This window comes from Desulfosporosinus sp. SYSU MS00001 (assembly GCF_049943955.1).
Taxonomy (GTDB): Bacteria; Bacillota; Desulfitobacteriia; order Desulfitobacteriales; family Desulfitobacteriaceae; genus Desulfosporosinus.
In genome coordinates this window covers 384064-499406 of sequence record NZ_JBNFTW010000001.1, presented here as the reverse complement: position 1 = coordinate 499406, position 115343 = coordinate 384064, and the positions used below count along the sequence as shown (strand labels likewise).

Annotated in this window: 120 protein-coding genes, 3 tRNA genes and 1 other RNA gene (1 of these 124 running past the window's edge); 8 read left to right on the top strand and 116 right to left on the bottom strand. The window is 43.9% G+C overall.

Annotated elements, in window-relative coordinates; all coding sequences use genetic code 11:
• From ftsZ to ACPUYX_RS02215, 33 genes are all read right to left on the bottom strand, one after another.
• Nucleotides 1-398, bottom strand: the beginning of a protein-coding gene (gene ftsZ / locus ACPUYX_RS02375; RefSeq protein ID WP_047810777.1) for a cell division protein FtsZ. Its footprint begins 667 nt before the window's first position; only the first 398 of its 1065 coding nucleotides appear in the window; it begins with the start codon at nt 396-398; the stop codon falls past the left edge of the window.
• 246 nt (nt 399-644) lie between these two features.
• Nucleotides 645-974 (bottom strand): small basic family protein, encoded by a 330-nt coding sequence (locus ACPUYX_RS02370; protein WP_047810778.1) that lies wholly within the window; start codon nt 972-974, stop codon nt 645-647.
• A 20-nt stretch (nt 975-994) separates the two neighbouring features.
• Entirely contained in the window at nt 995-1720 is a 726-nt protein-coding gene (locus ACPUYX_RS02365) for a cell division protein FtsQ/DivIB (RefSeq protein ID WP_426378125.1), read from the bottom strand.
• A gap of 111 nt (nt 1721-1831) precedes the next feature.
• Entirely contained in the window at nt 1832-3097 is a 1266-nt protein-coding gene (murA, locus tag ACPUYX_RS02360; RefSeq protein WP_426378124.1) for a UDP-N-acetylglucosamine 1-carboxyvinyltransferase, read from the bottom strand.
• Nucleotides 3098-3140: 43 nt separating this feature from the next.
• A complete protein-coding gene (gene murB, locus ACPUYX_RS02355) occupies nt 3141-4019 on the bottom strand; it encodes a UDP-N-acetylmuramate dehydrogenase (protein WP_426378123.1) in 879 nt (292 codons plus the stop codon).
• A complete protein-coding gene (locus ACPUYX_RS02350) occupies nt 3934-4782 on the bottom strand; it encodes a hypothetical protein (protein WP_426378122.1) in 849 nt (282 codons plus the stop codon). Before ACPUYX_RS02350 ends, murB begins: the two co-directional genes overlap by 86 nt.
• Nucleotides 4783-4882: 100 nt before the next feature.
• Nucleotides 4883-5992 (bottom strand): undecaprenyldiphospho-muramoylpentapeptide beta-N-acetylglucosaminyltransferase, encoded by a 1110-nt coding sequence (gene murG, locus ACPUYX_RS02345; RefSeq protein WP_426378121.1) that lies wholly within the window; start codon nt 5990-5992, stop codon nt 4883-4885.
• A gap of 17 nt (nt 5993-6009) precedes the next feature.
• The gene (gene spoVE, locus ACPUYX_RS02340; protein WP_426378120.1) at nt 6010-7104 is read right to left on the bottom strand and encodes a stage V sporulation protein E; all 1095 of its coding nucleotides are present in this window, start codon (nt 7102-7104) and stop codon (nt 6010-6012) included.
• A gap of 14 nt (nt 7105-7118) precedes the next feature.
• Nucleotides 7119-8489: a UDP-N-acetylmuramoyl-L-alanine--D-glutamate ligase gene (gene murD, locus ACPUYX_RS02335; protein ID WP_426378119.1), complete on the bottom strand. Its 1371-nt coding sequence runs from the start codon at nt 8487-8489 to the stop codon at nt 7119-7121.
• Between the two features lie 102 nt (nt 8490-8591).
• On the bottom strand, nt 8592-9593 hold the full coding sequence (gene mraY / locus ACPUYX_RS02330; protein WP_426378118.1) for a phospho-N-acetylmuramoyl-pentapeptide-transferase: 1002 nt from the start codon (nt 9591-9593) through the stop codon (nt 8592-8594).
• 3 nt (nt 9594-9596) lie between these two features.
• On the bottom strand, nt 9597-11030 hold the full coding sequence (locus ACPUYX_RS02325; protein WP_426378117.1) for a UDP-N-acetylmuramoyl-tripeptide--D-alanyl-D-alanine ligase: 1434 nt from the start codon (nt 11028-11030) through the stop codon (nt 9597-9599).
• Nucleotides 11023-12501: a UDP-N-acetylmuramoyl-L-alanyl-D-glutamate--2,6-diaminopimelate ligase gene (locus ACPUYX_RS02320; protein WP_426378116.1), complete on the bottom strand. Its 1479-nt coding sequence runs from the start codon at nt 12499-12501 to the stop codon at nt 11023-11025. Before ACPUYX_RS02320 ends, ACPUYX_RS02325 begins: the two co-directional genes overlap by 8 nt.
• Before the next feature lie 74 nt (nt 12502-12575).
• Nucleotides 12576-14630, bottom strand: coding sequence for a penicillin-binding transpeptidase domain-containing protein (locus ACPUYX_RS02315; RefSeq protein WP_426378115.1), 2055 nt, complete (start codon nt 14628-14630; stop codon nt 12576-12578).
• Between the two features lie 55 nt (nt 14631-14685).
• Nucleotides 14686-15174, bottom strand: coding sequence for a septum formation initiator (locus ACPUYX_RS02310; protein WP_426378114.1), 489 nt, complete (start codon nt 15172-15174; stop codon nt 14686-14688).
• Nucleotides 15175-15204: 30 nt separating this feature from the next.
• Entirely contained in the window at nt 15205-16137 is a 933-nt protein-coding gene (gene rsmH / locus ACPUYX_RS02305) for a 16S rRNA (cytosine(1402)-N(4))-methyltransferase RsmH (protein ID WP_426378113.1), read from the bottom strand.
• 16 nt (nt 16138-16153) lie between these two features.
• Nucleotides 16154-16585: a division/cell wall cluster transcriptional repressor MraZ gene (mraZ, locus tag ACPUYX_RS02300; RefSeq protein ID WP_426378112.1), complete on the bottom strand. Its 432-nt coding sequence runs from the start codon at nt 16583-16585 to the stop codon at nt 16154-16156.
• A 312-nt stretch (nt 16586-16897) separates the two neighbouring features.
• Nucleotides 16898-18301 (bottom strand): dihydrolipoyl dehydrogenase, encoded by a 1404-nt coding sequence (gene lpdA, locus ACPUYX_RS02295; RefSeq protein WP_426378314.1) that lies wholly within the window; start codon nt 18299-18301, stop codon nt 16898-16900.
• Between the two features lie 356 nt (nt 18302-18657).
• Nucleotides 18658-19107 (bottom strand): LysM peptidoglycan-binding domain-containing protein, encoded by a 450-nt coding sequence (locus ACPUYX_RS02290; RefSeq protein WP_088228556.1) that lies wholly within the window; start codon nt 19105-19107, stop codon nt 18658-18660.
• 515 nt (nt 19108-19622) lie between these two features.
• Complete coding sequence (locus tag ACPUYX_RS02285) at nt 19623-19823, bottom strand: DUF1858 domain-containing protein (RefSeq protein ID WP_088228558.1); 201 nt, start codon at nt 19821-19823, stop codon at nt 19623-19625.
• A gap of 49 nt (nt 19824-19872) precedes the next feature.
• Nucleotides 19873-20934 carry a methionine synthase gene (locus ACPUYX_RS02280; protein WP_426378111.1) on the bottom strand — a complete coding sequence of 354 codons (1062 nt, stop codon included), beginning with the start codon at nt 20932-20934 and terminating at the stop codon, nt 19873-19875.
• A gap of 79 nt (nt 20935-21013) precedes the next feature.
• The gene (locus ACPUYX_RS02275) at nt 21014-23176 is read right to left on the bottom strand and encodes a glycosyl hydrolase (protein WP_426378110.1); all 2163 of its coding nucleotides are present in this window, start codon (nt 23174-23176) and stop codon (nt 21014-21016) included.
• A 155-nt stretch (nt 23177-23331) separates the two neighbouring features.
• Complete coding sequence (locus tag ACPUYX_RS02270) at nt 23332-23760, bottom strand: Fur family transcriptional regulator (RefSeq protein ID WP_088228560.1); 429 nt, start codon at nt 23758-23760, stop codon at nt 23332-23334.
• Nucleotides 23761-23889: 129 nt separating this feature from the next.
• Nucleotides 23890-24060 (bottom strand): DUF362 domain-containing protein, encoded by a 171-nt coding sequence (locus ACPUYX_RS02265; RefSeq protein WP_047810796.1) that lies wholly within the window; start codon nt 24058-24060, stop codon nt 23890-23892.
• 350 nt (nt 24061-24410) lie between these two features.
• Nucleotides 24411-25763: a vWA domain-containing protein gene (locus tag ACPUYX_RS02260; RefSeq protein WP_426378109.1), complete on the bottom strand. Its 1353-nt coding sequence runs from the start codon at nt 25761-25763 to the stop codon at nt 24411-24413.
• Nucleotides 25741-26649 (bottom strand): AAA family ATPase, encoded by a 909-nt coding sequence (locus ACPUYX_RS02255; protein WP_426378313.1) that lies wholly within the window; start codon nt 26647-26649, stop codon nt 25741-25743. The genes ACPUYX_RS02260 and ACPUYX_RS02255 overlap by 23 nt, the downstream gene beginning before the upstream one ends.
• A 37-nt stretch (nt 26650-26686) precedes the next feature.
• Complete coding sequence (bshA, locus tag ACPUYX_RS02250; RefSeq protein WP_426378108.1) at nt 26687-27823, bottom strand: N-acetyl-alpha-D-glucosaminyl L-malate synthase BshA; 1137 nt, start codon at nt 27821-27823, stop codon at nt 26687-26689.
• Nucleotides 27824-27883: 60 nt separating this feature from the next.
• Nucleotides 27884-28243 carry a YlbF family regulator gene (locus ACPUYX_RS02245; RefSeq protein ID WP_426378107.1) on the bottom strand — a complete coding sequence of 120 codons (360 nt, stop codon included), beginning with the start codon at nt 28241-28243 and terminating at the stop codon, nt 27884-27886.
• Between the two features lie 83 nt (nt 28244-28326).
• On the bottom strand, nt 28327-29022 hold the full coding sequence (locus ACPUYX_RS02240) for a hypothetical protein (RefSeq protein ID WP_426378312.1): 696 nt from the start codon (nt 29020-29022) through the stop codon (nt 28327-28329).
• Between the two features lie 82 nt (nt 29023-29104).
• Nucleotides 29105-29596 carry a hypothetical protein gene (locus ACPUYX_RS02235; RefSeq protein ID WP_426378106.1) on the bottom strand — a complete coding sequence of 164 codons (492 nt, stop codon included), beginning with the start codon at nt 29594-29596 and terminating at the stop codon, nt 29105-29107.
• A 12-nt stretch (nt 29597-29608) separates the two neighbouring features.
• The gene (locus ACPUYX_RS02230; protein WP_426378105.1) at nt 29609-30370 is read right to left on the bottom strand and encodes a histidinol-phosphatase; all 762 of its coding nucleotides are present in this window, start codon (nt 30368-30370) and stop codon (nt 29609-29611) included.
• Nucleotides 30371-30387: 17 nt separating this feature from the next.
• A complete protein-coding gene (locus tag ACPUYX_RS02225) occupies nt 30388-31707 on the bottom strand; it encodes a metallopeptidase TldD-related protein (protein ID WP_426378104.1) in 1320 nt (439 codons plus the stop codon).
• Complete coding sequence (locus ACPUYX_RS02220; RefSeq protein WP_426378103.1) at nt 31704-33197, bottom strand: TldD/PmbA family protein; 1494 nt, start codon at nt 33195-33197, stop codon at nt 31704-31706. Before ACPUYX_RS02220 ends, ACPUYX_RS02225 begins: the two co-directional genes overlap by 4 nt.
• A gap of 276 nt (nt 33198-33473) precedes the next feature.
• The gene (locus tag ACPUYX_RS02215; protein ID WP_426378102.1) at nt 33474-33986 is read right to left on the bottom strand and encodes a GNAT family N-acetyltransferase; all 513 of its coding nucleotides are present in this window, start codon (nt 33984-33986) and stop codon (nt 33474-33476) included.
• A gap of 130 nt (nt 33987-34116) precedes the next feature.
• Here ACPUYX_RS02215 and ACPUYX_RS02210 point away from each other — a divergent pair, with 130 nt between their 5' ends.
• Entirely contained in the window at nt 34117-35076 is a 960-nt protein-coding gene (locus ACPUYX_RS02210) for a Na/Pi cotransporter family protein (RefSeq protein ID WP_426378101.1), read from the top strand.
• A gap of 98 nt (nt 35077-35174) precedes the next feature.
• On the opposite strand, the gene mobB is transcribed toward ACPUYX_RS02210, so the two are convergent.
• The 7 genes from mobB to selA all read right to left on the bottom strand — a co-directional run bounded on the left by mobB (nt 35175) and on the right by selA (nt 44785).
• Nucleotides 35175-35720, bottom strand: a complete 546-nt coding sequence (gene mobB / locus ACPUYX_RS02205) for a molybdopterin-guanine dinucleotide biosynthesis protein B (RefSeq protein ID WP_426378100.1) — start codon at nt 35718-35720, stop codon at nt 35175-35177.
• A 1-nt stretch (nt 35721) separates the two neighbouring features.
• Nucleotides 35722-36936 (bottom strand): gephyrin-like molybdotransferase Glp, encoded by a 1215-nt coding sequence (gene glp / locus ACPUYX_RS02200; RefSeq protein WP_426378099.1) that lies wholly within the window; start codon nt 36934-36936, stop codon nt 35722-35724.
• Nucleotides 36937-37180: 244 nt separating this feature from the next.
• Nucleotides 37181-39127 (bottom strand): DUF342 domain-containing protein, encoded by a 1947-nt coding sequence (locus ACPUYX_RS02195; protein WP_426378098.1) that lies wholly within the window; start codon nt 39125-39127, stop codon nt 37181-37183.
• Between the two features lie 127 nt (nt 39128-39254).
• Nucleotides 39255-40310 carry an LCP family protein gene (locus tag ACPUYX_RS02190; protein WP_426378097.1) on the bottom strand — a complete coding sequence of 352 codons (1056 nt, stop codon included), beginning with the start codon at nt 40308-40310 and terminating at the stop codon, nt 39255-39257.
• Between the two features lie 242 nt (nt 40311-40552).
• Nucleotides 40553-42130, bottom strand: coding sequence for a bacillithiol biosynthesis cysteine-adding enzyme BshC (bshC, locus tag ACPUYX_RS02185; RefSeq protein ID WP_426378096.1), 1578 nt, complete (start codon nt 42128-42130; stop codon nt 40553-40555).
• Between the two features lie 43 nt (nt 42131-42173).
• A complete protein-coding gene (gene selD / locus ACPUYX_RS02180) occupies nt 42174-43247 on the bottom strand; it encodes a selenide, water dikinase SelD (protein WP_426378095.1) in 1074 nt (357 codons plus the stop codon).
• A gap of 125 nt (nt 43248-43372) precedes the next feature.
• The gene (gene selA / locus ACPUYX_RS02175) at nt 43373-44785 is read right to left on the bottom strand and encodes an L-seryl-tRNA(Sec) selenium transferase (protein ID WP_426378094.1); all 1413 of its coding nucleotides are present in this window, start codon (nt 44783-44785) and stop codon (nt 43373-43375) included.
• 131 nt (nt 44786-44916) lie between these two features.
• Here selA and ACPUYX_RS02170 point away from each other — a divergent pair, with 131 nt between their 5' ends.
• Nucleotides 44917-45120, top strand: a complete 204-nt coding sequence (locus tag ACPUYX_RS02170) for a hypothetical protein (RefSeq protein ID WP_426378093.1) — start codon at nt 44917-44919, stop codon at nt 45118-45120.
• Nucleotides 45121-45294: 174 nt separating this feature from the next.
• Here the strand turns inward: ACPUYX_RS02170 and ACPUYX_RS02165 are convergent, their stop codons facing one another.
• The 39 genes from ACPUYX_RS02165 to ACPUYX_RS01975 all read right to left on the bottom strand — a co-directional run bounded on the left by ACPUYX_RS02165 (nt 45295) and on the right by ACPUYX_RS01975 (nt 78606).
• The gene (locus ACPUYX_RS02165; RefSeq protein ID WP_088228579.1) at nt 45295-45897 is read right to left on the bottom strand and encodes an adaptor protein MecA; all 603 of its coding nucleotides are present in this window, start codon (nt 45895-45897) and stop codon (nt 45295-45297) included.
• Between the two features lie 234 nt (nt 45898-46131).
• Entirely contained in the window at nt 46132-46581 is a 450-nt protein-coding gene (locus ACPUYX_RS02160; RefSeq protein WP_426378092.1) for a hypothetical protein, read from the bottom strand.
• Between the two features lie 435 nt (nt 46582-47016).
• A complete protein-coding gene (locus tag ACPUYX_RS02155) occupies nt 47017-48303 on the bottom strand; it encodes an Ig-like domain-containing protein (RefSeq protein ID WP_426378091.1) in 1287 nt (428 codons plus the stop codon).
• 22 nt (nt 48304-48325) lie between these two features.
• Entirely contained in the window at nt 48326-48949 is a 624-nt protein-coding gene (locus tag ACPUYX_RS02150; protein WP_426378090.1) for a lytic transglycosylase domain-containing protein, read from the bottom strand.
• 44 nt (nt 48950-48993) lie between these two features.
• Nucleotides 48994-49458: a chemotaxis protein CheW gene (locus tag ACPUYX_RS02145; RefSeq protein WP_426378089.1), complete on the bottom strand. Its 465-nt coding sequence runs from the start codon at nt 49456-49458 to the stop codon at nt 48994-48996.
• Nucleotides 49459-49474: 16 nt separating this feature from the next.
• On the bottom strand, nt 49475-50221 hold the full coding sequence (locus ACPUYX_RS02140) for a flagellar hook-basal body protein (protein ID WP_426378088.1): 747 nt from the start codon (nt 50219-50221) through the stop codon (nt 49475-49477).
• 71 nt (nt 50222-50292) lie between these two features.
• A complete protein-coding gene (flgB, locus tag ACPUYX_RS02135; protein ID WP_426378087.1) occupies nt 50293-50697 on the bottom strand; it encodes a flagellar basal body rod protein FlgB in 405 nt (134 codons plus the stop codon).
• 5 nt (nt 50698-50702) lie between these two features.
• Nucleotides 50703-51488, bottom strand: a complete 786-nt coding sequence (locus ACPUYX_RS02130) for a flagellar hook-basal body protein (RefSeq protein WP_426378086.1) — start codon at nt 51486-51488, stop codon at nt 50703-50705.
• A 99-nt stretch (nt 51489-51587) separates the two neighbouring features.
• Nucleotides 51588-52433 carry a flagellar hook-basal body complex protein gene (locus ACPUYX_RS02125; RefSeq protein ID WP_426378085.1) on the bottom strand — a complete coding sequence of 282 codons (846 nt, stop codon included), beginning with the start codon at nt 52431-52433 and terminating at the stop codon, nt 51588-51590.
• Between the two features lie 89 nt (nt 52434-52522).
• Complete coding sequence (locus ACPUYX_RS02120) at nt 52523-53071, bottom strand: flagellar hook capping FlgD N-terminal domain-containing protein (RefSeq protein ID WP_426378084.1); 549 nt, start codon at nt 53069-53071, stop codon at nt 52523-52525.
• A 14-nt stretch (nt 53072-53085) separates the two neighbouring features.
• Entirely contained in the window at nt 53086-54723 is a 1638-nt protein-coding gene (locus ACPUYX_RS02115) for a flagellar hook-length control protein FliK (RefSeq protein ID WP_426378083.1), read from the bottom strand.
• A 67-nt stretch (nt 54724-54790) separates the two neighbouring features.
• Entirely contained in the window at nt 54791-55543 is a 753-nt protein-coding gene (locus ACPUYX_RS02110) for a FliA/WhiG family RNA polymerase sigma factor (protein ID WP_088228590.1), read from the bottom strand.
• 2 nt (nt 55544-55545) lie between these two features.
• Nucleotides 55546-55929, bottom strand: coding sequence for a hypothetical protein (locus tag ACPUYX_RS02105; RefSeq protein WP_426378082.1), 384 nt, complete (start codon nt 55927-55929; stop codon nt 55546-55548).
• Between the two features lie 5 nt (nt 55930-55934).
• Nucleotides 55935-56417, bottom strand: a complete 483-nt coding sequence (locus ACPUYX_RS02100) for a chemotaxis protein CheD (RefSeq protein ID WP_426378081.1) — start codon at nt 56415-56417, stop codon at nt 55935-55937.
• On the bottom strand, nt 56414-57010 hold the full coding sequence (locus ACPUYX_RS02095; protein ID WP_088228593.1) for a chemotaxis protein CheC: 597 nt from the start codon (nt 57008-57010) through the stop codon (nt 56414-56416). The genes ACPUYX_RS02100 and ACPUYX_RS02095 overlap by 4 nt, the downstream gene beginning before the upstream one ends.
• A gap of 4 nt (nt 57011-57014) precedes the next feature.
• Entirely contained in the window at nt 57015-57659 is a 645-nt protein-coding gene (locus tag ACPUYX_RS02090) for a flagellar brake protein (protein WP_426378080.1), read from the bottom strand.
• A gap of 62 nt (nt 57660-57721) precedes the next feature.
• Complete coding sequence (locus ACPUYX_RS02085) at nt 57722-58588, bottom strand: MinD/ParA family protein (RefSeq protein WP_426378079.1); 867 nt, start codon at nt 58586-58588, stop codon at nt 57722-57724.
• Nucleotides 58581-59735 carry a flagellar biosynthesis protein FlhF gene (gene flhF / locus ACPUYX_RS02080; RefSeq protein WP_426378078.1) on the bottom strand — a complete coding sequence of 385 codons (1155 nt, stop codon included), beginning with the start codon at nt 59733-59735 and terminating at the stop codon, nt 58581-58583. The genes ACPUYX_RS02085 and flhF overlap by 8 nt, the downstream gene beginning before the upstream one ends.
• Nucleotides 59725-61782 (bottom strand): flagellar biosynthesis protein FlhA, encoded by a 2058-nt coding sequence (gene flhA, locus ACPUYX_RS02075; RefSeq protein ID WP_426378311.1) that lies wholly within the window; start codon nt 61780-61782, stop codon nt 59725-59727. Before flhA ends, flhF begins: the two co-directional genes overlap by 11 nt.
• Nucleotides 61783-61866: 84 nt before the next feature.
• Nucleotides 61867-62916 (bottom strand): flagellar biosynthesis protein FlhB, encoded by a 1050-nt coding sequence (gene flhB / locus ACPUYX_RS02070; RefSeq protein ID WP_426378077.1) that lies wholly within the window; start codon nt 62914-62916, stop codon nt 61867-61869.
• Complete coding sequence (fliR, locus tag ACPUYX_RS02065; protein ID WP_426378076.1) at nt 62913-63692, bottom strand: flagellar biosynthetic protein FliR; 780 nt, start codon at nt 63690-63692, stop codon at nt 62913-62915. Before fliR ends, flhB begins: the two co-directional genes overlap by 4 nt.
• A gap of 37 nt (nt 63693-63729) precedes the next feature.
• Nucleotides 63730-64002 (bottom strand): flagellar biosynthesis protein FliQ, encoded by a 273-nt coding sequence (fliQ, locus tag ACPUYX_RS02060; RefSeq protein ID WP_088228600.1) that lies wholly within the window; start codon nt 64000-64002, stop codon nt 63730-63732.
• Between the two features lie 18 nt (nt 64003-64020).
• Complete coding sequence (gene fliP, locus ACPUYX_RS02055) at nt 64021-64788, bottom strand: flagellar type III secretion system pore protein FliP (RefSeq protein ID WP_426378075.1); 768 nt, start codon at nt 64786-64788, stop codon at nt 64021-64023.
• Nucleotides 64788-65258, bottom strand: coding sequence for a FliO/MopB family protein (locus ACPUYX_RS02050; protein ID WP_088228602.1), 471 nt, complete (start codon nt 65256-65258; stop codon nt 64788-64790). Before ACPUYX_RS02050 ends, fliP begins: the two co-directional genes overlap by 1 nt.
• A 2-nt stretch (nt 65259-65260) precedes the next feature.
• On the bottom strand, nt 65261-65608 hold the full coding sequence (locus tag ACPUYX_RS02045) for a response regulator (RefSeq protein WP_088229048.1): 348 nt from the start codon (nt 65606-65608) through the stop codon (nt 65261-65263).
• 133 nt (nt 65609-65741) lie between these two features.
• Nucleotides 65742-66938, bottom strand: a complete 1197-nt coding sequence (fliY, locus tag ACPUYX_RS02040) for a flagellar motor switch phosphatase FliY (protein WP_426378074.1) — start codon at nt 66936-66938, stop codon at nt 65742-65744.
• Nucleotides 66928-67926 carry a flagellar motor switch protein FliM gene (gene fliM, locus ACPUYX_RS02035; RefSeq protein ID WP_426378073.1) on the bottom strand — a complete coding sequence of 333 codons (999 nt, stop codon included), beginning with the start codon at nt 67924-67926 and terminating at the stop codon, nt 66928-66930. Before fliM ends, fliY begins: the two co-directional genes overlap by 11 nt.
• Nucleotides 67927-67960: 34 nt before the next feature.
• Nucleotides 67961-68389, bottom strand: coding sequence for a flagellar basal body-associated FliL family protein (locus ACPUYX_RS02030; RefSeq protein WP_426378072.1), 429 nt, complete (start codon nt 68387-68389; stop codon nt 67961-67963).
• A gap of 8 nt (nt 68390-68397) precedes the next feature.
• Complete coding sequence (locus ACPUYX_RS02025) at nt 68398-68598, bottom strand: flagellar FlbD family protein (protein WP_426378071.1); 201 nt, start codon at nt 68596-68598, stop codon at nt 68398-68400.
• A 15-nt stretch (nt 68599-68613) separates the two neighbouring features.
• Nucleotides 68614-69069, bottom strand: a complete 456-nt coding sequence (locus ACPUYX_RS02020; RefSeq protein WP_426378070.1) for a flagellar export protein FliJ — start codon at nt 69067-69069, stop codon at nt 68614-68616.
• Between the two features lie 67 nt (nt 69070-69136).
• Nucleotides 69137-70438, bottom strand: a complete 1302-nt coding sequence (fliI, locus tag ACPUYX_RS02015) for a flagellar protein export ATPase FliI (protein WP_426378069.1) — start codon at nt 70436-70438, stop codon at nt 69137-69139.
• Nucleotides 70395-71261 (bottom strand): FliH/SctL family protein, encoded by an 867-nt coding sequence (locus ACPUYX_RS02010; RefSeq protein ID WP_426378068.1) that lies wholly within the window; start codon nt 71259-71261, stop codon nt 70395-70397. The genes fliI and ACPUYX_RS02010 overlap by 44 nt, the downstream gene beginning before the upstream one ends.
• The gene (gene fliG / locus ACPUYX_RS02005) at nt 71251-72261 is read right to left on the bottom strand and encodes a flagellar motor switch protein FliG (protein WP_426378310.1); all 1011 of its coding nucleotides are present in this window, start codon (nt 72259-72261) and stop codon (nt 71251-71253) included. Before fliG ends, ACPUYX_RS02010 begins: the two co-directional genes overlap by 11 nt.
• Before the next feature lie 6 nt (nt 72262-72267).
• Entirely contained in the window at nt 72268-73857 is a 1590-nt protein-coding gene (gene fliF, locus ACPUYX_RS02000; RefSeq protein WP_426378067.1) for a flagellar basal-body MS-ring/collar protein FliF, read from the bottom strand.
• Between the two features lie 123 nt (nt 73858-73980).
• Nucleotides 73981-74313 (bottom strand): flagellar hook-basal body complex protein FliE, encoded by a 333-nt coding sequence (fliE, locus tag ACPUYX_RS01995; protein ID WP_426378066.1) that lies wholly within the window; start codon nt 74311-74313, stop codon nt 73981-73983.
• Between the two features lie 6 nt (nt 74314-74319).
• Complete coding sequence (flgC, locus tag ACPUYX_RS01990; RefSeq protein ID WP_426378065.1) at nt 74320-74814, bottom strand: flagellar basal body rod protein FlgC; 495 nt, start codon at nt 74812-74814, stop codon at nt 74320-74322.
• 4 nt (nt 74815-74818) lie between these two features.
• Entirely contained in the window at nt 74819-76003 is a 1185-nt protein-coding gene (locus ACPUYX_RS01985) for a protein-glutamate methylesterase/protein-glutamine glutaminase (protein ID WP_426378064.1), read from the bottom strand.
• A gap of 1 nt (nt 76004) precedes the next feature.
• On the bottom strand, nt 76005-76430 hold the full coding sequence (locus ACPUYX_RS01980; RefSeq protein ID WP_426378063.1) for a chemotaxis protein CheW: 426 nt from the start codon (nt 76428-76430) through the stop codon (nt 76005-76007).
• A 13-nt stretch (nt 76431-76443) separates the two neighbouring features.
• The gene (locus ACPUYX_RS01975; RefSeq protein ID WP_426378309.1) at nt 76444-78606 is read right to left on the bottom strand and encodes a chemotaxis protein CheA; all 2163 of its coding nucleotides are present in this window, start codon (nt 78604-78606) and stop codon (nt 76444-76446) included.
• Between the two features lie 850 nt (nt 78607-79456).
• Between ACPUYX_RS01975 and ACPUYX_RS01970 the strand changes: the two genes are divergently transcribed.
• Nucleotides 79457-80506 (top strand): glycosyltransferase, encoded by a 1050-nt coding sequence (locus ACPUYX_RS01970; protein WP_426378062.1) that lies wholly within the window; start codon nt 79457-79459, stop codon nt 80504-80506.
• 67 nt (nt 80507-80573) lie between these two features.
• Here ACPUYX_RS01970 and ACPUYX_RS01965 read toward each other — a convergent pair whose 3' ends face one another.
• From ACPUYX_RS01965 to flgM, 22 genes are all read right to left on the bottom strand, one after another.
• The gene (locus ACPUYX_RS01965; RefSeq protein ID WP_426378061.1) at nt 80574-81065 is read right to left on the bottom strand and encodes a hypothetical protein; all 492 of its coding nucleotides are present in this window, start codon (nt 81063-81065) and stop codon (nt 80574-80576) included.
• Between the two features lie 73 nt (nt 81066-81138).
• Nucleotides 81139-82182 (bottom strand): class I SAM-dependent methyltransferase, encoded by a 1044-nt coding sequence (locus ACPUYX_RS01960; protein WP_426378060.1) that lies wholly within the window; start codon nt 82180-82182, stop codon nt 81139-81141.
• Nucleotides 82183-82245: 63 nt separating this feature from the next.
• Complete coding sequence (locus tag ACPUYX_RS01955) at nt 82246-82989, bottom strand: cytidylyltransferase domain-containing protein (protein WP_426378059.1); 744 nt, start codon at nt 82987-82989, stop codon at nt 82246-82248.
• Between the two features lie 23 nt (nt 82990-83012).
• Complete coding sequence (locus ACPUYX_RS01950) at nt 83013-83537, bottom strand: GNAT family N-acetyltransferase (RefSeq protein WP_426378058.1); 525 nt, start codon at nt 83535-83537, stop codon at nt 83013-83015.
• Entirely contained in the window at nt 83537-84622 is a 1086-nt protein-coding gene (locus ACPUYX_RS01945) for an N-acetylneuraminate synthase family protein (RefSeq protein ID WP_426378057.1), read from the bottom strand. Before ACPUYX_RS01945 ends, ACPUYX_RS01950 begins: the two co-directional genes overlap by 1 nt.
• Complete coding sequence (locus ACPUYX_RS01940) at nt 84598-85497, bottom strand: SDR family oxidoreductase (protein WP_426378056.1); 900 nt, start codon at nt 85495-85497, stop codon at nt 84598-84600. The genes ACPUYX_RS01945 and ACPUYX_RS01940 overlap by 25 nt, the downstream gene beginning before the upstream one ends.
• Nucleotides 85498-85652: 155 nt before the next feature.
• Entirely contained in the window at nt 85653-86600 is a 948-nt protein-coding gene (locus tag ACPUYX_RS01935) for a dTDP-glucose 4,6-dehydratase (protein ID WP_426378055.1), read from the bottom strand.
• A gap of 3 nt (nt 86601-86603) precedes the next feature.
• The gene (locus ACPUYX_RS01930; RefSeq protein WP_426378054.1) at nt 86604-87614 is read right to left on the bottom strand and encodes a UDP-N-acetylglucosamine 4,6-dehydratase family protein; all 1011 of its coding nucleotides are present in this window, start codon (nt 87612-87614) and stop codon (nt 86604-86606) included.
• Nucleotides 87615-87679: 65 nt separating this feature from the next.
• Nucleotides 87680-89515 (bottom strand): motility associated factor glycosyltransferase family protein, encoded by a 1836-nt coding sequence (locus ACPUYX_RS01925; RefSeq protein ID WP_426378053.1) that lies wholly within the window; start codon nt 89513-89515, stop codon nt 87680-87682.
• A 15-nt stretch (nt 89516-89530) separates the two neighbouring features.
• Nucleotides 89531-89803, bottom strand: a complete 273-nt coding sequence (locus ACPUYX_RS01920) for a hypothetical protein (protein ID WP_426378052.1) — start codon at nt 89801-89803, stop codon at nt 89531-89533.
• Between the two features lies 1 nt (nt 89804).
• Nucleotides 89805-90221 (bottom strand): flagellar export chaperone FliS, encoded by a 417-nt coding sequence (gene fliS / locus ACPUYX_RS01915; protein WP_426378051.1) that lies wholly within the window; start codon nt 90219-90221, stop codon nt 89805-89807.
• Nucleotides 90222-90269: 48 nt separating this feature from the next.
• Complete coding sequence (gene fliD / locus ACPUYX_RS01910; RefSeq protein WP_426378050.1) at nt 90270-91757, bottom strand: flagellar filament capping protein FliD; 1488 nt, start codon at nt 91755-91757, stop codon at nt 90270-90272.
• Nucleotides 91758-91780: 23 nt separating this feature from the next.
• On the bottom strand, nt 91781-92149 hold the full coding sequence (locus tag ACPUYX_RS01905) for a flagellar protein FlaG (RefSeq protein ID WP_426378049.1): 369 nt from the start codon (nt 92147-92149) through the stop codon (nt 91781-91783).
• A 109-nt stretch (nt 92150-92258) separates the two neighbouring features.
• A complete protein-coding gene (locus ACPUYX_RS01900; protein ID WP_426378048.1) occupies nt 92259-93077 on the bottom strand; it encodes a flagellin in 819 nt (272 codons plus the stop codon).
• Nucleotides 93078-93484: 407 nt separating this feature from the next.
• Nucleotides 93485-93655: a hypothetical protein gene (locus ACPUYX_RS01895; protein WP_426378308.1), complete on the bottom strand. Its 171-nt coding sequence runs from the start codon at nt 93653-93655 to the stop codon at nt 93485-93487.
• A 202-nt stretch (nt 93656-93857) separates the two neighbouring features.
• Nucleotides 93858-94100 (bottom strand): carbon storage regulator CsrA, encoded by a 243-nt coding sequence (gene csrA / locus ACPUYX_RS01890; protein WP_426378047.1) that lies wholly within the window; start codon nt 94098-94100, stop codon nt 93858-93860.
• Entirely contained in the window at nt 94100-94576 is a 477-nt protein-coding gene (locus ACPUYX_RS01885) for a flagellar assembly protein FliW (protein WP_426378046.1), read from the bottom strand. The genes csrA and ACPUYX_RS01885 overlap by 1 nt, the downstream gene beginning before the upstream one ends.
• Nucleotides 94577-94644: 68 nt before the next feature.
• On the bottom strand, nt 94645-95202 hold the full coding sequence (locus tag ACPUYX_RS01880; RefSeq protein WP_426378045.1) for a DUF6470 family protein: 558 nt from the start codon (nt 95200-95202) through the stop codon (nt 94645-94647).
• A 142-nt stretch (nt 95203-95344) separates the two neighbouring features.
• Nucleotides 95345-96208: a flagellar hook-associated protein FlgL gene (flgL, locus tag ACPUYX_RS01875; protein ID WP_426378043.1), complete on the bottom strand. Its 864-nt coding sequence runs from the start codon at nt 96206-96208 to the stop codon at nt 95345-95347.
• Between the two features lie 81 nt (nt 96209-96289).
• Nucleotides 96290-97735, bottom strand: a complete 1446-nt coding sequence (flgK, locus tag ACPUYX_RS01870; RefSeq protein WP_426378042.1) for a flagellar hook-associated protein FlgK — start codon at nt 97733-97735, stop codon at nt 96290-96292.
• Between the two features lie 3 nt (nt 97736-97738).
• Nucleotides 97739-98221, bottom strand: a complete 483-nt coding sequence (locus ACPUYX_RS01865; RefSeq protein WP_426378041.1) for a flagellar protein FlgN — start codon at nt 98219-98221, stop codon at nt 97739-97741.
• Between the two features lie 27 nt (nt 98222-98248).
• Nucleotides 98249-98521, bottom strand: coding sequence for a flagellar biosynthesis anti-sigma factor FlgM (gene flgM / locus ACPUYX_RS01860; RefSeq protein ID WP_426378040.1), 273 nt, complete (start codon nt 98519-98521; stop codon nt 98249-98251).
• Nucleotides 98522-98910: 389 nt separating this feature from the next.
• Here flgM and ACPUYX_RS01855 point away from each other — a divergent pair, with 389 nt between their 5' ends.
• Together ACPUYX_RS01855 and ACPUYX_RS01850 are read left to right on the top strand one after the other, a co-directional pair.
• Nucleotides 98911-99723, top strand: a complete 813-nt coding sequence (locus ACPUYX_RS01855) for a flagellar motor protein (protein WP_426378307.1) — start codon at nt 98911-98913, stop codon at nt 99721-99723.
• The gene (locus ACPUYX_RS01850) at nt 99720-100571 is read left to right on the top strand and encodes a flagellar motor protein MotB (protein ID WP_426378039.1); all 852 of its coding nucleotides are present in this window, start codon (nt 99720-99722) and stop codon (nt 100569-100571) included. Before ACPUYX_RS01855 ends, ACPUYX_RS01850 begins: the two co-directional genes overlap by 4 nt.
• On the opposite strand, the gene ACPUYX_RS01845 is transcribed toward ACPUYX_RS01850, so the two are convergent.
• Complete coding sequence (locus ACPUYX_RS01845) at nt 100568-101602, bottom strand: M28 family metallopeptidase (protein WP_426378038.1); 1035 nt, start codon at nt 101600-101602, stop codon at nt 100568-100570. The genes ACPUYX_RS01850 and ACPUYX_RS01845 overlap by 4 nt on opposite strands.
• Nucleotides 101603-101633: 31 nt before the next feature.
• Here ACPUYX_RS01845 and ACPUYX_RS01840 point away from each other — a divergent pair, with 31 nt between their 5' ends.
• A complete protein-coding gene (locus tag ACPUYX_RS01840) occupies nt 101634-102071 on the top strand; it encodes a YaaR family protein (protein WP_426378037.1) in 438 nt (145 codons plus the stop codon).
• Nucleotides 102072-102133: 62 nt separating this feature from the next.
• Nucleotides 102134-102922: a CheR family methyltransferase gene (locus tag ACPUYX_RS01835; RefSeq protein ID WP_426378036.1), complete on the top strand. Its 789-nt coding sequence runs from the start codon at nt 102134-102136 to the stop codon at nt 102920-102922.
• 73 nt (nt 102923-102995) lie between these two features.
• On the opposite strand, the gene ACPUYX_RS01830 is transcribed toward ACPUYX_RS01835, so the two are convergent.
• From ACPUYX_RS01830 to dnaG, 12 genes are all read right to left on the bottom strand, one after another.
• Nucleotides 102996-103184, bottom strand: a complete 189-nt coding sequence (locus ACPUYX_RS01830; RefSeq protein ID WP_426378035.1) for a hypothetical protein — start codon at nt 103182-103184, stop codon at nt 102996-102998.
• A gap of 204 nt (nt 103185-103388) precedes the next feature.
• Entirely contained in the window at nt 103389-103772 is a 384-nt protein-coding gene (locus ACPUYX_RS01825; RefSeq protein WP_426378034.1) for an EamA family transporter, read from the bottom strand.
• Between the two features lie 118 nt (nt 103773-103890).
• Nucleotides 103891-104910 carry an HD-GYP domain-containing protein gene (locus ACPUYX_RS01820; RefSeq protein ID WP_426378033.1) on the bottom strand — a complete coding sequence of 340 codons (1020 nt, stop codon included), beginning with the start codon at nt 104908-104910 and terminating at the stop codon, nt 103891-103893.
• A 721-nt stretch (nt 104911-105631) separates the two neighbouring features.
• An RNA gene (gene rnpB, locus ACPUYX_RS01815) (RNase P RNA component class A) lies at nt 105632-105998 on the bottom strand.
• 23 nt (nt 105999-106021) lie between these two features.
• A complete protein-coding gene (locus ACPUYX_RS01810) occupies nt 106022-106183 on the bottom strand; it encodes a hypothetical protein (protein WP_162531698.1) in 162 nt (53 codons plus the stop codon).
• Nucleotides 106184-106422: 239 nt separating this feature from the next.
• Complete coding sequence (locus ACPUYX_RS01805) at nt 106423-107292, bottom strand: Nif3-like dinuclear metal center hexameric protein (protein ID WP_426378032.1); 870 nt, start codon at nt 107290-107292, stop codon at nt 106423-106425.
• The gene (locus ACPUYX_RS01800) at nt 107277-108071 is read right to left on the bottom strand and encodes a tRNA (adenine(22)-N(1))-methyltransferase (RefSeq protein WP_426378031.1); all 795 of its coding nucleotides are present in this window, start codon (nt 108069-108071) and stop codon (nt 107277-107279) included. The genes ACPUYX_RS01805 and ACPUYX_RS01800 overlap by 16 nt, the downstream gene beginning before the upstream one ends.
• A 138-nt stretch (nt 108072-108209) precedes the next feature.
• Nucleotides 108210-108284 (bottom strand) — tRNA-Val (locus ACPUYX_RS01795).
• Between the two features lie 99 nt (nt 108285-108383).
• Nucleotides 108384-108458: transfer RNA gene (locus ACPUYX_RS01790), tRNA-Ile, on the bottom strand.
• An 18-nt stretch (nt 108459-108476) separates the two neighbouring features.
• Nucleotides 108477-108551: transfer RNA gene (locus ACPUYX_RS01785), tRNA-Asn, on the bottom strand.
• A gap of 107 nt (nt 108552-108658) precedes the next feature.
• Nucleotides 108659-109846, bottom strand: coding sequence for an RNA polymerase sigma factor RpoD (rpoD, locus tag ACPUYX_RS01780; RefSeq protein WP_426378030.1), 1188 nt, complete (start codon nt 109844-109846; stop codon nt 108659-108661).
• Nucleotides 109836-111632 (bottom strand): DNA primase, encoded by a 1797-nt coding sequence (gene dnaG, locus ACPUYX_RS01775; RefSeq protein WP_426378306.1) that lies wholly within the window; start codon nt 111630-111632, stop codon nt 109836-109838. The genes rpoD and dnaG overlap by 11 nt, the downstream gene beginning before the upstream one ends.
• Nucleotides 111633-112075: 443 nt before the next feature.
• On the opposite strand from dnaG, the gene ACPUYX_RS01770 reads away from it, so the two are divergent.
• Nucleotides 112076-112684, top strand: coding sequence for a GerMN domain-containing protein (locus ACPUYX_RS01770; protein ID WP_426378029.1), 609 nt, complete (start codon nt 112076-112078; stop codon nt 112682-112684).
• Nucleotides 112685-113016: 332 nt separating this feature from the next.
• On the opposite strand, the gene ACPUYX_RS01765 is transcribed toward ACPUYX_RS01770, so the two are convergent.
• Nucleotides 113017-114051, bottom strand: coding sequence for a deoxyguanosinetriphosphate triphosphohydrolase (locus ACPUYX_RS01765; protein WP_426378028.1), 1035 nt, complete (start codon nt 114049-114051; stop codon nt 113017-113019).
• A gap of 300 nt (nt 114052-114351) precedes the next feature.
• The gene (locus tag ACPUYX_RS01760) at nt 114352-115203 is read right to left on the bottom strand and encodes a DegV family protein (protein WP_426378027.1); all 852 of its coding nucleotides are present in this window, start codon (nt 115201-115203) and stop codon (nt 114352-114354) included.
• Nucleotides 115204-115343: the final 140 nt, after the last annotated feature.

Genomic DNA, 115343 nt, shown 5'->3' with positions numbered 1-115343 from the left:
GTGACAACACCAACTGTGAGGGCTCCCATCTCCTTTGCCACTTCAGCAACAATTGGTGCTCCTCCTGTGCCCGTACCGCCGCCCATGCCGGCTGTTACAAAAACCATATCCGCGCCCTTAAGAGCCTTAGCCAGTTCTTCGCGGCTTTCTTCCGCCGCTTTAGCACCGATATCAGGATTTGCGCCTGCTCCAAGACCTTTAGTTAACTTTATCCCAATTTGCACTTTTTGGCTCGCATGTGAAAGCTGCAGTGCCTGTGAATCTGTATTAACGGTTATAAAATTTACACCTTGTAAACCAGCGGTAATCATACGATTTACCGCATTATTTCCTCCGCCACCCACACCAATTACCCTTATTTCGGCTATTTGGTTTAAATCAGTTTCAAATTCTAGCATCTAGGTTTAACCCCCTCGCATATTCTGACCGAACACAAAGAAAAATGAACCATGTTATAACAATTCTCTCTAAAAGCACCTTAGTCAATAGGTTATAATTCCTAACAAACTACCGGTGCGAAAACTTAAAATCTCTTGTTCAACATTTTAATACATATGACCTTACAAATTCTATATGTACAGGCCTTATCCCTTTTTTTTAAAATAAAAACTTTCAGCAAAATGAATAAATCATGCCTGTTATTGCTACTTTTTTAATAGGTGACGCCGAATACTTCCAAGGTTATTGAACAAGCGCACACCAAAGGCTACAATTGCCGCTAAATAAAGATCAACCCCAATTCGATCTCCAACGTAGGCTAAAGCTGCTGCTAAAAGCATATTGCTGAAAAACCCGCTTAGAAATACAGTACTGTCGAAATGGTCCTCCTGAGCCGAACGAATGCCTCCTAAAACGGAATCCAAAGCAGCTAAAATTCCTACAGAAAAGTATTTAGCGTATTCTATCGGGACAGAAAAAGGGCTGACATACCCAATAGCTAACCCTAGCACTAAGCCTAAAAGCGGTAACCACATTTAAAAGATCCTCCCCCGACTTAGCGGCCAATAACCGGTTTGGCCGCTGTAAAATCAATATAGCGTACCCCTTGTTGGAATGATTTATACTCTTTATCATTAATTAATTGCCAAAGAGCATTTAATTTGTCCTTCCATTCTTTTGCTTGTCCAAGCCGAACCTCAACACCACTTGTTAAGAACAACGTCATTTGCTGGACTGAGTTCACATTAAGTTCTCCAATCTGCCCCAATAGTTCCTTAGGAGCTTGTCCTAATAAACTAAGAGCCGCAGTTAGAGAAGGATTACTTAAATTCTGACCCGGTCCGGTAGTATCCAAGACTTTAACTCCCGTTATGACCGGATGATCTGTTTTAGGCCAACTCTCTAACCGCCGTAAAAAAGTTCCCTGGGCATCTACCTCCAATACTCCTTTTGGAACAACGACCAATGCTACAGGCGTCCGTTCAGTAATCTGAATCACTAAAGTGTGAGGCAGCACCCTCTTAAAGGTTACGTTTTGGACGAGAGGATGCAGAAAAATCTTATTCTTGAGGTCTTCTTGATCGAAGAGTAAGAGATTCTGTCCTTGAACTCCATTGGCTAATTTTAGAATCTCATTTTCCGGAATAATACTTAGACCTTGAACCTTAATAGTTCGTACGACAAACGCACTGGAGCGAAAGAATAAGGCCAAACCCAGTGCGAGTAATATAGTCAATGCCGTCAGATAGAGGAAGGTTGTATTTGTTTTCTTGGAAGTCATGGTGATTCCTCCTTGTTCCAAGTATAACGAATACAAACCTATTCTGTCATGCCCTTTGAAAAATTTTTTTCCCAACAAAATATTACAGTTTCCTCATTAATTGAAGGAATTTTAACTTTTAGGCGCGACCCTCAGCAATTTGGCACCTATATGACGGTATTTTTCTTCTAAATTTTCATAGCCACGATCGATATAATCGACTCTTTCCAAGACCGTCGCTTCATCAGCAGCTAAAGCGGCCAGAAAAAGAGCTGCCCCGGCCCTTAGATCTGTGGCCTCTACGAAGGCTCCCTCCAAAGTTCCAGTTCCGCGAATAATGGCAGTTCTACCTTCAACCTTAATTTGAGCGCCCATCCGACACAACTCATCGACATGCTGAAAACGGTTTTCAAAAATCGTTTCAGTGATAACGCTGGTCCCCTCCGCACAGGCCAACATGGCCATAAACTGCGGCTGCATATCGGTCGGGAATCCGGGGTATGGCATTGTTTTAAGATCAATGCTATGAATTTTGCCTTTCCTCTCGACCCGAACTGCATCATCGAGGAGCGTGATCTTAGCCCCTGCCTGTCGTAATTTGGCAATAACAGGCTCAAGATGTTCCGGGACAACATTCTCGATCGTTAAATCTCCCCCAGTCATAACGGCTGCTATCATATGCGTTCCAGCCTCAATTCGATCTGGGATCACTGTGTGCTCAGCCGGTTTAAGGGAGTCTGCCCCGTCAATTCTCAGGACATCCATTCCCGCCCCACGCACTTTAGCTCCCATTTTATTGAGAAAGTTTTGCAGGTCAACAATTTCCGGTTCACGAGCCGCGTTTCGGATCACCGTGGTTCCCTTTGCTAAAACTGCTGCCATCATGATGTTTTCGGTAGCCCCTACGCTCGGTACATCAAGATAAACTTCCGCCCCCTCTAAGCGATCTGCCCAAGCTTCTATATAGCCATGTCTTTCTTTAATTTTCACTCCAAGCTGCTGCAGCCCTTTAATATGTTGATCCATCGGCCGAGATCCTATAGCACATCCGCCGGGCCTTGAAATTTTTACCCGTCCATAGCGTGCCAATAAAGGCCCTAAAATTAAATTAGAGGCACGCATTTTCCGCATCAGCTCTTCATCAACATCACAAAATTCCAGGGCTGCTGCATCTATGGTTAACCCTTCATTTTGACGTTGTACTTTGCAGCCCAAGTGTTCCAGAACCTCAATCATATGTCTGATATCTGCCAAGGCCGGGATTTCTAACAATGTGGAGGTTCCTTCGGCAAGCAGAGTTGCCGCTAGTAAAGGAAGGGAAGAGTTTTTGGCCCCACTGACACGAATTGTTCCCTCTAACCTTTGTTTTCCCGTAATGACATAGCGATCCATAGCCATAGTTTTTCTCCTCCTTGGTGTCACTACTTTACTGGTAAACCTTCTATTTCCCCAAATATTTTATTTCTGTCTGCAAGGCAATCCCATATTTATGTTGAATATCCTCCTGAATCTCCCCGATCAGAGCGAGGACATCGTAGGCCTTAGCACCACCCGTATTAACAATAAAATTAGCATGTTTCGTTGAAACTAGAGCACCTCCGACACTCTTTCCTTTCCAACCGGCGGTTTCAATCAAACGCCCTGCAGAATCACCGGGTGGATTTCGAAAGATACTCCCGGCATTAGGAACCTCAAGGGGCTGATTAATAGCTCTCTGTCTTAAATTTTCTTGCATACTGTGAAGAATGGCCTCCTTGTTCCCCGGCGAAAATTTAAGGGTAGCTTCCATAATCCAAGCCTCTCCGCTCAAAGAGCAATAGCGATAACCGAACTCTATTTCCTCTCTCTTAAGCCTTCGCCAAGATCCCTCTGTTGTGAGTATCGTTACACTTTCAATTTGCGAAGCCATTTCTCCGCCGTGTGCACCGGCATTCATGATCACCGCTCCCCCAACAGAGCCGGGAATCCCGCGTGCAAATTCCAAGCCGCTCCATCCACGCTCTCCGGTTTCCTGAGCTAAGCGTGCCAAAGGGTACCCTGCTTGAACTCGAACTGAATAATCATCCCAGTGAATAGAACGCAGTGACGTGGTTACCAGCGTAATTCCCGGAAGCCCTTGATCAGAAATTAAAAGATTAGACCCCCGGCCGATCAGCCAAAGGGGAACTTTGGCCGCCATAGCCCGTTCTATGACCTCTTTAAGATCGTCTGTCGTTTTCGGCCAATAAGCGATCTCAGCAGGTCCGCCAATTTTCCAGGTCGTTAAATCCTTCAGCGGGTAATTCTTCTCCACACGTCCGGGCATTCCATCCAAAACCATTACCGTTCCACCTCAAATTATCCGTCATTATGTTATCTGCCCAAGCAGACTTAAGGGCTAATGTTATGTCAAACCAAGAAACTCCCAAGTTTAGGCACATTGCTATTGACGCCGTTGCGGAGGGTTCCTCTGCAGAATCGGGCCACCTGGGCAAATGCCCTACATAAGTCTCGCCCTCTCCCCTATAAAAGTCAATCCCCATTTCGTTTCGTTTCCATAGGACTTCTGGACTAGACTCGGCCACGCTTCTTCCCATGGTCTCTTTTCCCGCCAGCATCAATAACCAAGATTCTGGCAGAACCCAGATGAAACCGGGCCTTTCCTCACATTTCCAAGTTCCATCCTTAGTTTGCCAAAGGATGGAAGGTTCAAAACCTGCTTCCTTCAAGATATGTCCAGCCAAGGGGTAACCTTCTGCCAAAACTTCCTGCTCAGAAAACGGTATAACAACTTCATCTTTAAAAAAATTATGTAAATATACAGTAATAGATTGAACAGGCAGACTGTAATCCAAAATCTGTTGAGGTCGCCAATCATCGTCAAGACCTGGCCAAACAACGCCTTCGGTAAAAGGGCCTGTTTCATTGGCGCCGCAGGCAAATGGTTTTTCCAGCCAATCCTGGGACGAGACAGGGCTTAATTCCGTTGCTGCAGGATCAATTTCGAGAAAATCGAGATTGATCTCCTTATAGAAAGCTCGAGCCCCATCAATTCCCGGAGCTCCGGAAGGAGCAATTAAAAGCACTCTTCTTCTCGGCCACACACGCCTCACTCCTCTTCTTTGTTACTGCCATATCCTATGCATTGAGGCCAGAAGGTGTGAGCAAAGGAGAAGTTGGTTATTCATGTTCGAGACATAAGGACTAGTGCCATGCCGTCTCTAAACAAAGATCCACAATTTTATTTAACGCTTGTGGTTTAGCCATGACACGTGATGCGCTGCCCATTTCTTTCAACTGAGAGGGGGAAGAAATTAATTCCTCAACATCCTTCCATAACGTTTCCCCAGTTAATTCACGGTCTAAGATCATTCGGGCAGCGCCGGAATTCACCATAGCTTTGGCATTATATTCCTGATGATTCTCAGCAGCGAATGGGTAGGGCACCAAAATGCCGGGAACGCCGGCAACTTGTATTTCAGCTAAAGATGCGGCTCCAGCACGGCCTATAAAGAGGTCAGAACAGGCCAAGGCTTCAGGCATATCTTTTAAATACTCAAGGATACGCCAGCGGGGACTTTTCCAGGGAATCCCTTGGGCTTCCAACCCCTCAACGGTCTCCTGATACGTAACATTCCCGGTAGCCCAAATCACCTGTATCTCCGGACGTTGAAGCAGATGTTCCAGGACCACGGTCATGGCCCGATTCAGAGTTCTGGCACCGCGGCTTCCGCCTGTAACGAGGACAGTTAACTGATCCGGCCGCAATCCTAAATGCTTAGCACCAATGCTGCGAGTCACCCGGCCAATGTCCGGACGGACCGGCAAGCCGACTAATTCCAACTTTTTTGGGGTTCCAAAACGAGCCATGCTTTCCGGAAACGTAATCATCACCCGCTTTACAACCTTGGCCAGGAGACGATTGGTAATACCCGGTAAAGCGTTTTGCTCATGGAGCATAGTTGGAACATGAAACAGGGCTGCAGTAAGCACAACAGGCCCGGATACATAGCCACCCGTTCCAATAACTAAGTCAGGATGAAATTTACGCAATAATTCCTTAGTCTGCCAAAGAGCTTTTGTACTTTCCCCCATGACCTTAATCGTATCCAAGCTCAGCTTCCGCGGGAGACCTTTACCGGAAATTCCGGCGAACTCTATGCCAGCCTCCGGGACCAAACGAGCTTCCATTCCCTCTCGAGTCCCTACATAAAGGATCTTAGTTCCGGAATCCCTTGCCAATAATCCCTTAGCAATAGCCAAAGCAGGATAAATATGCCCGCCTGTTCCTCCGCCTGTCAGCATTACACGCACCGATCTATACCCCTTCCTTACCTAATTTCCCGGGAAATCCGAAGCAAGACTCCGACACCCAGCATTGTAAAAACCAAGGAGGTTCCTCCATAACTGATAAAGGGCAGCGTTATCCCTGTTACAGGCAATACACCGCTTACAACCCCCATATTAATCATGGCTTGAATGGATATCATAGCTGTTAGACCAACTGCCAACAGACCGGAAAAAACATCTTCTGATCTCATGGCCACTCGAAATCCTCTCCAAGCGAATAGAAAAAACAGCATGACAACTAAGGTAGCTCCAACGAAACCAAGTTCCTCTCCGATCATAGCAAAAATAAAATCCGTATGATTCTCAGGCAAATAGAGAAACTTTTGCCGGCTTTGCCCTAATCCCAAACCAAATAACCCTCCCGGACCTAAGGCTAACAAGGCCTGAATCGTTTGATATCCGTTGCCGAGAGGATCTGCCCAGGGATCGAGAAAGGCAAAAATCCGCCGCATTCTGTAGGGTGCAGCGGCAATTGCCGCTACGACCAAACCTAATCCGCTTCCGCCTAATCCCAAAATATGTGAAGTTTTTGCTCCAGCAGCAATCAGCATAAAAAAAGTAGTCGCTGCAATTACTAAGGTTGTTCCAAGGTCCGGCTGGAGCATAATTAGCCCTGCAATTAACCCCATCAGACCAAGAACAGGCAAAACACCTTTGCGAAAGGATTGAATCTTATGAGGATTTAAGGCCAGAAGATGCGCCATCACCAAAACCATGGAAAGTTTGATTACTTCGGAAGGTTGTATAGATAAAGGACCAAGGCCGATCCAACGATCGGCACCATTTACTCGCCGACCAAGTCCAGGCACTTTGACTGCCACTAACAGGACAATAGCAATGTATAGGGCTGGTTTCGCAAATCGGCGCAGCATTTGTAAATCAACCCTGTAACTCACAAACATAGCCAAGAGTCCCAAGGACACCCAAATTGATTCAGCCTTGAGAAAATGATAGGGATCGTCAAACTGAATGTATCCTCGCACTGCGCTCGAGCTATAGACCATAATAAAACCTATCCCCAGCAAGGCAATAATCGCGCCCAACAAAACCAAATCCGGTCGGTGATACCTTCGCACATAGAGTTCCCCCTTTATTGTTCAATGGGTTCCCTATAATGCCTACGCACTAACTCCTTAAACAATTCCCCTCTTTCTTCATAACTTTTAAACATATCCCAACTTGTACAAGCAGGAGACAGGAGAACAACATCACCAGGTCTTGCCTCAGCAATTGCTTTCTCAACACCGTCAGCAAAACTCGAAGCCCGAATAATTCTCTCAACGCCTTCATCGTTTGCCGCCTGTTCCATCTCATCCGCCGCCATTCCCAACAAAACCAGACTTTTAACCCTCTCTTTAACGATTTTCATAAAATCATGAAAATCGAGCCCTTTATTTTTGCCCCCAGCAATTAGGACTAAAGGTTCTTCAAAAGCCAACAAAGCTTTGGCAGCCGCATCCGTGTTGGTTCCCTTGGAATCGTTCACGAAAAGAATATCGTCAAAGGTCCCGACAATTTCCTCTCTGTGCTCTACCCCCGGGAATTCCGCAAGTCCTTCGGCAATCTCAGTCCAAGAAAGCCCCAAAGCCCTAGCCGCTGCTGCTGCTGCCATGACATTTTCCAAATTGTGCGCGCCGCGTAATTGCAGCTTCCGGCGTGAAATAATGGGAATGATTGTACCGTTTTGAGCGTAAACGATGTTGTCTTGATGGAGGCTAATCCCATTTTCCAGCAATGATGTGGGGCTGAAATAAAGAACCTGGCCCTTTAATGTCGCTCCCAACTTACGAACATAGGGATCATCCCAATTTAAAATGGCTAAATCAGTTTCCCTCTGATTCTCAAATATTCGAGCTTTTGCTGCCAAATAATTTTCTATCGAACCATGTCGATCCAGATGATCAGGCGTGAGGTTTAATAATATTGCAATATGAACACGAAGTTTACGTATAAACTCTAATTGAAAACTTGATAACTCTGCAACAACGATTCCCTTTTCATTCAATCCTTCAACTTGTCCGCTCAGAGCGACTCCGATATTGCCCGCAACAATAGTTGGCCTGCCTGTCCGTTTGGCTAATTCTCCGATTAAGGACGTCGTTGTCGTTTTGCCATTAGTCCCTGTAACACCGACACTAAGAGCAGGACAATCAAACATCGCCAGTTCAACCTCACTCCAAATCTCTGCCTTCTGGCTCAAAGCGTCCTGAACCAGGGAAAGTTTGGGCGATACTCCCGGTGACAATACCAAAAGATCCGGCTTAATGTCTCGATACTCCGGTACCAAACCCGTCAGCAAATGTTTATCATCAAGATTCAAGCGTTCGACGCCTTCAAGTTGTTCTAAAGGCTTGCCATCAGTCAAGAAAACTTCCGTTCCCAATTTCTGGAGCTTACGCACAGCAGCCTGACCGCTAAGGCCTGCCCCGATCACCAAAACACGTTTCTTTATCCAGTTCACTTTAGTATCCTCCATTGTCAAATTATGTTACGGGGACGGTCCTTTTAACACATTTTTTTGTAAAGCGTGTTAAAAGGACCGTCCCCCCGACACGCTCGGCTTTTAGCTTAGGGTTGGCATGTAGGCAACAATTCCTAGAATCGTACATGCTAAAGCCACCGTCCAGAAAACCAGAACCACCTTCCACTCGCTCCAACCTCCAAGTTCAAAGTGATGATGGAGAGGGCTCATACGAAAAACCCTTTTCCCGGTAGTCTGAAACGAAGCAACTTGAATAATAACGGAGAGTGCTTCCACGGCATATAACCCACCAACAATGATAAAAACAAATTCGCTTTTAGTAAGAACTGCCAGGCAAGCTAAAGCCCCGCCCAAAGCAAGAGATCCGGTATCGCCCATAAACACGCGGGCAGGGTGAGCATTAAAGCGCAAAAAGCCTAAACACCCGCCGGCCAAAGCAGCGGCGAAAACGGCCATGTCCGTCTCATGAGCTAAAACCGCCACTCCCTGAATAGCTGCCATCAGGGCGATCACAATATAGCCCATTCCGGCAATCATTGTACTTCCGGCGGCTAAACCGTCCAAACCATCGGTAAGATTTACTGCGTTGGTCATAACCACAATGACTAGAGAAGTTACAATATAGTAAAACCAACTCAATTCAAGATGCACTGAAGTAAAAGGAATGGAGACATCAGTCCCTCTGCCTAACCAATGAACCGATATCCACATAAGCACAAAGGCCAAGGCAAACTGGCCAATAAGTTTTTGATAGGCTCGAAGTCCCAAAGAACGATGCATAACGACCTTAATAAAATCATCAATAAACCCGATGAGTCCAAAACCCAGCGTGGTTCCGACAAGAGTCACCATTTCCAGGGAGGTAGGTTGTTCTGCACAAAATAACGAACTGGCAATAATCCCCACGAGAAAAATGATGCCTCCCATAGTCGGTGTCCCAGTCTTTTGTAAATGTCGTTTGGGACCATCATCTCGTACCGTTTGACCGAATTTTAGTATCCTCAAAATAGGGATTAAAAAGGGACCTAAAACTAATGTGATTATTAGGGCTAACCCTCCAGCCATGACCAAACGCTCAGACATGCGCTATTCCATCCTTTTCTCTGATCTTTCGAGTTGTGAAGTGATCTCTTCCATTCTCATTCCCCGCGAACCCTTTATGAGCACCCAGGTTCCGGGACCGCAATCTGTCAGGAGATCGCGGGCTTTGCTGACAGCCTCTTCACGAGTTTCCAACATGTAAATCTGATTTGTAGGGTACCCGGCCATTCGCGCTCCATAAGCTATATCCTGAGCTAATTTCCCCACCGTAAGCAAAGCACTGATTTCAAGTTCGGCAACAGTTTGGCCAACCTCACGGTGTCCCGATACGGCGGAGGAACCCAACTCGTACATTTCGCCCAAAATGGCAATCGTTTTATTTCCCATTGCCCTTTCCCTGAGAATTCTTAAAGAAGCTTGCATAGAGACAGGATTAGCATTATAGACATCACTAATCAGCGTCGTTTCAGTGATTCCGGGCCGCAGCTCCAAGCGCATTTTGGACAGTTCCAGTTCGCGCAGACCTTTGCACCCTTCAGCTAAAGAAACATTAAAGACTGTCCCGACGGCAAGGGCTGCCAGAGCATCTAATACATTATGCTTGCCCGGCAAAGGCAGAAATGCATCTTCTTTCTGCTCGCCGTAATTCACTTGAAATTCCGTCCCCAGAGCTCCCTTGGGAGCAAGCTGTGAACCTCGGATATCGGGAGAGATTAATCCCTCACTAAGGCCATAGAATAATTTCACATGGGAGTCGGAACTTGCCTTCCGAACAGATTGTTCATCTTCAGCATTCAAAATTGCGACACCTTCAAGGGGAAGAGCGTCAATAAGTTCCCACTTCGCTTGCGCAATCCGTTCCTGAGTCAAAAGCAATTCCAAATGAGTTGTGCCGATATTCGTAATCACTCCGATGTCAGGCTTACCAATGTCACACAAGGCCTTAATTTCACCCAGCCCCCGCATCCCCATTTCTAAAATTAAGATCTCCGTCTCCGGAGGAGTATTTAGAATCGTCAAAGGAAGGCCTAACTCATTGTTATGATTTTCTTTACTGCGATAGACATGAAAACGCTGAGCCAGAACTGCGGCAATCATATCTTTGGTTGTGGTTTTTCCATTACTTCCCGTGACCGCAACAACCTTCGCTCCAAGTCCGATGCGCCAAAAACGGGCCAGCTCCTGAAGAGCTTCCTGCCCGGAATTAACCAAAAGGAGCGCTTTCCCCTCAGGGGCCCATGGAATCTGTCCTCGTTTCTTAAAGTATCCCTCTTCCGCAATAACCAAAGCCGCCCCTTTTTCCCAAGCAGCGTCAATATACTCATGTCCGTCGACTCGTTCGCCGGGAAGAGCAAAGAACATCTCTCCGCCCTGTGCCAGACGACTATCAAGGATACATCCTCTTACTTCAATCTTCGGATCTCCATATAAAGACCCGTTGGTGATTTGAGCTGTTTTCTCAGCCGTCCATTTAAGCATATCCCAGCCCCCTTAAGGATTCCCGGGCGACTTCACGATCGTCAAAGGGATGAACCTCTGTTCCAAAAATTTGATAGGTTTCATGACCCTTGCCAGCGATTAAAACCGTATCTCCCGTTTTTGCCATATGGCATGCTTTTTCAATGGCTTCTCTGCGATCAGGCAATGCCAGGTAATCTATAGTTGAGAGGCCTTGAAGTATTTCCTGAATAATCAGCTGTGGATCTTCAGTTCGAGGATTATCCGACGTCACAATCAAGAAATCACTCCCTTGGGAGGCAACCTTCCCCATTAGAGGCCGTTTTCCCCGATCTCGGTCCCCTCCGCAACCGAAGACCGTAATCAGCTTTCCTTGAGTAAAATCCCGAGCTGTACGGACAACATTTTCCAAGCCATCAGGTGTATGGGCATAATCAACAATCACCTGAAAAGGCTGCCCACAACGAACACTTTCAAAACGCCCCGGAACGCCGGGGATTTCTGCCAGAGCCTCAGCCACGTCTTTAGGATCATAGCCTCGCTCCACTCCCCAGGCAAAAGCCGCCAGGGCGTTATAGACGCTAAAAAAACCAGGTGTAGCGTAGGTGATGTCCTGAATCTTCTCCTTAAAACGAACCTGAAAACGCACGCCGTCAGCAGTAACTCGCACCTTCCCGGCCCGAAAGTCTGCCTCATGATTATGAATTCCATAAGTTACCACCCGAGCGCTCGATACCTCAACTAATTTCAAAAATGCCGGATCATCTCCATTAAGGATACTAAATTTTGGTTGTTTTTCACCCCTAAGATTGACAAACAATTTAGATTTGGCATTTAGATATTCTTCCATAGTTTTATGATAGTCCAAGTGATCTTGTGTTAGATTGGTGAAAATACCCACATCAAATTCACATCCGGCTACCCGTCCTAAATCCAAGGCATGGGAAGAAACTTCCATGACGGCCACACTTACCCCTTCAGAGACCATTTCTCCTAAGAGCTGCTGAACCTCTACTGCTTCCGGTGTGGTTCTTTCCCCCGGAATTTCCCGCCCACCAATACGAGCACCCAAGGTGCCTATAATACCGACTTTTTGCCTCTGATGCGAGGCAATTTTTTCGATGAGATACGTTATTGTTGTCTTTCCGTTGGTTCCCGTCACACCGATTAATTCCAAACGCTCACTGGGACGACCATAAATAACGGCTGCAATTGGTCCCATAGCTTGACGAACACTCGCAACTTTGACCTGCGGAACGTCGAGGGGCAAAAAACGTTCAACAAGCAAGGCTGCAGCTCCCGATTTAACAGCAGCTGCCGCAAAATCATGTCCATCCACTTTAAAGCCGGGAACACAGGCATAAAGGTCTCCTTCTTTCACACGGCGGGAATCCATGGCTATTCCTTTAATTAAAACTTCAGTATCCCCCGATGAATCCTGAACTTCAACGTCATACATTATTTCAGACAGTGATTTTGCCATCGCTGGCATACCTCATCATCCCTTCATACTCTTTTTTTAATTAGTATAGACAATTAATACAAACAGCAGACCTGACTTTCTCATTATTGTCCCAAAGGGCTCGCCGAAATAGGGATACGCCCAGCCAAACTATTAATCGCTTCGACATCTTCGTCGTCATCCTCCCACCAATGAGCAAGTGTGGGCGCAGCCGCGTCCTTGCCAAGATAGAGAAGTACATTTGACCCCTCCTCAACTTGAGTATCTCCATGAGGAATCTGATCAAGAACCGTCTCACCCTGACCCTCTGTTTGAACTTTAAAACCAGCTCCACTTAACGCTTTTTCAGCCTCAGCTACGGTCATTCCCAAGACAGAAGGAACCGTTGCGGCTTTCTTCAGCGGCGGAAACTCCACACCGGGCATCGGTTTTCCTGGTGTCAAAGGCGCTTGGAAGTCCGGCTTTACTCCCAAATATTTCAAAGAGTCAAGCATAACACTTTGAACCACCGGCGCAGCAACAGCCCCTCCAAAAAAGGGCACTCCATCAATTACCGCCAGGATAGCCAAGCGTGGCTTATCTGCCGGAGCAAAGCCCACAAAGGACGCAATGTATTCTCCTTGGATATAGGCTCCATTGACGACTTTTTGAGCCGTTCCTGTCTTTCCCGCCACCCGGTATCCGGGAAGAAAAGACCGTCGTCCCGTCCCATTCGTAACAACAGACTCTAAAATTTCCCGTTCCAATTTGGAAGTATCTTCACTGATCACGCGGCGGACCTCTTCCTTCTTGAAAGGTGTAACGACTCGTCCGCTTGGTCCGACAATATCTTTCACCAACTGTGGCTTCAATAGCGTTCCGCCGTTGGCCACAGCAGAAACTCCCGTCAAAAGCTGAATAGGTGTGACATTGTTCGTCTGCCCAATGGACATGGTTGCCAAATCTAAAGCTGTTGCTTTTTTCTTATTTGCTAAAATGCCCCGAGCCTCTCCGGACATCTCAATTCCTGTTTTTTGTCCAAATCCGAATTCGCGCAAGTATTTATAAAACGTATCCATTCCCAAGCGCTGTCCCATTTCGATAAAACCGGGATTGCAGGAATTCTCCGCGACCTGCACAAACGATTGATCACCATGCCCTCCGGCTTTCCAGCAGCGCACGTTCTTACCTAAAACTGTATAAGCGCCCTTGTCAAAAAAATGTTCCGTTGGTTTAATTTTCTTTTCCTGTAAGGCTGCAGCCAAGGTAATGATCTTAAAAGTTGATCCCGGTTCATAACCATTTTGAACGGCAATATTTCTTCTCGCGCTGGGATCAGCATCCTGATAATGATTGGGGTCAAATCCAGGAGCAGAAGCCAAAGCAAGCAATTCTCCGGTATTAGGATCCATTACTAAAATCGAGGCGCTTTTCGGAGATTGTCCGTTCATATTAGTACCTTGACCGGCCATTAATTTCTTCAATTCCCGTTCAGCAAAGGCCTGGATATTGGCGTCAATGGTTAAACGCACTGTATTCCCCTGCTTAGGCGCCAAATACTGATGCTCAGCTTGAGGCAGCGGGATGCCATTGGCTCCGAATTCCTGGAGTATACTCCCCGGAACCCCTTTCAGCTCCGAATCCCTGGTTAACTCTATTCCTTCAAGCCCCTGATTGTCAATCCCAGCAAATCCGATAATATGACAAGCTAAGGTTCCTTGGGGATAATACCGTTGACTGTCCTCAGTAGTCCCTATTCCAGGGAGCGCTAGCGCTCTAATTTGGGCCGCAACTTCAGGCTTAACCTGCTTTTGGATATATTCTAAAGCTGAACGCTTAGTAATTCGCGTTTCTATCTCTGCTTCAGATTTTCCTAAGAGTTTAGACAAAGTTAGGGCTGTTTCCTTTGCTTTGCCTGACTGTCTTACCTCGGCAGGAATTGCGTAAACTGTCTCACTGCTGATGCTCATGGCTAAAACATTCCCATTCCGGTCCTCAATATTTCCTCGTTTAGGAGCTACCGGAACCCCCCGATAATGTGAATCATCTGCTTTCTTACGCAAATCAGCCCCTTGACTTAGCTGTACAAAACCCAAACGAATGATTAGGACAACTAAAAAGGCACAGACACAGAAAAAAAGAAAAGCGATTCGTTTACGCATGACAACTAAAGGACTCACGTGTCCTCACCCCTACCTTTCCGGGGGTTCCTGCGTACCCAAAGCGCCCTTCTTCTTAACGTTGTGTGGAAGCAAAGAAACTCGTAAATAGCTTTGAAAATTGATGCAGTGGTGTAGGTTTAGCCTCAGCAGTTTGTGTGTTGGTAGCTTTGGGCGGCGTATTCCCCGTTTGATTTTTGACTGCAGAAATAGTACCTGCCATATACACTGTTCCCGCTGGCTTTTCCATGCCCATAGACAGCGCAACGCTTTCAATCCGACTCACCGAACGCAATTTATCAGCCTCTAACTGGAGAAGATCTTTCTGCTCCTTAAGCGTAGAAATATCCTTTTGTAAAGCTCTGATTTGTGCACCTTTAACAACCGTGAGTTGAATCGTTTCCGCTCCGACTGCTCCAGTCAATCCAACTACGAAGGCCAGCATCAAAATACTTCTCCCATGATGAGACGACCTTTTTCTCTTTTTTACAATTCGTTGGCTTTGTCCGTCAGATCTTAAGTCTATAGGCTCTTGATACATTATCTTTTCCTGCGCCACTACCAAGGGTATTCCTCCTCCTTTTGCTTTAGACCCTTATATTTTTTCAGCAATCCGCAATTTTGCACTTCTGGCCCGCGGATTTGTTCCAATCTCTACTTCATTTGGGAAAATGGGTTTACGTGTTAACACTTTAGCCACTGCCTTAGCCCCGCACCGGCAAAGCGGTAATTCCGGAGGACATTTGCAGCGCCCCAGCCAAGATTTCATTCGTTCCTTAACAATTCGGTCCTCAAGGGAGTGAAACGTAATCACGCCCAAACGACCTCCCTGGTCCAAGCACCTCAGAGCTTGATCCAAAACACGATCGAGGACTCCCAACTCATCATTTACGGTTATACGAATGGCCTGAAACGTTCGTTTAGCCGGATGGGGACCATCTCGTCGAGCGGCCGCAGGAACAGCGGCTTTTATGACGTTTACTAAATCTCCCGTCGTTTCCAGCGGCCTCTCTTGGCGTTTTTGGACTATAAATTGGGCAATTCGCTTGGCCCATTTTTCCTCCCCATAATCCCAGATAATCTTAGCCAAATCTTCTTCGTGCCAGGTGTTCACGATCTCTTTCGCTGTGAGAGGATTTTCTGAATCCATACGCATATCGAGAGGTGCGTCCTGCATATAACTGAACCCCCTCTCAGCTTCATCCAACTGAGGAGAGGAGACTCCCAGATCAAAAATAATACCTTTGACAGGTCGGAGATCCAGTTCTGTCAGGGTCTTCTCTAAATTTTCGAAATTTTTTCTTACCAGCAAAACACGTTTATCTCCGCCAAAAAGTTCTTGAGCGTGATAAATCGCCTGCTCATCCTGGTCAAAACAAATTAATTTCCCCTTGGAGTCAAGTTTTTCCAGAACTCTCCGACTATGCCCGGCTCCGCCAAGGGTGCAGTCAACATATATTCCCGAGGGATCAGTAACCACTCCATCGACGGTCTCTTGCAACAAAACCGTTACATGCTGAAAATCCAAATTAACCCGTTCCTTTCTATATACCAAGCTCTACCAAGGATTCAGCAGCACTAGCGTAATCAGTTTCTGCCTGCCGACTGTAGTCTGTCCAAAGTGTCTGGCTCCAAATTTCTACCCTGCTGGACACCCCGACAAGAACTAAATCCTTTTCTAATTGCGCATATTCGCGTAAATTAGCCGGCAATAGAATTCTGCCCTGCTTGTCCAGTTCACATTCTGTCGCTCCCGAAAAAAAGAAACGGACAAAGGCTCGAACATTAGGTTGAGTAAACGGTAAAGCGCGAAGTTTCTCCTCCAACACATTCCACTCGGCGATGGGATAAACAAACAAACAATGATCCAAGCCTTTGGTGACAATAAACCGTTCTCCTAAGGCTTCGCGGAACTTCGCCGGTATAATCAGCCGGCCTTTCCCGTCGATTGTATGAATGTACTCCCCCATAAACATGTTGTTCGCCCCACTTTACCCCACTTCATCCCACTATTCTCCATTCAAAAAGATTTTCCTGCTCTGAAATGAAAGTTTTCCAAAGAAAATTAGAAAATAGGAATAAAGTCCTTACCTTCGGGGACACTTGGCCAATCCAGAAACAGAAGAGATTCAAGAAAACGGACATGAAAATGTATCGTAAAAAAAATGGCTGCAGCCATAAATAGCAGCAGCCATTGTGTTAGTAAATAATTCTCTTGAATTTCAGATCATAGGGTCGAGAAAAATACCATAATCCCTTAAGTTATCCCCAGGTACAAAACAGCTACCTCAAACCATATGCAATGGTTTTCCCATAATCCCGTGGGCTGCCTCCATAATAGTCTCGGGAAGTGTAGGGTGGGCGTGTATTGTTCGGGCGATGTCTTCGGCGTGAAGTCCCTTTTCCACAGCGACCCCTAATTCTGCGATTAAGCTGCTGGCCTGCGGTCCCATAATACTTGCTCCCAGGACAATCCCATTCTCATCCGCTAAAATTTTAACCATCCCAATGCTTTCGCCCAGGGCCAGGGCCTTGCCATTCGCCGAAAAGGGGAATTTGCTGACCCGATAGTCAATGCCGGAAGTCTTAAGCTCCTGTTCAGAATATCCAACAGCGGCAATTTCCGGATGGGTAAAGATTGCGCTAGGGATAGCTTTGTAGCTCATAGAAACAGAACGCCCTGCTATGTGTTCTGCGGCAACAATTCCTTCTGCTGAAGCAACATGAGCTAACATGATTCCTCCGATCGCATCTCCGATCGCGTAAACATGGGGAAGGTTTGTCTGCATTTGCGCATTGACTTTCAAGGCGCCTCTTTCTAATTCCAAGCCAAGCTTGGCTGTATCAATCCCTTGCAAATTAGGCTTGCGTCCCGTCGCAAAGAGGACACGGTCAGCTGGAATCTCCTTAATTCCCTTAGCATCTTCAACCCGCACAATAAGGTTGTCACCCTCTTGACAGATCTCTTTGACAGCCGTCCTGGTAAGGATCTCCATCCCGCTGCGTTTAAACAACGGATTTAAACGCTTAGGAATTTCCTCATCAATCGTCGGCAAGAGTGTCGGAAGCATCTCCACAACCGTTACCTTTACTCCGAAGGCCTGAAAAATGGAAGCGAATTCCAAACCAATAACGCCCCCGCCTATGACGACCAGACGCTTCGGCAATTCCGTTTCATTCAAAAGTTCATCACTCGTCCCCACACCAGAAAGAGCTGCACCTGGGATAGGAATACGAACTGGTACTGACCCCGTAGCCAGTATAATATTGTCCGCCTCGATTGTTTCAAGCCCCGAGTCTGTCGTCACTTCGAGCTTTCCCGGCTCTTTAAACTCGCCCCAGCCTTTGATCACTCGGACATTGGCAGCTTTGAGTAATTTCTCTATCCCTCCGACAAGGGTATTAACCACTTGATCCTTACGGGCCATTACTTTAGCATAATCTATTCCTTTATCACCTATGGACAGCCCAAATTCTTCAGCATGCTGGATTTCACGCCAGAGATCCGCACTTTTGACAAGAGCTTTTGTCGGGATACATCCTCTGTTTAAACAGGTACCTCCCAGGCGCTCACCTTCAATCAGCACAACAGATAAACCTAGCTGAGCCGCCCTTAAAGCACTGACATATCCACCTGGCCCGCCGCCAAGAATTCCAACTTGATAAGACACAGCTTCCACTCCTTCCACCATCTTTCTATGATATTTCGACTTTCCCCAACATTTTCCCTGCATAAAAGCAATACCGCCTATACTATTCGCTGAATGTAGCTTATGTATACGATTAGGACTATTGCAAAATGATTATACAATGTCAATTTGACCAAACATTCTAATGTTTAGGATAACAAAAAAGGCCCCTAAAGACGTAAAAAACGAAAGTGCTCCTCCCTGTAATAAACAGTTTACCATCTTGACTGTTACACAGGGGGAGCATATCGAAATTTAAACGCGATCTATAGAGCTAATTTGCTTTTTATAGTTTTGCCAAAGCTGTTGCAGCGTCTCCTTGGGATTTTAACGATACTTTCTTTCAGATGTCAAAAAGTCTAGTAAGCAGAAGCTCCAGGGATAAATAAGATTTGCCCGGGATAAATCAGGTCTGGGTTACGCAAGTCATTGGCCAGTATAATCGCCTGCATCGTTGTTCCATAACGTTTAGCGATTTTGTAAACAGTGTCACCTTTTTTAACGACATAAACTTCATGAGCTGGAGTTGGTTCTGGCATAGGGCAGTGCACCATTGGTTCCGGAGGGCACGGCATCGGGGGACAAGGCATCGGACAACAAGGATCTACATACATTCCATGATGCATTCCCGCTTCCGGCATACCCATCATTCCGGGCATTGCTTGACCACCCATCATTCCAGGCATTGCTTGAGCACCCTGCATCCCTGCCATTCCTTGAGCATCCGGAGCCATACCTGACATTCCCGACATGCCGGTCATGCCACCCATACCAAGTGCAGGATTATAAGCAACGGAACGTAATTCCATATTAATTTCCTCCTTCAGTGTTCAGATCATTTAAGATTAAGCAGATGTTTTTCTCTTTGACTAATAACAATATATGGTTTATTAGTTATATTGTGTATGTACCATAAATTTCTTGCTATTTATTTACAGAACTATTTTTCGCATTTGATGAATGTCCTATTTTAAAGAATGTATGTACCGTTTCTTAGGCATATAGCGAGAAAGGTCAACAGTAATTTATAATATTCACTTTGTATTTATCGCTTTCCAATTGACGATTTATAGTTAGTCCAAGTTTTTCGCTATTTCTTTAAAGAAATCTCGTTATAGCTAGACTTAACTTAAATAAAGCCGCTGCTGGACCCTATGCTGAAAAAAAGCTCATTGCATGGAAAGCCGGTAAAGCCCTTAAAGATTGCGTAGGGGGATAGAAGAAAAAAGAGCCGACGCAAGTCAGCTCCCCTATGTTCCTATAGCGCTAAAAATAGCTTATGTTCTCCCTCTATTTTCTTGTTTTTCCTCACCAAGAAAGCACTTTAACCTTTCCCTGCAATCGCCTCATTAAGCTGAGCAACTAATTTATTAGGATCCCGCCCATGGGTCAAGGCGGCTCCTTCCAGACTTTCCGTTGCCGATGAAGGGCAGCCCAGGCAATGCATACCCAACTCTAAAAAAATCTGAACCGTTTGCGGATATAATTTCAAAACTTGACCAACCGTCATCTCTTTTGTCAACATTTCCGTGCTCTCCTTCTTGAAACTATTCATTCCCTGTTATCCACATCCTTTAATGACTTCCGATGTCCGCTAACAATTGATAAATATGTTCAGCTAATTCTTTACTTAACGTTCCTGTTCCGCAGCTGGGGGTAAGCATACTTTGCTGCCGCAGCAGGGACTCATCCACACCCCGATTGACAAGTTCCCGAATATTCCCTTCCAGGCGTCTTCTAAGACTATCACCATTTTCTTCCCAGGCATGATGATTTGTAGGCACAATCCCCCAAGAAAGGATTCCCCCACGCTGCAAAAATTGATTGAGAGACTCCCCTAAGACCATCATACTGGGCATATAGCCATAGGCATCAAAATTAAGGACTTTGATTTCGGAGTCGAAAATTAGTGTCCAATCCATTCCCGCACAAACATGAACTCCCGGAATTCCTTGCTGCCTAAGAATTCCTCCGGCGATAATATTCAACTCCTCAATAAGTTGAGTTCTGTTGAGGGTCACGTGAGTCGAGGCACCAAAAGCATAGAGACCAGGATCATCAATAGTCATCAGTACCGGTAAGCCAAAGGATTGGAGCCGTTTCGTCTGCCACTCCGCATGCATTGCCAAGTTCCTGACCAGCATATCTCTTAAAGTTTCGTTATAATAACTGGCTTTTCTCTGATTATCCGTTATCTGCATTCCCAAAGTCAATGATCCGCTAAGCTGTCCCTTTAGAAGGACCGCATTGCGAGTTCCGTTTAATTCCAAGTCGCGGCAGAACAATTCAAAACCTTCCCCACCTGCGTCACTAAAACCGAATTTTTGCAAAGCCTCTTCGCTGCCCTCAAGGGCCTTTAAATATAGTTCAAAGAAAGCAGTCATCCGTTCCGTCCAGTCTTTCGCATCAATCTGGAACTTCGGAGCATTGACATCCTCGATAACGCCTGTTTCCAACAAAGCATTAAGATATTGAGCAACAAAGGAACTTTCAGCCCCCAGTCCCGGGAGCTGGGGCCAATGAGGTGCCCGCGGGATAGCCGACCAGATCAACTCCAAAGCCTCTTTGCCCCTTGTATGAGGGACACTGCCAACCCCCGAGGTCAAGAAATTCGGTTTAAACTGAGCGTTATTCATTGGCCATACCCCTTTCCGACAAATACTTTATCTTTTTAAAGACAATGGCATAACGTTTTACTAAATTCTCTTGACAGCCCTAAACAGAAAACTTAAAGGATAAGGACCTTAAATCTAAATTCCTCAGCAGATGCCACAAAAAGATTCCATCTGCATAGTGAAAAGCTCCCCAGACCAGGATAAAACCTATGAAAATTCCCGGTACCAGCAAGAAGGGCAAGTAACGCCCCCCTATGCGATGGATATCATGAACACGAAGAGGAAACAGCAAACAACTAAACAGCACATAACCGAGCAATGGAATATAAATCGGAATTCCCCAGGACAATGCAGCCCAGCCAAGGGCAACGAAGACCGCAAAGTAATAACGACGTTCAAGCCAATAAAGAACTCCTAAGACATGAGGAGCATTAGGCAAATGGGGAGCGGCAACACCAACCTGCAATAGCCTCATAAGCAAGCCCAGCATGCTTAACAATCCCCAGATTAGCCAGGGAGATTGTCCCTGCAAGGACTCGATGCCCGGCCATAAATGAACAAACCAAGGGCTGAAATTCGTAGGAATACGATATAAAACCGAGGTGATCAGGCCGCCAATTAAACCTTCCCGCACCAGCACAAGCAATCCGTTCCACAGCCAGGCATTGCGCAAACGCCTTCTCGGTTTTGCTGCTCCTAATTCCTTATAACGCCAAGTAACAGATCGGATATTCATCCAAGTAAAAAAGATCATCAGAAAAGCCCAGAATCCCGAAACTATTGGTTCTTTTGCCCAGGAAGGACTGGGCAGAGCGGAAGATTCTGCCTTGACCTCTCCCCAAGATCCTTGAATCTCATTGCCTTGGACCACCAAAGACTGAGCATCGGACAGTCCGGTAACGGAACTCGGCATGGTTTTAATGGCAAAAGCCAAATCAGGCTGAACCTTTGTTGCTGCTTGCTGCAAATAGGTCTGAGCCGCTGAATCGGAGTCTAACCCCTTACCCACTGTCCAAGCCCAGAGTGAGGGATGGATCATTTTTTCCGAGGTAACCCTAAGCGCATCTTCAGGTTTAGGAAGCCGACGGGAAGGAACCCCGGCAGTCGGTAATTCTGCCCATATACCCATCCCCGTCTGATCGGCCGTTTTCAGCCAGAGATCATCAGGATACTGGCCAATGAAGTAGATAAGATTGATCCCTTTTCGCTGTTCACCCTTAAGCCAAGACGCCAATTGACCGGTATGACGAATCTTGTATTCCTCATCAGGCGTTAAAGCCTCGCCTTTAATGGCAAGCACCTGATCATTTAAAAGCCATTTCCCCGACGAAAAAGCAATCGTCCTTAGTCCCAGAGGAATTGCTAAATCATCAATATCCCCCCGATTGTTCGTTACCGTCAGATGCAGCTGATAGAGAAAAGGAGACTGAGGCGTCCAGCGCCGGGCATTCGGGACTGTAAATATGAGATTGACCGCTTGATGATCGGCATTATTCTGTGGCTGAACCGAAATGGTCTGTTCGGCAACACCAGCTGATCCATCGGAAATAACCCCATAAACCGTCCAAGGACCTTCGGCGGTAAAGCCATGGTGCCAAAGCTCTGTTGTAATTGCAACCTGAGCAGTCGTTTCATTCCAGGTAACCTTGAGCTGCGGTTCAGTCAAGGTCGTTTCAACCACGGCCTCTAACTTAACGTCCCCTGTAATTCGTCCCGATTCCGGCCAGGATGACCCCAAAAACATGGTTCTCTGCTGAATACTTGAGGAAAGTGCAACGATTAAAACATTATCTTCCCCATAGCGAAATGCCTTAGGAGGTATGTCCACAACGTCCGCCCCGCCGCTTCCCTCAAAGTCCCCTATTTTATCAGGACTTGTTGTCCCGTTTAAGTAAACTGAAACATGCCCCTGAACCCCGTTTAAGGTAAGCAGCATAGTTCTGGAGCTCCATTCTACCGGTACACGAAAGCGCTTCGCCCCAATGGAAAACATTTCACTTGAAGGTATTGTCAGAGGACGTCCGGCAGTTAATATGGATTGGTTAGTTTTCCCTTGAGAACGTTCAGATTCCGTTGTCCAGGCCTGCCGTAACGAAGAAAAGCGATCCCACGTCCCATCCAAGGCTTGTGTATAACGGCTTGAACTTATTAAATTTTGGCTCCCTTGAAGAGCCAATCCTGCAGGATTGTGCCAGTTCCACCATAATGATCCGATGACTAAAACAAATGCTGCTAAAAAAAATATGATGCGTCGATTGAACATAATAGCTCCTTCAAAACTCAGAAGATTTATACGCATTTATATTCGTGCAAAACCTCAAAAACCCTTGCCATTAAAAAAAATAAACCCACTCGGCATAAGGTGACTTTGTCACAGCTGCACAAGGGGGTTCATTGGTCGTTCATAGCAATCTCTAATCAGTTCAGCACCTCATCCTGGCGGCACTCCGGACAGACACCATAGAATTCCAGGCGATGGCCAAGAATCACGAAGCCGGATTTTTCCTGAGCTTCCTGAGAAAGATCAATGAGGGGGCGATGAAAATCTACGACTTTACCACATTTTGAACAGACTATATGGTAATGGTTATGAGGATTACCGTCAAAGCGGCTGGACATATCCCCGTAAGACAATTCTAAAAGATGTCCATGAACTTTTAGCATGTTCAATGTATTATAAATGGTCCCTAAACTCACACCTGGAAACTTCGCCTTGACATGATGATAAATCTCATCGGCAGTGGGATGAGTCGTTGTACCAAGGAGAAATTCCAAAATTGCCTGCCTCTGAGGTGTAAAGCGGACACCTTTATCTTTTAGTTGTTTAAGAATTTCTATCGCATCCAAAGAGAAAACCCCCTTTCCCGTGTAATTTAAAATTATTTTTAATTAGATTTTAAACTAATGTAAGTTGTTTGTCAATGAAAAAGGAGAGTTATAACTCTCCTTTTTGAGATCCTTCAATCGTGCTGTCAATTAAGCTGGATTTGGTGCCTCTACAGGACAAACACTCGCACAAGAACCGCAGTCAATGCAGAGATCTGCATTAATAACGTATCGATCTTCACCTTCGCTAATAGCAGAAACTGGGCATTCCCCTTCACAAGCACCACAACTGATACAATCGGTACTAATAACATATGCCATGAATAAACATCCCCTTTTTCTCCAACTTCAAAGTCAATATACCAAAGCTTAAGAAAAAAGGCAAGCATAAAAACGATGTTTCAGGGCATGATGTATAATTTAGCCCGAATTATAGGTCACGTTCCGGCCTATAAGGCACCTGGTATAATCGGCGCATACAATGTGAGCAATAAGGTAAGACACGATTACTCACATGATTTCTTCGAAAAAGCACATGTTCCAAATCTTCATGTTCAAAACCGCAGGCTCTACATTTTTCTAACATTTTTCTTCCCTCACCTTTGTGTAATTGAGAACAAATAGTTCATATATAGTATGCTCTGTTTGCTCTCAGAATAAACACTCCCAGCCTAGAATTGTTGCTTCAAAATTTGAGTTAAATGGCTTAGGGTGTAGCATTCATACATTTGACAGCTCGGCAGAAATGCTTGAACAAAAGGAGTCTCCTGCCAACGTCGTTTAGGAAGAGTATTCAGCCAGAGAACTTCATGAACATGGCGCCGAATCTGTTCTAATAAAGCTGCCGCCTTTTCTCCTTCTAAGGTTTGACCGTCACTGACAATAATTAAGAGTGTTTGCTTCGCAAGAGCTGCCGGAAAGGCCTGTTGCAGAGTCAGTAAAGCATTGGCAAAATTTGTCCCTCCGCCCCATTCTTTTCCCGAAATTTTCAGGGTTTCCTTAACCATTTCTTCAAATGTCTGCTCTTTTTTTAATTGTCCTGATAAAGGAATGAGAGCTTCGCCAAAAGCAAAGGTTTTAATCCCTTTTACGACTTCAGAAAGTCCATAAACAAATTGCCAAATAAACTCGGTATATTTGAGCATAGACCCCGAAATATCACAGAGCAAAACAATTTTAAGTCGTGCCCTGCGTCGGGAGCGGTAACTCCGTTCCATGAGCACTCCGCCATAACGCAGATTTCTGCGCAGCGTTGCCCGCATCTCCACCCCCCCGCGCCTGTGATCAGCTCGATAGCGCCTTGTAACCTGGGTGGCAAGACGCTGACTGAGACGGCGAATCAGGCGTGTCACTTCCGGCCATTCTTCTGGGGATATTTTTTTTAAGTCCCGGCTTAAGACATCTGCTTCGCGTTCCCGCAGTGCCCGTTCAACTTCTGACAATAAGGCATCCGTTGAGCCCGGCGAAAGAATCGGGTCGTCCTCATTTAACCGTTTGCGCCAATACTCCAAAGAACCGCGCAAAACCCGTTCAACCATAGGCTGATATGTATGATCAACGGGGATCCCGCTTTTTGTCCCTTGTGCTGACTTATCCAGGAAATCCTTTAATCGCCGTTTATCGTTCTCAGGCAGGCTTGCATAAACAGCCCTCTGTTCTTCCGTAATCTCCAACTCATTTCCCTGAAAACGCAAATCCTGCCTTGCCTGCTCCAACTGTTCCTGCCATTGGCTGGCTTTATCTGCCGTTTCCTTCTGCCACACTTCCTTTTGCTCCTTACTGGCAAAATAGGCCCGAAAGGCTTCTTGAAACGAGGGGATATAGCGAGCATCTTTAACAAGGGTTGCCTGCAATACCGCTTCAACCTTGTTCTTATCTGCCATTCCCAGTATCGTTAATCCTTGCGCAGCATCAGAAATTTCCGAAGGACTGATCTTTAAGCCAACAGAGCGCAATAATTGGGCAAATTCAACCAAATGGCGGTCTAATTCACTCGCTCTCTCAGGATTGTTTTCCATGAGCATGCCTTTCCTCTTGTCCCAGATTGCTTGCTTCGAAGAGAAGGCGTTCCGCCCCCATTTCACGATAAAACAAGTCTACATCATCTTGACTTTTTAATAACAAGGTCAAGGTTGCCTCCACCCAGGCAGGATCCAAATCGTTTTTTCCCATAACGAGCAGGGCCTTAGCCCAATCCATCGTTTCCGAAACTGAAGGCACCTTATTTAAGGAGAGCCTGCCCCGCAAAACATGAACGGCGCGAGCCACTTCTAAAGCTAAGCGTTCCGGCAAATCCGCGACCTTTTTACGCAAAATTCGGACTTCTTTATTGACAGATGGGGGCTCTACATTAAGAAAAATACATCGTCGCTTTAGCCCATCGGAAAGATCTCTTTCCCCGTTGGAGGTTAAAACAACGATCGGAGGTTCTTGGGCTCTGATTGTTCCCATCTCGGGGATGGTCACCTGAAATTCTCCCAATAATTCAAAGAGGAACGCCTCGAATTCAGAATCTGTCTTATCGATTTCATCAACTAACAAGACACTTTTTTCGGGATTGACAAGGGCTTGCAACAACGGCCGAGGAAGCAGATAATCCGAAGAAAAAAGGTCCTCCTCCTTTAACGTTTCCTGACTCATCTGAATTTTCAAAAGCTGCCTTTGATAATTCCATTCATAAAGTGCTTTCGTTTCATCTAATCCCTCATAACACTGTAAACGAATCAATGGCGCCCCAAAAACCTGGCTGAGAACTTTAGCAATCTCCGTCTTGCCGACTCCCGCCGGCCCCGAAATCAAAAGAGGCTTGCCTAACTCCGTCGCTAAAAAGGACGTGAGAGCGATCCGATCATCCCGTTCTGTAATATAGCCGATTTCCTCTAAAGCATCTTCAAACTGATCAAGGGTCATCCGGTTCATAGTCCTCCCCCTTTCACATTTCCTAGAATTATGTTCTCAATTCATGAACCGCACTCTCATACACCTTCTCATACTCCGAGACAGCCCGCTCCACCGGAAATGTCTCTCTTGCCCAGCGGACAGCCTGCTCAGAAAATGTTCTGTATCGTGCTTCATCAGAGAGCAGCTCCACAACCGCTTCACTCATTCCTTGAATGTCTCCTGTCGTCTTCAGGAAGCCTGTTTTTCCATGCCGGACAACTTCCGGTAATCCACCGACTCTGCTGGCAACGACAGGAACTCCGCATGCCATTGCTTCAAGTGCTGCTAACCCGAAGCTTTCTTGTTCCGAGGGAAGCAGAAAGACATCGACCATCTGGAGAATCTCATGGACGCTTTCTTGCTTGCCTAAAAATTGGACCTTGTCTTCTAAACCCAGTCTCAGTACCTCCCGTTCCACCCGGCTCATCTCAGGCCCATCTCCTACCAGCAATAAACGACAATCTACCCTCCTCTCAACCTGCGCAAAAATATAGACAACGTCAACCACGCGTTTTACCTCTCGGAAGTTGGAAATATGGGCTAAAATCTTCTCGCCTTGAGGAGCAAAATACTGTCTGCGTCGTCGCGTTGAACTGCTTAAAGGACAATAAACTTTGGGATCAATAAAATTGGGAATCACTTGGATTCCTTGATCTGTTTTCCCAAACGTCTTTTCTGTTTCCAAAGCAAGAGCGTGAGAAACAGAGGTCAGGCGGTCACTTACCTTTAAGGCTAAGCGTGTTAATTTAAAAAACTCTTCATAGGCTCCGACCAAGGTGACATCCGTTCCATGCAGTGTCGTAACTAATGGCAGCGGCTTCGCCATCATTTGCACAGCTAAATAGGCACTGATGCTGTGAGGAATTGCATAATGGGCGTGGATAATATCCAACTCTGCATAATTGGCAACATCAACAATTTTATTGGCCAGCAACAAGGTATAAGGTGCCGTTTTAAACAAAGGATAACTTACCTCAGTTACCTCATGAAAAAAAAGCTGCTCATGATAGCGATGTAAGCGAAAAGGGCGAGACGAAGAGATAAAGTGGACTTCATGACCTCGCTCACCCAATGCATAGCCGAGTTCAGCAGCGACAACACCGCTTCCTCCACAACTCGGGTAACAAACCATTCCAATTTTCATTCTCAAGCACCCACTTCGAATCCGGCATAGTCTTTGTCAAACCAGCCAAGAGGCCGCCTTTCATGAATTTATATCCTCAAACCCGATAGGCATGGCATCCTGAATGGCCTCTCCAATGATGTTCTGGATATCATTAACCATTCGTGACACTTCAAATTCAGCCTCCAAATATTCCCTCGCTGCCGGATTAATGCTCACCAGACTATATAAACGTTCAAGCTCTTGCTGCTTTTCCTCGCTGACTTCTTGTTCCAACATTTGCGCCTCACGTATCTCCCACTGTTTTAATTGAAATTCACGAACCATCTTATGATTATTAGCATCACTCATAACCTTTGCTTTTGATTTGTGAAACTGCTTGAATTCAGCTGATTCTTTAAGTGTACGGGCCAATTCGTGAGCCAAATCATGTGCCGCCATTTCTTAACCCCTCTTTCCCTCTTTATCTAAATGATTGTCAATATTATATAAAAATTTGTGGTTTGAAACAAATAGTAAGTTTTTTAAATCGACGAACTATGAATGACGAGTTTTGCCAAAAGCTCAAAAGCCTGCAAACGACTGTAAGCCAAAAAATCCTGCCATTGTTCCCTGCTGATTAACCAAGGGCAATGAACCGCTTTCCAGCTTGCAAACCCTAAGGGATTTCCGCCATACATTTTCTCCAAGCGACGCTGCGATAGACTTATGATTCCCTGTGCATGACAATTAACTGTAATGGGTTCAAGGCAGAGAACAGGCTCTTCTTCATAGGTAACAAGCAAGGAAAACTTAGTAAGTTGTCGGATGCCCACCTTTTCTCGTTGAACGTCATCTTCCAGCAGAACAGGATCCGGCCGCAGAACTCCTCCGATTTTCTCCCAAAACGCTCGTTCATCGGGGCTTTGGATAGAGGCACAAACTCCGACGGCGCCCATCTGACCGGCGAAGCGAACGACAAAACGGGCAAAATCGTAATCAACCGTATCTTTCAGCTCTAAGCCGTCTAAAAGCACCAGGCGTTCTGCCCTCCGCAAGGTCAACGCTCCGACCCCTTCTTCTCCCATATGAACCACATTATATCCCAGCGACCTGCTAATTTCCGGTTTCAACCCTGTTCCTTTTTCTGTCAGAAACGCCCCCAGAGCTAACACCCAATCTTCCAGGCCCTCTTCATTCCAATCCGATGAAGAATCAATTTCTATTTCCATCCAAGGCATGGACACAACACCTCTCCTTTGGCAAAACACTAACACTTGGTAGTGTTGCACCGTTAAGGAGAGTCTATGCCCCAAAAGGCAATTAGCGCAATCGTTCAAGCAGTGTCCAGGCACGGGCTTGAAAATCATAAAACAACAACCAGATTATTGCAAAATCTGAAGGGGGAACCTGGATTTTAGAGGCATATACTTCAAAATCAACCATGTGAAAAACCGGAGAAACTACTCGAATCAAAAGAGCCAGGGGATTTTCGTGACTATACCCTTTTGCCTTCTCACTTTTTTGCTCAAGAAGGACATTGAGGCGCCGAATATATTCTTCAATATATTCAGGCGGGTGACTTTGAGCACGGGATCTGCCAAAGACAGCTCTCGCCTCATCGGAATCGTAAAAAAGGTGCGTTACTTCTACTCCCAAACGACGTCCATTCTGTTGATTCTCGATGACGATATCCGGTCTGTCTGCATGCTTAATAATCCTATAGTCTTTCCCTTGCTGACTGTTTAAGAGAGCTACCAAGGCCTGAGCGGCACCCTCCTCAATCAGCCATTTTTCGTTAAGCGGATATGACAAATCTCCTCCCCCTTATGACAAGGTATAGGTAAGTTTTTCAAAACCTCTGAACCCTATGACTGTTGACACTCCAATCTGACGCAGCATCAGAATCGCTTCATCAATGTCTCGGCCGACAACTTCCGCACTATGAGCATCCGAACCTAAGGTAACGCTGATTCCTCGCCGCTTGATTTCTTCCAGGAGCCGTTTCTCCGGATAAAATTCCCGGACAGGTTTATATCTCCCGTTGGTATTTATTTCTAAAACCAGGCCCTTTTCAGCAACCGCCGTTAACGCTTCATCGGCAAGAGCTAAAATATCCGTAGTTGGCCGGACTCCAAAAATTTTGATCAGATCGAAATGGCCGATTGTTGTAAATAGCCCACTTTGAGCCGCCTTGGTCACGAGGTCAAAATAATCCCCATAGAGCTTATCCGCCTCTAGCTGATGATGCTTCGGCTCTTCTTCCGGAAAATCGAAGGCCCAACCCGCAATTTCATGAACAGACCCTATGACAAAATCGAAGGGAAACTGGCGCAAGAGGTTTTGAATTCTCTCTTCTTCCATTAGCCTATAGTCAGCTTCCAGACCAATTCGAACCTTCAGATGCGGGTACTCCTCGGCCACCTCTCGGATCAGAGGGAAATTCATTTGCTCCCAATAATAATCATGATCGGCAAATCCGATTTCCTTTAGCCCTTTGCGGGAAGCCTCCTCTAAAAAGGCCCGAATGTTTTGCCGATTGGCCTCACGGTCTTCGTGCCCCAGAAGATGAACATGTAAATCCAACATCTCTTTTTAGCCCCTCTCTATAATTTCTGCACCCCGGTCCTTACCACGAGGTATGGATGCAGGCTCAAATCAGATCGTCCTAACCTAGTCGTGGCTGCAGCCAGATCCCTGAAGAAATTTCCTGATAATTTAACATCAACGCGTCCAACAATCTCTCCTTTAATAATTCGCAGGCTATGGGGAGCGCTGAGAGAATACGATCCCGCCACAGCATCTTGAGTATGTAAGCCAAGGACTGATAAAATCAAAACGCCGTCCTCAATAGTACTTAGAATCTTATCCCAAGTTTCCTCAACGGTATGCCGAAGATATAGCCCCGCAGCCCCGTGAGGCAGCCCTGTCGGTTTCAAACCCCAACGAAGGGCATCTTTTACCCGTAGAAAAGGAGTTTGCAGCTTTCCTTCTTGCACCAAAGTAGTTTGAACGGCCGGCACTCCCTCAGAAGTAACCATGTAGGAGCCTAATTCAAGCGGCTGAAGGGGATCAATCGTCAGAGAGAACTGGGGATGGAAAACTTCTTTGTGCGTTTCGAAATTTTCCTTGGAAAAGGCTCCCTGCCCTTCGATGACTCGTTCTCCGGAGAAATTAGGCACGATAAACTGTCCCAAAAGTTCCTCAGTCATGGCTGGAGCAAAAATCACCTGAGTCTCAGGATTAACAGCAGGCGCTTCTCCAGCCAGGGCTTCATAGCGTTTCACCGTCTGTGCCCATAACTTTTTTTGTTCTTCTGGAAGAATAAGTCTGCGTTTGGCAAAGCCGCCCCCAACCAAACTGTCAAAGGAAAACCAAGACACAAATTGAGATTGTTGATACGTTACCGCCAGGCCTGTGGAGGTTCGGACATTGCGATATCCCCATGCAGCTTGGATGCTGCCTTGAACTTTCGCCCTATCCGGTTTTTCCTCGAGCCACTGCTTGGCTAGATCAAATATAACGTCATCATCACCCTCAATAATTTCCCGGACAGTTCTGTCTTCAACGGCCACGAGAGGTAACGGTTCAGGAGCAGGAATATGGGAAGCCTCTGGGTCCGTGTAAGCAGCTTGCTTCCACTGCTGCATTTTCTGTTCCCAAAACTCTGCCGTACTCTGAGGCTGCAGCTGGACTATAGCCTCGCTGCAAGTTCCATCTGCCCAGACTAAGAAAACCTCTCCGCTTTCCTTCTGCCGATAACTTGGAGGGGTATATACTCCTCCGGGAGAATTATCTTTAATCCCCAGAGAGACAACTTGTGATTCATTGACTAAAAGGCGCCATGCGGATAAGCGCAAATTCTCGTCCTGCGGGGCCTGTTGATAGCGATAAAAAAGATCCTCTAATTGCGCAACGAGTTTCATCCCAGTGTCCCTCCCAAACTGACTTGTTGATCAGGGTCCATTAGCAGATAGCGATGACTTCCGCCGCTTGATGGAACCGCTTGACCGCCCTTGCCGCATGTTCCAATAGCATCAAAACAACCTTCACCCAAGCCGCCCCGAATTGCTTCCAAAGCCGAAAGGATCTTGCCGCTGAAAATCGAAGGTTGGTAAATCGGTAAATCAGGATCAGCAACATCAATGATTCCATCGCATTGAAAGACAAAATCTCCGGTTTTGGGATTAACTTGCCCGCCCCGATATCCCAGGAGAAGAAGGTTTTTCTGTCCTTCCAGAAGTTCCCCGTTGGTTAAGAGGATTTCGCGAATTGACTTCACCTCATCCATTAAGGGCAGGGATGACGGCAAAGGAAGTAGTCGATCAACCAAGAGGCGAATATTACTCATGCGCGGCAAAGGAACATTGGTATAACTTTCTGCCCTCCCGGCTCCGGTAACCGGCATACCGGCTTCAGGTCCCGAAAAAACATCGCCAAGTCCGGCTTCCAAGACTCCATCTTTAACAATCGTCACCGTTTCCCGCAGGAGCCCGTTGGCTGAATAGGGCTGATAAGCCCAATCTCCCACAAGAGGCCCGTCAATAATATGGACGCCGGGTCTCGCTACTCGCAAACCAATTCGCAGTTTTCCTTTTTCTCCAAGTACCGACTCATTCATATGATCGGATTCTACCGCATGTCCAAAAGCTTCATGTGCCAAACCCTTAGCCAATCCATAGTCAATGATGAGGGGATAATGACCGCTTGGCAGCTGGGGAGCGGTACATACGGCCTGAGCAAACTTGGCCCTGTTTACCGCTTTCTCTTCCAGGCTATGATCCTCTAATTCTGCATAAAGAATTGAAACATCCATCCCACTGCGGTGACTAAGTGTGCTTTGTGCTTTTCCTTCGGCCCGTACCGTCCCTTGATGCATTAGTACCGCTCTGGGAACTGCAAAAGATACCAGGGTACCATCAGTTCTTCCGATACACCAGACCTCTTCGGCTTGACGGTAACTGGTCTGCCAGACCGCTTGAGAAAAGGCCGTTTTCATCCTTGAGTGCAAGGTCATAACCTGCTCCTCCAGATCAGCCAAAGGGACTTCTCCGAAAGCCTTTTGTGCCGGATTCACCTCTTCTGCTCTAACCTTTGACGTATCCCAAATCTGACGATTGGGCTTCGTCCCAAGCGCTTCATTTCTGCGGGCAAGCTGAATAGCCTTTGCCACCAGTTTTCGCCCGACCTCTTTCTCTAAAACATCAGAGCTGGCAAAACCTGTCGCCCCGCTCTCGGTAAAAGCCTGAACCCCAAAGCCATGGTCTTCGCCCGTTGAAACACGCTCAAAACGACCGTTACTAAGACGCATGCTCCATTCCCGGCGAGACTGAGCACGTACTATCACATACCCCTCAAAGGTTGAGGCTTCAGTCAAGACTGTCTGAACGAATGTTTTAAGCTCCTTTTGTTCCACAATTGCCCTCCTGTTTTCTTAGACTATAGTGTTGACCTATAATTTTCCTTATCGATAGGGTTATTATACCATAGAGACCGATGAAACTCGTCTGTTGCCAAACTTGCAAGGCATCTTCTCTGCAGCTAACGACCGAAAGAAAAAATATCCCGGGGTCTGTATAAACAAGAACTCCTCGGGATACACTTTAATTAGTCTCACGTTTTTCTTTTTTAATCCCCACTCCTCTCTTTTACTTCACTTGCGGCGAAGATTTGGATCGTCGCAAGCTTTTTTTTATAAACATTTTACCATGATTTTGCGTTCCTCGACGAAACCGGACTTTTCATACAAATGAAGGGCCGGAATATTATGACTGCTGCAGGCCAGCCCCAGATAAGCGATATTATGCTGCCGACAATATTCTTCTGCCGCCTTGAGCAACTTTTCGCCAATCTTTTGACCTCGCCATTCCGGAAGTACGCCAAAATCCATGATCCATCCCTGATAAACACCCGTCAGCTCTTCGCGGGAAGAAGGATGAAGCACCAAATACCCCAGTGACTGATTCCCGCCCGACTCCCTAATTGGAGTATTGTCATTAACATCCTCCGCCGCAGCTTCCGCTATAAAGACAATTGACCCGGTCTGTTGAATCCAGGTCCAAAAACCTTTAAGAACAGCTTCCCGATATTTAATAGTTTCCTCCAGCGGTTGCTTGCGCCATGGCGAAGCACTATCCGGTATATTTATTTTCCCCAAAGAATACATAAAAGGCCAATCTCGAATACTCCCTTGACGAACTCTCATATCATCACCTCTTAAGGTAAGGTATGCATGCGTCAAGGGAGTGTCACTTTAATCCCAAAATCAACGATTATGTATATATGAGAAGTTCTTGACGCAGTTCCACTTCATATACTTTAACTGACGGTGAACCATGCAAACGAAAGGTATTCAGATCTTTCCGAAAGAAGGTGATTCCTTGTACATAATTACTTTGCTCATAGGGCTGGGGCTTCTGCTCTGGGGAATGAAGGAATTGAGACAGGGGCTTCAATTCTTTGCGGGACATCACCTGCGCAAATTTCTCCTTTGGATGACGGAAACCCCCAGCCGTGGATTTTGCACCGGAGCAATCACGACTGCCTTGCTTCAATCCAGTACCGCCTTAACGGTAATGGCTGTCTCCTTCGTCGATGCGGAACTGCTTCCCTTCGAAAATGCTCTGGCCTTAATTTTAGGCAGCAACATCGGGACAACGCTAACCACACAACTGCTCGCTTTCCCCGTAGAATCGTTTATTCCTTACCTCTTGATTCTAAGCGCCCTCGGTTATCTGTTTATCACTGGACGAATTCGCTTCCTTTTTTTATCCTTCTTCGGCCTGAGTCTTCTCTTTTTTGCCTTAAATATGCTTCAGGCAGGCATGGCCCCTCTCGCCGACAAATCTTCCATCCGCCTATTTCTTCAGCAATTAGGCGATAACCATCTCAAAGGGGTTCTCGCCGGTACGATCCTTTCAGCCCTGCTTCATTCCTCCAGCGCCACAACAGGTATCGTCATGGTCTTGACGGAAGATGGCCGAATAACCCTCCCAACTGCCCTCGCCTTTATTTTTGGTGCTAATATAGGGACTTGTTTCACTGCCGTTTTGGCTGCCTTAGCCAGTTCAAGATCCGCGCAAAGAGTAGCTCTCTTCCATGTACTGCTCAACGTTTTTGGCGTTCTGCTCTTCTTGCCTTTTGTCAGTGCCATGGCCAAAGGCCTTAATGTTATGGGCGGAAGTCTCCCTCGCCAGGTTGCCAACGCTCATACCATATTCAATGTTCTTTCTTCTCTCTTGGCCTTTCCTCTCTTGCCCAAAACTGCACAACTCTTGGCAAAGATTCTTCCGTGAAACCATCAATTCATCTATAGAACTCCATCAAAGGAACAATGCGACATCACATGAAATGAAAAACCTTAGGGATTGCCTAGATTTTACTTTGAAAAAGACTAATCCTCTCCCTCTGATGACTGCTCTCTCGCCCTAATTCCAAATAACGATTCAATCAAATCACAAATCCCCGAGGCATCATCTAAACCAAAGGTAGGAATTCCAAGCTCAAAAGTTAGATCACTGACAATGGCTATAAGCTCTTCCGGCCGGCAAAAAGGTTTCTGGTGCACACCTGAGCGAAAAACTTCGATTTTTGGCTTGTTGCCCGACTTATAGCCTTCCGTAAAAATAACATCAACACCCTGGATTCTGGCAATTACCTCATCTAAGGGTTGATCTTCAGTTACCTTTTCCATGACGGCAATCTTTTGGGGTGAACTAATGGCTACAACATCCGCTCCAGCCTGGGCATGCCGCCAGGAGTCCTTACCCGGCTGATCAAGATCGAAGCCATGGACATCATGTTTCAAGGTGCCAACTCTCCAACCGCGCTGCTTGGCCTCGTGAATGATTTTTTCCAGCAGCGTTGTCTTGCCGGAATTTGAACCGCTGCCTACAATTGATATAACAGGAATCCGAGTTTTCCCATAAGTTACGTTCATACTAGTTCTCCCAAGCTTCCAGCCAATTTGCCCATAATAATTCTCCCGGATTCACCGGACCATGATTTGCAGGCACATCGACCAGCAGTTGACTGTCAACCATGGAACGAAGGACTCCTGATCCTTGAGCAGGCGCTAAATCCGCCCAAAGTTCTCCATCCTTAAATACCGCTCGAGCCCGCAAAAATCGTCGTTGTTTTCCTCCCTTGGCAAAGCCGTTAGCCATTTTAACGAAACTTCTTTTCCCTTCGATTACTGAATAACCAGCTAGTTTGCGCAAAACCGGACGAACCAAAAGTTCAAAGGTCACTACAGCGGCAGCAGGATTCCCGGAAAGTGAAAAAAATAGTTGTTTCCCCTTTCGGCCCGCCGCTAAAGGGGTCCCAGGCTTCAAGCGGAGCTTCCAGAAAAGCATTTCACAGCCGAATTGGGCAAGGGCATGGCGCATAACATCATAATCTCCTACGGATGCGCCTCCCGTTGAGATTACAATGTCAGCATCAGCCACTTTTTCTAAGGCTGCCAACGTATCTTCAATTTGGTCAGAAACAATTGGAACCGCTATCACCTCACAGCCGGCGTTTTGAATCATGCCGCAAAGCGTATAGCTGTTACTATTATAGATTTTAGCAGGAAGCAAGGGCTGCCCGACAGCCATCAGCTCTGATCCTGTAGCAAGCAAACCGACACGCGGCCTTCGGTATACCTTAACCTGATCCCAACCCATTGCAGCCAAAAGGCCAACGGCAGGCGGCGTCAAAAAGAAACCACGTTTGAGAAGCAGGTCCCCATTTTTGATTTCCTCTCCTCGATAGACGATATTTTGGCCGGGTATGATGGGACGCAAAATGGTTACCTGATCCCCATCACGTTCCGTATCTTCCTGACGTACTACACAATTTGCACCGGGCGGAATCGGAGCGCCAGTAAAAATCTTTGCCGCTTCGCCGGCCATAATTTCTCGCTCGGAAAAAGTTCCGGCAGGAATTTCACTCACGATAGCCAGTTGCAGAGAGTTATCTTCCAGCCCAGTAGACCGATAAGCATACCCATCCAGCGGAGAACGGTCAAAGGGAGGCATATCAATTTTGGCAGTCACATCCTGGGCTAATATTCTCTGAAACGCATTAGCCAGAGAAACGCTTTCCTCCCCGACAGGCCTTATCTCCTTCAGAACTTGTTCCTTAGCTTCTTCCAACTCAATCATAATTTTCATATACTATCCATCTCAATTTTCCTCTCATTACTCTATTCCATCATTTATCTTATATCTTAGTGTATCGGCAATTCCAATCATTGTCAAAGTGAGCAAGAGGGACGGTCCTTTTAACACGCTGTATTAAGAGGACCGTCCCCATCTTACCGTTGCACATTTTGGGCAGAAAAAAGGGGGTGTTGCTCTACGAAACTACTCAATTTCGTTTTGCAACCCCCCGTTTTGCGTATTGTGACATTTTTCTCTAAAAAGGATTCGCCTTAAGTTTATCAACGTGTACACGTCCATCCTCCCGATAAATCTCCAATTGTTTGCAATTCTCTTCTATCTGAATAACTTCCCTTCCCACTGTTACGACAACATTTTGATGACAATACGTCACAGAAAGACGACTGTCAGAACTTATCTGAACGTAAGTGGCACTAACCCCTGAGCCGCCCAATTCATTGATCTTAACATTTCCTCCGGCAAAGATTTTCCCACCCCGACATACACCTTCAATAGTCACATCTTCTTCAATATGAATTTCCGAGTTGTAGATTCCCTTAGAACACTTAAACGATCCGCCGCATTCAACATTTGCTCCTTGCAAGTAGCCTACTTCCAAGCTAAGTTTTTCCGGAATCTCGACGGATATATTTTCAACATATTGTGCCAGAGCTTGATCAACTCGTTGTAAAGCCTGCACTGATTGAACTTCAAGAGGCCCTAAACCAACTAAAAAACGTTTTGCAGTTTGGATCGAAATAATTAAACCCTCGGAAACCATTTCATCATCTTTATGTTCCTGGATATATTTCTCGATTCGAGCACATAGTTTGGGAAGATTGGTATATTGTCTCTCCAGGATAAGTTTTAGACATTGTCCCGGTTTAAGGTTGTTGTTCCCCGAAGCTTTGAGCAAAACGGCAGTGTTGGCTAAACAGCTGTTCAGCTGATCCTGCAGATCAGACAACGATCGTAGAAGTTGAGAGCGAGCAACATATTTTTCTCCGATAAAGGTCTTGCCGCCCATAATGTTCCCATAAATCTTAGCACCTTTTTCAGCCCTTATCTCGGCGCGGGAAACCGAACCTTTAATTTCTATTTTTCCCCCAGCCAAAATATGAAGCCCATCGTGAACATTTCCATTAACATAGACATCCCCGGGAAAATCAATGCTTCCGCTTGCTAAATCAACATCCTGATTTTGTACATAGACATTTTCTACCATGTACGTCTTTTCATCAACACGTACCGGCTGCCCGGAACATGAGGCAATAACTTCAAGCCCATCTTCAGAAAGATGGACATTCTTTTTTAAGCGAAATTGAAAATCCTTGACTGCAGCTGTTCCAAGCTCTTTGCCAAAAACATCTTTTCCGGGAACTCCCGGTTTTCCCGGTATTTTACGGGCTAAAACGGTTCCCTCTTCAACTAATTTTACTTTGGAGGCGTAAAAATCAACCTTATTCTCGTCAGAAGCAATACTTTTCTGGGGCTCCCCTACAAAGTCCTCTAATTGAGCGTGCTGAGGCGGAACCACTGGAGTAGCTTCAGCAACAATAACCTCACCAATACCTTTCACGGACAATATTTCTGACCAGCTTTGGGGCCGCCGTCCGTGAACTACTTGTAACTGTTCCAGATCCCTGTCGAGCTTCGCCTCATCCCAGGCCTCGCTGCCCATAGGCAGGGACTCCCAGAAGGCAACTTGGGCCAAATCTATAACTTCAGAGGCTGGAAGTTCCTCCGGAATAAGATAATGTCCCGGAAGTTCATGCCTGACTTTAGCTGCAACAGCCCCCCCCTGATTACGAATTTGCAATTCCCAGGTCAATTGACCGGTGTGCTGCAAAGGATAAAATTCCACTTGATCTCCAAAGTCAACAAAAAAAGGCTTGTTCTGAGGGCTGCCATTCCGTTGAACTTCTCCCGCTCGAGGAAAAGGGATAAAGCGTTTTACACCTTCGCCGAAAACAAATGTATACTTGTTATCCTCCCGCTTAACTTGAGTAGGGGTCAGATGCAAATCCTCGGGGGTTTGCTCAATAATATCATTCCAAGACAAACGGACCTTCCATTTTTTCGAAAAAAAATGAGGTTTTTCTAGAACTTCAATTCTGATCTCTTCTTGTGGCAACTTAAGTTTAGTCGCCCAGTCTACTCTAATTTCTTCGAGAGAATTACCATGAACGACTTCTTCTGGCATCTTTATCTCCCCGCTCATTGAAAAAATTACCTTTAAATTTAACATATCAGAAATTTATCGAAAACCACATAGGTCTTTGGTCCTAAAAGCTGATAATATTTTATAATTTAGGATAATCTTCTGAAAATCAGGGAGTATTTTGGCTTGCTTCGACATTAAAAATTTCATAATCTGAGGATTTAGTCCCGTTCGGATCCAGACTGTTCCCTGGGACTTTGGGCAGTGGCTTACTGGGTGTTGGAATAACAGGTTTTAATAAGTCAACAGGCTCTTCGTCGATGACTCTGTCCGTCGTCAACCCTTGCTGCAAATTTGCAACAACTTTCTTAACATCCATAGGATCAACTTGCCAATAACTCACACCATCAACCTCTAAAAATGACCCCGGTAAGGTCTGGGAAATAACATTTGCGCTATTAAAACCTACGGCAGTCTTAGCTACGGCTAGTATATCCTTGACCGATAAATTGGTTGTTACAGCCTGCATTAATTCCGGAACAAGATAAGGCAGCTTTGGTAACGTGCTCAATTGAACCATTTCTTTAGCCACAGCCTTTAAAACAATCTGCTGTCGAGCCGTCCGGGAAATATCGGATAGGGCATCATGCCGAAAACGAGCATACTCCAAGGCCTTCTCACCGTCAAGGCGCTGCAAACCTTTATGCAGATTAATATAGCCATCATCCTGATCACCGGTTTCATAATACATATCCTTTTCCACATCAACTGGGACCCCGCCCAAGGTATCAATTATTTTCTTGAAGCCTTGGAAATTTGTCAGAATATAACCTGAGATTGTCTCACCGGTTAAATCTTCCACGCTATTTTGTAACGCATCCAAATTTTCCAACGATGCTGCAGCATTAATTTTTATATATCCATGTCCTGCGAGGAAAATTCTTGTATCTCGAGGAATAGACAGCAAGCTTATCCTCTGTGTTTTAGGGTCGATGCTTGCAACAATAAGAGAGTCTGTATTAAATTTTGTTTCTTCAAGTCTCTGATCAGCGCCGATGAGCAAAACATTGACCCGCTCATCTATGTTTCTGGCTGAATCATTAAAGGAATTTTCCTTGGAAATGGTTTTCCCGGAGCCACTAAATCCCTTATACCCCCAAAAACCAAGGGCTAGCACCCCACAGATCGTGATCGCAGTCAGCCTTGAGACCCATTTATTGATCATCTATAACAACTCCATTATAAAAGCTCTTTCTTGAATTATAACCAAATTTTAGCATCTAAAAGCCCTGCCTCTACATTTAATTATTACTTTTTAATAGAAGTCTTTGAAAACTATACAAAAAAGGTCCGAAAGGATGCGTTTAATGCGTTTAACGCTTTTAACCCTTTCAGACCTTTTCCTTTTTCAAAAATGCTATAGCCAATTCCTCACAGATTCACTTGCAGTCCCTTTTAATAATAGAGTCACAGCAAAATCTTCTGTTCGCAAAAATCTCCTGTTAAAGGGAGTTCAGCAATACGCTCAACAAAGCCCTCGCCAAACAGTATAACAAAGTACAAAGGATTCAGGATCCGCTCCTGTCTCCCTTTATTAGGCGTAATTCCATCCTCGAGCACCCTTAAACCCTCGAGAACTGCACTATAGTTCTTGCGCTGAGCTTGCCAGAGTTTTTTTCTTAAGTATTCTATTTGGAGATTGACTTTCTTTTCATTCCGAATTAACCAATCATGGACGTTAGCATGAATATCCTCAAGAGGCCCCAATTCTTTATAACCTTTTTCGATCACTGACCTCAATTGCCGTATACGTTGCTCAATATCCAGGGAATCCCGGTCGCGAATACAGCGTTCTTTATAACCGTCTAACCCCTGATAAACATCAGTCAACGTCAATCCTGCTTTGCCAAGAGTTTTCTGCCAGGAAGGTGTCACAATAACTGCAGACAAACGGGGAAATAAGATGGGCATAACGAACCCAAAGGTTGAAAACACGTCACCCAGCTGTGCCCAATAATTCAATTCTCCAGGACCGGGAACATAGGCTAAGGTGGGGAATAAAAATTCCTGAACAATTGGCCGAGTAACAACATTGGGAGAAAACGTTTCAGGATTTTTCCTTAACAACGCGGGCAAAAGGTCATTATCCAAGATTTTGTCTTGGCCTCTTAAATAAAAACCGTGACCCTGATTTAAAATCGCCCGGCGTTCAGGATTGGCCAGGAATAAGTTCACTTCGCCTCCCAGTGGCTGAATCTGGGCTGAAAAGCCAAGTTGTGTCCAAGCCTCAGTTCTCCGGAACAGAGCCTCCCGAACGTCACCATATAGTTTAAGGATTTGTTCATACATTGGAGCCGCCAGACATTTGAATTCCGGCAGCAAAGGATCAAACAAGATCAGACCCCATTTTTTGAGCAGCCACTGTAAGGTTAAGGCAAACCATTGGGCAAGATTTTCTGCTTGATTAAGAAATCGCCGGCAATCCCGGAGCACTGAGGCTCTAAATTCACCATCCGGAAGCTGCAAAAGTTGCTGCTCAATAGCTTCCCAGGCAGGAACAGGCAGGATTCCTACTGATTTACCTTCTCCGTCACCCGGAAGACTGCAGGAAAAAGGCATCCCCTTATCATTTAAAAAGTAGGTTTTATGTATTTCTATCCAGTCATGATCCTCACTGGCAATCCAAAATACCGGTACAACAGGCCGCCCAAGCCTTTCCCTTTGTTCCTCAGCAAGACGAATAATCGTCATAGCCTTATATAAGGTATACAAAGGTCCGGTAAAAATCCCCGCTTGTTGGCCGGTAATAACGACTAAGGTTTCATTACGCCTCAGCTCTTCAATCATTTGCAGTGTTTTCCTGTTTGCCCCTAAGAATTGGTGATAGGCTTTTAAAGCATCAACAAGTTTTTCTCTTGGATAATTCCTCGTATCTAAATACCTTGCTCGCTGCTCAAAACTTTCTTGAAGGTGAGGATTGCCGCTGGGGAAAAAAAAAGCTACTTGTTCAAAACAAGTAGCCAAGGCTTGCATCGGATCTCTCATAGTTCATCCCCCCCGCTACCTTTCCAATATACGGGGTATTGTATCATGGGTGCAGGGAAATCGCAATTCTTCCGGGCTGTCCACTGCAGACTCGTCCGATCACTGCAGCCGCCGGGGTCTGTGTTAAAGTCAGCTGTCTTAGCAAAGGTTCCAGACGATCTTGGGAAACCGCAATTAGAAGTCCGCCAGAAGTTATGGCATCACAGAGCACAACCTGCAGCTCCTCGGGTACATCGGAAGTAAACTCTATCCAGCCTTCAAGGTGACGCTGATTGGCTCTTGTCCCTCCGGGAATTGCCTGTTGCTCTATGCATTGCCAAACACTCTCTAAAACCGGGACATCTTTAGCATATACTTCAGCACTTAAGCCGCTTGCCGAAAGCATCTCATGTAAATGTCCTAACAATCCGAAACCTGTTATATCCGTGACCGCGTGAACACCTGCTTCAACGGCAGCTTCAGCAGCTCCTTTGTTCAGAGCAGCCATGACCTGAATAACTTCTTGTTCCGCCTTTGCAGAAACAATACCACGCTTTATTCCTGTCGTAATAATTCCTACGCCAAGAGGTTTGGTAAGGACTAAGTAATCGCCAGCCTCAGCTTTAGCATTGGAAAGAACGTTATCAGGATGAACAACTCCGGTGACGGAAAGTCCATATTTCGGCTCAGAATCGTCAATGGAATGTCCTCCGACCAAAACTGCCCCCGACTCCCGGATTTTGTCACTGCCGCCCTGAAGAATTTGGGCTAATACTTCCATTTTTAATTTACTAATGGGAAACGAAACTAAGTTCATCGCCGTCAAGGGTTTGGCCCCCATGGCATAAATGTCACTTAAAGCATTGGCCGCAGCAATTTGTCCAAAAGCATAAGGATCATCCACCACGGGAGTAAAGAAATCGACGCTCTGTACAAGAGCCTGTTCATCGTTGATACGATAGACTCCAGCGTCGTCAGAAGTATCCAGGCCTACAATCAAATTGGCATCTTCTTGATTTGGAGGTAAGCAGCACAAAACTTGTGCCAGGTCCCCAGGACCTATCTTGCATCCTCAGCCTGCTTTTGTTGAGAACTGGGTCAAGCGGATTTTTTCTTGACTATTGAGATCAAGTTCCATTCAAGTCACCTCCAAAATACAGTTTACGTTATAACTATGCATCACGTTGCAATTATAATTATAGCCTTATTACTCTCAACGTCAACCTTACACAGAGTGAACTCATTCAGCTAAAGCCGACCCCTCTATTTCCAATCATTAAGGCGTTGCGCTATATCCTCAATGTCTCCGACGAGCAAAGTTCGCACATCGAAAAGTACCCAATCCTTCTGGATGCGGGTTAGAATCGCTGCAGGACCCAAACGCAGGAACCTTTCCAGTTCGTTAACACTTCCTTGCTTAGGACGTACGGAACATACCCATGTTGGGAGATTCACTGTGGGCCATGCCCCGCCTCCTACTTGCGATACATCCTCTTGGATTGCCACAGAAATAGTCTTGTTCAGTTCCAAAACAGATTTCAGCTCCTCTGCCTTGGCTTTCAAGTCCTGGGAAGAATAGGAAAGCATTTTCCAAACAGGGATTTCCCCGCCCTCTCCATTTAAGTACATTCGGAGCGTTCCTTCTAAGGCAGCTAACGTCAACTTATCAATTCTCAGAGCTCTCGTCAATTGATTCGTTTTCAGGCGATCAATAAAACGTCGTTTGCCGACGATAATCCCGGCCTGCGGACCACCTAACAATTTATCGCCGCTGAAAGTGACCAGGTCCAGCCCAGCGTTTACAGTTTGCTGAACCGTTGGTTCAGAAGGGAAACCCAAACTTGTCCCATCAAAAAAACTCCCGCTCCCTAAATCCTCCATAACAGGAATACCCCGTTTTTCTCCAAGCTCAACCAACTCTGCTCCAGCAACGGCATGAGTAAAGCCTTCCAGTCGATAATTACTGGTATGAACCTTCAAGAGAAGGGCTGTTTCCGAGGAAATCGCATCTTCGTAATCTCTGTACCAGGTCTTATTTGTACTTCCCACCTCAACGAGTTTTGCCCCTCCGGCTTTTAAAACTTCAGGTATTCGAAAGGATCCTCCAACTTCAACTAATTCGCCGCGGGAAACAATGACTTCTTTGCCCAAGGCAAACGTATTCATCATCAGCAGTACAGCTGCAGCATTATTATTGACTACCATAGCCGCTTCTGCACCGGTAAGTTCACAAAGGAGCTGCTCGACAAGAGAATAGCGTGAGCCCCGTTCTCCAGTCTCAATATTCAATTCCAGATTACTATATCGTTCAGCTTGAGCAGCCACGAAGCGGGCAATTTCCGGCGCAAGAAGTGCTCGGCCGCAATTTGTATGTAAGACAACGCCAGTGGCGTTAATCACACGGCGCAAATTTGTTTCAGGATTAGCCAAGGCTTGAAACAGTTCGTCCAATAGCCACGGCCAAACCTCCGCTTCAACATCCCCACCCCAATCCGATGTATTTCTGTAGACATTTTCCCGCGCTTTTTGTAAAAGCTGTCGAACGCAATGTTTTATCCGGGGCAAGCTACTCTTATTCGTCAAGAAGGGACCGAATTCCGCCTCTGCTTCCAGACGAGCCAGCACTTCATGAACTGCCGGAAGTGCTCTTAAACGCCGTTGTTTATCTTCCTCCATCGGTTAACACTCCTCACAGGCTGTTTTTTAAGCGACCAATTATACATTCTTAAGGCTTGCACACTTTTTAGGATTTCGACATCCATATTAGCATATGATATAGTCACAAGCTTAATTGAGGAGGAATTTCATTGTCCAGCACAAATTTGACTCAGCCATTACGCCAGCCAGCTCAACAAGCTGTTATCATTTCATTTTCTGAACTTGTTCGCAAGAAAAACCGATTCCAGCCCTGCATCTTTTGCGGAGAAACCATGGAGGTTCAAAAGTTTAAAGGTAAAAATGTTTGCTCCCGCTGTTTACACCAGATACCGGCAATATTTTCCTTCGGCTGAGGCAAATTACCTTTGCTTATATAGTTGTCTTATCCTCGAACTTATGAAGCTGAGGGTAAGCTTAATATTTAAGATTATAATTAAGAGCCTTCCGTCACTTACGTGTCGTGAAGGCTCAATTTTTTAGATAGCATCACTATCTTATTGACAGTCCCAAGTTTTAGCTTATCTTTTTTATTTGTTCTCCTTCGGCTCGAGCTTATTAAAGGAATTATTGAGTACCTGCACTGCCTTTTCGGGAATAATAACCGTCCCATGTTCGCCTAAGAAAGCGCTCGCAATGGCTACAATTTCCCCGTATTCATCGAGAATAGCTTCGGCCAAGAGTCTCTTCTTCCCTGCTCCCATCCGGCTTAAGATAAGGTAATACTCATCTTCAAATAGATAGAGGCTTGAACGCAATTGGTTAAATGCAGGTAATCTTCCCACGGCAGAAACCACATCTTCGAAATCAGCAAAAACATAAACTAATTCCGTTACACGTCCCTTTACGGGTTTGCGTACAGCCTTTTCCTTGATCAACCCTTCGAGTTGTTCTTCTTGCTTCATAATGGTTATGACAAACTCATCATTGGTCGCCACAGTAGCCTGAATCCAAAAGGGTTGGTCTAAATTGAATTCAACTTCCTCTCTCGCTTGCGCAATGAGTTCCCAAAACAATTGTTCCGTTTTTGCTGATCGTTGAAACAAATCAGCCATCGTAATATCCCTGTCAGTTAGTTCTGTCAAGGAGATAAAGATGCGGATGGTATGCTCATTAACTTTTTGTACACGCATATCCCCACTCTCCTTTCCGCATCAAGCTCATACCCTATCTTATTCTCATTATATCATATTAAGCCAGTACTTTTTCAGATAAAACCATAGATATTGACGATCTTTATAAAAGTTTAATAAATTCAAAATATCGGTCATTAATCCCTAAAATTTTTCCAGTACTAAAAGTAGTCTTTCCTGGTTCAGGCTTAATCAAACCCCCTCTTTTTATCCAATTTTAATGGAATTTTTACTTTAATGCAAACTTTTAAGAACCTGACAGCTCACAACATCTCTCCGCACCGGTAAATACGTTAATTTAACCTGGTCTTCAAGCTTAATCTGCCCATAAGCCATTTGATCTATATAAAAGGGCTGTTGTTTTTTATTGTCCCCGACTTCCAAAACATAGGTCCCTAATCTTGAGTCAAATGCTTTTCCCATAACTGAGCCTTGAATAACCCCCGGCTGCTTAAACCAGTCCGGCTGGGACAGTAATAAGGATTCTGTATATATACCTAATACTCCTGCCCAAATCAGAACTTTCAGCCCAAGCACTATAAAACCCAAGACATCATGTTCAAAACGCCAGGTATGCCTGAATTTCCAACCCAAGCGCACAAGAACAAGCCCCCAGATCAGAAAAAGCCCGATCAGATTAGGCCAGGTCGCACTCCAAAGATAGCGATAATAAGCTGCCATCATTTACCCTCTTTAAAATTTAGTTTATTTAATTTTGTCATTAATCATCTTAGTATTGCAAGATTTGAAGTTAACTTTTCACACTATAATTAGGCATTTTCGTATTCGCCCATGATAAATTTATATTAAGAAAAATCATTCACGATTAAAAAAATATATAACCCATAGAGGTTGAGTTTAGCAACAAGCAAATTCTTCCTTAAACCTAAATATCCCCCCATAAGCTGTTTTACATCTTTCGTATCATTTTTTATCCTTTTGGCACTGTGTTAAATCCTTATCAATAAGGTTACCAAATAATAATTTCTACTTAATAACTTTCTGTTTAATTTTATAAATGTTTATTTTAAAGTCAATATTTAATCAAATTACTCCCTTCTTCAATATTAGTAATTTGCTTTAAAACAAAAATAACCTCTGCTTAGAGGTTATTTTTGTTTATGATACAACAGAGTTCATATCCAGTGTATAAGTATTACCCGAGCCGTCAATCACCTGGATCTCTATTTTTTTCCCCTTTAACGAGCTCAGTTTCGCGATGAAATTGCCATTTTTATCAGGTTTGACCGACTTAAGCAATTTCGGCGTTGCCGGCAAAGTATCGTAGATATTGACGACTGCATCAAGATCGACACTTCCGTCAATTTCAGTTGTTGCAGCATCAATTCCGCTTAAAACACCTGATCCATTGTCCACGAGCGGCGGGGTAAGCTGTAACCCAAGTTTATTTATGGGCTCCTCCACATTGACTGTCTCCATCGGTGTGGCCTTTTGCCCGCCAGACACTGTCAGCTTATAACTATGTTTCTTGTATTCTGAGCTTTTCCCATCAACGACTAAGGTATAAGTTCCGGTTGGCAAATAAACATTAAAATTCCCGAAAGAATCAGTCGTGGTACTCCAAGTAGTCGTGGAGTTCGATATGTTCACTGCTACAGGTGCGGGCCAGATTGACTGTTGGCTCAGATTGTCAGGCACAATACTGCCGCCGATTGAACCCGATTTTCCCTTAGTTATCCCTGCTTCTGTCGGAATAACCAAGGATACTTTCTTGACCGACGATGACCCGTTTGTCGGCACTGTAATCTTTGACAATTTAACAGTTTCTGTTGTCAACATTTTATTGACTATACTTATATATTTGATGAAATAATCACCGCTTTGGCCTATGGAAAAGGTATATTTTCCAGTCGAATAGTTATTGAAGGTCGGTGCCACAAAGTTCCCATTGGAATCGACCAGAGATAGGGAGCCAAAGCTATCACTTGGTATAACCTGTTTAAGGTCGTCAGTAACATCAACTTCAAGTGAAAGCCCGGACAAAGAGTCCACACTAAAGGGGACAACAATCTGCTCACCGAGCGGAGAACCGCCTAGATCCGTCACGCCATTAGTTATGTATAAAAAATAATCCTCGCCCGACTTATAAGAACTTGAAGGCGCTACTATGACAGAAAGGCCATCATCTGATACCTTCACCGTTGTTGAAAAATTCTTTTGTTTACTGTCCGTTACATACATTGTTTTGTTATTGACACTCGAACTCAAAAGGGGATTATTAAAGGAGATTTTCCATACCTTGTTGATATCGTTAACAGTAACTGTCGGCCATATCTTAAAGCCTAAGGCAGATGCAGGTGAGGTGGCCGCTAACACTGACGAAACAGGCAGAACCATCAAAACAATTGTCAAAAAGCAAGCGATCCACCGTGTTCTTCTATTCACGCTACCATCCTTCCTGAAAATTCTACGCTTCCCAATCTCTTTGATTCAACCCAGTCATTATTTTTTGCACATAGTTTTGAGTTTCTTTATAGGGTGGAATGCCCTGATACTTATCAACAGCGCCGGAGCCGGCATTATAGGCGGCTAGGGTGAGGGGAATGTTTCCTTGATAATGATCCAGCAAGTTCTTCAAAAGATGGGTTCCGCCGTCCAAATTTTGAATCGGATCATAGGCGTTCTGAACGCCATATGATGCAGCAGTACCGGGCATGAGCTGCATTAAACCCATAGCCCCTACGGGCGACGTAGCGTTAGAGTCAAATCCCGATTCTGCTTTGACAACCTGTTTTATAAGGTTTGAATCAACTCCATATTTTTGAGCCATAGAATTAATGAGGTTATCGAGGGAACCTGGGCTTTTATTGACAGACTTAAGGTCAGAGGAATCCTGATAATCATTCACTTGTGACCCTCCAGATCCAGCTGTTCCGCTTCCTATAGCGGCCTGGAGCAAAGCAGCAAAAAGCTGAGATCCGGAATTTCCGCCGTCTCCAAGATCATACAGTCCTTCATTCCCTTGCCCGGACTGCCAGGAAGCATTCATCTGCTGAACTTGAAAGAGAAGAAGCATTTGGGCAATATTCATTCCGATACCTCCTTTCCTGTTCCGATCCAAAGTCTAACTACCGATTAGGACATTAATTGACTCAGCCCTTCAACCTCGCCGCTGCGAAGAATCTCCTCTGGGATAAGTTGAATAACAATCCTGTCGGGGAGATTGGCAATACCACCAATGAAAGGGGCAGTCAAGAGCGGAGGCGGAGGTGCGATATTCTCTAAAATTCGAACCTCTCGGACTTGATCCACGGCAAAACCAACATTCTCGCCATGGACCTCGGTAATTAAGGCAAAGGTGTTGCGTTCCTCCTGCTGAGTATCCAGGTCCGAATTATCCTTTGTTCCTCCGAAACTAAACCGCTCGTGCAGATCTATAATGGGGATGGCCTCGTCCCGCAGGTTGATCAAGCCGCAGACATAGGAAGGCGCCTGCGGAATCGTTCGCAACTCTCCCAAACGAGTAATTTCACGAATAATATCGATGGGCATTGCATATTCTTCTTCATTCAATTTAAAAATAACCACCTGAACTGGCATGAATCCACCTTCTTAACTAAATCTTCCCGACGTCATTAACAGCCTTTCCCAGCATCTCATCTTGAGTCTGAATCACTTTTTGATTCGCCTCATAGGCTTTCATGACCGTCATCATTTGAACCATTTGTCCCGAAAGATCGACGTTCGATGCTTCAATAGAACCCTGAAGGACTTGGGGTTTTGCAGACCCTTGAACCGGCTGAGAGGAGCTGTAAAGAGATTGTCCTTCACGAGTTAAGGCTGTTTCCGGGATATCAACAACCCGCAGGCGATCGACGACCTGCCCGTTATCCATAACAGTCCCATCAGCCGTAACGCTAAAATCAGAACTAAGAGGACCGATAGCACCATTCTCACCCTGCACTGCATACCCATCGGGAGTCTTCAGCATTCCATTGGCATTAAGCTGAAAATGACCGTTGCGGGTATATCGTTCTCCTTGCGGCGTCTGAACTACAAAATATCCCGGCGAGGTTAAAGCTAAGTCTGTCTTAAGATCTGTCTTTTGTGGAGCACCCTGGACATTAGACACCGAACCGCGGTCAACACTAACCCCTGTTACCATGGAACCGATAGGTGTAACCTCCGAACCCATGTTTCCAGAGTCTATACGATCCGTGAGAATGGAGTCAAAAGCCCGATTGCTAGCCAGCTCTTCTTTATACCCCGGTGTCCTTACATTTGCAATATTATCACCAATAACTTCACTTTGGGTTTGCGTTGCCAGCATTCCCAGAGCTGACGTATATAATCCTCGAATCACTCGACTCCCCGCCTTATTGATCTAATTTTAACCCCCAGTTTCTTTTAGAAGAGGGGATTTTCCATAAGAATCTACTTTTGCTCAATAACCATCCGCAGTAATCCTAATTGTGAAGAGATAGTATGGGCGAGAGACTCATAATAAAGGCCGTTTTCAGCAACATTGGACATTTCCTTATCAATATCCACATTGTTGCCGTCATTCCGTAATGATGTGGATTGATCAATGACAACTCCGTTATTATCCGGTCCTAAGACACCGGAAAGGTGCTGGGAAAGAGTTTCTTTCATAGGCAATACTCCGCCATCTTCCCCTAAGGCTGCCCCTAAAACCGTTTGAAAGTCTACATCAGAGCGTTTGAAATTTGGAGTATCGACATTAGCCACATTATTGGACAAAACTTGTTGCCGCAAACTGGAGGCCTCTAGCCCTCTTTGCAAAACGCTTAAGACCGGCCCATCTAACCAACCGGACATAGTTCTTACCTCCTAATTGTATTGGCAATTCCCCACATCTGATCTCCGTCGGAGATCAAGCGAGCATTCAATTGATAGGCCCGCTGAGCCTGGATAAGATCTGTCATCGAAGTGGCCAAATCTACATTGGATTGTTCCAGAGACCGGCCGCGAATGGTTCCTAAGGTGACGTTCCCCATGGTGCTCCCTGGCTGTCCAACCTGAGGCGCCCCGGAATTAGCCGTTGCCGTATAAAGATTATCGGCATTTTTAGATAATCCTTCAGGGTTTTGAAAACCTACAAGAGAAATTTGTCCGAACGTCGTCTCTCGGCCTGCAACATCTCCCGTTACTTCTCCCTTATCTGAAACCTTTAAGTTTGTTGCCCCGGCAGGAACCGTGATGCCCGGCTGAAGCAGATTCCCCTGCATATCAGCGAGCTGCCCTGCCCCATCAACCTGAAAATTTCCCACCCGGGTATAGGCTGTATTTCCATCCGCCGTCTTAACTTGAAAGAATCCCGCCCCATCAATACCCAAATCCAGAGGGCGATCTGTAGGAGAAAGCGTGCCTTGTTGGAAGTTGGTTCCGATACCATTTGTCAGAACACCGGCCCCAACTCCCGTGTTAATCACCGTATTCCCGGTAAATTTGGGATTAGCGGTTTGGACTTGTGTCGACAAAGCTTCGGCGAAATCCACTTGACCTTCTTTATAACCAAAGGTATTCACATTGGCAATGTTATTGCCTATAGTATCAATCGCCACCTGCTGCGCGCGAATACCCGCCGCACCAGTTCCTAATAGGCGCATCAAGCAGCCCTCCGTCTTCTTTCGCTGCGTTTTATTTACTTTATTTAAACAAAGCGAAATATAAAATGTCTATATGATTATTTCTCAGTGAGTTAATGATTAACTACGCTTTAGATCAATTAGTTCTTGCAAAAGGGTGTCTGATACGGTAATAACCCGGGAGTTCGCTTGAAATCCACGCTGTGCAGTAATCATATCTGTCATCTCTTGGGAAAGGTCAACATTGGACATTTCCAGTGCGCCGGTTACTAAGGAAGTTCCCTTGGGATAAGAATTGGATGTACCACCATATACTGTAGGATCAGTAGGGGTACCACTTGAAGAATCAGAGTTATTTGACGCTGCGTAATAATTATTGCCCAAGCTTGTCATTCCAGCAGGGTTTGCAGATATCGCAATTCCAATATACTTAGTTGTAGTAGTTGGAGGAGTAGCCGTACCATCAACGATTGTTACAGCTCCTGTAGAGTCAATGCTATAAGTGCTACCGGCAGGAATATTGATCTTGCCCGTTCCAGATTCATCCATTACATAGGCACCCGTTGCCGGGTCAACCAAATTTCCTTCGCCATCCGTAGAAAATGCACCTGAGCGAGTATACACTGTTTGGCCACCGTAATCTAAAACAAAAAAGCCAGCCCCTTGTATCATCATATCTAAAGGGTTGCCAGTAGTCTGATTGCTTCCCTGAGTCATGATTTTGTTTGTGGCTCCAATCGAAGTCCCTAATCCTACCTGAATCGGATTTGTACCACCAACGGCTGGACTACCACTTGAGTTAGGTGTTGATGCTCCTTGTATCGTTTGACTTAATGCCGTTGCAAAAGTTACGCTGCTTCTCTTAAAACCTGTCGTATTAACATTAGCTATATTATTTCCGATAACATCCATTTTTGTCTGATGAGCTTTTAATCCGGAAATGGCCGAATAAAGTGAACGCATCATAACCGTATTTCCTCCTCTTTATGTTTCAAACATTTTAATGCAGGTTCTGTAATGTCAAAGGTTCATATCAAAGTAAGTAATAAGTAATATTAGCCAGTAGTACTATTTGAAGTACTACTCGTACCAGTAGTACCAGTTGAACTCGTTGTCGTTGTATCACCGGCAGTCTGCTGATCCTGCACCTGTGTAATCAGACTCATTTCCAAGTCCACCAGCGTTCCATCCGATTCTCGTACCTGCAGCTTGGGGTCACCGTCAAGCCACTTTACCGCTTCGACGGTCCCAGTAATTGGCGTTGTGCCATCCGTTCCTACCCCGCTCACCGACTTGCCGATTAATGATGCTCCTTGAGCAAGCAATGATTGTTGATTGTAAGCGGAGAAGTTTGTATTCAGTGTATTCATAGCAGTAGCAATATTGGTCATCTGCTCCAAAGCACTAAACTGAGCCATCTGAGCGATGGATTGTGTGTCATCCATGGGATTCATAGGGTCCTGATTTTCCATCTGGGTCACAAGTAGTTTAAGAAAATCATCCTTTCCAAGGGTTGAATTACTATTTGTCTGTTGAGTATTGCTCGTATTATTTGTATTGCTTGTACTAGCTGCGGAATTCGTTCCATCGATTGTATTACTCAAGGCTATGCCTCCTTTTAAGCGGTAACATTGAGCTTATTAGCCCCATCCTCTTCTAAAGAGGGAATGTTAAGGATTGATGCAAGATCTTCGTCCTCAGCAGAGCTTGTACTCCGTTGTTGAGATTGAGTGGATTCTTGCCCCTGAGAGTTCTGTTTGTGATCTCCGCCCAGACCCATTTGCAGCATACCGCAGTTTATCCCTTGATTTGCCAGGGCTTGGCGCAGATCCGGCAATTGATTTTGCAGCAGCTGGCCGGTTGCCGCTTGAGAAGCCTGAACCTGAAGGTGAACCTGCCCATTCTCCCAGCGCAAATCAATTTGAATCTTACCCAAATCCGCCGGCTGAAGCTTAATGTCCAGCTGCTTCAAATCCTGTGGCTTATTCATAAGCTGCTCACTAACTGCCGCAGAGATCTGTTGATAAACTGGAATAGCAGCTGTCTTACTGTCTGTAACGTTAGCCGCTGTAATATTATTGGTTAACCCCACGTTCAAAATGGGATTTTGATTTTCCATTGTTTTTACTTCTGAAGGTTCATTGGATTTCGTGCTCGTTTCATTAATAAGTTCTTCGTTAAGAATCCCCTTGGCCTTTGTCAGCAGAGCTGAATCTTTGAAGTCCTCGTCTCCATTGCTCAAGAGTGAATTCAAGAATGTTTGCAAGAAAGCCTTTGCAGTGGAGACTGAATTGTTCTTGGCATATCCTGTTGCCGAACCATCATCAGTCTTAGGCGGCAAAACTATATCGTTTGTTTCCTCGTTCTCTTCACTTAACAAAGCGCTTAGAGCTGCCAGCAAAGAAGTCTTCGTGTCCAGCGCATTGTTATTCCCGTCAGACCCGGACCCTCTGGCTGAAGCGTCGCCTTTTGTCGGCAAAAGCATATTCTGGGCATCTTTTTCCACTTCACTCAGTAATAGGCCGAGAACTTCTTGTGCAGAATTGTTAGTTGCCAAATCTGCAGACGATGCTTGAGAGGCTTGACCGAACGCGGCATCCACATTTTTTAGTTTAGTTCCAGAATTTGAGGCCGTACTTTTTCCTGAAATATCAGTAATCTCACCTGAAAGTTTTTCCAAAAGATCTGCGATTGCCTGTTTATAATTATCCAATTCCGAATTTGCGGGGCTATCCCCCTGAGATTTCACCATCGTCGTCCCTAACTGGGAAGAAACCTCATCTGAAGACTGAGAAAGAAGATTCATCAGAGCTAACTCAAGATTCTTACCTTCTAACAGCGAATTGTTAGCTGTTGATGAGTTAACAGTTACGGAATTTCCCGTCCCCAGGCTTGCTTCGTTTCCGGAATTGGCCTCCTTGCCTGCCGGAAGTTCGTCCTGCAGCATCAGCTGAGCAAGAAAAGGCGACGCCAAATTAGCATATCCTATCACACTTCCTGGTTCATTGGATGTGTTCTCTGAGATATGCTTGGAGTCTTGGCTATTCTGCTTTTCCTGTTCATCGTGACTTGCTCCAGAACTCTGCCCTTTCGTATCTGCGGCTGACTTTCTTTGAATCTGACCGTTAAGCATTTGTGCAAAAGCGCTCGCTGCATTGCCGGAACTGTCTGCCGCAGTTTTTCCCTTGGTGGTTGATCTATTTCCTATCTTGCTGCCGCCCTTAGGAACTTCCGAAAGGACATCAATACTTGCCATGCCTGCCATCACCTCCTTCATAACTCTATTTGTTTTATCGACAAAGTTCACCTAAAACATTAGAACGCTAGAACAAATTTTTCTTCTGGCGGCTGAGTCTTCCGCGTAAGCGCATAATTGCTTGGGAATGCAGCTGAGATATTCTGGATTCTGATAATTTCAAGACAGCAGCAATTTCTTTTAACGTAAGTTCTTCTTGATAATAAAGGGCAATAACTAACTTTTCTTTCTCTGGCAATTTTTCTACGGCCAGAGCAAGGATCTTTTTTTGTTCCTCTTTTTCAATCGCCTGGTAGGCCTCTTGAGCGTCATCATCAATCAATAAATTTAGGGGCGAACCGCTGCTGTCACCTTCATTATCGACTGTCGTTTCATCAAAGGACGTCAAGGTCAGCACCTGAGCTTGAGCCAAGATCCCTTCGATTTCCTCGACCTTAACGTTCAGCATTTTAGCGACTTCTTCAGATGTAGCTGCACGTCCCAGCTGGCATTCCAGCTCTGCAAAGCCGTCTTGAACTCGCTTGACCTTTTGTCTGGCAGAATGAGGAACCCAATCCATCGTTCGTAATCCGTCAATCATAGCTCCTCGAATCCGGATGGAGGCATAAGTTTCGAATTTAAACCCGCGAGCAGCTTCGAATCGATCAATGGCATCGAGCAGCCCGAAAACCCCATATCCCATGATATCATCTTCCTCAATATGGGGCGGGAGGGACATGGATAAACGTCCGGCAATACGTTTGACTAAAGGTAAATACCGTTCAATATACTCTTGTTTCAATTGTCCCCGTGAAACGGATTCATAAGCATTTGGTATCAAGTCTACTCACCTCCCCAACCCATTCGACGTATAATATCGGCTTGTTTCTTGCTGTCCGGTAAACCTAAACTTAAATCTTTGTCAACCTGCCCGGGAACATCAGAACTTTGCACCAATGATGTAAGATCATCCTCTCCGACGGAAATATCAACTAAACCGCCGCGTCCTGCCGCGTCCTTATCCGGTGCAGGTTCCGACGAAGCAGTCTTCTCAAAGGCTCTCAAGGTTCCTATAAGCAGAAGAAATATTATCCCAAAAGAAACTCCCGCCCGAACAATGATATTAAAAATCTGTACTCCATTCAGCCAACTAAGTAAAGCAACAATCAGAGCAACTATAAGGGAAATGCGCATCAACCAGACGGTGAAATTCAGGTTGCTTTTCATGGTCACTAAACCACCTTTTCCCCATGATTAATGGTTCGAATGCGTAATTCCCCGCTCCCCACATCAAAATGGATCGTTCTGCCAAAACTTCCGCCAACATCAGCAACCAGCAGCGGAATTCTGTGTCTTTTCAATTCCTGTTCTACAGCTTCAGCATTGCGATCTCCGATCTTGAGAACAGGCGTTTTTCCCGGAAACGAAAACATCTGTGCGCCGCCAGCTATTTTAGCTTTGAGACGAGATTGACTTGCTCCCATATCTAATATTTGCTTCAACATTAGCTCCAGAGCAGTATCCGCGTATTTCATCGGGTTCCCGCCCTGATTCCCTGTTGATGAAGGGAGCATAATATGAGCCATTCCTCCCAATTTTAGAACTGGGTCATAGACACAAATTCCAATGCAAGACCCTAATCCAGCAGTCATCAAAAGATCCGGAGATTTCGCAGTTTTAAAATCAGCCATGCCGACAGTGATAATCCCACTCATAATCCCATTGCCCCTAATAATTTTTCCAAAGAACCTTCATCGGGCAGAAAGATGAATTGTCCTTCAATTTTTGGCAATCCCGAAAGCTGCGTATCTATAAACAATACCGTATCATCCAACGTCCCTTCCTCGAGAAAAATCGCGTCTAAAAGTGCCCCTATCATATCTACGGACAGTGCTGGCACTGAGGCTTGAAGAGGGATACCTGAAAACTCGGTCAGAGCAATCAGAAAAGAACTCACCAAGATGTTTCCAACCTCTTTTAAAGCCGACTGTGCCATCTCATCGCTGAAGAGATCCCTTTCTTCGCTGGTCCCGAAAAGAGCCTGAACGACAACCCCAGCACTTTCGACAGGGAAGAAAAAAACCGCTTTCCCGGGAGCAGCCCCTTCAACTTTGACATAGACAACCGCCTGAGGGGTGTCCAATTGTCCCACGATAGCCGTAATTTGTTCAAAGGGAACCGCCCAGACTTCCGGTACTGACATATCGATCCGCCGTTGTAAGAGGGTAGATAAGGCCGTAGCGGCATGGCCGGAGCCAATATTTCCGATTTCACGCAAGGCATCCAGTTGGCACTGTGTGACTTCCATAGTTCTACATCAACCCTTTCTTTCGCATCTCTCTTTGTCGTTCAAAAACACAACGAATGATATGGTCCCTTTCTCGTTCCGTAAGATCGCTAAACTCGGCAGTAACATCATAACGCTTAGTTTCATCGATCTTCGCTGTCCGACAAACACGGCCTGAAGTCCGAATTTCTCCGTTAGGAAGACCTAAGAGAATATAAAGCAGTGCTTTATTCTCCACCGGCTCATCCGTAACGAAACGCACACCCCCGCCGCTTAAATCAACCATCGTACCTCTGAAGAGATCACTTAGCCCTTCATCGGTCACAGTTCTGAAAGAAAGAGAAAAGGCTGCAGGTACTCGAACATAATTTCGGCGCTGAACCTTTTTAATTGAATCTGGAAATTTTAAAACGAGAAGCGGTATGGGAACTGCAATCCGCTGCATAATTTCTCCCTCAAACTCATAGGCTGAGAAATTATCCCAAAATGTGATAACAACCTTCGTCCCTTCACGCAGGGGCACAACTTCGCCCTTTTCGTAAGGTGCTCCTACTGTGAGAATTTTTTCTCCTATTTCCTCAATGCGGCTTCGATATTTTCCACAATATTCTCCATCATATACGACAAGATCAATAGCAAGACCGTGTGCAAGCTTCTCACTATATGACAAAATCATTCCCCCCTTTAGAAATCAAGGTTCAATAACATAAAATCAAAACTATTGACTTGGCCTTACGAATGGGAGCGAAGCAATTTACTCAAAAAACCCTTGATTCCCTCAACTTGACGAGGCGGATGATTGCTTGCCCCAATAATCGTACCGGCAATCCACTGAATGCAGCGATAGGCTGAGCTTTCAGGATAGCCGATTCCCAAAGGAACCTGCTGCATCACGGCTCGGCCCATTAAAGGATCATCATAAACCCAGCCCCAAGAATCAATCGATTCCTGAAGGAACCTGCTCGCTGCAGTTTCCAGGCGCATAAAGGTTGCCTGTGCTTCACTTTCTGTTCGTACCCTGTTGGCAACAACATGCGTTGGTACATTTATTGCTTCTTTATTCAAGGTTTTAAGTACACCGTAAGCATCAATCAAAGCCGTAGGTTCCGGCGTTGTCAGGAGGATAATCTCTTCAGCTCCTCTCAGAAAGTTGGTTACCGTGTGCCCAATCCCCGCTCCCGTATCTATAAGCAGCACATCAGCTAACCCCTCCAGCCGTCCAAGATTCGTTATTACATTAGCAATCTTGTCTCTTTCCATGTTGGCAAGGTCCTGGACTCCGGCTCCGCCCGGAATGATCATGATTCCCTGAGGACCCGGAAGGAGAATCTGCTCAATGGATTTTTCTCCAGCCAATAAATGCTCAATCGTATACTTAGCTGTAAGGCCAAACGAAATATCAACATTGGCAAGACCTAAATCTCCGTCAAAAATAATGACGCGTTTTCCGTATCCAGCTAAGGCTAAAGCAACGTTAACCGTGAAATTAGTTTTCCCTGCCCCTCCTTTGCCGCTGGTTATAGCAAGAACTCTCATTTTCGTTTGTTCGTGTTTTTCATGCGAGACCAACTTACGCAAGGCGCTAGCTTGATCATTCACAGCGCTTCTCCTCTCCAAACACAAAGCGTACCAACCGATTAGAGTTAGCAGCAACAATATCATCCGGGACATTTTGACCGTTTGTCAAATAGGCTGTCGGAAGTTTTGACTGATCCAGAAAGTTTAAAATCATTCCAGGACTCTCGGTCTCATCGAGCTTCGTAAAAATAAAATGTGTCGACAAGTCTTTGAAACGTTGATAGATCTTTAACTGATCCGCAAGCTGTGTCGTCGCACTCATAACGAGCATTGTGTAATCAGGATTTGCCTTTTTCAAAAAAGCTCTCAATTCCGACATGTGCAAATCATGGTGGGGGCTTCGACCTGCGGTATCAACAAATATTAAATCCTTATCCTTATGTCGGTTCATGGCCACCTGAAGTTCAGAGGGTGTCATCACGACATCCACGGGCACTCCAATAATCTCACCAAAGGTTTTGATTTGCTCGACAGCTGCAACACGATAAGTATCTGCCGTGATCAAGGCAACATTCCGCTTATCAACAATACTAAAACCCGCCGCCAGTTTTCCAATCGTTGTTGTCTTACCGACGCCTGTCGGACCAATGAGAGCAACGACCTGTGGTTTCTCCCTATCTGCCTGGATCGGACCCGTTGCCCCGCAGATTTGTCTCATTTCTGCTTCAATCCGGGTGTAAACCTGGCTGTCGTTTTCCCATTGATCTTCCGGCAGAATTTGTTGTACATCTCCGATCAGGCGCTTAATCAAAGCTTCACTAACTCCCCGGTTTTGGAGACGATCTGCCCATTTTTGCAGAACCGAAGGCCAGACCTTTTTTTCGCCTCCCAGAACCTCGATCTGCTGATTTAATTTTTCCAATAATAAATGCATGGACTTCAAATCATTTTGCAAGGTTTCCTGTTGGCCTGGAGTGTCTGAAACGGGAGGAACTTTGCTTGCTCTTTCCTCCTCGCGCTTAAATTCATATCTTGGAGTGTCCAGACCAAGAGTCGGTTTATCCTCGATAGCTGCCGTAATTTCAACCTTCATCGTACCAAATAAACCGAGAAAGCCTCCTTCGCGAAATTCGCGGGTCTGAAGAATAACGGCTTCTGATCCAAGTTCCCGTTTAACTTTCCCCATGGTTTCGGCAACGTTATCACCTACAAACCGCCTAACTCGCACGATCCATCCCCACCATTCCTATTGCTTGAACTTGTATCCCTTGGACCAACTCGTTATATGAAAGAACGATGAGATGTGGAAGCTGCCGCTCAGTAACTCGTTTGATGTTAATTCTGACGAGCGGAGCACAAACCAACACGGGTGTAAGCCCTTTAAGCATAAACTTTTCCACCTCTCGCGAAAGATTTTGGGTAAAGACTTGTAATATCTTCGGATCAAGGGCTAAGAAAGAGCCATAATCTGATGGCTGAATACTGTCGAGAATTTGCTGCTCGCTTTTCGGGTCCAATGTCAGGACAGACAACGTTTTATCTTTACCGACCAGGGGCTGGGTGATCTGACGCGCTAATCCCTGTCTTACATGTTCTGTCAGGCGGTCAATATCTTTGCTGGTCTGAGCTTGATCAGCCAGGGTTTCTAAGATCGTCACCATATCACGGATGGAAACTCTTTCACGCAGCAAGTTCGCCAAAACCTTCTGAACTTGTCCCAGACTGAGAATGTCTGGAATGAGCTCTTCGACCACGGCAGGAGCTTGTTCCTTGGCATGATCGATAAGCGTTTTTACATCCTGACGATTGAGAATCTCCCAGGCATTCGTTTTAATGACTTCCGTAAGATGGGTGGCTAAAACTGTCGGAGCATCAACAACCATCCAGCCCTTAAGCTCTGCCTGTTCGCGGAACATGGCATTGATCCATTTCGCCTCAAGTCCGAAGGCCGGATCCTTGGTCGGCGTTCCCGGAATGGCATCGTCATCCATCCCGCTGCTCATGGCCATATAATGATCGGCCTGGATCTCACCGGCAGCAATTTCCGCTCCCCTAATCTTAATGACATATTGATTAGGCTGTAAGTTCATATTGTCGCGAACCCGAATCACCGGGACAATAAACCCAAGCTCGCTGGCTATTTGCCGGCGAATCAGCACGATTCTGTCCAGCAAATCTCCCCCCTGCTGAACATCAACTAAAGCTACCAGGGCATAGCCAAGTTCCAGTTCCATATGGTCAACCTGCAGAAGGTTCAGGACATTTTCCGGTTTTTTGCTCTCCGCAAGCTCCGATTCCCGGGCGGCAACAGTTTCCTTAACAACAGAGACCTTGGAATTTTTTCGGATTGCCAACCCGGCTAAAATCAACAAGGCTGCCACGGTAATCATGGGGATAGGCGGTAAGCCAAGGAGAGCTAAGGTTAACAAAACTCCGGCTGTAATAAAGAGTGTCTTAGGATTTTGAAACAACTGTTTGCTCAAATCCTGGCCTAGGTTGTTTTCTGTGGCCGCCCGAGTCACAACAAGGCCTGTCGCTGTAGAGATTAAAAGTGCCGGTATCTGGGAAACCAGACCGTCTCCGATGGTCAGAATCGTGTATTTGTTTAGGGCCTCAAGCAAAGGCAGGCCTTGCATAGCCACACCAATGATAAAACCACCCAGGATATTAACAACCAAAATAATAATAGCGGCGATAGCGTCCCCTTTAATGAACTTCGTTGAACCATCCATGGCACCATAGAAGTCAGCTTCCCGCTGTATACCCTTCCGCCGATCACGAGCCTGCTGTTCGTTAATCATCCCGGCGTTAAGGTCTGCATCAATGGACATCTGCTTTCCGGGCATAGCATCCAAGGTAAAACGAGCCGCCACTTCCGAAACACGTTCAGCCCCTTTGGTGATAACTATAAATTGCACAATCACCAGGATAAAGAAGACGACAAAACCGACAACCGGATTGCCGCGAATGACGAATTGTCCAAACTGCTGGATAACTTGTCCGGCATAACCATCGAGAAGTACAAGGCGTGTTGTCGAGATATTTAAGGACAGCCGAAACAAGGTCATAGTCAATAAAAGGGACGGGAGAGCAGAGAACTCAAGAGGTTCTTTGGCAAAAAAGGCAATCATTAAAGTAAGGACTGATCCCGTAATATTGAGAGTAATTAACAGATCCAATAAGGCTGCCGGCAGAGGGATAACCATCATGACCACGATGCCTACCATCCCTATTGCTGTTATAACGTCCGTATTATTTAATAAGCGGCGTTTCATCGATACGGCCAAAAAAGGTTCCTCCTTTAACGATTAATGATTGAAATAAAACTGTAAGGGGCTGCAATTTTATTTCAGTCATCCTTATGCTCGTTTCCTTTTCTTCAAGCGATAAACAAAAGCCAGGACTTCGGCAACAGCCTTGTAAAGTTCTTCTGGAATCCCCTGCCCAATCTCCACTTGAGCGTAGAGAGCCCGAGCTAAAGGCTTATTTTCCATGATTACAAGGCCATATTCTTTGGCCAATTCCCGCATCCGCAAAGCAATTTCATCTTGCCCTTTGGCAACAACGAAAGGTGCGCTTTGCACTTTCAAATCATAACGCAGGGCAACTGCAAAATGCGTCGGGTTGGTAATGACAACATCAGCCTTTTTCATATCCTGCATCATCCTGCTCAAGGCCAAAGCACGCTGTTTTCTCTTGATCTCCCTTTTGATCTCTGGATTACCCTCGGTTTGCTTAAATTCCTGTTTTAATTCCTCATGAGACATACGTAATTGTTTTTCATGATCCCAACGCTGATACAAATAGTCCAAAATCGCTAAACCGAAAAAGGCAATCGAGATTTTCCAACCGAGTTCCAGCAAAGCCTGACCTAAATAAACCGCCCCCTGCCCCAGGTCCAGTTGCTGAAGAGCAGGATAGATCTGAAGTCTGTCACGAACACTTGCATATAAGAAATAGCCAATAAGAATCACTTTTGTCATTGATTTCGCTAATTCAACCCAAGCCTTGACGCCAAACATTCGTTTCGCGCCACCGATGGGACTTAAGCGTGAAATCTGCGGTTTCAAGGGTTCAAAGGTGAAAAGAATCCCAACTTGAAGATAATTGGCCGCCAAAGCAACGGCTAAGCCTGTAGCTAAAATTGGCCCCACGATTTGAATTCCTATCCACAGAAGGTTAACCATGAGGCTGGCAACAGAACTCGCAGTCCATTCGGATGAAAGGTTCAAAACATAAGGGAAGATTTCCGCCATACGCTGCAGCATTACTGGAAGCCAGAACTTAAGAACCGCCACAATGCTTAAAAGCATAAAGGAAGAAATAACTTCCTGACTCTTGAAAATCTGACCCTTTTTGCGCGCTTCGCTGCGTCGTTTGGCAGTAGCCGGATGTTTTTTCTCACTCACTGCTTCCACCCCTGATAAAGATTCAAAAGCCAGGTCATGTCGGTATTGAAGAGATGAGAAACAGCTTCACCAAAAAAGGGTATGGTAAGTAATAAAATAATAAGTCCGAAGATGACCTTTACGGGAAAAACGACCGAAAAAATATTAAATTGCGGCACAGTTCTCATCAAAAGACCCACTCCGATATCTGAAACAACAAGGGCACCAAACACAGGCAAAGCGATTTGAGCGGATAAAGAGAAAACATGAACAACAAGACCTGTAAAATAGAGATAATCAATAGGCAGTTTTGACGGGTTAATGGGGATATAAGCATAACTCTTGACCATAGCGGCAATCAGATAATGGTGAGCATTCGTCGCTAATAAAAGCATCGTTACTAAAACCATTTGAAAATTACCCATCATGGGGCTTTGTGCCCCAAAAACCGGGTCTATAGCTGATGCTACCGAAAAACCCATCTGAAAATCTATAAGCTGCCCTGCACCTTGGAAAATGGCAGTTAGCAAATAAACAACATAGCCAATAACTAGTCCCACAAATATTTCCTTCACAACGACTGCTATGTAAGGCAATAGTTCACTGGGAATTGTAGGGTGGGTGGCCAAGATCAAAGGATAAACAATCACTGTAAAACAACCCGCCAAACTGAGCTTTATAAGTGCCGGGACACCTCTGGCGCCAAATACTGGAGCCAAGATTATCATTCCGGCCCACCGGGAAAGAATCAGTAAAAATAAGGAGAGGTTCCATTGGAGAATCTGTGCTAGACTCAATTTCTTCCCTCCAGTGTCAGACGTAATTTTCAAAGCTCTATAAGTTCCCAAATGAAGCCAGCTGATTCAGCAAATTAGTGGTAAAGGCTGTGATGACAGACAACATCCAGGGACCCAGCAGAAGAAGAACGGCAATTACAGCAATGACTTTAGGAATGAAGGAAAGGGTTTGTTCCTGGATTTGAGTCATAGACTGAAAGATGCTTACCAAAAGACCTACGATCAAGCTGGCGCCAAGGACAGGTCCGCCCACGAGAATCACTGTTCCGAGAGCTTCTTTGGCTAAATATAGCACTGTATTCTGACTCACATCACGTTCTCCTTTTCCTTATTTGAAACTGGTTACCAGGGACTGCACGACTAAATGCCAACCATCCACGAGAACAAATAGGAGTATTTTAAAGGGCAAAGAGATCATCATCGGGGGCAGCATCATCATGCCGATAGACATGAGAGTACTGGAAACGATCATATCGATAACCATAAAGGGAATAAAGATGGCAAATCCCATCTGAAAGGCTGTTTTTAATTCGCTGATAACAAAAGCAGGAATGAGAACATAGGTCGGAATATCGCGATAGGTTTTGGGACGCTCCATTTTAGCCAGACCTACGAAAAGTTCCAGATCTTTTTCCCGAGTCTGCTTAAACATGAAATCTCTTAGGGGTTCCTCAGCTTTGGTTAAGGCCTCAGTTTGGGTAATCTGATTTTTCATATAGGGCTGAATGGCATTGGTATTAATCTGGTTCCAGGTCGGAGCCATAACAAAGAATGACAGGAATAAGGCCAATCCCACTAAAACCTGGTTGGGAGGGAGCTGCTGAGTTCCCAGGGCATTGCGGACAAAAGACAACACGATTACAATTCGTGTAAAGGAGGTCATCAGCATGAGAATCGACGGTGCCAATGTCAAGACCGTCAAGGCCATCAATAGTTGCAGAGATGTCCCCATTTGCTGTGAGGTAGACGTTCCAAGATCCAAGGTAACTCCAGCCGCAAAAGCATTTTGCGGATTCGCCAACATCCCCATACCCAGAGCTAAACCCAAAGAAATTCCCCGTACTAACAACTTCCGAAGTCTGTTTGAAGAATGCATTATTTTTCGGCCTCCTCAAGCAAACGATCTAATTCCTCCGGGAAAATCCCCTTCCGGCGGAGATGTCTTCTGCGCCAAAGCTTTGCCAAATTCATAATCCAACCCTCAACTTTTTCAACTGGGCGTGAAGCAATCTCTTCCAAAATTTCTGCAGCAACCTCAGGATCATTAATCTCACTGAGCTTAAGAAGATGATGGTCAGATCCCCCCAAGACCTGTAATTGACCGGCAATTTCGACCAGGTATAAGCTTTGTTGTCCACTTAAGACCTGGCGGTCAAGAACCCTGGCCCAGGGAGCATTGAGGCTTCGAATCTTCGCTTGGTTGAGGCGGCGAATAATCCAAAGTGACACAAGCAAGATTAAGAGAAAAACCACAAACGTTCCTATAAGTCCCCACATGGAGGGGCTGGATTGTGCTACAGGCGTAATGCTGCCACTTGAAGGAAGCGGTTGGTCTTGGTTGAACATGACTATTTCAACGCCTTTGTGACAGCCTCAACGACACGATCAGCTTGAAAGGGCTTGACGACAAAATCTTTAGCCCCGGACTGAATTGCTTCGATAACCATAGACTGTTGGCCCATAGCACTGCACATAATGATCTTAGCTTTCGGATCCCGCTTAATGATTTCCTTAACAGCCTGAAGTCCATCCATTTCCGGCATTGTAATGTCCATAATTGTTAAATCCGGTTGCAGTTCCATATACTTTTCCACAGCAATAGCTCCATTTTCAGCCTCACCGGCTACGTTAACCCCATTCTTTGTCAAAATATCCTTCAACATCATACGCATAAAAGCAGCATCATCAACGATCATTACAGAACTCACACAATTTTCCTCCCTTATTATTAAAAATCCACTAACTTTAACATTTTACCTAACCGTGAATTTGTTTTATGGATAAAACATTTCTCAAGTATGGGTTGGCATCATCTCAGAATGCTTTTGCCTAAGATTTCAGCGAAATCCGTTCCGTTGGCTGAACAATATCGGTAATACGAATACCAAAGGTTTCATTGACGACAACCACTTCACATTTAGCGATCAGCTTACCATTGACAATCATATCTACTGCTTCCCCTGCCAAGCGATCAAGTTCGACCACTGACCCCGGGCCCATTTCCAGGATCTCTTTAATCGTTTTCTTCGCACGACCCAATTCGACGCTAATTTGTAAGGGCACATCGAGAATTAAATTAAGGTTTTCAGGCTGCTTCGACATGACACTCTGCTGGAGAGGTGCAAACTGAACCGGTTGAACCGGGGTCTGGTTTCTCGTTTGAGTACTAATTTGTCCACCCCCATAAGGCGGGTAGCCTCCCGGAGGATATGTCTCTTCATAAGTTGACGATGGTGATGGCGGTGGTGACGACGGCGGAGCTTGATAGGATTCCTGGTTAGACATGCTCTGCAAGGGAGGTGCTGCAGATTGTGAGGCCGCTGCCGCCGCCGCGCCGCCGCTCATGGCAGTCATTAACTTGTTAACCATTCCTTGCGCAACACTAAGTGGAATTACTTGAATCAAAGTACTGTCAATAACATCTTCGACGATCATTCGGAACGAAATCCGCACCAGGGGTTCATCAGGAATTAAGATATCATGGATGACATCGTTGTTCGCCGTCAAATCATTCAGCACTAAATCAGGTGGAGTAATATCGACGGTGGCTTTAAACATTGTCGACATGGAGGTGGCTGCAGACCCCATCATTTGATTCATAGCCTCTGAAATCCCACTGATCTGGAGGTCTGATAAGCCGGGGGTCGGATTTTTTCCGTCTCCGCCCATCATTAAGTCGACAATCACTGACCCATCTTGCTGAGAGAGAATCAAAAGGTTGGAACCCTCGATCCCCTCTTTATATTTGACATTACAAATCACAGATGGAACAGGATAATCTTTCATAATCTGTTCCGAATTTGTAATATCAACTTTCGGTGTAGTAATATCAACCTTTTTGCCTAAGAGCATTGATAACGTAGTCGCTGCAGTGCCCATAGAGATGTTGGCGATTTCGCCAAGAGTATCCTTTTCCATTTCGTTTAGAGCGTCTTCAGGCGGCTTTGAGGCAGAATTCGAATCGATATCTAAAGTCCCTTGCAGCAACGCGTTAATCTCTTCTTGAGAGAGAATCTCATTCCCCATCTTCTTCCCTTCCTTCCTCTATGACTTCAGTAATCTGAATGGCGAGATGGTCTCCGTTTAGTCCCGGATTAGACTTAAATTTCATGTACTTTCCTACATAGATTGGAAGCGACTCCGCCACAGCCTGCCGGAGAGGAATTACGTCCCCTACAGCTAATTCGAGGAGATCCCGCACAAGAATCTCAGAGTGACCCAAAAATGCAACAACATCCACCTTAGCCCATTCGATTTTTTTACGAATAGCAGCAATTTGTTCCGGAGAGCTGACTTTAGCCTTCGTGGAGAAGAGGAAGTAGGTACTTAACTTTTCCAGGATAGGTTCAAGCACCAAATAGGGTAAACATACTTCAATCATACCAACGGTATCGCCAACAGTAACTTCAATGGTAACTAAGACAACCATTTCGTTAGGAGCAACGATTTGCACAAACTGTGGATTGGGCTCCATGGCAATGAATTGCGGTTTTAATTCATAAACTTCAGCCCAAGCCTCCTCGGTTAGGTTGATCATATGGGTAAGACGATGTTCGACAAGAGTCTTTTCGATTTCTGTTAAATCTCTGTTTTTTTCGACTGCCTGTCCTTGCCCTCCCAGGATTCGATCCACAATGGTGAAAGCAAGTGAAGGACTTACTTCCATTAAAACAGTTCCCTCCAACGGTTCTAAGGTAAAAATCCCCATAACTGTCGGACTCGGTAAAGAACGTATAAATTCATCATAAGTGATTTGTTCAATGGAAAGAACTTTACTTTCAACGGCCGAATGCAAGTTTCCTGAAAGGTAGTTCGTAAGTGCGCGACAATAATTTTCATGAATGTTTTGGAGGGAATGAATCTGATCCTTTGAAAACTTATTCGGACGCTTAAAATCGTACACTCGAATCTTTTTCGTATTATCAGTTGTCCGCATCTCTTCAGCGCTCAATTGCCCATCGGACAGTGCACTCAACAAAGCATCAATTTCACTTTGGGATAAGACGTCTCCCATCGAATTCCCCCTCTCATAAGATAATTTGCACTAGTTATTGCTGATAAACTATTTTCTCAAATAAAACATCAGTAATTTTATCGTTTGCAACGTCATTGAGTTTCTTCAACAATTCTGATTTCAACTTTGCCAGATTTTCAGGAGTTTGCACATCGGCAAGGGGTCTGTTCAATAATACCGAGTTGACTTTGTCGTTTAAAATCGCAGTCTTAGCCTTGAGGTCTGTCAATGCTTTATCGTCCACAACCTCCAACGAAATTGTCGTTCTAAGGATGGCACCACCTTGCAAGTTGATTAACAGCTCACCGAGAGATAGCAGCGGTCCGTCTTGTTTCGGCTGACTTACCTTGGCAGTACTTTGAGTTTTAAAGATCGTTTTCTGAGCAAGAATCGTCCCGCCTACACCGATTCCTGACCCCAAGAGAACAGCTATAATGATGAAAATAAGGGTTTTTCGATTCATTAACTTGATCACTCCTCAATCCTTGGAAACTGTTGACACTTATGCTGAAACTCAATGATACGTTCAATCAGAACCTTGATGCTTTCAGATACCACGTATTTATTTCCACCCGTCAACGTAATAACCGTATCCGGAGTTTCTTCCATCGTTTCTATCAAGTCGCAATTTAAGGCAAAGACTTTGCCGTTTAAGCGCGTGACATAAATCATAGCTTCATCCTTCCGTTAGCACTGTAGAGAATGCTTTTTCTGCTGCCAGTGAAGAATCTGGCCTGTTTCATCGAGGATTTTTTGTTCCTTAAGTAATTCTTTCTGTAGAAATTCCTTAAGTTGTTTCTCTTTCAGGCGCCGGAATTTCTCCGCTTCACGATGCGCCTCGATCAAAATATGTCTTGTCTTCTCCACAATCTCTTCTTGTTCTAATTTCTCTGCTTCTCGGTTTTTAAGCCGGCGCCGCTGTTCAAAAACGTAGTTCTGCCAAATAGCCAGGTCTTCCGGTGAGTGCATCCCCGCACTCCTCTGACCTTCTAGAGCATTATTAAAGATGTCTCGCTGAGCTGCCAAGGCATCAGCACAAGCTTGCCAGCGCCGCATCTCTTGCGCAAACTCCCGCTTAGCCATATCTAGAAGTTGATCAGCAAGGCGTTGACTTGCCTCAAAACGAAAATGGAATCGGGCCACTTCCTTCACCCTTTCAGCCAATGTTTTGCCAATGATCACCTTCTCTTAGGCTTTAAAACTCTTAAACTTAGGCATAAATTCTCTCGAGATGCTGAATCATATCATTAAATCCGCAGGTTTCGCTGACATCTTGTCGGGTAAAGCCTTGAATCAGATCTATATGCGCCACAGCAGAATCAATTTTGTCATTGCTCCCTGAAGTGTACGCTCCAATATCAATCAAATCCTTAGCATCCCGGTAAACTGCCAAATGTTCCCGCAATCGTGAGGCTAACTCCTTATGGAAGGGGCTGGTCACATCGTTCATAACCCGGCTTACCGATTGTAAAATATCAATGGCAGGATAATGATTTTGCATAGCCAGTTCCCGGGTTAACACGATATGTCCGTCAAGAATTCCGCGCACAGAATCGGCGATAGGCTCATTATGATCGTCTCCGTCAACCAGCACCGTATAAATCCCCGTAATACTCCCCTTTTCTGCCATCCCGGATCGTTCTAATAATTTAGGCAGGAGCGCAAAGACTGAAGGGGGATATCCCCGAGTCGCGGGAGGTTCACCGACAGTAAGCCCCACTTCCCTCTGAGCCATAGCAAAGCGAGTTACAGAGTCCATCATTAAGAGTACGTCCTTGCCTCGATCACGAAAATATTCGGCAACAGCTGTAGCAGTGAAGGCAGCCTTTAAGCGGACTAAAGCCGGCTGATCTGACGTTGCAACGATAATTACGGATCGCGCCAAACCCTCAGGTCCTAAATCTTTTTCGATAAAATCCCGCAGTTCACGGCCACGTTCTCCTACCAGAGCAATCACATTAACATCAGCTGCAGTATTCCGGGCCATCATACCCAGCAAGGTACTTTTGCCTACTCCGGAACCTGCAAAAATTCCCATCCGCTGCCCGCGGCCAATCGTAAGTAGTCCATCAATGGCCCTGACGCCGACACTAAGTATATCGGTAATCCGCGGACGCAGAAGAGCGTTCGGCGGCTTATTCTGCAAAGGATATGGAGTTTCCGTCTTCAGTGGCCGTCCATCAATGGGCTGCCCCAATCCATCGAGAATACGTCCCAAAAGTTCGGGACCCACAGAAACTGTCAGCCTTTGCTTTTGAGGGATCACACGATCACCCGGAGCAATCCCTTCAAGTTCTCCTAAGGGCATAAGAAGAGCGGTTGAATCCCGAAAACCAACAACTTCAGCCGGAATCTCCTGTCCGTTGTAGGTAAGGATATGACAATATTCGCCGACACTAACTCTTGGTCCGGCTGACTCAATCATCAGGCCCACAATTTTGGAAACCCGTCCTTGAGCCGAGATCGGGTCAAGCTGCCCCACCTTTTGAGTCATTAAGGTCCAGGCTCCCATAGTTGAACTCCTCTCGTAAGATGTGCTCCAATTTATCTAATTGGGCATTCAGTCGGGCATCAAAGATTCCTTCCTGACACTCCAGAAAGCAATCACCTTGATTTAACGATTCATCGACAATCCACGGGCAAGGTAATTGATATTCCTGAAGCCAGCCGGCATCTTCTTTCGCTGCATGAAGAATCCATCCTTGGCGTTCCTGTGGCAAGAGGGCGAGAGCTTGAATCGTGCTTAGCATTTTTTGGGGCTCCACTGTCAAGGCTGATCTTACGATGCGTTCAGCAATTTTTATCGCCAGATGCAACAGCTCGGCATCAACTTTAGCATATTCCTCCTGGACAGCATGCTGAGCCAACTGCAAGAGCATGTTTGCGTTTTGGGACAGACGGCTCCCCTCAGCCTGGCCTTCCGCCATCCCCGCTTGATACCCTTCTGCTTTGGCGGCAGGATAGACTTCGGCCCTCACTGACTGTATAACCTCAGAGCGTAAACGTTCCACCTCATTTTGGGCTTGGGAAAGAATAGTCTCAGCTTCGGCCTCGGCTCGTTTCAGTATCTCTTGAGCTTCAGTTTCTGCCTTAGCCTTGATCTCCTGAGCTTCCTTCTTTGCTTGGTCCAGTGATACCCTGATAGCCTCTTGCGTTTCAGACGTAAGGGAAGACTCTGGAAGTTCATCCTCAACCGAACTCTGGGCTGTCTGATCATCACCGCTTACGTCTTTTAAAATAGGATCAGCATGGACAACTTTCGGAGTCCATTTCACAAGATGCGGCGTAGATACCTCGACATCCCAACTTTTTACGATGCCTGCTTTAGTAAACAATTTCGTCTGCGCCTCCTCTTGAAATAACGATCGCGCCGCCCTCTTCCAGTTTGCGGATTACTTTGACGATACGCTGCTGAGCTTCTTCTACATCCCGCAGTCGAACCGGACCCATAAATTCCATATCTTCCCGCAGCATCTGTCCGGCCCTAGAGGACATATTGGCCATAACCTTTTCCACAACTTCGGGATTGCTCCCTTTCAGCGCCAAGCCCAAGTCCTTTGTATCTACTTCACGTAAGACCATTTGAATACCGCGATCATCAAGAGTGATAATATCTTCAAAGACAAACATTTGTCGTTTGATTTGTTCTGCTAACTCCGGATCGTCTTGTTCCAAAGCATCCATAACCACTTTAACCGTTCCGGGATCCGTCCGGTTAAGAACATCAACAATATTTTGGATTCCACCGGAACTTGTATAATCCGTCGGGGCCAGACTGGAAATCTTCCGTTCCAGAACTTTCTCGATTTCTTTGAGCACGTCAGGGCTCGTCCGCCCCATAATCGCAATTCTCTTCGCCACATCTGCCTGTCGTTCTTGGCTAAGGCTGGCCAGTAAGGTTGCTGCCTTATCGACAGGGAGATGAGTCATAATAAGGGCAATCGTCTGAGGGTGCTCACCTTGGATAAAGGAGAACAGTTGTTTTGGATCCGTCCGCCGCACCAAATCAAAGGGGCGCATTTTCAGATTACTTGCCAGACGGCTGATAATCTCATTGGCTTTCGACTCCCCAAGGGCCCGTTCCAACACTTCCCGCGCGTAATCTACACCCCCGTGAGAAATATAATCATTTGCCAAACACATCTGGTGAAATTCTTCGATAACTTCATCCCTCTGTTCCGGCGTAATTTTACCCACATTAGACATTTCCAACGTCAATTTTTCAATTTCTAATTCGCTGAGATTTTGCACTATTCTAGCAGAATTCTGTGATCCTAAGGAAATCATCAGAATTGCTGCTTTTTGGATTCCCGTTAAAGGCTGTGCTTGAGCCATTGTCATCTAACTCTCCTCTGCTAACCAGGTCTTAACAAGACGAGCGACTTCAGCCGGATTATTCTGCGAATATTGTTCAACGGCCTCTTTCGTTTGTTGCATGAGGATCTCTTCCTCAGTTTTTACCTGTTTCTTTGCCATTTTGGCCTTCGCCTCTTGCTCCAGTAACTCTTGTGACATCATTAATTCGGCATCAGCGAGAGTTACCGGTTGTTCACCATTCATGCCTAATATTCTATCCGCACGGGCTTTCTTTGCTCGTCTGACCAGAAAGGCAATAAGTGTTGCTAAGCCAAGTAAAACAGCGACCCCGATTCCGGCGTAGGTCATCATTTGCTGCCGTTGCTGTGCACTTGCCATGGCCTGTTTTGCTTGATCCAAATCAGAATTATTAAAGGGAAGGGCAGCTACCTGAATTTGATCTCCTCGAGTTAGGTCAATCCCGGCGGCAGATGCCACGATCGTCTTGATTTGATTAAGTTGGTTCTGGGTAACGACTGAGGAATCCGCCATCACTGACACGGAAAGGCGTTTTATTGCCCCTGGGCTCACCACCTGTTCTTCTTGGCTGGAATCAACTTGGTTATTAATTGTGTTCGTTGTTTTGGTTGAAGACGATACCCCCTGTGTCGCCGTTTGATAGGTAGGGGCCCCATTTGCCGTCACACCTGGTGTCCCGCCGGCCGCAGAACCGTTCGTAGTATTTTCCGTGGAATTTTGCTGACTTACGACTGCGCCGGGGCCATAAGTTTGTTTGGTACGTTTGATTTGATCAAAATCCAATACCGCATTGATCCTAACGATTGCCGCATTTGGACCCAGTACCCTATCCAGCATACTTTGAACAGATTTCCGTGTGTTTTCCTCCAAGGTTTGTTCCAGCTGATACTGATTTCCTGTGAGACGATTAGGATCATTGCTTTTACCAAGAACATCTGAGAGGACATTGCCTTGAGTATCCACAATCGTCACATTAGCCGGCTGCAGCCCTTCAACTGATCCTGCAATAAGATTAGCGATCGCACGAACTTGATCATCGCTCAGTTTATTTCCGGGAGCGATTTTAAGAGTTACCGATGCGGTCGCCGCTTTTTGATTATCGGCAAATAGTGAGTCATCAGGCATGACTAATTGAACTCGAGCATCTTGTACACCATTCAGAATTTTTAACGTAGTCTCTAATTCGTTTTGTAAGCCAAGGGTGTAGCGCAATTTGCGGTCGGCATCAGTTTCACCGAGGTGCATTGTGTCTAAATAATCAAAACTAAATTTGCTGTTTTGGGGAAGTCCGGCGTTAGCCAGTTCTAAGCGGACGTCTGCAGCTGACTGTTGAGGAACCATAATTGTGGAGCCGTTATCAGCTAATTGGTAATTAACTTTCAAGTCTTTAAGCTTCGTCGTTATTGCTCCGGCATCCGTGTCGCTAAGTTTTGTAAAAATAGCTACATATTGCGGACGGCTCGCCCACGCAAGTAAGGACACCAGCGCAATCAAGACCAAAAGAGGAGCAACAACCGTGATTACTTTCTGTGGCCGAGAAAGCTTATCCCAAAAATTCTTTACCGAGGTCTTAATCCCGGCCCAAGAATAATCCATTCTTCACACTCCTTTCCTTAAAATTAAAAAATATAAAATATTTTCCTTAACACCCACCAAAATCTCTGCTTCCATACGTATTAAATAAATAAGAACATCTTTGTTTTACATTTTAAATTACATTTACATCTGCATATTCATAATTTGATGGTAGGCGTCAAGGACTTTATTACGAACTTCAACGGTCAAAGATAAGGACAGATTGGCTTTTTCCAAGGCCACCATGGCTGTCGACACGTCTTGGATCTGACCCGACGCGAGCTGCAGGCTGGCTTTGTCTGCATTGTCCTGAAGAGCATTGACCTGTCCTAAAGCATCGTTCAAAAACTTCGCGAAATCCGTTCCCGCCTTTTGAGCCCCATCTCCTGAAGGAAGGGCGGTATTATTCTCAGTACTTGCCGAAGAAATCGGATTCAGGATTCCTGGCGACGAAATAGGCGCTATCGAAATGCTCATTTAATCTTACCCCTTTCCAATTTCTAAGGCTTTAGAAGCCATTGACTTACTGACATTAAGGGCGGTAACGTTTGCTTCATAGGCCCTGGATGCCGAAATCATGTCTACCATTTCTGTTACAATATTCACATTTGGTTCTCGTACATACCCCACAGGAATTCCGGGTTCGGCCACTTTGGCAGCGTCCGGCGAATCCGGGTTGTACTCTAAACGAAAGGGGGCCTCTGTATCCGGAACACTGTTAATACTGGAGACCTCTACTCCATTGCCAACATTTTGCCCGCCCATTGTTTCTCCAAGCACTTCAGAAAACGATGCTGCCGGGGAACGCGGGACAAACACAGCCACTTCCCGCTGATAGGGTATAGGATTCCCGGCAGGAGTCAGCTGTCCCGTTCGAGTTGTATTAATGTTGGCTATATTATTCGAAACCAAATCCATACGCAAGCGTTGGGCAGTCAGCCCGGAAGAGCTGATATCCATCGAACCAAACAGGCTCATTTCCTTACCCCCTTTTCATAACACACTCCACAATTGTCCGTCCGATCTCACCAAGCGGTACGATTCGATCAGCTAAGCCGGCTTCAACAACAGACCTGGGCATACCATAAACGACACAAGTCTCCTCAGATTCTGCAATAGAAAATCCTTCTAAAGCCTTAACTTCTTTCATTCCCTTAGTCCCATCATTGCCCATACCGGTCATGATGACTCCTAGAGTTCCTTTGCCTACAGACTTCGCCAAAGAAAGCAGCATAACATCCACAGAGGGATGATAAAGTGTAGGGATTGGTGCTTCATCTCCAATATTAAGAACAAGCTGACCCGACTTACGCTGGACTTGCATTTGCTTCCCAGCCGGTGCAACATAAATTGTACCGGCTTTGAGAACTTCCCCGTGAATGCCTTCCCTGACATTTAATGGGCAAAGTCCGTTTAGGCGTTGGGCCAGAGGACCTGTGAAACCTGCCGGCATATGTTGGGCTACAAGTACAGGTACCGGAAAATTAGCGGGCAGAGAAGGAAGGACCGTTTGTAAGGCCGACGGCCCCCCCGTGGAGGTTCCAATCGCCACAATCTCAACCCCATGCTTAGGCAAAGAGAAACTTTTTCCCATGCCAACTGAGCGGGGAGCTTGTCCCCTAGCCGGAAGAATACCCGCTTGCGGGATGGCCGAAGATTCAGCCTTTCTGCCAGGCGTTTGATTAACAGGCCCTTTGTACCCGGAAACTCCGGAACTAATAGTTAATCCCTTCCGTCCAAGACGCGAAGGATTAACACCGGCGGCTGCTAATACTTTTTCAATTAAATCACGCGACAGTGCCTGGAGATCATTTCCTTGTGTCCCTGTCGGCTTAGCAACCACATCCACGGCCCCTAAATCCAGAGCCTTTAACGTAGCTTGCGCACCTTCTGTTGTCACAGAACTCAAAATGATTATCGGCGTCGGCTGCCAGCGCATAACCTCGTCTAAAGCCTGGAGGCCATCCATTACAGGCATCTCGACATCCATGGTAACTACCTGTGGACGAAGGGATTGGATTTTCAAAACTCCTTCACGCCCATCTCGTGCAGTATCTAAAACCTTTATATTTGGGCTTTGATTAAGGATTTTTTGTAAGGTCAAACGCATGAATGGCGAATCATCAACGATCAGCACCCCAACGGATGTATTTGGCCTTTCACTCATATTAATCCCCGCCCATAATTTGGTCGAGTTCTAAAAGGATGAGTAAACGCTCACCAGTTTTCCCAACACCGCGAATGAATTGGGAATCGACACCTACCGCTATCGGCGGCGGGGGTTCAATGCTGTCACTATCTAAATGTAAAACTTCCGTTACGGCATCCACACGAATTCCGAAGACTTTAGATTGTACTTGGACCACAATAATTCGGCTAAGATCCGTTTCTTCTGCACGAGTCATGCCGAAACGAGTGGACAGGCTCACGACCGGGATCACGTTCCCCCGTAAATTTATGACGCCTTCCACATAGACCGGGGCATTAGGCACCCGCGTAATCGGCGGAATACGAATAATCTCCTGAACGCGCATAATATCAACGCCAAATTCTTCAGAACCTAAATTAAATGTTACTAATTGTTCTTCAGCCATGCTTTTCTCCCCCTTAGATTTTTCTCGTAACTAAAACGTCTTGCAGAAGAGATCCTATATCAAGAATCAACGTGACTTTGCCATCCCCTAAAATTGTTGCGCCAGCAATTCCGGGCAAGTTATTAAGGAAATCGCCCAGGGACTTGATAACAACTTCCTGTTGTCCGCGCAACTCATCAACAATAAGTCCCAGCGCTTTGTCCCCAAAGCCCACAACAACAACAAAAACCTCATTATTAGGAGCTTCTACATCCGGAAGGCCAAACTTTTCTTGCAAAGAAATCAAAGGCAAGGTGTTGCCGCGCAGCTGAACCATCTGCAAACCGCCTACAGTCTTAATGTCCGAACGGTTAACCAGCAAAGTCTCAAGAACCGAGGACAGCGGAACAGCATATATCTCATCCCGTACCTCCACAAGCAGAGCTTGTATGATCGCTAAAGTCAAGGGCAGACGAATTGTAAAAGTTGTTCCCTTACCTTTGCGGGTTGTAATATCGACCATTCCTCCGAGATTATTCAAGGCCTTTTTCACAACATCCATGCCCACGCCCCGCCCGGAAATGTCAGTGACTTTATCCGCCGTACTAAAACCGGGCAAGAAAATGAGATTGGCAATGTCATTTTCAGAGAGTTCCTCCCGCTCATTGATAAGGCCCTTGGAAAGTGCTATAGCCTTAATTTTGTCAAGATCTAACCCGCCTCCGTCATCGGAGATGAGAATAGCGATATGGTTTCCATCATGATACGCATCCAAGGTAACTGTTCCGTGAACCGGTTTCCCTGCCGCTCGGCGTTCTTCCGGAGATTCAATACCATGGTCCACCGAGTTGCGGATGAGATGCATGAGAGGATCGCCGATGACTTCAACGACAGTCTTGTCAAGTTCAGTATCTTCACCCTTTAACACGAGATCGATTTCCTTACCCGTCTTTTTGGCCAGATCCCGTACCAAGCGCGGGAAACGATTGAAGACTGTTCCAATGGCGACCATGCGTAGACGCATAACACTTTCTTGCAGATCATTCATTAACCGCCCTAAGTAAACATTCGCCTCATTTAAATTATTTACCATAGGGTCCGTGCTGTATTGAGATTTTAAGTCTAAGCCAATTTGCACCAATCTGGTCCGAGTAATAACCATCTCACCAACGAGGTTAATAAGATTATCCATTCTTACCGTATCAACACGAATTGTATGAACTTGAGTGCTGCTTTCCCCATGCGTTTGGGCTTGTTCAGGAACAGCCGGCGCTGCTGCAGATTTACTTTGTTCATTAGGGCTAACAGGCACACTCTGTTTAACAGTTTCATTGTTTACGGTTTCATGATTAACAATTTCGTTATTCGAAATTTTCGGTTCTTTTACGATACTTTCCGCCGTTACATAGGGGAAAATTGTAACACTTGTTACGTCGGTGATTTCTAAAACCTCTTTTCGAATCTCTTCACTGGGTTCATCACTCAAAAAGAGAATTGAAAAGCCATCACCCTGTCCTGCTTCCAACTCTTCAACACTCGGAAGAATCTTTATGACCTTCCCCATTCCTTCAAGCCGTTGGATGGACATCACGGCACGAACTGCCTTCATGAGAGTATTAGGGGAGAGCTTGATATCAAGTTCATAAACACCGTGACCCATACCATGGGCATCGTTAACTTTTTCACGTTCCTGCTCACTAAGAGAAAAGTCAATAGGTACAAAATTGGCTTGCGTTTCCTCTTCATGAGCAGGGACTGGTTCGGTTTTCTCTGCAGCGGCAGGAGCTTCCCCATTTAATAAGGCTCTCATAGAATTCACCAAATCCTCAGATCCATATGTAATCCCTTGACGCTTCTCAACCTGTTCCAGCATAGCTTTGACCCTGTCAGTCACAGCAAGCAGAACATCAATCATTTCCAAGGAGACATCAATTTTCCCCTGTCTCAAGCGATCCAATAAGTCCTCGGCAGCATGGGTAATTTCAACAATTGGGGTAAACCCCATCGTACCCGAAGCACCCTTCAAACTGTGTGCCGAACGAAAAAGATCGTTAATTAAGCCAATATTTCCGCCCTCTTTTTCCAATTGTAATAACCCTGCTCCGAGCCTTTCAATCTGCTCCTGAGAATCCAATAAATAAAAATCTAAAAATTCCCCTAACTCAACCCCTTGGTTTTTGTCATCATCCTGGCTCATCCATGTCACCTCAATCATTCAGGTTATTCCACAGTTAATAACTTCTCTCTATTTCCGAATCCGAGACATTGCAGCCATTGTATATCACCAGTTATCGACACATATCTTGTGGATTAGATATGTTCCTTCTATAATATGTCTCTTCTATTTAAATTATTAACTCAGATACTTTTATTCGCCATCATTTATCATACTCCTCCACATATCCTTATGAATTTCCTAAATATGATAGCTCGAATTAATAATAAACCTTTTTTCGCATCCTGTTATATAGGACCTTTGGGTATAATTCCATATTGCAGGTCGCATCTTTCAAGAAATCAATACACCAATAGATAAGACCGTAAATTTGTATTTTTCGAAATCATTATTACTTTTTTAGTTAGACTAATTCTAGCATCTACTTTGTTTTCCGTATATAGCTTTTTCGACAAATTTTTCAGGAATACTGCAGAAAGAAAGTACCATAATTGTAAAAATGAGTATGTAACGGTTTCGGATTTCACATAATCATTTTTTAAATAACTTATTTATTCGAATCAATTACTTAAATACTTTATAATAAAATTAGCCACTATATATTGCGGCATTTGGCGAGATGCAGCTATATATAGTGGCTAGATATTAGAGATTTGAAATTATGAAATTGATTTGTTCACCTTCCCTTTAATTATGAATATATTTAATGATATATTTAATGATATGTCCAAAATAACATAATCAAAACAATTTGAGTTTTTATTCTAAATCCCCAAATACAGTTGTATTACTTTTTGCGCATGTTACAATAGCAACGGAGCTTAAATTTAATAAGAAATTTCAAGGTTCTAATGGATAAGGGGATAAAAGCATGATTACACTCAGTGTTTGCATGATCGTAAGGAATGAAGAGCAGCTAATTGCCAGGTGCCTCAATTGCATAAATGAAATTGCCGACGAAATTGTTATTGTTGATACAGGATCAGTCGATAACACTAAAGAAATTGCCCGCCAGTATACATCTAAGATTTATGATTTCGAGTGGATCGACGACTTTTCTGCAGCCAGAAACTTTTCTTTCTCCAAAGCCACCATGGATTATATTTACGCAGCCGATGCCGATGAGCTGATCGACGAGAATAACAGGGAAAAGTTTAAACGCTTAAAGTCCACCCTTGACACAGACGTAGAAATTGTAGAAATGAAATACGGCAATCAGTTAGAGAAAGGCAGCACCTATAATTTTGATGTAGAATATCGGCCAAAACTATTTAAGCGGGTTAGATCCTTTAAGTGGATCGACCCCATTCATGAAATCGTAGATTGTCGCTTAAACTCAATGAAATCCGACATTCTTATTACGCATAAACCTCTAACCAGCCATGCCTCACGTGACCTTACACATCTCCAGAACCTCACCGCTAAAAATACTGTCTTAAATTCAAGATTACATATGATGTACGCTCGGGAATTACTTATCGCCGGCACTGAGGAAGATTTCTATAATGCCTTTGAATATTTTAACAGATCTTTACCAACTATGAATAAAGATGATATTCGACTGTCTCACTGTGTTTTAGCTCGGTACTATAACTTAAAATCAGATAGCTATAATCTCTTTAAAATAGCAGCTAAAAACATTCAAGGAGCTGCCAGTGCTGAGATCTGCTGTGAATTAGGCAGCTATTATATGAAAGAAAACGACTATAATGAGGCTGTCTATTGGTACTATACGGCGGCAACAGCGGCATCTGCCGACTTGTCCATAAATTACGTCCAATTTATACCCAATTTGCAATTGTGTCGTTGTTTCCTTGAGCTGGGTGATCTTGCCGAGGCGGCGAAATATAATGATATGGCCGGCATTTATAAGCCGGATAGCCCGGAAGTGGCTGCTAATAGGGAATTGCTTAGTACCTAGATAAATTTGGATAAATGAGTTGAGTAGGGTGATAAGAAAAAAAGGGTGTTTAAATATTCCCACGTCTCTATCTTTGTTTATCAATAAACCTAGCTTCAGGTTTATTGGTATTCTGATAGGACTTACCTTGACGTATAATACTTTTAAACCGTAGAAGCTTGAGTTTAGCCGCTTCTTTCTCCACTTCAGCATTCTTCGTGTACTCTTTATCTAGAGCTTGAATTTGCTGGATAACATCTTTTATCAGACTATATTGATTGCTAAGCTGTTCATAGAGATCTCCTGAAATATATGATTGGACAGAATCCAAATTAAAATGTTCCAGGCCAATTTTGTGATTAATTCTAGTCTGGAGAAAATTAATCTCTTGATTTACTTGATCAATTTCTTTGATCATATCTTGTCGCTGTTTCAAAAACTCATTAAATAACTCTACCTCAGTATCAATCGACTCCGAATTAAGTTGTTGGCTTAACTCTAGCATTGCTTTAAAGTGAGCGAGATTAGCACTCATTTTCTCCCTGATGTCCTGGCATTGATTATCAATTTCTAAGTCCATCGTGGTTACTTATCTCCTTTTGTGAGTACTATTTTTACCTTGTAGCAATATTGTTTTTGCTAGTTTCCATGGACTATTTCTTCATCAAAAGAAGATGGATTTCTGAAGAAAAGTCAGTTTTGTCAAGTACTTCCTGCAATTGATCAAGAATCGGAACAAATTTATTTGAGAAATAATCTTTGGCTCCTTTATTTGCGCCAACCTTCTCCATTTCCAAATAAATAAATCTAAATAGGTCCATTACATCAGCACCAAATTGCCATTCGCCAGCAACACAGAATCCAAATTCTTTACAAAAATACTCTATAGACTCTCGCGTATATAGATGAGTGTGCCCACCAGATAGTTGCCGATTAAAATGGCCTTGATTTATCAATTCAAAAAAAACCGAGAACGAAAAGAGAGGTACCGATAAGTAAAAAAATTTAATCCTGTTATTCTTAACAATTTCATTTAAAACTTCCCTTGGGTTTGATAAATGCTCTAAGACACCTATCATTACAAGGACATCAGCTTCTTCCATTCTAATTAAATCTATAAGCTTATCTATTTGTATATTATTGACTAATTCCTTTCCAAGCATATTATTGGCTAGAGCTACTTGCCTTGAAGATACCTCGTAACCAATCATACTACTATCTGGTAGTTCTCCTTTTAATGCTGACAAAAAATATCCCGCCCCAGCACCTATCTCGGAAAACAATAAATCCGATGGATCTATATGAATATCATGTAAGCATTCTAAAAGAAAAAGCACCTTAGGTTTATATATTTTTTCGACCCTTTCCCAGTACGTCTTCTTATTTTTTTCGATATAAAAGTTTGAGTAGTTTGTAATTTCATCAACATAAACATCCCTTACGTATTCTTCCGAATCTTCAAATCCCCCGTTTAAATGATTACAATTTGAACATAAAAAATAATCAATTCCTTGTTTATTAAAAAGAGGATTTTTTTCTAATGGAAAGCTACAATTCTTACAAGTAGTCCTTTTCTCCTGTTGTTTGTATTTATTAGCTAACACGATACTATCAGAAGCGAGTTTGTTATCCTCGGTGAAAAAGTTTTCCTTAAGTTTTAATATATCTTGAAATGATTTACTATACTTCTTAATCACTCAAATCACCCCTGACCAATCCATTCTCTATACACTAAATCTAGTCTCGGAACGATAAAAAGATTAGCCTTTTCTATCAACTACTTTTTGTTTAACATGAGCATTGATCTTCAGCCATTCTAATTTTTGCTGTAAAAGATTTAAAATATCCTCCAACGTAAAGTGAGGTTTATCTGGATAGAGCGACTCAAGTATCCTTCTTATTAACTCAAAATCTTCTTGTGTATCCACAGTCCATCTATGACAACTCTCATCAGTTAAATAAGCGACGTTTCCTAACTTGTAACGTTCTGAATGCCAATACATGAATGGGGTTACATGTTCTCTTTCGGCTTCCTCTTGGGCTTCCAGAAAAGCTTCATTTAAAGATTTATACGAGAAGATCTCCGTATCCATTCCACGTGGATAACTTGCTTCCAGACGGTTAGAAACGTAATCATAGTTCGGCCAATTGTTAAGAAAGAAACTAATAACCTGGTCAATTACTCCCGGATCTATTACCGGGCAATCTGATGTTACTCTGACTACAGCATCAGCTTGATAAAATTCTGCTGCTCCATGGTATCGTGCTAAAACGTCGAGTTCCGAGCCTCTATAAACCGGTACTTTTAATCGCCGGCACAATTCTAAGATCGGTTGATCAGTAGTATTAGTAGTTGTTGCGATTACTATTTCATCGGCTAATTTTACACGGCGCAGCCTTTCTATTAGATATTCCAGGAGTGGCTTGCCCATCACAGTTTTTAAAACCTTGCCAGGAAGTCTGGTAGATGTCATACGTGCTTGAACAATAATAACCGTCTTCATTGTTAACCTCACTATGAATATATTTAACGCTCAGTAGATAAATATCCATAAAACAATGAGTCGTTCCATTTGCCTTCAGCCCAATGAGTTTCCCGATGTCTCCCATCCAGCTTAAAACCCAATGTTTTAAAAAGTACCTTTTTAGATTCATCAAAATCATATATCTCTGCCCAAATTCGATGAAGTCCCAATTCATCAAAACCGTAATCAAGCAATACTTTCCCGGAATCCGGAGCAAACATAGAGTCTATGTAAAGATTATCTGCTCCTATATAGATTGAAAAATCCGCTGTCCTATTGACCCAATCGATATAACATAGACCACAAGCCCCAAGTAATCTATCTGTTGCTAATTCGACAATGGAAAACATTCTGATATTGGGATCTTGAAGCACTTTTTTTTCGTACCAAATATTTTGTGCATCCATCCCTATTTCGCGATATTCCCTAAAATAGCGCCGATATTCAGGCCTATTTCTCCATTCTTGAAGTTGAGCTAAATCTTGTCTTTCAATTGCTCTTAAACCCACAAATTTACCTTTTAACATTACTGTTCTTCCTTAATATCATCAATATATAAAACATCCCCAGCGTTTTTTCTTTTTATCACTTGACGCCCCACTACGTATTTAAGCATATCAGGTGGTAAACTTCCCTTTGGCGCGGGGCGTAATAATTCAACATCATTTTCAAGCAATAGTTCTCCATCTTTAACATCTCGTGTTAATCGCAAACAACGCCTTTGTACAATTTTCGCTTCTAATTCATTTCTTTCCACTCGTTTTACTCCATCCCCCAAGCCTTGCTCAAGCTCACGGCAACGTTCGATCATCTCATGCCAAGTAAAAGGGTTCATAGAAAACGAATGATCCGGACCAATTCTATTATTATCATCCGTTAGATGCTTTTCGATTATCCGCGCCCCCAAGGTGATGGCACCCAGAACCATAGAGTGACCCGGGGTGTGATCTGATAAGCCTAGTACAATATTGGGGTATTTGAGACTGTAACTGACTAATACTCGCAGATTAACATTTTTAAAATTTTCAACACTACCTGTATAATTTGTATTGCATTGTAACAATGCAACTTGTCGGTTATGCTTAATAATTGATTCAACGGCTCGTTCAACATCTTCCATGTTAGATGCTCCTGTTGCAAGCATCACCGGTTTCCCCTGTTTCGCCACTTCCTCAATAAAACTCGTCCAAGTAATATCTCCCGATCCAATTTTAAATGCTGGAACATATTGGTTAAGCAAATTAATGGCCTCTAAATCATAAGGGGTAGTCAAAAAGTCAATTCCGGCTTCAGAGGCGGTTCTAGCTAGTTCTTCATTCCAACTTCTATCACACTCATATTGTTGATATATTTCATATACGGATCCTTTCCAGGCAGCTTGGTGGCTAAGTTTTTGACCTAATTTTCTAAAACCATAGTCACTTACTATTTTCTCTGCTTTAAAATGTTGAAACTTTACTGCATCGGCTCCAGCCTCTTTGGCATGCCATATAAGTTCTTTCGCCCGAGACAAGTCTCCATCATGATTCGATGCTATGTCAGCGATAAAATATGTCGGGGCATTAATTGAAATTTCACGTCCATTAATCAGCAAGACATCATCATACTGCATGCTAATTTTTCATCCCCCTCATACACATTTTTAAGACTCTGCACAACTTGAGAAAGATTTGGAAGATTATACCCTAAAAGTGCTTCCGTCTCTGCTACATCAAGTCCCAAACTCTCTGCTCGTTGTACTTGCGCTAATTGTTTAACACTCCCCAACTTAGGATTTTCCAGCTTATAACCAAATACACGAGCTACGACTTCGATAAATGTTTTTTTACTGCTTACTTCATGACTTGCCAGATTAATTATTCCACGCGGCTGTTTAGGAATTAAATCAAAAAGAGCCTTAGCAAATTGTCCAACTTCTATACTCGATGTATAAAAATCTTCAAACAAGACGATTTCACTTCTATTATACAAAGACTTAAGTACCCATTCTATGAAAGTAGGGGGCCCTTCAAAGCGACGGAAACCGACAATATTTGTACGGACAACTAACGAATTACGTGCAGTTAAAGCAAAAGCCTCAGCAGCGAATTTTGTTCGAGCATATTCATTTAATAAACATACCGGGCAAGTCGTCGTATGCTTTTGTTTCTTATCACCAGTATAATAGTGATCAGTAGAAACCTGTACAAAGAACGCTCCTATTTTATTGCAGATTTCTGCCAAGATGCTCACAGGCCGCGTATTTACTCGATAGGACAACCCCGGATCAATTTCACAGCTAACCAAGTTGGTAATTGCCACCGTATTAATGATAACATCAGGTTTTAGACTGTATACAAATTCACTAAGATCCTGCTCATTTGTAACATCCAAAATAATATCCGCCTGACTTCTAGAAGCCCCATAGACAGTAAACTTACGTCCTTGAGCTTCATTCATTAAAGCATAACCTAACATTCCTGTTGATCCCAGAATAAGTACCTTCATAATATCCCCCAGTATTATGTCTGCTCAGTTAAACATTATTACGAATTACTTAAGTCACCTATAATATTTAATACCCCAACTCTATGTCAGTCCTTTATTTCAAAAGGAATTTAAACTTAGTCATTATTGATGAACCTATTTCACGTTTTTGCGAACTACATCCTCTTTAATTGTTCTATCATCCAATCTTTTGTTTTTAACAACCCATCATCCAAAGAGACTCGGGGTTCCCAGTTTAATAATTTCTTGGCTTTGCTCGGGTTGCATAACAATTTAGGAATCTCGCTTTGAGGATGAATATGCTCTATGTGCTTGATTAGACTTGGATCTCCACAGATTTTAAGAGCAAGTTCGTTTATAGTTATATCTTGTCCTAAACCAGCATTAATAATTTGCCCATTAACGCCCTCTGAAAGTCCGGCTGCAACGACAAAGCGGGCACAATCCTCAACATACAGCAAATCTCTGGTCTGTTCTCCAGAGCCATAAATGTGCAGTGGGTCACCACGGAAAGCTTTACTCGTAAAAATACTAACAACGCCACCTTCCCCGGTAGCTTTCTGCCTTGGGCCATAGGTATTAAACGGCCGGATGACCACAGTTGGCATGCCATAAGCATAATAATATGACAACACCATGTTCTCACCGGCAATTTTCGAACCAGCATAGGGGGAAGCTGGCTTAATTGGTGACATTTCGCTGATCCCTTCTGCCCCTGTTGCTTTATCGTAAACCATACAAGTACTCATGAACACCATTTTAACTCCATGTTTTCGACATTGCTCAAGTACATTAAAAGTCCCTATCACATCATTATTAAATGTTGTCTTGGGGTCATCAATACTGTCTTGAACATTAATGCTGGCGGCCAAATGATAGCAAACGTTAATGTCGTTATTAAATAATTGCTCCACTATATGATTATCCTGGATATCACCCTTCACGAAACCATTAAACTTAGAATCATTCATGAATGTGCTTATATTCCGCTCTGTTCCATTGGTCAAATTATCCAAAACCCAAACATTATGCCCATCCCGCAATAGCCGATCTACTACCCAAGAACCAATAAATCCTGCTCCTCCAGTGACTAAAGCCTTCATCAATTATCTCTCCTTTAAAAGTTCCACTTTCAGCAGACTCCGTATCTCATCTTTGGTAAGGGTTTGTCCACTTTTTGAGCTATAATTACCAACAGAAGCCTTCTTTATTTGGTGCTTGGAAGACAACTTGCCTCCAAACGGTGCAGGAATAGCATACATATGCGGATATTCATAAGCATTTCTAGATTCTTCGAAAGTCATAAGTTCCTCATACATTTTCTCACCGGGGCGAAGTCCGATCTGCTGGATTTCAACTTCGCTAACTTTAATTCCATATTTCTCACAAACCAGCTCGATAATAACTTGGGCCAAATCCCCTAAGCGAACGATCGGCATTTTAAAAACAAATACTTCACCGCCATCGGCAAGCTGCATGGCATCCATCGTCAATCGCGTTGCTTCAGAAACAGTCATCATAAATCGAGTCATATCGGGGGATGTCAATGTGATGGCTCTTTTCTCTCGGATTTGTTTCACAAAAAGAGGTATCACCGAACCTCTTGAACTCATAACATTGCCAAAGCGTACGGCCGAGAAAACTGTCGATCCGGACCCCTTTTGATATTCTGCTGCAACGATCAACCGCTCTGCCATTAATTTCGTCGCTCCCATGGCATTCGTTGGGCTAATGGCTTTATCGGTACTGGTGAAAATGACCTTCTTTACGCCGGATTCCAGCGCGGCTTGAATAACATTTTGAGTGCCAACGACATTGGTTTGTACCGCTTCAAATGGATTATATTCACAGGCAGGCACATGTTTTAATGCCGCAGTATGAAAAACGTAATCAATTCCTTCAAGAGCTCGTTCAAGCCGATAATAATCCCTTATATCACCCAATAGGAAGCGAAGGTTCGGAGTTCCCTGATATTGTTGCTGTAATTCAAACTGCTTGAACTCGTCACGACTATAGATGCGAATCACCTCTGGACGCTCTAAGAGTATGGCTTCCAGCAATGAGCGTCCTACCGTGCCCGTTCCACCAGTGATTAAAATTCGTTTTCCTTCAAACACTAGCCGAACTCCTTTCTGTCATCTCAAAACTACTAATTACTTAATTAATACACTGATTATTCCACTCAATCCGGTTTGATTGCATCTTCTAGAATCTTTTTAAGTTTTCCTTGAAAAGCTATTAAATCAAGAAACATTTCTTGCAATATCTTTCCTTTTTTTATAATTACCTCATTATTAAAAGGCCCCTCTTCTGTGCCTGCGTTAATAAACTCTCCCATCATTCTAAAATACTCAGGTCTGAAAAGGGAAAAACTCCAGTTATCTGCTAAAATATTATGGGCAACTTCTTTCATTTGATCTAAATACCGTTTTCTAGACTCTAAAGGAATGTTAACATCTTGAACGTAATTGCCCAGATCGAAAGTTTTTGTATAAATCAGTTCGGCAACCCTCAGCTTCTTTATACGTTCTATAAATGACTTATTTATCATCTCAAGCCTATCTTCGACCACAATATTCTGGGACACATTATCCAACCATTTCACAAAAGAATCTTTCTCTGGCGATTCAGCTCCAATGTACTTTTCCAAAGCTTGCTGTAACGTCAATTGAATCATACCTTTAATTTTCGCTCCGCCTTCAGTGGCGTTGATGGCGACAGTCGAATAACGCTCTAAATAGATTTCATACCAATCACGAAACATTTTCCAGGTCAGAGTTGAAGGAACCTTATCTCCATAATATCCCTCAAGATAGATTATTTGAGAATCATTCTCAAGATCAATCTTTTCATCACTGTAGACACTTCCTTGACTATGAGTTCGCCCTTCTTCACTAAATGCTAAATCCTGCCCAATCAGAATAATAGCCGGGGCACCAATCTGATTAGCAAAATTAAAGGCAAAATGAGTAACAGATAACCCCATTGACAAGACATCACAATCTATGTCCTCAGCCAACTCTCGCTGAAAATATTCTGATCCTCCTAAAACAAATAAATGATGCTTAAACAACCCTGCGCTGCGATAATCAATGACAGGATTAGCGACAAAAACAATAGACTCCGGAATGGGTTCATCTCGCTTATAATGCTTTTCAGGAATAAGCGGAGTTCTATCTAAACTAAACGTGGCATCCGGAATAATTCCATGGTCCAATAATTTATTAAAAACGGTATTAACACAGAAAATCGTGACTCGATCTTGCCATTCTTTAAGTACCGCAATATTCTTCGTCAAAGATGGTCCCGCTAAAACAATGACCACTGGTTTATTCCAGGTGTTGGTAATCCGCTTTACAGACGATGTCTTGGCCAGATAAGGAATATGCTTTACGAGGTTGTTTAAACCATCTACACCCCAGCTTAAATCTACCCCTAGCCCATGAACATGATACTGATATACTTCAAGTATTAGGCTGCGCATTTCTTGTACAGCCTGTAATTCACTTCGATATTTCGGAGCAAAATATAAGAAACCCATTCTCTGGAGTTTAAGCATAACCTCTCCGATAACAAAAAGGCCATCTAAAATCACTCGAATTTCAGAAATTTTACCGAAAGCCAAAACAACTCTGCCTGTTGCCAATATTTCTTGAAAATCGATCACATGCATGGCCGCTCTCACGATATCCCAATCAGACTCCATAACGAAAATTAAGGTTGAGGGTGGTGTTCGGTCTAGAAGCTCAAGCAAATGATAGCCCAAACCCAAACCGAAAAGAAAAATAGCCTGATAGGAAGCAATATCATCTCCTACGATCAATGTAGAAGCCTCATTCAAAGGATCATAAGCGCTGTGAAGCAGAATATCCCGCCCCTCGATCCTTTTTGTCGCAGTATAGTATCCATTCTTTCCCGCAAAAAGGCTGACAGAGGAAGATTCAGCCGTTTGGTCTAAGACTTGTTCCTCAAATCCTTGGCTGATAAGAAAGGCTAAGTTTTTTTCAAAAAAAGTCATATTAATCATCCCCGTTCAGTCTTTAAGCATAGGTTTTATTTCATAAATCAGTATATCCGTAAGTCGGACATAATCTTCGTCTTTCAAGCACTTTAATGACTGCAGCAATAACTGCTGCAACGTCTCTTGTTCGTCAGGATTCATTCCCTCCGCTTTGCTCTCCATTCTCTTCAAGACAGGATCGAGTTCTTTGAGAGCCAAACTATCTTCATTGCAGATAAACAACTTATGAATATTATCAAGCTTTTGAAATAACTCTTCCTTGGCCTGAGTTTGGTGAGTAATCATTTTATTTCTCCCCAGTCTGTCTATACATATAGTCTTGGTTTGCGATCTTTGCGGCCTCTGCCCAAGTATCACGGAAAGTCCTCAGAAAGTCCTCAACAGGCTGAAGACGTTCTTTGCTCTTTTCGACATTAGCTAAGAGCACTTCATTTTGATAAAATTCATAAAGTTTCCTAAGATTATATGCAACTTCTCCTTGGTTCATATTTAGAGACATGTTTAGCTCCATAAATGCCTCTTGAAGTTTCCCCAACCATATGTTTGCTGCTTCATAATTATGTTGTTCTATAGATATACGGGCTTGATTAAGGAAACGAATCGCTCCATCATATAACATTAGAAGTAGTTTGTCTGGAGAAGCCGTGGCAACTGAAGTCTGTCGATATGCGCTATACGGGTTGTTTGTTGTTGTATTTGACACGATAGAGCGATTCCTCCCTTAAATAGTAATTCAACAATTTGTTAGAACTTAGGACTTCTTGCTTGATGAACTAGATGAACCTGACATAGCATTAACTTGACTTGTCAACCAGCTTCCTTGCGCATTTAAACCGGATAAGACAGTTTCTAGGTTAGAAAACTTTGCGTTCAACATGGTTTCATAATCAGTTGCACGTTGTTCAAAATCACTAATTTGATCCTCGACATCTTTGATTTGTCTACTATAGCTGTCATCTATCTGAGACAACGTTCCACCATACATGATAATCGGATTGAGATAAGCGTGAAGAGTATTCCCCAATCCCTCATATTGATTGTTCACCGTGTCGTTTTTAGGAGTAACTCCATTATAGGGAGCGCTGAATAGGTTAGCAACGCTTTGCGGGTTAGCCGCAAAAGCCGTAGCAAACTTAGTTGTGTCAAAATTCAGCGAAGCATCTTCACCGAAATTGTCTGCCGATGTTGAAACACCTACATCGCTCAGAATACTATATGGTGATGTAGGATTGTTAAAAGTCCCTCCTAACAGTCCTCTGAGCCTAGCCTGGATACCCTCAAGTTGTGCATCACCAAATAAATCCCCGGCTGTTTTCGTCTTGGTGTCATATTTTTGCTCAGTGGCAATAAAGCTCTGCACAGAATTATATTGATCCACGAAAGCCTGAACAGCTTTCTCGGCGACCGAAGGATCTGCAGCAACTGTCACCGTTGATGTGCCTGATCCAGATAAATTTAAAGTTACTCCCTGGATAGCTGTTGTAACAGTGTTCGATGCGCTTGTAATACTTATACCATTTACAGTAAAATGCGCATCCTGTGCCGCTTGGGATATTCCTCCCACCGTCCCGGAATCTAATTGTGCCTGAGTTAAAAGAGTTGGAGACGTGCTGATACCCAAACTACTTAACGTTCCATTAGGATCGCCAAATGTTATAGCATTATTTTGCCCAGTCTTATTACTAGTGATCGAAAGGCGATAATGGCTGCTATCTACTTGAATAAGAGAAGCTGTTACCCCAACTTGAGCACGGTTAATAGAAGATGCGATATCCGTTAACGTAGGATCTGATCCTGAAGTTGAACTTCTTACAACGACATTTTTCCCATTAATGCTGAAGTCCCAACTTGAGCTGTCAGTCCCGGAATCATAATTGTAATTCGACATGCCGGACAGAGTATCTGTCGTATTTTGGCTAACGACGACCTCAGCAGTTGCAGTATTTGTCACATTGACAGAATAACTCCCCGCCAAAGCTCCGCTCCCTCCGGTTGCTGTCACAAAGCTAGTATTGCTGGAAGTAGCGGTTGTAGCTGTCCAGGTATCCGAAGACTGCAGCGTTGCGAGTGTTGCGTCCAAAGCGGATAAACGTGTGTTTACATCATGCCATGCATCTTGTTGAGCTTGTAGTGTTGATTGTTGGGTTTGCATTTGAGTTTCCGGAAGTTTATAAGCCTGCATCATTTGGGATATGATTCCGGAAAAGTCATATCCGGATAGTCCGGTTAAAGCACTCATATAGCGTCCCCCCTTCCTACGAATTACGAATGTTTATCAAGAAGTAATCCAGACATACTGCTGAATGAATTCAACAAATCAAAAATACGCTTGGGTGGAATCTCATCAAGAATTTCGCCCGTTTTGCTGTCCACAATTTTCACCATCACTCGATGAGTACTCTCATCAACGCTAAACTTCATGTTCTTTTCAACAATTCCCATCAAACGATTGAGCTTTTCTGCCGCCTTTTCAATTTCCTCTCTGGGAATTTCTTCTCGTGCCGATGTGGCCTCTTGCTTACGATCAACGATAGGAACTAAGACATCCTGCGTTTTTTCGGATTTTTGTCCAGGAAAAGCATCTATCGGCGGTACAATTACCCCGCTGTTGGGTTGGATTGGATCAACCACATCATTCCCTCCCATAAAAAACACTTAGCCCTTTTTCATAATTTCTATTGAATAAAAGGAGAGCCGTCCGGCTGCCCGCCGACCGGCTCTCTCATTGCATTATTAAGAATTAGCCTAACAGCTTGAGAATTGCTTGGGGAGTTTGATTTGCTTGAGCTAACATTGCAACGCCCGCTTGACTCAAGACTTGATTTTGGGTGAATTTAGACATTTCAGAAGCCATATCCACGTTAGTAATTTGAGATTCAGCGGCTGTCATGTTTTGGGAGGCTGTAGTTAAGTTGGAAATAGTGTGGGTAAGTCGATTTTGTAAAGCTCCCAACGACGCACGAGCATCAGACACTGCGTCAATTGCTGCACTGATTTTACCAATTGCAGTAGTAGCATCTGTTACAGTATCAACTTTAACAGTAGCGGTATTTACCGAGAGTTTAGCTGTAGTCATAGTTGCAATTGAGAGGGAGATAGTCTGGCCTCCCATAGCACCAATTTGGAATTGCACGCCTGTTAAAGTTCCATCAAGCAAGTTTTTAGTATTGAATTGAGTTGATGAAGCAATGCGATCAATTTCATTTTGCAAAGCGGTTACTTCAAGCCCAATTTGGCTACGGTCCTTTGCTGTGTTCGTACCGTTGGCAGCCTGTACGGAAAGCTCTCTCATTCTTTGAAGAATTGATTGAGTTTGACCCATCGCACCTTCAGCGGTTTGAATAAGAGAAATACCATCCTGCGCATTTCTGTTGGCTTGATTCAGCCCATTAATTTGCGCTGTCATCTTTTGGGAAATAGCCAAACCTGCTGCATCATCAGCGGCTGTGTTAATTCGATAACCTGAGGACAACTTAGATAATGAACTTTGAATTGCACTTTGCGTGTTGTTTAAATTATTTTGAGAAATCAAACTGGACATATTGGTATTGATAATCATCTTTTTCCCTCCATGAATTAAATTTTCCCACATCCGTGTAGGAATCTGTTTTCCGCTTCTTTGTCGACATAAGAAGTAGCTTACATATAACTTATCGTATTATCCCTCTTCATTTTCGCAGACTAATTTTGGCCAAATTAGAATGTTATTATCGTTTTATCTCCTGATTACTGCCGTATTCGGCCCATATTAACAAGTCTATAACTTTTTCTAAAATTCGACTTTTGCCAAGAAAATGCAACAAAACAGTTTTTATTGGGTAATACTTTCTAATCTAATCTTATCCAACCAGACAACTAAACTAGTTGCTACTTTCCAAAATTCTGAGCCGTTCAGCCGCTTTTGCATAACCATAATCCAAGGCTCTTCGATAATATTCTTTCGACTTTGACAAATTTGAAGTTACTTCATACAAGACTCCGCTTCAAGTCCGAGACTAATTGTTCTTGAATAATTCCCGTATAGGGCAAAGTTTCGAGCTTTAGAAAAGTCGTCAACCCAGGGGAATCAAGTATTCTTGCTCCAAACGATGAGGCAATATCTTTCGTATCATCAGTCGATCCTGTATCTACAACAATAATTTCATCAACAAGATCGGCTGAACTTGATAAGCACCTTGCAAGACAATCGACCCTCGTTTTTAACGATCATAGCTAAAGTTAATGTTTTCATATTCACCTCTAAAGAATACTTTCCCGACTTTCAATTTAGTTATATTTAGAGCCTCAGAGCTTATAAAATTAAGATGAGGCATTGCCAAACATAATTGAAAAATAGTTACTATTTCTCCTTGCTAAGTTTAAAGTCTTTTAAAAGCTGAAGCGATATCCCAAACTCTTCACCTGTTACCGCTTCCCTATTTTGTCTTTGGATTTCTTCATAGACTTCCCTTCGCAGAATTTTTACTTCCCGAGGGGCATTTATTCCGATACGAACGTTATCCCCAGAGATCCCTACCACGGTGATTTCAATGTTATCTCCTATTTTAATAGTTTCATTTAACTTTCGCGTAAGAACCAACATTAACCAACGGCCCCTTCCTGTTCATGTGCCCTAGGCTTCTCCAGCTCTATCGGTTGTTTCGTGAGATACCGTTCATCCGCCAAGATAACCTGAACGCCAACTTTATGCTTGGTATTTAAGAGCATTGGAGCTCTTAAATTCACGGTACTCTTCGCCACGTTCTGTCTATTTAATGTTACTATTGCCCAGACCTCTACGTGATCATTAGGGTTTCCATCAGGGGAAACGCTAATACTGTCCGTCCTATTCTTCGATTCATTTAATCTCAAGATTTTTTCATTCTCCGAATCAACGTCTACACTGTAATCAGGGAATAATAATCCCGGACGCATTAGAATAAAACCAATTCTCTCTTCCTCAACAGAAATTAATTGAGCAAAAGGAACCCCTTTCTCTTCAACAAAACGGAATTCCTTATTGGATTCAAAGCCAGGGATACCTTGAGCGAAATAATAAATATTATCCTTATCTTCCATCGTCTGTTTCCTCCATATTTATATTAAACTATAGAAAGTCTTAAGTTCTGTTTTGCTGATCAGGCAAGTCACTTCTGTGAATCAAAGACGGCTCCCACGGCATGAAACTTTATATACGGATTTTGTTCCATGAAACTATGAACAGATCCGTATTGGAAATCTCCCTGAACGGAACCAAGTTTCGTATCAATTGAAACTCCACCAATTCTTGCCTGAAAATTAACAGGATTACTCGTTACAGAGATCTGAATCGGCTGAGTACAAGCAATCTGAAGTTCCCTTTGACGAGGTTTCGCCTCCTGGGAAACGATTCTAGCTACGGAAACGTTTTTTGTAAGATCGGCAAATTGTTGACCTTCATTGACCCTTCGGGAAATACCGGCATCTGCGGTCGATTTGGCTTCTTGAGCAAAGACACGCTGTTCCGCCGCTATACCATAATACCCCAGCGATTCGCGCGCCGGGGTATTATCAATTTCTATTGTAGCAGCAGGCTGTTCTATTGAGATCTCTGCCGGTTGCTGCCGGATCTCAAGATTTGCAGCGGTAATCGATAGGTCATATTGAAAAGGATTAATCTTAAGTCCAATCCGTCCGAATTGTTGTTGGATTTGAAGATCCACCATAATCGATCACCTCAGTCTTCTAAAGAATCTCCTAAAAAACATTCTTCTATATAATAACTCCAAACATAATATAATATAATCTGTTCGGTAATTAAAATTCAAAACTTGAAATAAGCAGTTGCCATGTTGAAAAATCCTTGATTTATTTCATAAAATCAACCAAAGAGGGTTGAATAATCTTAGTTCCAATGGACAAAGCAGCCTGAAAGGTATTTTGCTGGGTCTGAAAATCTAAAATAGTTTTTGCCACATCAGTATCCTGTACCGTCGAAAGGCTCGAAGTTAAATTAATATTCATGCTATCCATTTGACTGCTTATAGCCTGCACTCGGTTAACACTGGCACCTAAAGTCGCACGGCTCGTAGAAATATTATCAATGTTGGTCTGAATTTGATCCACATATGAACCCAAATCGGAACCTGAAGTCAAAGCATTAGAAATATCATTTAATAAGTTCATACTCGTGGGGAAAATACTTGAACCATCAACCGAGATAGTTACTTTCGAATTATTATTGCCAACATCCAATTGAATAGGGGAGTAGGTTGCAAAGGAAGCTGTTGAAGAGGCAACAGGGGCGTCAGTTGTCGACGTTCCATTGAATATATATTTATTTCCAACCTTAGTATTGGCAAGCGTCTGGATCTGCTGATTGATCTGATCAATCTCCGCAGCGAGATCTGCTCGCGATTGATCATCATTGGTTCCATTTTCCCCCTGGAGGGTAAGTTCATAGGCGCGGTTGAGCATTGACTGAACATCCGACAAAGTGGAATCCGTTGTGCCCATAAAAGATACTGCCTCATCAGCATTACTTTTTAATTGAGTAATCATTGCCATATTCGTTTTAAGGCCCAGGGCATTGTGGGTCCCTGCCGGATCATCCGAAGGCTTATTAATCCGATGCCCTGTAGACATCATGTTTTGTAAATTTGTCATTTTCTCCTGAGAAGCTTCAATATTTTGGAGCAGATTCCTTGACATCATATTAGTGGTTATTCGCAAAATATTCCCTCCTTACATAAACGATCGTAAAATAAAGTATTAATTTTTAATTTTAATTACTGTGGTATGAATTGTTTCTCACTACCTTGTAACACCTAAACCAGTCACAATCGTGTTAAGCATATCGTCCATTGTGGTGACGACTCTCGCTGCAGCCATATAGCTCTTTTGATATTGAATCATATTTGTCATCTCTTCATCAAGAGATACTCCGGAGACAGAGTCCCTTTGGTTCGTCAAATTATTAACTAAAACATCTTCTCCGGCTTTTGTTTGATTGGTTTGTTGAACCTGGACCCCAAACTGAGAAACGATAACACCATACTCATCTCCCAAGGATGAACCCTTGCTTGTTAATGTCGTATTTGTGATGCTCGACCACCCCGTTGCCAAAGCAGCAATTGCAGCAGCAATACTTCCGTCACCAGAAGTTCCATTGCCCGCAACTATGTTATTCATGTTGGTGGCTGCTGAATCATCGACTGGTGCCGAACCCGTCGAAGTCAAGGAGATGGTACTCGCAGTTAAATTCGAAGGATCAAAAAAGGTATTACCTGTTGTAGTAGATCCGGTAACTGCTCCCGTTCCATAAATGCTATTAACTGCATCAACAATATCTTTAGCCAGTGAATTATATTGATTTAATAAATTCTTTAAATCCGTATCACGAACCTGTATATCCGCTTGAAGTGTTCCCTGTTGTGGATTTAACGTAAGAGAATTCCCTGATTCCCACGTAACGTCATTTCCATCAAGTCCGGAAGTCTCATCCAAATGATTAGCCGTTCCATTATCAACCAACGTCGCTGGAGGAACATCTCCCCCGATACTTATGCTGAAATCATCATTGGTTTCCGAAACCTTCACATTGACAATTTTGGATAATTCATCAATCAAATTATCTCGGCTGTCTAAAAGATCATTCGGATTGTCCCCGGTTATCTTGGCGGATTTAATTTGATCGTTAAGTTTCGCAATTTGATCCGCATAGCTATTAATTTGTTGAATCTGTGTTGTCACATCCGAGTTAAGGTTACTCTGCATCGTCTGAATCTGCTGAGCAATAGCATGAAAGCTATCAGTTAAAGTTATGGCACGTCCTTGTACAACCGAGCGAGCTCCTGAATTTTCCGGGTCCAGAGAAAGACTGCTCCAAGCCGTCCAAAAATTATCCATAGCCGCACTCAAACCATTTTTCGAAGGTTCATTCATAAAACTTTCTATATTAGATAGGCTCGTTTGCCTACTTGTCCAATATTGCTGCTTTGACGTTTCATCACGGAGCTCCATATCTACAAATTTATCCCGTGCCCGGGTAACCGTATCCATGGATACCCCAGACCCCAGACTCAGATTCCGACCCGTTGCGTATACCGTATAAGGGGTGGTTTCTTTCAAGTTTGCAATCTGTCTGGTGTATCCTTGAGTATTAGCATTGGAAATATTATTCCCCGTTACATCTAAGGCAGCCTGCTGGGATGCCAGTGCTCTGCGGGTAATTTCCAATCCAAAAAAAGTAGAAGTCATTTCTTAAATCCTCCAATCCAAGAGATGCAGTTTCTTATCCATATCATTACCATTTCTGCTTGGATGCGTATACGTGTTCTTTTCTTGATGCATGAATAGTCCTACAGTAAACTCAACAAGTTTGATAGATTGCTGCAAAAGTTGGGTATTAATATCGTGAATTCCCTGCAACTCGCCGATCACTCGCTCCAGATCGGAATGCACCCCCTGCAGGACTGGAAAACGCTCCGCCAACACTGCCAGGGTTAGATCTTCAGGAACCATACCTAGTTCTTGTCCAATCTGTTCCGTAAACAAGATACGTTCTTTTTCCAAATGGTTTACAACTGGAAAAAGCTGCTCCTCTCGGGCCGTGATTTTGTCAATTTCCTGGACACTATTTTCAATCAGGGCTTTTTGTTTGCCTTTTTCCAAGTCATAAAGCTCTGTATAGCATTTAATTTGTTCCTTTAAATTTCTATCTAAGTTCTCAAGCACTTCAGACACGGAATCTTCCTCCTCGCATAGACGCTCTTAGAAATTTGGCGGAAGCAATTTAGAGGCGATTTTTTGGGTGTCCACTTTAAACTCTCCCCGTTCAATCTGCTTAGACAGAGTTTGGACACGGTCTTCGCGAATATCAGCAACTTCTTTTGCTTTTTGCAATAACGTCTGAAATGTTTGAGCTTTGTCTGAAACAGCAACATTATCCGTTTCGCTCGTTGATCTATTTTTTTCGACTGGCTTCAAACGATTAGTGGCCTGGGTACAGCTCACCAGCGACATAAATGTAGGATCTACCTTCATTTCATTCACTCCAAGATACATAGTCTTACTTTGCTTATCGAATAAAGCAAGCCAAAACTTGAGGAAAACTTTCTCCACATTAATTCCTAAAATTACTCAGTAAATACTCAGTCTTTTTTCGGGCAGTAAATACTTATTTGTATTATGTAGAGATACTAAAGTTTAGGGTAAATTTTGTCGATATTAAATTGTAGAGATTCTTTTCCTCTTCCCCTACTGTAAGCTTCTACACTAAAATCATGTAATAAACGCAAAGGGAGGTATGTCGCAGCCCTTTATTTAGAAAAGCAATTAGGCCGGCGAACCCAGTTTATTCCCCTTTCTTTTCTGATTAATATAGAACTATGGTCTCTATTGCTAATGTATAAAGGAGTGTCGTGGCAAGAAACATGGATTTATCAACGTTAATTGGCGTCATCGCCGGAATAGGCGCTCTAGTCATCGGATATCTTCTGGAGGGTGGCTCTCTCGGTTCCCTTTTCCAATTTTCCGCAGCAATTATTGTTTTCGGAGGAACTGCTGGAGCAGTTTTGACCAGTTTTTCCCTCTCTGACCTTAAGCACCTCCCGTATTGGCTAAAGGTTGCTTTTAAAAGTCAAACTTTTGGCACCGCAGAAGCTTATGAAGCTCTGGTTGGCTTCGCTGAAAAAGCGCGCCGCGAAGGATTATTAAGCCTTGAACAAGAACTCCAAACCGTTGACGATCGCTTTACTCGTCAAGGCTTACAGTTAGTCATTGATGGAACAGACCCTGAAATCACCGAGGAAATCCTGGAATCAAATATCGCTGTCCTGGAAAAACGTCATAAAGTTGGTATCTCCGTCTTTGAGGCAGCCGGCGGATTTGCGCCGACCATGGGGATTATCGGGACCGTTATGGGACTTGTCAGGGTGTTAGGAAATCTTTCTGATCCCTCATCACTCTCTGAATCAATCGCATCTGCTTTTATTGCTACCCTTTATGGTGTTTCCTCTGCCAACCTTCTCTGGCTTCCTATTGCCACAAAGCTTAAAATGAAAGACAAGGCGGAGGTTGCCGCAATGGAAATGGTTCGGGATGGAATTCTCTCGATTCAGGCAGGCGATAACCCATCCATTCTGAAGGAAAAATTGAAAACCCACGTCGGATCTCTGCTTCCCTCTGAAGAAGATGATGAAGAAGGCGCAGCGGCGGGCCGTCCTGCAGTTAGTGAAGGCCGATGAGTAGAAAACGCGAACATGAAGCCGAAAAGGAAAATGGAGAACGCTGGCTGCTCACCTATTCAGACCTTATTACCTTACTTATGATTTTCTTTGTTGTCCTTTACTCGATGAGTAAAGTTGATTCTGAAAAGTTTCAGGCCGTGGCCGAAGCTTTGAACTCAGCCTTAAGCGGAGGCAGTTCTGCCAAAATACAATTGGCAACCAGCCCAGCGGGACCGGCTGCCATTCCTCCTAAAACTCCTCAAAGTGACATGACCAAACCCTCCACGACCACACAGAATAACAACCAAAAGGCCGGACAAGGGAACGTGGATGCAGATAACCAGTCAATCGATACCATTAAGGCAAAACTCGATAAATTCGCATCTGATAATGGCATTCAATCCACCTTAGTAACGTCTGTCGAAGAACGTGGCCTTGTGGTCAGAATTCAAGAAACTTTGCTTTTTGAGAGCGGCTCGGCGGATATAACTCCTTACGCCCGTAATATCCTGGAAAAAGTCTCCACGGTACTTGAGTCATCCTCCAATCAAATCAGGGTTGAAGGCCATACGGATAATTTGCCGATTCATACTGCCCAATTCCCCAGCAACTGGGAATTGTCAGTAGTCCGTGCCACTAATGTGGTGCAAATCTTGCAGCATGACGGAATTGACCCTAATCGTCTCTCCGCAACCGGTTACGGAGAATACCGGCCGATTGCCTCTAATGCTACAGATGAGGGACGAAATAAAAACCGCCGCATCGATCTAATCATTCTCCGTTCCAAATATGATGTTACAGAACCCACCAGTCAAGCTTCTTCAACGGCAGCAAATTCAGCTTCGACAACAACAGTAACGCATTAGAAGGCAAGACTATGAAGTGCCTGATAGATGATCTCAGAAGCCAGATGGATCTGTTCGGGCTTCAATATTGCCGAAGTATCCTCGGGAGTGTGATTTTTATCCAGCCAATCCCGGGTCATGAGGGTAACTGCCGGAATACCCGCCGAGGCGAAACTAACTGAATCGCTGTTATGTCCTCCGGGAGGAGTTATGGGGGCAGTGGCACCGTATTGACCAGCTGCTTGCTGAATAGCCTTAACAGCGATATTTTCACCGTCTCCCCACAATGCAAAGTCTCCCTTGAAACCGTTGCCGACAGTATCAGCATTGAGTACAGCTTTAATCTGACGAAGGGGAAATGGGGGATTATTGACAAAGGCTTGGGACCCTACAAATCCCATCTCTTCAGCGCTCCAGAATGCAATCACGATGGAGCGCTTTGGAGTTTTTCCTTCACGAAGGATTTTGCGAATAACATCCAGAATGCATCCCACACCTGATGCATTATCGTTCGCTCCGGGATACACGTGCCCTTCAAATATACCCAGGTGATCATAATGGGCTGATATAAGGATCATTTCATGTTCGTTTTCTCCCATTAGTCCTCCGAGAATATTTGCACTTGGAATCCTTAAGTCTTTCGACTGCCCGGGCCTGAACGTTAGTCGTCCATTAACCTTGGTTTCAATGACCGGATAGATCGTAAAGGCTTGAGCAAAACCTGCTTCTGGCGTTCCCATTGGCTTTAAGCCGAGAAGACTTAATTGCGAGATTAGATATTCTGCCGCTTTAGCTTCTCCTACTGATCCTGCTTTGCGTCCTTGCATCTCAGGTGCAGTTAAGGCAATAATATCATCCATCGCTGTACGCTTGAGGCTTTCCGTAGTTTCTCCTTTGCCTTTTGTCTCAGTCTCAGGGAGCTGTAATATGGCAGGAGGGTGTCCTAGTTCCGACTTGAGAAATTCTCCCATACGGGCAGGAAAGACACTCCAGGGCAAAAGGCTTGCCCCAAGTCCTAACAGCGTTTTCAAAAAAATTCTACGAGTTTGCATTTTAAAATATCCTTTCTAAAGGAGAATGACTATGTCTATTCGCATTGAGACACCAGCACAAACCTCTTCTCCCACGATTGATTCTCAAAGCTCTTCAGAACGCACAATCGATTTTAAAGGAGTCTTGTCTCAAACTCAAAACATTCAAAAGACTGAACTTCAAACCTTTCTCGAGCGCCTTGAGACCCAGGGCAAAAAATTATCTCAATCTCTTTCCATTCGCGACTTAAAGGATTTTCGTGATATGGTTAAATCCTTCCTGCGTTCAACCTTTGGTCAAAGCCGAAAAATGCAGGAAGAGTCCTCCTGGGATTTCCACGGTCGTCCGAAAATCATGGCTCGAATCTCCAAAATTGACAACGCTTTAGAAGATCTAGGAAAACAGCTTCTCGACCAGCAGGCTAAGCCTTTAGAAGTTCTAACCAAGGTTGATGAAATTAAGGGACTCATTGTAGATCTTTTTGCCTAATTTAGCCTTTAGTGAAGTTACAATAGTATAATAATTCATTCAAAGAGAGAGAGGTCATCCTTTTGGCTATAGCACCCATTTCCAATACCTATGAGGACTTTATTAAAGCCTTTCATCCTAAAAGCGGACTTGATCTTAAATTTTATAAGCAAAACCAAATGCAGCGAAGAATTCTTAGTTTCATGAACTCCCATGGTTACCCAACATTTCCCGAGTTCTTCAAAGCCCTTAACTCAGATCAGAGTTTATATGACGCTTTTTTTAAACATCTGACTATTAATGTCTCTCAGTTTTTTCGCGACGCGAATCAGTGGAAAACGCTGAAAGAATCCATTATCCCCCAGCTTCTTCAGAACAAAAGCCCTCTAAAACTTTGGAGCGCCGGATGTTCAAGCGGACAAGAGCCTTATTCTTTGGCCATGACCTTGACGGAATACTTTCCGAATAGCAAATTTACAGTCTTAGGTACGGATATTGACATTAATGTTTTGAATCAGGCAAAGGAAGGCCTTTATAAACAAAATGATTTTGCAAGTACTCCCCCTGAATTCCTGCAAAAATATTTTATCTCAACTGACAAAGGCTATCAAATCAAAGAATCCGTAAAACGATTGGTCACCTTCCAACACCAGAACCTCTTAACCGATCGTTTTCAATCTGGTTTTGACTTTATTGCCTGTCGGAATGTCGTTATTTATTTTACAGACGAGGCCAAGGAGATGCTTTATAAAAAGTTCACAGATGCTCTAAAAACGGGAGGAATCCTTTTTACCGGCAGCACTGAACATCTCTTTGGCATGAAACACCTCGGTTTAAAAGCAGTTTCTTCCTTCTTTTATCAAAAAGAATAAATATTAAGAGGAGCTATTCTCATAAAGCCAGAGAAAAGCTCCTCTTTATTATTTCACCTTTAGAAAATTACATTTAAGCAGTAGGACAGATTCTCTCGTATTGCTGGATAAACTCCTCTAAGGGATAAGTAACACCTTTGCCGTGAACCTCAAGGGATATTTGCTGATCCTTTGGATTATACCCGATAAACTTCATACCTAGTAACTTGGCCATTTTGGATAACTCGATCCGTGCTCCGCGCCCAAAATCTTTGAATTGCATCCAACACACGCCCCTTTTTTAGTCTAAAGACTTTATAAAAGTTCTAGGGTTTAGATTATCTTATCCTATTCATATTTTTCTTGCAACTTTCGTTTTCGACAAGATTTACTCTCTTTCGCCTCGACAAAGCTCTTTTTTTCTTAATATCTACACGTATCTTCCGTTGTCAGCAGCTTATTACTATGCTTTAAAGCTTCCTTATTGCTATGTCGCCCACAGGCCCAAAACACTAATCCCTGCCAAAATAAGAATGCTTCCAATAATTTTAGGGAATGAAAGATTTTCATGAAGAACCAATGTACCATAAAAGATGGCGATTACATACCCGAGAGCAACCAGAGGATAGGCATAACTTAATTCCCAGCGTGATATCACCACAAGCCATAGAAAAGAGCTTAACCCAAAACACATAAATCCTAAAAAAATAGCCGGTGTAAAAATAATCGCTCCCAGTTGCCTCCAAATCCCCGTAACTGTAACTTTTCCATAAGTCAGCATGCCTAGGCGAAATAGAAATTGTCCCGTGGCCCCCAGAATAATTGAACCTATGGCCACAGCCATTGGAGAAAGTTCTGAATTAAGACCCATTAGAAAGAGTTCTCCTTGTCTGATTATTCGTATATGTTCTCTCTCACTCCTCCCAGGAAAAGTTTGTTTGTTTTTAACCTAAGTTTTCGCACCAGCTCAGAAATTTATACCTGCTTTCTCATTTGGATTGATTGAATTCTAATCGTCTAATAAAACGGGTCAAGTCTTGCATTAAATCGACATACATTGTCTGATTGAAATATTGTCCTTCTTTATCAAATAAAAGGCGGAGGAGTGGCCGAGTCGGCATGTTTAGCGGTATCGCTGCCACAACTCCTATTTCACCAGTATTTAAGGTAACCAGGGAACCTTCCGGGTAGAGCACCAGGGCTTCCTGGAAAGCTTTAACGCAAAGGGGATTAAAGTCAGTCCCGGAACCGCCAATGATCATTTCCAAAGCCTGGTATGGGGGAAGGCCTTTCCGATAGGGTCTATCAGCCGTGAGAGCTTCATAGACATCTGCCACAGCTACGACCTGGGCATCTTGATAAATCTCCTGGCCCTTCAAGCCGAAGGGATATCCTCTTCCATTCCAGCGTTCATGATGTTCTTTAATCGTAGCGAGCACTGAAGATATAAGCCGGGCATCTTTCAACATTTCTTCTCCCAGAAGAGGATGTTGCTTAATAACGTCTCGCTCTTCCTCCGTCAAAATTCCGGGCTTATTTAAAATTTCCTTTGGCACTTGTAATTTCCCTAAGTCATGAAGCAGAGCTCCCAAAATCAAGTTCTTAAGCTTATGTTCATTGTAACTCAGCTGCAGTCCTATAATTGCAGACAACAATGCCACATTCAAAACATGTGTATAGGTTCCAAAATCATGTCGTTTGTACCTTTCAAGATTAATTCGATTCCCTTCCAAATCCAAAAACGTATCCTTTGTCCGTAATTCTTCCATAATTATGTTAACCAAAGCAAGCATCTTCTCAATATGCTTAGGCTGTAGGAGTTTAGCCTCATGGTAAATGGTCCATAAAGAACCCACAAGTTTTACATAAACGTCCTTAGAAAATTCCTTAATGGTTTTAGGAGTCTTGATTAACGTTCTTTTTTCACTCCGAGTTTCCATCTTATATACTTCTTGCCGCTTAAGCTTTGCCAAAACATTAGAGGTAATTAAGCTTCCCTTTGCAAGCAATAGCCTACCCCTTGAATCAAATAAGTCCAATGGTGTTCTTTGCTCTTCAATTAATTTAGGACTAATTTTTTTTAAAACCAAATCCACGGTTATTGATCCCCGCTTTCTTTACCAAAGAGCCAACATTTATCTAATATTGAATCTTGAAATAAACTAAATTTCCCCACATTTGTTATATATGTATATATAATAGGCCAAATTCTCGTATAAACCAACATTTATTTATCAACACATTTCGACTTATTTTTACTTTTCATTCATTCCCTATGTTAGTAAAACTCATATTATTCGAATAAGGTTATAGAGAATTTCTTTACTTTTAATTCATGGATTATTCTAAAATGGGAAGGGAGAACCAAATCTTTGATCTCCCCCCTAATCTATAAAATCTAAATGACCTTAATTTTTAAAGTAATATAATATTTTAATTTCCATAATATTGCATGCTTATAAAAATACTAATTCTCTCATCGTCAACACCATAACCGCCTCTTAGTAAAGCCCCAACTACAAGAAATCTGAACTGCTTACTGATTTTATTGTCGGTATAAAGCACACAACTATTTATCAGAGAATTACGGAATGAAAAAACCCCAGAAATATTCCAGGGTTGAATTTACAATGTCAAAACAGGCATTTAAGAAATTCTCTGTTTTGGCTGTATATAAAACTGAAGGGAAACGGCTATGTATAACTATACATGAGCAGTTTCCCATAAGCATGGCGAAGTCAACCTATAAGCCGAGTTCTGTCTCTCCTTGCGGAGGTGATGATCATCTATCTCGAACTGCCGTTACCGACAGCCTCCAGCGACCTTACCCGGGAACAAAAACGGGCCGTTCATCGTTCCCCTATTCGGTCTTGCTCCAGGTGGGGTTTACATGGCCAGCCAGTCACCTGACTGCCGGTGAGCTCTTACCTCGCCTTTCCACCCTTACCCATCCATCAAGAATGGGCGGTATATCTCTGTTGCACTTTCCTTGGGGTTCCCCCCACTGGGCGTTACCCAGCACCTTGCCCTATGGAGCTCGGACTTTCCTCAGGAGCAACTTTTCAGTTCCTGCTCCCGCGATCATCTAGTTTACTTCGCTCAATTATCTTACTAAAAAAATCAGTTTTGGTCAAATGGAGAGTTTTGGTTCTTCTCCATTTCTTCCATCTCGTCATCAATGTCCATTAGGGCTGCTAACCATTTTGCGCGATTTGCATTATCTTCTTTAAAATTCGTTAAAACCTTTTCACGTTCCATACGGAGAACTTCTGCTCGATTCATGATGCTCTCAACTCCTTCAGTAATTTTTACTAAAAATTCCTAGACCAAAAACAATTCCAAATTAGTGGTTATATTTTGGTCTTAATTTTATTTTCTGATTATTTTCTATATACCTACAATACATGATTCGTCATTCAGTGTCAAGTATTAATTATCACTTTCACAAATTTTTTTAATTAATTCTTAACTACAATTCATTTTTATAGCTGGTACTTTCGCTAACAAAATATCCCCCCAGCCTAAAGCCAAGGGGATGCATTTTTTGAACTAACCTTGAATTCTATACCTTGCAGTGACCTTTCAGAAGTAAGGTAATAGTATAATGCCTGAAGCATAGGTGCCTCGCTTAGAAAATGGCCAAGATCACCTACAGCCATTCCCCCTTCAAGGGCATCAAGTACCGCATGATGATCAACGTCTCCTGTGATAAGTAAGTCCGCACCTTTAAACAGTGCTTTCGGCACAAACCGGCCTCCGCTGCCATTGACAATTGCCACTTTGCGTATGTCTTTTTTAAGTGACCCGGCTAAGCGTACGCCTGTCAAATTATAAGGGTGGGCATAACTATTTGACTGCAGCAGACGTTCCAAAAAGTTCTGCCATACGGCCTCTAATGATTCCGGGCGCTCCAAGTAACCAATAACACCATACCCGCGAAGTTCCTCAGTAGAGTTTCCCGAACTTATGTTGGCCTGGCGGTTATAGTTACTACCATAACTTTGCTCTTCAAGAAGCTTTAGTTCTTTTAAACCTAAAATCTCTCCTAATGTTATGCTGGATGACAGCCTCGACTGATCAAGATTTGTATGTGCCGCATAGTATCCGATCTGATAATTGAACAATGTCAAGGGAATTTTTGCCGCAGGATTATCCGATCTCAAATTTTTCAATGGTCGAAACATAATTGGATGATGGGCAACAATGAGTTGTGCCCCAAAATCTTTAGCCTCCTCAATGACCTCTAAAGTTCCGTCTAAAGCAATCAATATGCGCTCAACAGGCGTAGAGCCAGATCCGACTAACAGACCAACATTGTCCCACTCCTCAGCCCAATATTTTGGGGCAAGTTTTTCAATATGTTGCGCTACAAGGCCTATCGATACTGCCATTTTATGATTCCCTCCACCAAGACCAACTCCTCAGATACGTCTTTGATTTTTTCCAGGGTTTCCGATTTATTGGATTGCTTCATTTGTTCTAAGCGTCGTCTAAGCATCTTGCTGTAATCATACAGATATTCTCTCAAAAGGTCTGTTGGTTCCTTTAAAATCAACGGGCCAAAATACCAGACTAGCTTGTCAACGATCATTGAATACCCCAAAAACTTGTTATCCTTTGGAGGGCTTAGTCGTTGAAGCCAGACCTCCTTTTGCAAGGATAATTCAGCCATAGTTTGTCCTTCATCACGAGAAAAGGCCATAACTGTATAGATGCGCCCGTCTTCTTTTACCAATTGTTCTGTTTTTAAGCGCCACCCACAGTCTAATAGAGACAAGCGTAATGTTCCTTCCCCTCCTTGAGGCTGAACAATTAAATGAGTCACTGCTTGTAATACATCCGGTCGAGCAGCAAAGATCTCTAACATAGTCTTTCCGCCCATCCCGGCAAGGGTTAAGACATTCACTTCCCCCACTGCCAGAGGCTTCAGCCCATCTCCCAATCTCACATCTATAACCTGTTCTAATTGCCGCATTTTAACCGTTGTTAAGGCGGATTTAAAAGGCCCTTCATGAACATCAACGGCAACTGCCTTGGTGATTTTCTGGGCTTCTACAAGAACAATTGGTAAATATGCATGATCTGTCCCAATATCGCCAAGTCTGGCGTCCAAAGGAACCAGGGATGCAACCAACTGAAGGCGTGGACCCAATGTCATTGAAAAGGTCATAGGTCACCTCGTAATATAATAATTCCTTCTTCGAAATTTAATTATAAAGTATTATAACCAAATACGCGCATGAGAAACTATAGAATCAAATCAAAAATGGACTCCGGCATAGTTGCCACAGTCCATCATTTGCGTCATTGGTGGGCGATATTGGTCTCGAACCAATGACCTCATCCGTGTGAAGGATGCGCTCTACCGCTGAGCTAATCGCCCGAATCGATATTCGATATTCGTTGTTTGTGGTTCGACCCATTCAAACAAGAACTTTGCGCTTCACATTATTAATCTTATTCACCGTTCGAACTACGAATGTGGTGGGCCCACTAGGATTCGAACCTAGGACCAACCCGTTATGAGCGGGGGGCTCTACCGCTGAGCTATGGGCCCGAAAAGGGAAAAATAAATTGGCTCCCCGAGTAGGACTCGAACCTACAACCTACCGGTTAACAGCCGGTTGCTCCACCATTGAGCTATCGAGGAATGCCCTTTGCACGAATTATTATAGTTAATCTATCCTAAATAGTCAAGCCTTTATCTCCAAAATCTTAAATATTGTTACTATTTAATTTAACTTCGGCAATTACCGCTTACTCCAAGTAATCTTTCAGCTTCTTGCTTCGGCTCGGATGACGCAATTTCCTTAAAGCCTTGGCCTCAATTTGCCGAATTCGTTCACGAGTTACGCCAAATTCCTGCCCGACTTCTTCCAGGGTACGGGTCCTGCCATCGTCAAGTCCAAAACGAAGCCTAAGGACCTTCTCCTCACGTGGTGTCAGCGTTTCCAAAACTTCTTCCAATTGCTCTTTTAAGAGAATGAACGAGGCTGCCTCAGCTGGAGCAGGAGCATCATCATCAGGGATAAAATCTCCCAAGTGAGAGTCTTCTTCTTCCCCAATGGGGGTCTCTAAAGAGACCGGTTCTTGAGCAATTTTCATGATTTCCCGCACACGTTCAACAGGAATATCCATCACTTTGGCAATTTCCTCGGGAGCAGGTTCACGTCCCAGCTCTTGTAAGAGCTGCCTGGAAACCCGGATAAGTTTGTTAATCGTTTCAACCATGTGCACAGGAATCCGAATCGTACGGGCCTGATCGGCAATAGCGCGTGTGATAGCTTGGCGAATCCACCAAGTTGCATAGGTACTGAACTTGTACCCCTTGGTATAGTCGAATTTTTCTACAGCCTTGATTAATCCCAGATTGCCTTCCTGAATTAAATCCAAGAAGAGCATACCTCGGCCAACATAACGTTTAGCAATGCTGACTACCAGCCGTAAATTAGCTTCAGCAAGACGACGCTTTGATTCTTCATCTCCCGCCTCCATGCCTTTGGCTAGCTCAATCTCATCTTCAGCCGATAAAAGAGGCACCCGGCCAATCTCTTTCAAATACATTCGGACAGGATCGTCAATCCCTACCCCTTCTGGAACGGAAAGATCTACTTCTGTCTCTTCTTCGATATCATCCGGATCATCCACGAGATCATCATCATCGTCAGCTTTGCCCTTTTTTAAGACTTCCTGTTCAACATCCTCCGGCCCAGGCACAACGTCTATTCCCATTTGAGCAAGTTGTTGGTAAATATCATCGATTTGATCCGCAGAAAGCTCAATTCCTTGAAGAGCGTCCATTATCTCTCCATAGGTTAGGGAACCTTTCTTTTTGCCATTCTGTATAAGAGCCTGAACGTTGTCCATTTGCTGCTCTTGTTTCAATTGTCCCCCGTCCTCCTTAGGATCTTTCATTTGAGTGCCTTTAACCTTACTATTTGCCACGTTTCAACCGCTCTCCTATCTCTTTCAACAGAGCCATGGCACCAGCCATGTCACCGGATTTTTCTAAGGCAACCATACGAGCCTGAAGATCTTCAACTGTATCCTCTGTTTGAGCAGAGAGAATACCTTGAATACAATCTTCAAGCAGACGCTCAGTTTGGGATGTATCAAACTCTTCCAGGAGTAGGCTTGCCAAACGACTTTGAACCGTTTCATTGCTTCGGTTAGGTAAACTGCCTTCCTGATCGAGATAATCAAAAATTTGTTGATGCGTGGAAACTCTCCAGAAGGAGGTTCCTAATTGCTCCTTAATTTTTTTTGTTAAGGAGATATCTTCTAATAACAAGCGCAAAAGTGTCCGTTCCGCTCTATATACCCCCAGATCAACGGCTGGCTGAGGGGCTTCCGAATCGCTCTTACATATACTGGCATTACTAATATTATCCCTATTTTTCTCAGAACTAATCGGATTTTGTTGAGAATATTCACCAGAACGTTCTTTTTTACTATTTTTCTGTTCCAGGCTTTTAATCTCACGCTGTACAGCTTCTAAGGTAAGCCCTAGCTCTAAACTTAAGAACCGTTCATACCCTTCTCTTTCAACTGGACTGACCACCTTAAGGACATCAGGAGCGAGCTTATGCACTAGCTCAGCTTTCTCTAAAATGTTCTGAGGAGGTTGGTTGTGAGTCAATGTTTGATATTTGAACTCAACATATGTCACTGCCTGTTTAACAAGTTTGTCAAAATCCTCGCGGCTGTGATTTTTTAAAAACTCATCAGGATCTTTTGCTCCTTTCAAGGTTACAACCTCAACCTGTAGTCCTGTATTGCGAAGGATCTCTCCTCCGCGTATGGCAGCATTGAGGCCAGCATCATCAGAGTCGTACAGAAGAACGACGCGGCCTGTATACCTTTTTAAAAGGTTAGCCTGTTCCCGTGTTAAAGCAGTTCCTAAGGATGCTACGGCATTAGGATACCCTGCATTTTGAAGCGCAATAACATCCATATAACCCTCAGCCAAAAGGGCATAACCTTCTTCCCGAATTCCTTGATGAGCTCGATGCATTCCGTAAAGATGATGCCTCTTATTAAAAAAGGTTGTTTCAGGAGAGTTTAAATACTTAGGAACAGAATCATCTAAAACGCGTCCGCCGAAAGCAATTGGTATATTGCGGTGATCAAGAATGCTAAATAGTACTCGCTTGCGAAAGCGATCATAAAATTTTCTTCCATCCTTGCCTGACTTTCCTCTTTCCAAGGCTAACCCGGCTTCGGCAATTTCCTGAGGCTGTACTCCGCGTGTTTGCAAATACTCAAGCAAACCGTCCCACCGCTCCGGAGCATACCCTAAACGGAACTTATTCATTGTCTCGGAATCTATACCGCGCATTTTAAAATAACTTCGTCCGGGCTCCCCTTCGGGTGACTTTAACAGAAGATCATGATAGTAGTTGGCTGCCCATTCATTTATTTCTTCAAAGCGTCGTCGGAGCCGAGTTTTTTCTCGCTCTTGAGTCGACATTTCCTTTTCTGGGAGCACAACACCGCACCTCTGTGCTAACCTTTGAACACTTTCAATAAACGTCCAATTTTCCTTTTTCATAAGAAAAGAGAAAACATTTCCCCCCGTATGGCAACCGAAACAATAAAACATTTGTTTATCGGGAGTCACCGTAAAACTTGGTGTTTTCTCAGCATGAAATGGGCAAAGGCCTAAGAAATTTTTACCCTTGCGCTGTAAGCTGACATATTCAGATATGACCTCAACGATTTCAGTACGCATACGCACTTCTTCGATAACTTCGTCTGGAATTAATTCCTCATGACCCCTATTTTCCACGTTCTTCGCCCTTCGATTTGCTCTCACATTTCAGATGGTTTGTCAACCCTATCTCTATACAATTCTTCGCCGAAAATTCACGGAATCCTCTTTTTTAAACCCCTTATCAAGAATTAGTTTTAAAAAGGATGCAATTCTCATTTCAAGACCTATTTAATTCTCTCTTTTAGTCCATAATCCCTCTTTTCTTCGACAAATATTTGCCGCCTAACTATTGCCTTGTATTCTTAACAAAAGTCCTTTAGAGGCACCAATAATAAGGAAGAATCTTCCATGCCCTTTAACATTATCAAAAAGCATGTTAGAATAAGCAATAAACTAAACTTGTTTAATCGTCGCTCCTTTATACACCCGTTAAACAGCACGATTTTAAGGAAGGAGAAATTATGACTAAAGGTATTCATAAAGTACATAGTCTCGTCTTTATAGCCTTATTACTTATGGTCACAGTTTTGGCGGGATGTAACTCTGTAAAAACTCAGCAAACCCAATCTTCATCAGATAATAATAACCAAACAACAACTACAACAATAACACCCTCATCACCTTCCACGAGTGAACCCAATAGTTCAGCAACGCAAGCAAAAACAGTAAAACTAACACTTTACTTTCCTAATGCGGATGGGACCGCTTTAGTTCCTGATCAACGGACTGTTGAAGTTTCAAATCAAGAAGTTATTAAAGCTATATTTGAAGAGCTATCATCTCCTCCTTCAGGTTTAGAAACTCCCCTTCCTAAAGGAACAATCCTGCGGAGTGCTGTTGTTAAAGACGGAGTTGCTACCCTTAATCTTTCGAGTCAATTTCGAAAGAATTTTGGCGGCGGATCGGACGCCGAATTAATGACTATCTACAGTATTGTAGATAGCATAACGAACTTGCCTGATGTTCAAAGCGTTCAATTCCTTTTAGAAGGGCAAAAACAAGATGGTATTCTTGGAAACCTGGATACCAGTGTTCCTCTTAAGAGTAACTCAAGTCTGATTCGTAAATAATTAAGTAAGTAGTAAGTTAAGTATGCTATGCAAATCATTTCTTGACATTTCAGACTTTTGCCCAAACCTTAGTTTGGTTATCTTTTCTAAAACTTATACTCCTGCAGCAAAAATAATCCTATATTTTATTGCTAATTGATAAGATTTAACATTTTATTTTGCTTACTCCATATTCTGTAATAATAGTTATGTGCGATTTTCCTGTTCTATGAAGAATATCTTTTCATTTTAAGTGTTTCTTCTGCAGAATTAATAATGAGAAAGGTTATAGCAAACAAATTTCAGTTTCTATAACCTTTCTCTTTTTGTATTCCACTTCACCCCCGCCGGTCTTAGCGCGGGATAAATAAAGTTGTAAAGAGATCAATGGCATAATTATCTGTCAATCCAGAAATATAGTCGACTACAGCTTGAGTTTTGTCGCCTTCAGCCCAGGCTAAATAATTGCTCGGCAATTTTTCGATATTCTTTATATAATAGTCAAAGAGTGCTTGAACAATGTACTGTCCTTTTCGGCGTTCCTCCCGTAAGGCAGCACTGTTATATACTTTGACGAACATAAACTGCCTAAACTCATTCATTGCACCCCCAACTTCGGGGGTCTGCCGAATCTGAGATTTTCCCTTCGACGCTTCGATCATATCAACGACCATATTAGAAATCATAACACTGGGTTTTCCCCCCAATATCTTCTTCACGTTTTGCGGCAAATCCTCTTGGGATAATAACCCTGCCCGTAAAGCGTCGTCATAATCATGGCAGAGATAGGCAATACGATCACCGGTTTTGACAATCTGACCTTCAAGGGTAAACGGAATTCCCTCTCCGGTATGATTCAAGACCCCATCAAGAACAGGCTTTGTCAAATTCAACCCTAAGCCGTCACGAGCCAGTACCTTCATAATTCGAATTGATTGTTCATTATGTTCAAAGTGCCCAATGATCTTCTGCAAGGCCTCTTCTCCAACATGCCCAAAGGGGGTGTGACCGACATCATGCCCTAAAGCAATCGCCTCAATTAGATCTTCATTTAATTGTAAACCTCGTCCAATGGTACGACAGATTTGTGAAACCTCAAGACTGTGAGTCATTCGCGTACGATAATGATCCCCCGAGGGGGCGATGTACACCTGAGTCTTATGCTTTAAACGCCGAAAGGGTTTGCTGTGCAAAATCCGATCCCGATCCCGCTGAAATTTTGTTCGGATGGGGCATTCTTCTTCCCGACGTTCTCGCAGGGCCATTTTACTCCTGGCCGCATACTCTGATAGTCGTTCTTCATCCTCTTCTGTTCGTTCGCGTATATTTAGACTAGTGTCTGAGCTGGGAGTAATTTCCTTCAAAGGGTCTATTTTTCTTTCAGACATAGACATATCTCCTCTTTTTCTAGACAAGCAACCTTCCTATCTTGTCTGTATTTCGAAAAGCCATCTCTATTTTAACATATTATTTAAACCTTTTACTGTTCCCCATTTAACCCACTTCTGCAGAGGAAGTTCACGCTCTCTATCAGCCGGTTATAAGCCGGTACGGCCAGCGTCCACTCATTGCTGCTGCACATCTGCCTTTCCTCTGCAGTGAATAAAAAAAGCCATAATCTCGTTGGAACATCTTGATTATGGCCTAAAATTCTATTTTATTCACTAGTACAGGAGTTTTTGCCAAAGTTAATTGGTCATAAACATCACGCCAAGTGTATTTGGTCCGCAGTGAGAAGAGATCGTACAGCCAGCCTTTGCAATTATTACTTCCTTAAAACCGGCTATTTCTTCAACAGTTTTTCGAACCAGGTTGATATAGTCGAAAGATATACCTGAATGAACTATAAAAACTCGATCCAAATTAATATCAGGATGACCATGTAACCTATCGATTGTATAGGCTTTCAGAACCTTATCCATGGCACCTCGATATTTTTTGCCGACCTTCATTTTTCCGCTGCTACTGTCTACTTCAATACAAGGTTTAATATTCAGGATATTAGCACCGAAAGCAGCAAGAGCTGAGCATCTGCCCCCTTCATAAAGATAGGTTAGGTTATCCAGGACAAAGCTTGCCTGAACCCTGCTTCTTAAAGCCTTAACCTCCTCAGAGATCTTCTCTGCCGTCATTCCCTTTGCTATACGCTCAGCCGCCTCAATGACAAGAAGACCTATCCCTGTAGAAAGATTACATGAATCGATAGGATAGACACCTTTTAATTCCTGCGCCGCTAGACAACAATTCTGGTAAGAAGATGAAAGTCCCGATCCCAGGCTTAAATGAATTACCTCGTATCCTTCATCCGTCCACCTTTTAAAATAACTGATATATTCTACAGGGTTCGGAGCTGCCGTTTTAGGCAAGATACGTTTTTGTTGATAAATAGCGAAAATGTCATCCGGTGTAATGTCAATTCCATCCTGAAAATCATTGTTGTCTAAAAGAATATGTAATGGACAACAATTCACCTTATATCTTTCTTTTAATTTATCATCAAAATCACAGGTACTATCTGCACTTAGAATAATCTTTTTCATTTTTTCACTCATCCTTTGAAAACCCATTTAAAACCAACTGTCTCGTGATTTCCCAGGCCAAAATTTTGCGTCTCTAGTTTTTATAAAAACAATACAAATGTAATTAATTGTAAAATAATTGGATACTATAATTCTATCTC

Bases quoted from the DNA above. Each gene is read 5' to 3' on its own strand.
- mobB (WP_426378100.1), bottom strand. From the start codon at position 35,720: ATGAACGTAACTTATGGGAAAACTCGGATTCCTGTTATATCAATTGTA.
- ACPUYX_RS02225 (WP_426378104.1), bottom strand. From the start codon at position 31,707: ATGAAACTCGTTGCGCAATTAGAGGATCTTTTTTATCGCTATCAACAG.
- ACPUYX_RS02325 (WP_426378117.1), bottom strand. From the start codon at position 11,030: ATGCTTAAATGGACGGCTGAGAAAACAGCTCAAATCACCAACGGGTCT.
- ACPUYX_RS01970 (WP_426378062.1), top strand. From the start codon at position 79,457: ATGATTACACTCAGTGTTTGCATGATCGTAAGGAATGAAGAGCAGCTA.
- ACPUYX_RS02285 (WP_088228558.1), bottom strand. From the start codon at position 19,823: ATGTTGACAAAAGAGATGACGGTTGGTCAAGTTTTGAAATTATATCCG.
- ACPUYX_RS02370 (WP_047810778.1), bottom strand. From the start codon at position 974: ATGTGGTTACCGCTTTTAGGCTTAGTGCTAGGGTTAGCTATTGGGTAT.
- ACPUYX_RS02215 (WP_426378102.1), bottom strand. From the start codon at position 33,986: ATGAGAGTTCGTCAAGGGAGTATTCGAGATTGGCCTTTTATGTATTCT.
- fliF (WP_426378067.1), bottom strand. From the start codon at position 73,857: ATGGATTATTCTTGGGCCGGGATTAAGACCTCGGTAAAGAATTTTTGG.
- ACPUYX_RS02025 (WP_426378071.1), bottom strand. From the start codon at position 68,598: ATGATTTATGTCACGCGCTTAAACGGCAAAGTCTTTGCCTTAAATTGC.
- murB (WP_426378123.1), bottom strand. From the start codon at position 4,019: ATGGTTTTGGATGGAATGCCCGGACGTGTGGAGAAGAATTACCCGCTG.
- bshC (WP_426378096.1), bottom strand. From the start codon at position 42,130: ATGAGAGATCCGATGCAAGCCTTGGCTACTTGTTTTGAACAAGTAGCT.
- ACPUYX_RS02260 (WP_426378109.1), bottom strand. From the start codon at position 25,763: ATGCTCATGGAAAACAATCCTGAGAGAGCGAGTGAATTAGACCGCCAT.
- ACPUYX_RS01830 (WP_426378035.1), bottom strand. From the start codon at position 103,184: ATGCAATTCAAAGATTTTGGGCGCGGAGCACGGATCGAGTTATCCAAA.
- ACPUYX_RS02290 (WP_088228556.1), bottom strand. From the start codon at position 19,107: ATGGAATTACGTTCCGTTGCTTATAATCCTGCACTTGGTATGGGTGGC.
- ACPUYX_RS01800 (WP_426378031.1), bottom strand. From the start codon at position 108,071: ATGACCTTTTCAATGACATTGGGTCCACGCCTTCAGTTGGTTGCATCC.
- ACPUYX_RS02050 (WP_088228602.1), bottom strand. From the start codon at position 65,258: ATGTTCAACCAAGACCAACCGCTTCCTTCAAGTGGCAGCATTACGCCT.
- ACPUYX_RS01845 (WP_426378038.1), bottom strand. From the start codon at position 101,602: ATGCAAACTCGTAGAATTTTTTTGAAAACGCTGTTAGGACTTGGGGCA.
- ACPUYX_RS01955 (WP_426378059.1), bottom strand. From the start codon at position 82,989: ATGAAGACGGTTATTATTGTTCAAGCACGTATGACATCTACCAGACTT.
- ACPUYX_RS01980 (WP_426378063.1), bottom strand. From the start codon at position 76,430: ATGGCTGAAGAACAATTAGTAACATTTAATTTAGGTTCTGAAGAATTT.
- ACPUYX_RS01880 (WP_426378045.1), bottom strand. From the start codon at position 95,202: ATGGTGGATCTTCAAATCCAACAACAATTCGGACGGATTGGACTTAAG.
- glp (WP_426378099.1), bottom strand. From the start codon at position 36,936: ATGAAAATTATGATTGAGTTGGAAGAAGCTAAGGAACAAGTTCTGAAG.
- flgB (WP_426378087.1), bottom strand. From the start codon at position 50,697: ATGTCCGGTTGGTTAGATGGGCCGGTCTTAAGCGTTTTGCAAAGAGGG.
- fliI (WP_426378069.1), bottom strand. From the start codon at position 70,438: ATGGGAGCCTGGACCTTAATGACTCAAAAGGTGGGGCAGCTTGACCCG.
- ACPUYX_RS02115 (WP_426378083.1), bottom strand. From the start codon at position 54,723: ATGGCAAGTATTGATGTCCTTTCGGAAGTTCCTAAGGGCGGCAGCAAG.
- ACPUYX_RS02105 (WP_426378082.1), bottom strand. From the start codon at position 55,929: ATGAAAAGCAACCTGAATTTCACCGTCTGGTTGATGCGCATTTCCCTT.
- ACPUYX_RS01940 (WP_426378056.1), bottom strand. From the start codon at position 85,497: ATGAAGGTACTTATTCTGGGATCAACAGGAATGTTAGGTTATGCTTTA.
- ACPUYX_RS01810 (WP_162531698.1), bottom strand. From the start codon at position 106,183: ATGAATCGAGCAGAAGTTCTCCGTATGGAACGTGAAAAGGTTTTAACG.
- ACPUYX_RS02230 (WP_426378105.1), bottom strand. From the start codon at position 30,370: ATGTTGGATTTACATGTTCATCTTCTGGGGCACGAAGACCGTGAGGCC.
- ACPUYX_RS02280 (WP_426378111.1), bottom strand. From the start codon at position 20,934: ATGAATAACGCTCAGTTTAAACCGAATTTCTTGACCTCGGGGGTTGGC.
- ACPUYX_RS01840 (WP_426378037.1), top strand. From the start codon at position 101,634: ATGTCTATTCGCATTGAGACACCAGCACAAACCTCTTCTCCCACGATT.
- fliG (WP_426378310.1), bottom strand. From the start codon at position 72,261: ATGGCTCAAGCACAGCCTTTAACGGGAATCCAAAAAGCAGCAATTCTG.
- ACPUYX_RS01885 (WP_426378046.1), bottom strand. From the start codon at position 94,576: ATGGAAGATAAGGATAATATTTATTATTTCGCTCAAGGTATCCCTGGC.
- ACPUYX_RS02245 (WP_426378107.1), bottom strand. From the start codon at position 28,243: ATGGCGGCACATGATTTGGCTCACGAATTGGCCCGTACACTTAAAGAA.
- ACPUYX_RS02165 (WP_088228579.1), bottom strand. From the start codon at position 45,897: ATGCGTGTACAAAAAGTTAATGAGCATACCATCCGCATCTTTATCTCC.
- ACPUYX_RS02160 (WP_426378092.1), bottom strand. From the start codon at position 46,581: ATGATGGCAGCTTATTATCGCTATCTTTGGAGTGCGACCTGGCCTAAT.
- mraZ (WP_426378112.1), bottom strand. From the start codon at position 16,585: ATGTTTATGGGGGAGTACATTCATACAATCGACGGGAAAGGCCGGCTG.
- ACPUYX_RS02275 (WP_426378110.1), bottom strand. From the start codon at position 23,176: ATGTTCAATCGACGCATCATATTTTTTTTAGCAGCATTTGTTTTAGTC.
- selA (WP_426378094.1), bottom strand. From the start codon at position 44,785: ATGGAGGAAGATAAACAACGGCGTTTAAGAGCACTTCCGGCAGTTCAT.
- ACPUYX_RS02240 (WP_426378312.1), bottom strand. From the start codon at position 29,022: ATGCCTTGGATGGAAATAGAAATTGATTCTTCATCGGATTGGAATGAA.
- flhA (WP_426378311.1), bottom strand. From the start codon at position 61,782: ATGAAACGCCGCTTATTAAATAATACGGACGTTATAACAGCAATAGGG.
- ACPUYX_RS02320 (WP_426378116.1), bottom strand. From the start codon at position 12,501: ATGCCAGCGATGGCAAAATCACTGTCTGAAATAATGTATGACGTTGAA.
- flgM (WP_426378040.1), bottom strand. From the start codon at position 98,521: ATGAAGGTAGATCCTACATTTATGTCGCTGGTGAGCTGTACCCAGGCC.
- fliM (WP_426378073.1), bottom strand. From the start codon at position 67,926: ATGGGAGACGTCTTATCCCAAAGTGAAATTGATGCTTTGTTGAGTGCA.
- ACPUYX_RS01985 (WP_426378064.1), bottom strand. From the start codon at position 76,003: ATGAGTGAAAGGCCAAATACATCCGTTGGGGTGCTGATCGTTGATGAT.
- flgK (WP_426378042.1), bottom strand. From the start codon at position 97,735: ATGACTTCTACTTTTTTTGGATTGGAAATTACCCGCAGAGCACTGGCA.
- ACPUYX_RS01935 (WP_426378055.1), bottom strand. From the start codon at position 86,600: ATGAAGGCTTTAGTCACTGGAGGAGCAGGATTTATTGGTTCTTGGGTA.
- ACPUYX_RS01765 (WP_426378028.1), bottom strand. From the start codon at position 114,051: ATGTCTGAAAGAAAAATAGACCCTTTGAAGGAAATTACTCCCAGCTCA.
- ACPUYX_RS01770 (WP_426378029.1), top strand. From the start codon at position 112,076: ATGACTAAAGGTATTCATAAAGTACATAGTCTCGTCTTTATAGCCTTA.
- csrA (WP_426378047.1), bottom strand. From the start codon at position 94,100: ATGTTGGTTCTTACGCGAAAGTTAAATGAAACTATTAAAATAGGAGAT.
- fliD (WP_426378050.1), bottom strand. From the start codon at position 91,757: ATGAGTGCTTTAACCGGACTATCCGGATATGACTTTTCCGGAATCATA.
- flgC (WP_426378065.1), bottom strand. From the start codon at position 74,814: ATGAGCCTGTTTGGTTCGATGGATATCAGCTCTTCCGGGCTGACTGCC.
- dnaG (WP_426378306.1), bottom strand. From the start codon at position 111,632: ATGCGTACTGAAATCGTTGAGGTCATATCTGAATATGTCAGCTTACAG.
- ACPUYX_RS02125 (WP_426378085.1), bottom strand. From the start codon at position 52,433: ATGATGCGTTCACTTTATTCGGCCATTTCCGGATTAAAAGCTCATCAG.
- ACPUYX_RS02130 (WP_426378086.1), bottom strand. From the start codon at position 51,488: ATGCGCCTATTAGGAACTGGTGCGGCGGGTATTCGCGCGCAGCAGGTG.
- lpdA (WP_426378314.1), bottom strand. From the start codon at position 18,301: ATGGTGGAAGGAGTGGAAGCTGTGTCTTATCAAGTTGGAATTCTTGGC.
- ACPUYX_RS02195 (WP_426378098.1), bottom strand. From the start codon at position 39,127: ATGCCAGAAGAAGTCGTTCATGGTAATTCTCTCGAAGAAATTAGAGTA.
- ACPUYX_RS01760 (WP_426378027.1), bottom strand. From the start codon at position 115,203: ATGAAAAAGATTATTCTAAGTGCAGATAGTACCTGTGATTTTGATGAT.
- ACPUYX_RS01855 (WP_426378307.1), top strand. From the start codon at position 98,911: ATGGATTTATCAACGTTAATTGGCGTCATCGCCGGAATAGGCGCTCTA.
- ACPUYX_RS02145 (WP_426378089.1), bottom strand. From the start codon at position 49,458: ATGCCAGTTCAGGTGGTTATTTTTAAATTGAATGAAGAAGAATATGCA.
- ACPUYX_RS02100 (WP_426378081.1), bottom strand. From the start codon at position 56,417: ATGAGTGGGATTATCACTGTCGGCATGGCTGATTTTAAAACTGCGAAA.
- ACPUYX_RS02210 (WP_426378101.1), top strand. From the start codon at position 34,117: ATGCAAACGAAAGGTATTCAGATCTTTCCGAAAGAAGGTGATTCCTTG.
- ACPUYX_RS02365 (WP_426378125.1), bottom strand. From the start codon at position 1,720: ATGACTTCCAAGAAAACAAATACAACCTTCCTCTATCTGACGGCATTG.
- ACPUYX_RS01965 (WP_426378061.1), bottom strand. From the start codon at position 81,065: ATGGACTTAGAAATTGATAATCAATGCCAGGACATCAGGGAGAAAATG.
- ACPUYX_RS02045 (WP_088229048.1), bottom strand. From the start codon at position 65,608: ATGATCGTTGATGATGCTGCTTTTATGCGTATGATGTTGAAGGATATT.
- ACPUYX_RS01975 (WP_426378309.1), bottom strand. From the start codon at position 78,606: ATGAGCCAGGATGATGACAAAAACCAAGGGGTTGAGTTAGGGGAATTT.
- ACPUYX_RS01805 (WP_426378032.1), bottom strand. From the start codon at position 107,292: ATGGCAGTATCGATAGGCCTTGTAGCGCAACATATTGAAAAACTTGCC.
- ACPUYX_RS01950 (WP_426378058.1), bottom strand. From the start codon at position 83,537: ATGTTAAAAGGTAAATTTGTGGGTTTAAGAGCAATTGAAAGACAAGAT.
- ACPUYX_RS02190 (WP_426378097.1), bottom strand. From the start codon at position 40,310: ATGATCAATAAATGGGTCTCAAGGCTGACTGCGATCACGATCTGTGGG.
- fliP (WP_426378075.1), bottom strand. From the start codon at position 64,788: ATGCATTCTTCAAACAGACTTCGGAAGTTGTTAGTACGGGGAATTTCT.
- ACPUYX_RS01920 (WP_426378052.1), bottom strand. From the start codon at position 89,803: ATGATTACTCACCAAACTCAGGCCAAGGAAGAGTTATTTCAAAAGCTT.
- ACPUYX_RS02030 (WP_426378072.1), bottom strand. From the start codon at position 68,389: ATGAATCGAAAAACCCTTATTTTCATCATTATAGCTGTTCTCTTGGGG.
- ACPUYX_RS01925 (WP_426378053.1), bottom strand. From the start codon at position 89,515: ATGACTTTTTTTGAAAAAAACTTAGCCTTTCTTATCAGCCAAGGATTT.
- ACPUYX_RS02095 (WP_088228593.1), bottom strand. From the start codon at position 57,010: ATGGAAGTCACACAGTGCCAACTGGATGCCTTGCGTGAAATCGGAAAT.
- mraY (WP_426378118.1), bottom strand. From the start codon at position 9,593: ATGTCTGAGCGTTTGGTCATGGCTGGAGGGTTAGCCCTAATAATCACA.
- ACPUYX_RS01825 (WP_426378034.1), bottom strand. From the start codon at position 103,772: ATGGGTCTTAATTCAGAACTTTCTCCAATGGCTGTGGCCATAGGTTCA.
- ACPUYX_RS02150 (WP_426378090.1), bottom strand. From the start codon at position 48,949: ATGAATATTGCCCAAATGCTTCTTCTCTTTCAAGTTCAGCAGATGAAT.
- fliE (WP_426378066.1), bottom strand. From the start codon at position 74,313: ATGAGCATTTCGATAGCGCCTATTTCGTCGCCAGGAATCCTGAATCCG.
- ACPUYX_RS01850 (WP_426378039.1), top strand. From the start codon at position 99,720: ATGAGTAGAAAACGCGAACATGAAGCCGAAAAGGAAAATGGAGAACGC.
- bshA (WP_426378108.1), bottom strand. From the start codon at position 27,823: ATGAAAATTGGAATGGTTTGTTACCCGAGTTGTGGAGGAAGCGGTGTT.
- ACPUYX_RS01900 (WP_426378048.1), bottom strand. From the start codon at position 93,077: ATGATTATCAATACCAATATGTCCAGTTTGATTTCTCAAAATAATTTA.
- ACPUYX_RS02265 (WP_047810796.1), bottom strand. From the start codon at position 24,060: ATGGCATATGTTATTAGTACCGATTGTATCAGTTGTGGTGCTTGTGAA.
- ACPUYX_RS02255 (WP_426378313.1), bottom strand. From the start codon at position 26,649: ATGACCCTTGATCAGTTTGAAGATGCTTTAGAGGAAATCGGCTATATT.
- ACPUYX_RS01945 (WP_426378057.1), bottom strand. From the start codon at position 84,622: ATGCAGTATGATGATGTCTTGCTGATTAATGGACGTGAAATTTCAATT.
- murA (WP_426378124.1), bottom strand. From the start codon at position 3,097: ATGGCTATGGATCGCTATGTCATTACGGGAAAACAAAGGTTAGAGGGA.
- fliY (WP_426378074.1), bottom strand. From the start codon at position 66,938: ATGGGGAATGAGATTCTCTCTCAAGAAGAGATTAACGCGTTGCTGCAA.